This is a genomic window from Bradyrhizobium japonicum USDA 6 (assembly GCF_000284375.1).
GTDB classification, from domain to species: Bacteria; Pseudomonadota; Alphaproteobacteria; order Rhizobiales; family Xanthobacteraceae; genus Bradyrhizobium; species Bradyrhizobium japonicum.
Map to the genome: position 1 here is coordinate 4,447,852 of NC_017249.1, position 108,528 is coordinate 4,556,379.

114 protein-coding genes, 2 tRNA genes and 2 pseudogenes (1 of these 118 only partly in view) are annotated in these 108,528 nt (G+C 64.3%); 95 read left to right on the top strand and 23 right to left on the bottom strand.

The window, feature by feature from the left end:
* The 10 genes and pseudogenes from BJ6T_RS20915 to BJ6T_RS20955 all read left to right on the top strand — a co-directional run.
* Window positions 1-582 carry the 3' end of a vWA domain-containing protein gene (locus tag BJ6T_RS20915; RefSeq protein WP_240537986.1) on the top strand. Its footprint begins 945 nt before the window's first position, so 582 of the gene's 1,527 nt are visible here — the last part of the coding sequence; its start codon lies off the left edge, out of view; the stop codon is at window positions 580-582.
* Between the two features lie 315 nt (window positions 583-897).
* Window positions 898-1,002: pseudogene (locus tag BJ6T_RS49405) on the top strand (DUF2231 domain-containing protein); the annotation flags it as partial.
* Between the two features lie 15 nt (window positions 1,003-1,017).
* A pseudogene (locus BJ6T_RS20920) lies at window positions 1,018-1,374 on the top strand (PQQ-dependent sugar dehydrogenase); the annotation flags it as partial.
* Between the two features lie 10 nt (window positions 1,375-1,384).
* Complete coding sequence (locus tag BJ6T_RS20925) at window positions 1,385-1,588, top strand: hypothetical protein (protein WP_014494470.1); 204 nt, start codon at window positions 1,385-1,387, stop codon at window positions 1,586-1,588.
* Between the two features lie 361 nt (window positions 1,589-1,949).
* A complete protein-coding gene (locus tag BJ6T_RS20930; RefSeq protein ID WP_014494471.1) occupies window positions 1,950-3,347 on the top strand; it encodes an MFS transporter in 1,398 nt (465 codons plus the stop codon).
* 121 nt (window positions 3,348-3,468) lie between these two features.
* Window positions 3,469-4,296 (top strand): 3-oxoadipate:acetyl-CoA acetyltransferase, encoded by an 828-nt coding sequence (locus tag BJ6T_RS20935; RefSeq protein ID WP_014494472.1) that lies wholly within the window; start codon window positions 3,469-3,471, stop codon window positions 4,294-4,296.
* Between the two features lie 134 nt (window positions 4,297-4,430).
* Window positions 4,431-5,633, top strand: coding sequence for an MFS transporter (locus BJ6T_RS20940; RefSeq protein ID WP_014494473.1), 1,203 nt, complete (start codon window positions 4,431-4,433; stop codon window positions 5,631-5,633).
* A gap of 177 nt (window positions 5,634-5,810) precedes the next feature.
* A complete protein-coding gene (locus BJ6T_RS20945; protein WP_028169913.1) occupies window positions 5,811-7,040 on the top strand; it encodes a CaiB/BaiF CoA transferase family protein in 1,230 nt (409 codons plus the stop codon).
* 226 nt (window positions 7,041-7,266) lie between these two features.
* Window positions 7,267-7,482 (top strand): hypothetical protein, encoded by a 216-nt coding sequence (locus tag BJ6T_RS20950; RefSeq protein WP_014494475.1) that lies wholly within the window; start codon window positions 7,267-7,269, stop codon window positions 7,480-7,482.
* A 180-nt stretch (window positions 7,483-7,662) separates the two neighbouring features.
* Complete coding sequence (locus BJ6T_RS20955) at window positions 7,663-8,055, top strand: RidA family protein (RefSeq protein WP_014494476.1); 393 nt, start codon at window positions 7,663-7,665, stop codon at window positions 8,053-8,055.
* 4 nt (window positions 8,056-8,059) lie between these two features.
* On the opposite strand, the gene BJ6T_RS20960 is transcribed toward BJ6T_RS20955, so the two are convergent.
* Complete coding sequence (locus tag BJ6T_RS20960) at window positions 8,060-8,722, bottom strand: TetR/AcrR family transcriptional regulator (RefSeq protein ID WP_014494477.1); 663 nt, start codon at window positions 8,720-8,722, stop codon at window positions 8,060-8,062.
* A gap of 209 nt (window positions 8,723-8,931) precedes the next feature.
* Between BJ6T_RS20960 and BJ6T_RS20965 the strand changes: the two genes are divergently transcribed.
* Complete coding sequence (locus BJ6T_RS20965; protein WP_014494478.1) at window positions 8,932-10,167, top strand: acyl-CoA dehydrogenase family protein; 1,236 nt, start codon at window positions 8,932-8,934, stop codon at window positions 10,165-10,167.
* Window positions 10,168-10,315: 148 nt separating this feature from the next.
* Window positions 10,316-11,374 (top strand): phosphotransferase family protein, encoded by a 1,059-nt coding sequence (locus BJ6T_RS20970; protein ID WP_014494479.1) that lies wholly within the window; start codon window positions 10,316-10,318, stop codon window positions 11,372-11,374.
* A 506-nt stretch (window positions 11,375-11,880) separates the two neighbouring features.
* Here BJ6T_RS20970 and BJ6T_RS20975 read toward each other — a convergent pair.
* From BJ6T_RS20975 to BJ6T_RS20985, 3 genes are all read right to left on the bottom strand, one after another.
* Complete coding sequence (locus tag BJ6T_RS20975) at window positions 11,881-12,186, bottom strand: hypothetical protein (RefSeq protein ID WP_014494480.1); 306 nt, start codon at window positions 12,184-12,186, stop codon at window positions 11,881-11,883.
* A 315-nt stretch (window positions 12,187-12,501) separates the two neighbouring features.
* Window positions 12,502-13,689 (bottom strand): acetylornithine deacetylase, encoded by a 1,188-nt coding sequence (argE, locus tag BJ6T_RS20980; RefSeq protein ID WP_014494481.1) that lies wholly within the window; start codon window positions 13,687-13,689, stop codon window positions 12,502-12,504.
* 996 nt (window positions 13,690-14,685) lie between these two features.
* Entirely contained in the window at window positions 14,686-15,471 is a 786-nt protein-coding gene (locus BJ6T_RS20985) for an SDR family NAD(P)-dependent oxidoreductase (RefSeq protein WP_014494482.1), read from the bottom strand.
* Window positions 15,472-15,605: 134 nt separating this feature from the next.
* On the opposite strand from BJ6T_RS20985, the gene BJ6T_RS20990 reads away from it, so the two are divergent.
* Window positions 15,606-16,304: a histidine phosphatase family protein gene (locus tag BJ6T_RS20990; RefSeq protein ID WP_014494483.1), complete on the top strand. Its 699-nt coding sequence runs from the start codon at window positions 15,606-15,608 to the stop codon at window positions 16,302-16,304.
* Between the two features lie 84 nt (window positions 16,305-16,388).
* Window positions 16,389-17,156 carry an SDR family NAD(P)-dependent oxidoreductase gene (locus BJ6T_RS20995; RefSeq protein ID WP_014494484.1) on the top strand — a complete coding sequence of 256 codons (768 nt, stop codon included), beginning with the start codon at window positions 16,389-16,391 and terminating at the stop codon, window positions 17,154-17,156.
* A gap of 97 nt (window positions 17,157-17,253) precedes the next feature.
* Here BJ6T_RS20995 and BJ6T_RS21000 read toward each other — a convergent pair whose 3' ends face one another.
* The gene (locus tag BJ6T_RS21000) at window positions 17,254-18,477 is read right to left on the bottom strand and encodes a serine hydrolase domain-containing protein (RefSeq protein ID WP_014494485.1); all 1,224 of its coding nucleotides are present in this window, start codon (window positions 18,475-18,477) and stop codon (window positions 17,254-17,256) included.
* Window positions 18,478-18,629: 152 nt separating this feature from the next.
* Between BJ6T_RS21000 and BJ6T_RS21005 the strand changes: the two genes are divergently transcribed.
* From BJ6T_RS21005 to BJ6T_RS21060, 12 genes are all read left to right on the top strand, one after another.
* Window positions 18,630-18,705, top strand: a tRNA-Trp gene (locus tag BJ6T_RS21005).
* A gap of 345 nt (window positions 18,706-19,050) precedes the next feature.
* Entirely contained in the window at window positions 19,051-19,242 is a 192-nt protein-coding gene (gene secE / locus BJ6T_RS21010) for a preprotein translocase subunit SecE (RefSeq protein ID WP_007611620.1), read from the top strand.
* Window positions 19,242-19,802: a transcription termination/antitermination protein NusG gene (gene nusG, locus BJ6T_RS21015; RefSeq protein WP_014494486.1), complete on the top strand. Its 561-nt coding sequence runs from the start codon at window positions 19,242-19,244 to the stop codon at window positions 19,800-19,802. Before secE ends, nusG begins: the two co-directional genes overlap by 1 nt.
* A gap of 131 nt (window positions 19,803-19,933) precedes the next feature.
* The gene (gene rplK, locus BJ6T_RS21020) at window positions 19,934-20,362 is read left to right on the top strand and encodes a 50S ribosomal protein L11 (protein ID WP_006611824.1); all 429 of its coding nucleotides are present in this window, start codon (window positions 19,934-19,936) and stop codon (window positions 20,360-20,362) included.
* 6 nt (window positions 20,363-20,368) lie between these two features.
* Complete coding sequence (gene rplA / locus BJ6T_RS21025; protein ID WP_014494487.1) at window positions 20,369-21,061, top strand: 50S ribosomal protein L1; 693 nt, start codon at window positions 20,369-20,371, stop codon at window positions 21,059-21,061.
* 118 nt (window positions 21,062-21,179) lie between these two features.
* Window positions 21,180-22,133 (top strand): 2-hydroxyacid dehydrogenase, encoded by a 954-nt coding sequence (locus BJ6T_RS21030; RefSeq protein WP_014494488.1) that lies wholly within the window; start codon window positions 21,180-21,182, stop codon window positions 22,131-22,133.
* 584 nt (window positions 22,134-22,717) lie between these two features.
* Complete coding sequence (gene rplJ / locus BJ6T_RS21035; RefSeq protein WP_014494489.1) at window positions 22,718-23,236, top strand: 50S ribosomal protein L10; 519 nt, start codon at window positions 22,718-22,720, stop codon at window positions 23,234-23,236.
* Between the two features lie 54 nt (window positions 23,237-23,290).
* Entirely contained in the window at window positions 23,291-23,668 is a 378-nt protein-coding gene (gene rplL, locus BJ6T_RS21040) for a 50S ribosomal protein L7/L12 (RefSeq protein ID WP_008136432.1), read from the top strand.
* A gap of 482 nt (window positions 23,669-24,150) precedes the next feature.
* Window positions 24,151-28,269 carry a DNA-directed RNA polymerase subunit beta gene (rpoB, locus tag BJ6T_RS21045; protein ID WP_014494490.1) on the top strand — a complete coding sequence of 1,373 codons (4,119 nt, stop codon included), beginning with the start codon at window positions 24,151-24,153 and terminating at the stop codon, window positions 28,267-28,269.
* 129 nt (window positions 28,270-28,398) lie between these two features.
* The gene (rpoC, locus tag BJ6T_RS21050; protein ID WP_014494491.1) at window positions 28,399-32,595 is read left to right on the top strand and encodes a DNA-directed RNA polymerase subunit beta'; all 4,197 of its coding nucleotides are present in this window, start codon (window positions 28,399-28,401) and stop codon (window positions 32,593-32,595) included.
* A gap of 193 nt (window positions 32,596-32,788) precedes the next feature.
* Window positions 32,789-34,852, top strand: coding sequence for an FAD-dependent oxidoreductase (locus BJ6T_RS21055; protein WP_014494492.1), 2,064 nt, complete (start codon window positions 32,789-32,791; stop codon window positions 34,850-34,852).
* A gap of 132 nt (window positions 34,853-34,984) precedes the next feature.
* On the top strand, window positions 34,985-37,024 hold the full coding sequence (locus BJ6T_RS21060) for an ABC transporter ATP-binding protein (protein ID WP_014494493.1): 2,040 nt from the start codon (window positions 34,985-34,987) through the stop codon (window positions 37,022-37,024).
* Here the strand turns inward: BJ6T_RS21060 and BJ6T_RS21065 are convergent.
* Window positions 36,931-38,190: an FAD-dependent oxidoreductase gene (locus BJ6T_RS21065; protein WP_014494494.1), complete on the bottom strand. Its 1,260-nt coding sequence runs from the start codon at window positions 38,188-38,190 to the stop codon at window positions 36,931-36,933. The genes BJ6T_RS21060 and BJ6T_RS21065 overlap by 94 nt on opposite strands.
* A gap of 683 nt (window positions 38,191-38,873) precedes the next feature.
* Between BJ6T_RS21065 and rpsL the strand changes: the two genes are divergently transcribed.
* The 34 genes from rpsL to BJ6T_RS21235 all read left to right on the top strand — a co-directional run bounded on the left by rpsL (window position 38,874) and on the right by BJ6T_RS21235 (window position 60,414).
* A complete protein-coding gene (gene rpsL, locus BJ6T_RS21070) occupies window positions 38,874-39,245 on the top strand; it encodes a 30S ribosomal protein S12 (RefSeq protein WP_007603006.1) in 372 nt (123 codons plus the stop codon).
* A gap of 15 nt (window positions 39,246-39,260) precedes the next feature.
* Window positions 39,261-39,731, top strand: coding sequence for a 30S ribosomal protein S7 (gene rpsG / locus BJ6T_RS21075; RefSeq protein WP_027520967.1), 471 nt, complete (start codon window positions 39,261-39,263; stop codon window positions 39,729-39,731).
* A 33-nt stretch (window positions 39,732-39,764) separates the two neighbouring features.
* Window positions 39,765-41,837 carry an elongation factor G gene (gene fusA / locus BJ6T_RS21080; protein WP_014494496.1) on the top strand — a complete coding sequence of 691 codons (2,073 nt, stop codon included), beginning with the start codon at window positions 39,765-39,767 and terminating at the stop codon, window positions 41,835-41,837.
* A gap of 40 nt (window positions 41,838-41,877) precedes the next feature.
* Complete coding sequence (tuf, locus tag BJ6T_RS21085) at window positions 41,878-43,068, top strand: elongation factor Tu (protein ID WP_014494497.1); 1,191 nt, start codon at window positions 41,878-41,880, stop codon at window positions 43,066-43,068.
* 83 nt (window positions 43,069-43,151) lie between these two features.
* On the top strand, window positions 43,152-43,460 hold the full coding sequence (gene rpsJ, locus BJ6T_RS21090; protein WP_002712302.1) for a 30S ribosomal protein S10: 309 nt from the start codon (window positions 43,152-43,154) through the stop codon (window positions 43,458-43,460).
* Window positions 43,461-43,513: 53 nt separating this feature from the next.
* The gene (rplC, locus tag BJ6T_RS21095; RefSeq protein WP_014494498.1) at window positions 43,514-44,227 is read left to right on the top strand and encodes a 50S ribosomal protein L3; all 714 of its coding nucleotides are present in this window, start codon (window positions 43,514-43,516) and stop codon (window positions 44,225-44,227) included.
* Window position 44,228: 1 nt separating this feature from the next.
* Window positions 44,229-44,849 carry a 50S ribosomal protein L4 gene (gene rplD / locus BJ6T_RS21100; RefSeq protein WP_011088150.1) on the top strand — a complete coding sequence of 207 codons (621 nt, stop codon included), beginning with the start codon at window positions 44,229-44,231 and terminating at the stop codon, window positions 44,847-44,849.
* Window positions 44,846-45,148, top strand: a complete 303-nt coding sequence (locus BJ6T_RS21105) for a 50S ribosomal protein L23 (protein ID WP_008136362.1) — start codon at window positions 44,846-44,848, stop codon at window positions 45,146-45,148. The genes rplD and BJ6T_RS21105 overlap by 4 nt, the downstream gene beginning before the upstream one ends.
* Window positions 45,149-45,160: 12 nt before the next feature.
* Window positions 45,161-45,994: a 50S ribosomal protein L2 gene (gene rplB / locus BJ6T_RS21110; RefSeq protein ID WP_014494499.1), complete on the top strand. Its 834-nt coding sequence runs from the start codon at window positions 45,161-45,163 to the stop codon at window positions 45,992-45,994.
* A 12-nt stretch (window positions 45,995-46,006) separates the two neighbouring features.
* Window positions 46,007-46,285, top strand: a complete 279-nt coding sequence (gene rpsS / locus BJ6T_RS21115; protein ID WP_008136357.1) for a 30S ribosomal protein S19 — start codon at window positions 46,007-46,009, stop codon at window positions 46,283-46,285.
* A 10-nt stretch (window positions 46,286-46,295) separates the two neighbouring features.
* Complete coding sequence (gene rplV, locus BJ6T_RS21120) at window positions 46,296-46,682, top strand: 50S ribosomal protein L22 (protein WP_008136353.1); 387 nt, start codon at window positions 46,296-46,298, stop codon at window positions 46,680-46,682.
* Window positions 46,683-46,700: 18 nt separating this feature from the next.
* Window positions 46,701-47,426 (top strand): 30S ribosomal protein S3, encoded by a 726-nt coding sequence (gene rpsC / locus BJ6T_RS21125; protein WP_014494500.1) that lies wholly within the window; start codon window positions 46,701-46,703, stop codon window positions 47,424-47,426.
* 30 nt (window positions 47,427-47,456) lie between these two features.
* Window positions 47,457-47,870, top strand: coding sequence for a 50S ribosomal protein L16 (gene rplP / locus BJ6T_RS21130; RefSeq protein ID WP_008136349.1), 414 nt, complete (start codon window positions 47,457-47,459; stop codon window positions 47,868-47,870).
* 5 nt (window positions 47,871-47,875) lie between these two features.
* On the top strand, window positions 47,876-48,082 hold the full coding sequence (gene rpmC / locus BJ6T_RS21135) for a 50S ribosomal protein L29 (protein WP_011088144.1): 207 nt from the start codon (window positions 47,876-47,878) through the stop codon (window positions 48,080-48,082).
* A gap of 13 nt (window positions 48,083-48,095) precedes the next feature.
* A complete protein-coding gene (rpsQ, locus tag BJ6T_RS21140) occupies window positions 48,096-48,344 on the top strand; it encodes a 30S ribosomal protein S17 (RefSeq protein ID WP_007603028.1) in 249 nt (82 codons plus the stop codon).
* An 84-nt stretch (window positions 48,345-48,428) separates the two neighbouring features.
* A complete protein-coding gene (gene rplN, locus BJ6T_RS21145) occupies window positions 48,429-48,797 on the top strand; it encodes a 50S ribosomal protein L14 (RefSeq protein ID WP_007603030.1) in 369 nt (122 codons plus the stop codon).
* Complete coding sequence (gene rplX, locus BJ6T_RS21150) at window positions 48,797-49,111, top strand: 50S ribosomal protein L24 (RefSeq protein ID WP_014494502.1); 315 nt, start codon at window positions 48,797-48,799, stop codon at window positions 49,109-49,111. The genes rplN and rplX overlap by 1 nt, the downstream gene beginning before the upstream one ends.
* The gene (gene rplE / locus BJ6T_RS21155; protein WP_014494503.1) at window positions 49,104-49,661 is read left to right on the top strand and encodes a 50S ribosomal protein L5; all 558 of its coding nucleotides are present in this window, start codon (window positions 49,104-49,106) and stop codon (window positions 49,659-49,661) included. Before rplX ends, rplE begins: the two co-directional genes overlap by 8 nt.
* Window positions 49,662-49,707: 46 nt before the next feature.
* Window positions 49,708-50,013, top strand: a complete 306-nt coding sequence (gene rpsN, locus BJ6T_RS21160) for a 30S ribosomal protein S14 (protein ID WP_014494504.1) — start codon at window positions 49,708-49,710, stop codon at window positions 50,011-50,013.
* Window positions 50,014-50,027: 14 nt separating this feature from the next.
* The gene (rpsH, locus tag BJ6T_RS21165) at window positions 50,028-50,426 is read left to right on the top strand and encodes a 30S ribosomal protein S8 (RefSeq protein WP_014494505.1); all 399 of its coding nucleotides are present in this window, start codon (window positions 50,028-50,030) and stop codon (window positions 50,424-50,426) included.
* A 16-nt stretch (window positions 50,427-50,442) separates the two neighbouring features.
* Complete coding sequence (gene rplF / locus BJ6T_RS21170) at window positions 50,443-50,976, top strand: 50S ribosomal protein L6 (protein WP_014494506.1); 534 nt, start codon at window positions 50,443-50,445, stop codon at window positions 50,974-50,976.
* A gap of 11 nt (window positions 50,977-50,987) precedes the next feature.
* Window positions 50,988-51,350: a 50S ribosomal protein L18 gene (gene rplR / locus BJ6T_RS21175; RefSeq protein ID WP_007603036.1), complete on the top strand. Its 363-nt coding sequence runs from the start codon at window positions 50,988-50,990 to the stop codon at window positions 51,348-51,350.
* Window positions 51,351-51,397: 47 nt separating this feature from the next.
* Window positions 51,398-51,994 carry a 30S ribosomal protein S5 gene (gene rpsE, locus BJ6T_RS21180; protein WP_014494507.1) on the top strand — a complete coding sequence of 199 codons (597 nt, stop codon included), beginning with the start codon at window positions 51,398-51,400 and terminating at the stop codon, window positions 51,992-51,994.
* A 25-nt stretch (window positions 51,995-52,019) separates the two neighbouring features.
* Window positions 52,020-52,214: a 50S ribosomal protein L30 gene (gene rpmD, locus BJ6T_RS21185; RefSeq protein WP_011088137.1), complete on the top strand. Its 195-nt coding sequence runs from the start codon at window positions 52,020-52,022 to the stop codon at window positions 52,212-52,214.
* 75 nt (window positions 52,215-52,289) lie between these two features.
* On the top strand, window positions 52,290-52,775 hold the full coding sequence (gene rplO / locus BJ6T_RS21190) for a 50S ribosomal protein L15 (protein ID WP_014494508.1): 486 nt from the start codon (window positions 52,290-52,292) through the stop codon (window positions 52,773-52,775).
* A 148-nt stretch (window positions 52,776-52,923) separates the two neighbouring features.
* Window positions 52,924-54,255 carry a preprotein translocase subunit SecY gene (secY, locus tag BJ6T_RS21195; protein ID WP_014494509.1) on the top strand — a complete coding sequence of 444 codons (1,332 nt, stop codon included), beginning with the start codon at window positions 52,924-52,926 and terminating at the stop codon, window positions 54,253-54,255.
* 275 nt (window positions 54,256-54,530) lie between these two features.
* A complete protein-coding gene (locus BJ6T_RS21200) occupies window positions 54,531-55,400 on the top strand; it encodes an adenylate kinase (RefSeq protein ID WP_014494510.1) in 870 nt (289 codons plus the stop codon).
* A gap of 187 nt (window positions 55,401-55,587) precedes the next feature.
* Entirely contained in the window at window positions 55,588-55,956 is a 369-nt protein-coding gene (gene rpsM, locus BJ6T_RS21205) for a 30S ribosomal protein S13 (protein ID WP_014494511.1), read from the top strand.
* A 121-nt stretch (window positions 55,957-56,077) separates the two neighbouring features.
* Window positions 56,078-56,467 carry a 30S ribosomal protein S11 gene (gene rpsK / locus BJ6T_RS21210; RefSeq protein WP_007603045.1) on the top strand — a complete coding sequence of 130 codons (390 nt, stop codon included), beginning with the start codon at window positions 56,078-56,080 and terminating at the stop codon, window positions 56,465-56,467.
* 110 nt (window positions 56,468-56,577) lie between these two features.
* Complete coding sequence (locus tag BJ6T_RS21215) at window positions 56,578-57,609, top strand: DNA-directed RNA polymerase subunit alpha (RefSeq protein WP_014494512.1); 1,032 nt, start codon at window positions 56,578-56,580, stop codon at window positions 57,607-57,609.
* A 123-nt stretch (window positions 57,610-57,732) separates the two neighbouring features.
* Complete coding sequence (rplQ, locus tag BJ6T_RS21220; RefSeq protein ID WP_014494513.1) at window positions 57,733-58,149, top strand: 50S ribosomal protein L17; 417 nt, start codon at window positions 57,733-57,735, stop codon at window positions 58,147-58,149.
* A gap of 119 nt (window positions 58,150-58,268) precedes the next feature.
* Window positions 58,269-59,108 carry a c-type cytochrome gene (locus tag BJ6T_RS21225; protein ID WP_028169911.1) on the top strand — a complete coding sequence of 280 codons (840 nt, stop codon included), beginning with the start codon at window positions 58,269-58,271 and terminating at the stop codon, window positions 59,106-59,108.
* A gap of 210 nt (window positions 59,109-59,318) precedes the next feature.
* Window positions 59,319-60,107 (top strand): SDR family NAD(P)-dependent oxidoreductase, encoded by a 789-nt coding sequence (locus BJ6T_RS21230; protein ID WP_014494515.1) that lies wholly within the window; start codon window positions 59,319-59,321, stop codon window positions 60,105-60,107.
* A gap of 10 nt (window positions 60,108-60,117) precedes the next feature.
* Window positions 60,118-60,414 (top strand): DUF1330 domain-containing protein, encoded by a 297-nt coding sequence (locus tag BJ6T_RS21235; protein ID WP_014494516.1) that lies wholly within the window; start codon window positions 60,118-60,120, stop codon window positions 60,412-60,414.
* Window positions 60,415-60,518: 104 nt separating this feature from the next.
* Here BJ6T_RS21235 and BJ6T_RS21240 read toward each other — a convergent pair whose 3' ends face one another.
* Window positions 60,519-61,532, bottom strand: a complete 1,014-nt coding sequence (locus BJ6T_RS21240) for a zinc-binding alcohol dehydrogenase family protein (RefSeq protein ID WP_014494517.1) — start codon at window positions 61,530-61,532, stop codon at window positions 60,519-60,521.
* A gap of 133 nt (window positions 61,533-61,665) precedes the next feature.
* On the opposite strand from BJ6T_RS21240, the gene BJ6T_RS21245 reads away from it, so the two are divergent.
* Complete coding sequence (locus tag BJ6T_RS21245) at window positions 61,666-62,049, top strand: winged helix-turn-helix transcriptional regulator (protein ID WP_014494518.1); 384 nt, start codon at window positions 61,666-61,668, stop codon at window positions 62,047-62,049.
* 41 nt (window positions 62,050-62,090) lie between these two features.
* Here the strand turns inward: BJ6T_RS21245 and BJ6T_RS21250 are convergent, their stop codons facing one another.
* Complete coding sequence (locus BJ6T_RS21250) at window positions 62,091-63,722, bottom strand: OprO/OprP family phosphate-selective porin (RefSeq protein ID WP_014494519.1); 1,632 nt, start codon at window positions 63,720-63,722, stop codon at window positions 62,091-62,093.
* 314 nt (window positions 63,723-64,036) lie between these two features.
* On the opposite strand from BJ6T_RS21250, the gene BJ6T_RS21255 reads away from it, so the two are divergent.
* Genes BJ6T_RS21255 through BJ6T_RS21265 form a run of 3 tightly spaced genes read left to right on the top strand, consistent with a single transcriptional unit; the run spans window position 64,037 to window position 68,044 of the window.
* Window positions 64,037-65,443: a DegQ family serine endoprotease gene (locus tag BJ6T_RS21255; RefSeq protein ID WP_014494520.1), complete on the top strand. Its 1,407-nt coding sequence runs from the start codon at window positions 64,037-64,039 to the stop codon at window positions 65,441-65,443.
* Entirely contained in the window at window positions 65,440-66,777 is a 1,338-nt protein-coding gene (locus BJ6T_RS21260) for a replication-associated recombination protein A (RefSeq protein ID WP_014494521.1), read from the top strand. The genes BJ6T_RS21255 and BJ6T_RS21260 overlap by 4 nt, the downstream gene beginning before the upstream one ends.
* Before the next feature lie 52 nt (window positions 66,778-66,829).
* Window positions 66,830-68,044, top strand: a complete 1,215-nt coding sequence (locus tag BJ6T_RS21265) for an RluA family pseudouridine synthase (protein ID WP_014494522.1) — start codon at window positions 66,830-66,832, stop codon at window positions 68,042-68,044.
* Window positions 68,045-68,129: 85 nt separating this feature from the next.
* On the opposite strand, the gene BJ6T_RS21270 is transcribed toward BJ6T_RS21265, so the two are convergent.
* Entirely contained in the window at window positions 68,130-68,576 is a 447-nt protein-coding gene (locus tag BJ6T_RS21270; RefSeq protein WP_014494523.1) for a hypothetical protein, read from the bottom strand.
* Window positions 68,577-68,651: 75 nt separating this feature from the next.
* Between BJ6T_RS21270 and BJ6T_RS21275 the strand changes: the two genes are divergently transcribed.
* The 6 genes from BJ6T_RS21275 (at window position 68,652) to BJ6T_RS49695 (ending at window position 73,030) form a co-directional block, all read left to right on the top strand.
* Entirely contained in the window at window positions 68,652-69,446 is a 795-nt protein-coding gene (locus tag BJ6T_RS21275) for an ATP12 family chaperone protein (protein ID WP_014494524.1), read from the top strand.
* A 56-nt stretch (window positions 69,447-69,502) separates the two neighbouring features.
* Window positions 69,503-71,089: a flagellar hook-length control protein FliK gene (gene fliK, locus BJ6T_RS21280; protein ID WP_028169910.1), complete on the top strand. Its 1,587-nt coding sequence runs from the start codon at window positions 69,503-69,505 to the stop codon at window positions 71,087-71,089.
* A complete protein-coding gene (locus BJ6T_RS21285) occupies window positions 71,086-71,355 on the top strand; it encodes an EscU/YscU/HrcU family type III secretion system export apparatus switch protein (protein WP_014494527.1) in 270 nt (89 codons plus the stop codon). Before fliK ends, BJ6T_RS21285 begins: the two co-directional genes overlap by 4 nt.
* Window positions 71,356-71,451: 96 nt before the next feature.
* Window positions 71,452-72,309, top strand: coding sequence for a penicillin-binding transpeptidase domain-containing protein (locus BJ6T_RS21290; RefSeq protein WP_014494528.1), 858 nt, complete (start codon window positions 71,452-71,454; stop codon window positions 72,307-72,309).
* Between the two features lie 63 nt (window positions 72,310-72,372).
* A complete protein-coding gene (locus tag BJ6T_RS49690) occupies window positions 72,373-72,669 on the top strand; it encodes a hypothetical protein (RefSeq protein WP_014494529.1) in 297 nt (98 codons plus the stop codon).
* A gap of 40 nt (window positions 72,670-72,709) precedes the next feature.
* Window positions 72,710-73,030 (top strand): carboxymuconolactone decarboxylase family protein, encoded by a 321-nt coding sequence (locus BJ6T_RS49695; RefSeq protein ID WP_014494530.1) that lies wholly within the window; start codon window positions 72,710-72,712, stop codon window positions 73,028-73,030.
* A gap of 176 nt (window positions 73,031-73,206) precedes the next feature.
* Here the strand turns inward: BJ6T_RS49695 and BJ6T_RS21300 are convergent, their stop codons facing one another.
* The 3 genes from BJ6T_RS21300 to BJ6T_RS21310 all read right to left on the bottom strand — a co-directional run bounded on the left by BJ6T_RS21300 (window position 73,207) and on the right by BJ6T_RS21310 (window position 75,423).
* Window positions 73,207-74,211, bottom strand: coding sequence for a dienelactone hydrolase family protein (locus BJ6T_RS21300; protein WP_014494531.1), 1,005 nt, complete (start codon window positions 74,209-74,211; stop codon window positions 73,207-73,209).
* Between the two features lie 71 nt (window positions 74,212-74,282).
* The gene (locus BJ6T_RS21305; RefSeq protein ID WP_014494532.1) at window positions 74,283-74,876 is read right to left on the bottom strand and encodes a hypothetical protein; all 594 of its coding nucleotides are present in this window, start codon (window positions 74,874-74,876) and stop codon (window positions 74,283-74,285) included.
* Between the two features lie 142 nt (window positions 74,877-75,018).
* Window positions 75,019-75,423: a DUF4260 domain-containing protein gene (locus BJ6T_RS21310; protein ID WP_014494533.1), complete on the bottom strand. Its 405-nt coding sequence runs from the start codon at window positions 75,421-75,423 to the stop codon at window positions 75,019-75,021.
* Between the two features lie 149 nt (window positions 75,424-75,572).
* Here BJ6T_RS21310 and BJ6T_RS21315 point away from each other — a divergent pair, with 149 nt between their 5' ends.
* The 5 genes from BJ6T_RS21315 to BJ6T_RS21330 all read left to right on the top strand — a co-directional run bounded on the left by BJ6T_RS21315 (window position 75,573) and on the right by BJ6T_RS21330 (window position 79,271).
* Window positions 75,573-77,105 carry an acyl-CoA carboxylase subunit beta gene (locus BJ6T_RS21315; protein ID WP_014494534.1) on the top strand — a complete coding sequence of 511 codons (1,533 nt, stop codon included), beginning with the start codon at window positions 75,573-75,575 and terminating at the stop codon, window positions 77,103-77,105.
* Window positions 77,106-77,170: 65 nt separating this feature from the next.
* Window positions 77,171-77,518 (top strand): hypothetical protein, encoded by a 348-nt coding sequence (locus BJ6T_RS21320; RefSeq protein ID WP_028169908.1) that lies wholly within the window; start codon window positions 77,171-77,173, stop codon window positions 77,516-77,518.
* Window positions 77,519-77,684: 166 nt separating this feature from the next.
* Entirely contained in the window at window positions 77,685-78,170 is a 486-nt protein-coding gene (locus tag BJ6T_RS21325; RefSeq protein ID WP_014494536.1) for an adenosine-specific kinase, read from the top strand.
* A 90-nt stretch (window positions 78,171-78,260) separates the two neighbouring features.
* Complete coding sequence (locus BJ6T_RS47970) at window positions 78,261-78,437, top strand: hypothetical protein (RefSeq protein ID WP_014494537.1); 177 nt, start codon at window positions 78,261-78,263, stop codon at window positions 78,435-78,437.
* Window positions 78,438-78,542: 105 nt separating this feature from the next.
* Window positions 78,543-79,271, top strand: coding sequence for a protein-L-isoaspartate(D-aspartate) O-methyltransferase (locus BJ6T_RS21330; protein ID WP_014494538.1), 729 nt, complete (start codon window positions 78,543-78,545; stop codon window positions 79,269-79,271).
* 130 nt (window positions 79,272-79,401) lie between these two features.
* On the opposite strand, the gene BJ6T_RS21335 is transcribed toward BJ6T_RS21330, so the two are convergent.
* Together BJ6T_RS21335 and BJ6T_RS21340 are read right to left on the bottom strand one after the other, a co-directional pair.
* A complete protein-coding gene (locus BJ6T_RS21335; RefSeq protein ID WP_014494539.1) occupies window positions 79,402-80,058 on the bottom strand; it encodes a glutathione S-transferase family protein in 657 nt (218 codons plus the stop codon).
* Window positions 80,059-80,255: 197 nt separating this feature from the next.
* Window positions 80,256-82,214: an alpha/beta hydrolase domain-containing protein gene (locus BJ6T_RS21340; RefSeq protein ID WP_014494540.1), complete on the bottom strand. Its 1,959-nt coding sequence runs from the start codon at window positions 82,212-82,214 to the stop codon at window positions 80,256-80,258.
* A gap of 106 nt (window positions 82,215-82,320) precedes the next feature.
* On the opposite strand from BJ6T_RS21340, the gene BJ6T_RS21345 reads away from it, so the two are divergent.
* Window positions 82,321-82,650 carry a hypothetical protein gene (locus BJ6T_RS21345; RefSeq protein WP_014494541.1) on the top strand — a complete coding sequence of 110 codons (330 nt, stop codon included), beginning with the start codon at window positions 82,321-82,323 and terminating at the stop codon, window positions 82,648-82,650.
* A 121-nt stretch (window positions 82,651-82,771) separates the two neighbouring features.
* Window positions 82,772-83,053 (top strand): hypothetical protein, encoded by a 282-nt coding sequence (locus BJ6T_RS43775; protein ID WP_014494542.1) that lies wholly within the window; start codon window positions 82,772-82,774, stop codon window positions 83,051-83,053.
* 148 nt (window positions 83,054-83,201) lie between these two features.
* Here BJ6T_RS43775 and BJ6T_RS43780 read toward each other — a convergent pair whose 3' ends face one another.
* The 3 genes from BJ6T_RS43780 to BJ6T_RS21360 form a co-directional block, all read right to left on the bottom strand.
* Window positions 83,202-83,450: a GCG_CRPN prefix-to-repeats domain-containing protein gene (locus tag BJ6T_RS43780; protein WP_028154911.1), complete on the bottom strand. Its 249-nt coding sequence runs from the start codon at window positions 83,448-83,450 to the stop codon at window positions 83,202-83,204.
* 302 nt (window positions 83,451-83,752) lie between these two features.
* Window positions 83,753-84,763 (bottom strand): alpha/beta fold hydrolase, encoded by a 1,011-nt coding sequence (locus BJ6T_RS21355; protein WP_014494544.1) that lies wholly within the window; start codon window positions 84,761-84,763, stop codon window positions 83,753-83,755.
* Window positions 84,764-84,942: 179 nt separating this feature from the next.
* Entirely contained in the window at window positions 84,943-85,641 is a 699-nt protein-coding gene (locus BJ6T_RS21360; RefSeq protein WP_039227928.1) for a winged helix-turn-helix domain-containing protein, read from the bottom strand.
* Window positions 85,642-85,803: 162 nt separating this feature from the next.
* On the opposite strand from BJ6T_RS21360, the gene BJ6T_RS21365 reads away from it, so the two are divergent.
* The 3 genes from BJ6T_RS21365 to BJ6T_RS21375 all read left to right on the top strand — a co-directional run bounded on the left by BJ6T_RS21365 (window position 85,804) and on the right by BJ6T_RS21375 (window position 87,368).
* Entirely contained in the window at window positions 85,804-86,112 is a 309-nt protein-coding gene (locus tag BJ6T_RS21365; RefSeq protein ID WP_014494546.1) for an NIPSNAP family protein, read from the top strand.
* A 24-nt stretch (window positions 86,113-86,136) separates the two neighbouring features.
* Window positions 86,137-86,487: an antibiotic biosynthesis monooxygenase family protein gene (locus BJ6T_RS21370; protein ID WP_014494547.1), complete on the top strand. Its 351-nt coding sequence runs from the start codon at window positions 86,137-86,139 to the stop codon at window positions 86,485-86,487.
* 71 nt (window positions 86,488-86,558) lie between these two features.
* Window positions 86,559-87,368 carry an isocitrate lyase/PEP mutase family protein gene (locus BJ6T_RS21375; protein WP_014494548.1) on the top strand — a complete coding sequence of 270 codons (810 nt, stop codon included), beginning with the start codon at window positions 86,559-86,561 and terminating at the stop codon, window positions 87,366-87,368.
* Between the two features lie 162 nt (window positions 87,369-87,530).
* On the opposite strand, the gene BJ6T_RS21380 is transcribed toward BJ6T_RS21375, so the two are convergent.
* On the bottom strand, window positions 87,531-87,926 hold the full coding sequence (locus tag BJ6T_RS21380; RefSeq protein WP_014494549.1) for a hypothetical protein: 396 nt from the start codon (window positions 87,924-87,926) through the stop codon (window positions 87,531-87,533).
* Window positions 87,927-88,091: 165 nt separating this feature from the next.
* Between BJ6T_RS21380 and BJ6T_RS21385 the strand changes: the two genes are divergently transcribed.
* Window positions 88,092-88,736, top strand: coding sequence for a trimeric intracellular cation channel family protein (locus tag BJ6T_RS21385; protein ID WP_014494550.1), 645 nt, complete (start codon window positions 88,092-88,094; stop codon window positions 88,734-88,736).
* Between the two features lie 133 nt (window positions 88,737-88,869).
* On the opposite strand, the gene BJ6T_RS21390 is transcribed toward BJ6T_RS21385, so the two are convergent.
* Complete coding sequence (locus tag BJ6T_RS21390; protein ID WP_014494551.1) at window positions 88,870-90,075, bottom strand: c-type cytochrome; 1,206 nt, start codon at window positions 90,073-90,075, stop codon at window positions 88,870-88,872.
* A gap of 272 nt (window positions 90,076-90,347) precedes the next feature.
* On the opposite strand from BJ6T_RS21390, the gene BJ6T_RS21395 reads away from it, so the two are divergent.
* From BJ6T_RS21395 to BJ6T_RS21435, 10 genes are all read left to right on the top strand, one after another.
* Complete coding sequence (locus BJ6T_RS21395; RefSeq protein WP_014494552.1) at window positions 90,348-93,839, top strand: indolepyruvate ferredoxin oxidoreductase family protein; 3,492 nt, start codon at window positions 90,348-90,350, stop codon at window positions 93,837-93,839.
* 48 nt (window positions 93,840-93,887) lie between these two features.
* Window positions 93,888-94,235, top strand: a complete 348-nt coding sequence (locus BJ6T_RS45805) for a hypothetical protein (protein WP_014494553.1) — start codon at window positions 93,888-93,890, stop codon at window positions 94,233-94,235.
* A complete protein-coding gene (locus tag BJ6T_RS21400) occupies window positions 94,232-95,389 on the top strand; it encodes a thiolase family protein (RefSeq protein ID WP_014494554.1) in 1,158 nt (385 codons plus the stop codon). Before BJ6T_RS45805 ends, BJ6T_RS21400 begins: the two co-directional genes overlap by 4 nt.
* Window positions 95,389-95,778: a Zn-ribbon domain-containing OB-fold protein gene (locus BJ6T_RS21405; protein ID WP_014494555.1), complete on the top strand. Its 390-nt coding sequence runs from the start codon at window positions 95,389-95,391 to the stop codon at window positions 95,776-95,778. The genes BJ6T_RS21400 and BJ6T_RS21405 overlap by 1 nt, the downstream gene beginning before the upstream one ends.
* Window positions 95,779-96,026: 248 nt before the next feature.
* Window positions 96,027-96,887, top strand: coding sequence for a MaoC family dehydratase (locus BJ6T_RS21410; protein WP_014494556.1), 861 nt, complete (start codon window positions 96,027-96,029; stop codon window positions 96,885-96,887).
* 127 nt (window positions 96,888-97,014) lie between these two features.
* Window positions 97,015-97,893, top strand: coding sequence for an SDR family oxidoreductase (locus tag BJ6T_RS21415; protein WP_014494557.1), 879 nt, complete (start codon window positions 97,015-97,017; stop codon window positions 97,891-97,893).
* Between the two features lie 28 nt (window positions 97,894-97,921).
* Window positions 97,922-98,875, top strand: a complete 954-nt coding sequence (locus BJ6T_RS21420; protein WP_014494558.1) for a dihydrodipicolinate synthase family protein — start codon at window positions 97,922-97,924, stop codon at window positions 98,873-98,875.
* A gap of 4 nt (window positions 98,876-98,879) precedes the next feature.
* A complete protein-coding gene (locus tag BJ6T_RS21425) occupies window positions 98,880-99,695 on the top strand; it encodes an NUDIX hydrolase (protein WP_014494559.1) in 816 nt (271 codons plus the stop codon).
* An 80-nt stretch (window positions 99,696-99,775) separates the two neighbouring features.
* A complete protein-coding gene (locus BJ6T_RS21430) occupies window positions 99,776-100,690 on the top strand; it encodes a DMT family transporter (RefSeq protein ID WP_014494560.1) in 915 nt (304 codons plus the stop codon).
* A gap of 124 nt (window positions 100,691-100,814) precedes the next feature.
* On the top strand, window positions 100,815-103,502 hold the full coding sequence (locus tag BJ6T_RS21435; protein ID WP_014494561.1) for a PAS domain S-box protein: 2,688 nt from the start codon (window positions 100,815-100,817) through the stop codon (window positions 103,500-103,502).
* Between the two features lie 8 nt (window positions 103,503-103,510).
* On the opposite strand, the gene BJ6T_RS21440 is transcribed toward BJ6T_RS21435, so the two are convergent.
* Window positions 103,511-103,864: a GrlR family regulatory protein gene (locus tag BJ6T_RS21440; RefSeq protein WP_028169904.1), complete on the bottom strand. Its 354-nt coding sequence runs from the start codon at window positions 103,862-103,864 to the stop codon at window positions 103,511-103,513.
* A gap of 260 nt (window positions 103,865-104,124) precedes the next feature.
* On the opposite strand from BJ6T_RS21440, the gene BJ6T_RS21445 reads away from it, so the two are divergent.
* The gene (locus BJ6T_RS21445) at window positions 104,125-104,619 is read left to right on the top strand and encodes a hypothetical protein (protein ID WP_014494563.1); all 495 of its coding nucleotides are present in this window, start codon (window positions 104,125-104,127) and stop codon (window positions 104,617-104,619) included.
* Window positions 104,620-104,668: 49 nt separating this feature from the next.
* Here BJ6T_RS21445 and BJ6T_RS21450 read toward each other — a convergent pair whose 3' ends face one another.
* Window positions 104,669-105,055, bottom strand: a complete 387-nt coding sequence (locus tag BJ6T_RS21450) for a VOC family protein (RefSeq protein WP_028151149.1) — start codon at window positions 105,053-105,055, stop codon at window positions 104,669-104,671.
* Between the two features lie 181 nt (window positions 105,056-105,236).
* On the opposite strand from BJ6T_RS21450, the gene BJ6T_RS21455 reads away from it, so the two are divergent.
* From BJ6T_RS21455 to BJ6T_RS21465, 3 genes are all read left to right on the top strand, one after another.
* Complete coding sequence (locus BJ6T_RS21455; protein WP_039227933.1) at window positions 105,237-105,806, top strand: hypothetical protein; 570 nt, start codon at window positions 105,237-105,239, stop codon at window positions 105,804-105,806.
* Between the two features lie 161 nt (window positions 105,807-105,967).
* A complete protein-coding gene (locus BJ6T_RS21460) occupies window positions 105,968-106,456 on the top strand; it encodes a hypothetical protein (protein WP_014494566.1) in 489 nt (162 codons plus the stop codon).
* Between the two features lie 152 nt (window positions 106,457-106,608).
* Window positions 106,609-106,685: transfer RNA gene (locus tag BJ6T_RS21465), tRNA-Arg, on the top strand.
* Between the two features lie 50 nt (window positions 106,686-106,735).
* Here the strand turns inward: BJ6T_RS21465 and BJ6T_RS47335 are convergent.
* Together BJ6T_RS47335 and BJ6T_RS21470 are read right to left on the bottom strand one after the other, a co-directional pair.
* Window positions 106,736-106,888, bottom strand: coding sequence for a hypothetical protein (locus tag BJ6T_RS47335; protein WP_014494567.1), 153 nt, complete (start codon window positions 106,886-106,888; stop codon window positions 106,736-106,738).
* A gap of 188 nt (window positions 106,889-107,076) precedes the next feature.
* A complete protein-coding gene (locus tag BJ6T_RS21470) occupies window positions 107,077-108,042 on the bottom strand; it encodes an AraC family transcriptional regulator (RefSeq protein WP_014494568.1) in 966 nt (321 codons plus the stop codon).
* Window positions 108,043-108,528: the final 486 nt, after the last annotated feature.

A 108,528-nucleotide genomic window follows, 5' to 3' on the forward strand; every position in this document is an offset into this window, starting at 1 on the left:
AGTTCGACGCTGTTTCCGATCGGCAAGGATGTGAAGATCCAGGTCGAGTTCAATCCGGCAACCGTCGCCGAATATCGGCTCATCGGCTACGAGACGCGACTTCTCAATCGCGACGATTTCTCGAATGACAAGGTCGATGCCGGCGACGTCGGCTCGGGGCAAACCGTGACCGCGCTCTACGACATCGTGCCTGTCGGCGGGCCTCGCGTGGTCGACGATCTCAGATACGGTGCGCAAGCCCCGGCGAGCGACTCACCGGCGCCGGCCGAATATGCCTTCGTCAAGATCCGCTACAAGCTGCCGCGATCCGATCAAAGCGTGCTGGTCCGCACCCCCGTGGATCGCGCATCGGAACATGGCCGCTTCGAGGACGCGCCACTCGATGCCCGCTTTGCAACCAGTGTTGCCGCGTTCGGCGAGATTCTACGTGGCGGAAAGCACACTGGCCGGTTCGGCTATGACGACGTGCTGCGTATCGCCTCGGCCGCGCGCGGTGACGATCCTTACGGCTATCGCTCCGAGTTCCTCCAGTTGGTGCGTGCGGCCAAAACTGCGAGCGCAATGCAGCCGCTGCGACCGTGATCATTTTTCGAGTTTAAGCCAGCGCACCCATTCCGGCATCGACAGGAAGCGGAGGAAAAGTTGCCTCCGCTTCCTGCCGTCCCAACCCCGATGCGAAGCCATCAAGGCGGAAAATTCGTGCCGCCACTGGTTGGCCCAGACGCCACAAAAATAGAAGAGGACATGCATGGGGCTCGCACCCCCTCGAGTTGACGGGGGCTGGTGGGCCGCCTCGCCGGTGGCTGCGCAAGAGTAGGAACTTTCACTGCAAGCAAGAGTTGTCCGGTCGGACAGGGCGAAAGCCACACGAGGCCGACCGTGCAAGAAGATGTGCGCGTGCGCTCCACCGCGCAAATCGCGGGTCATCCGATTCATCCGATGCTGGTGCCGATACCGATCGCGTGCTTCATCCGGGCATTGCTGACCGACATTGCCTATGTCGTTAGCGCCGAGATGAAGGCCATCGTGCCGGACTACGCGCTGAGCTCGCATGTCGCGCCGCTCGGGATGGCTTTCAACACCAGCACGAATCTGCCGGCCGCTTACCGCGGCGGCGCCTTTGTCGGCGAGCACGGCAGCTGGAACCGGCAGGTGCTGAACGGCTACAAGGTCGTGCTCGTGCCGCTTGCGGACGGCAAGTCGAGTGGCCCGGCGCAAGACGTCGTCACCGGCTTCCTCAACAGTGACAATCAGGCGCGCGGCCGTCCCGTCGGCGTCGCCATCGACAAGGCCGGCGCACTTCTGGTCGCCGACGACAGCGGCAACACCGTGTGGCGGGTGACGGCAGCCCATCCGCAGGTTACGCAGCGATAGGAGTTGGACGATGGGCCTTGCTCAATACGCGATCGTGCCGGTGCAGGACGAGTGGGGCGTGCTGCATGATGGCGACGTCAAAAGCAGATACGCCACCAAGGAAGCCGCGTTCGAGTCGGCGGTCGCCGCGGCGTCCCTGGCGTTGCGCGAGGGACACGAGGTTCATGTGAGCGCGCCGGGTCGCGAGCCAGGAGAGACCGCGCTCGGAAGCTAACTTCGGCTGACTTCGTCACCTCAGCCGCCTGCACCCCGCGGGCGATCGACGACACACGCTATTTCGCGCGTACCTTCAATCCGCGTGATTGATTTCCCGTGACGGCATGTCGACCAGGTCCGCGCGCGTGACCACCGGGCGGAGGCGAGCGCCTCCGCGCGAAAATAACATCATGTTAGGTTTATCGCATAACTGGGTAATTGTGTTAGCCCGGCGAAAGCCTATTGTCGCAACCAATCGGATACCCATCGGCAGTGACAAGCGCTCGCGGAAGTCGGCAGAGCGCCCGGAGAAAGCTGCCCAATTTCCAGCGAAGCCCGACAACGGGACGTCAGCAAACCCAGTGGAGGAATTTTCTGCGATGACCACGACTCGCACGATCCGTCACATGAGTCAGTCCAGGAAGGCCGCTGCGAGCGGCTGGATCGGTTCGGCTCTCGAATACTATGACTTCTTCATCTACGCGACCGCCGCGTCGCTGATCTTCCCGCAAATCTTCTTCCCGTCGGAAAATCCCACCGTCGCCATCGTCGCATCGCTGGCGACCTATGGTGTGGGATATGTGGCCCGGCCGATCGGGGCCTTCGTTCTCGGACATTGGGGCGACACCCATGGCCGCAAGACCGTTCTCATCGTCTGCATGTTCCTGATGGGCATCTCGACGATGGCGGTGGGTATCCTGCCGACCTATCAGCAGGTCGGCATTCTGGCGCCGATCCTGCTCGTCATCCTACGCCTCGTGCAGGGATTTGCCGTCGCCGGTGAAATCTCCGGCGCGAGCTCGATGATCCTGGAGCATGCGCCGTTCGGCCGGCGCGGCTTCTATGCCAGTTTCGCCCTTCAGGGTGTGCAGGCCGGACAAATCCTCGCCGCAGCGGTCTTCCTGCCGCTGGCGGCCTATATGCCGACCGACGCATTCAACAGCTGGGGATGGCGGATTCCGTTCCTGCTCAGCTTCTTCGTCATCGTCGCAGGCTACATCATTCGTCGCGAAGTCGACGAGACCCCTGCGTTCGCCCGCGAGGGCGAACGGGGAGAAACGCCGCGGGCGCCCATCGTCCAGGCCATCAAGCTGAGCTGGCGCGACATGCTCAGGGTCATCTGCATGGCCCTGATGAACGTCATTCCGGTCGTTGCGACCATCTTCGGTGCGGCCTACGCGGTGCAGCCGGCCTATGGCATCGGTTTTGCCAAGGACATCTATCTGTGGATCCCGGTGCTCGGAAACATGCTGGCGGTGTTCGTCATTCCCTTCGTCGGCAATCTCTCCGACAAGGTCGGCCGCAGGCCTCCGATCATCGTGGGCGCGCTTCTCTCCGGCTTGCTCGCCTTCGGCTATCTCTATGCCATCAGCATCAGGAATGTGCCGCTCGCGATCCTGCTGTCGCTCCTGATGTGGGGTGTGGTCTACCAGGGCTATAACGCGATCTTCCCGAGCTTCTACCCGGAGCTGTTTCCGACCCGCACCCGGGTGTCGGCGATGGCGATCTCGCAGAACATCGGAACGACCATCACCGCGTTGCTTCCGGCCCTGTTTGCGGCCGTGGCGCCTCCCGGCTCGGACAATATCCCCTTGACGGTGGGGGCGATTGCCTTCGGTATCACTGTCATCGCGGCGCTGGCGGCCGTCACGGCCCGCGAGACCTATCGGGTCAGTATCGACGATCTCGGCAATCCGAAGGCCGTTCCGATGCCGCGGGCCGACTATGAGCGGCAGCGTGCGGAGGCGGCGAGCGGTGCGGCCGCAATTCCGACCTGAAGGGCACGCAAGGAGCCTGCCGCTGCGATCGATGATGTTTGCAGCGGCAGGGCTCGATGCGTTACGAGATTGCCGATTCGAATTTTTGGGCGCGCGAGCGCGATCATCATGAGGTCAAGGGATGAACCCCGTTGTTGTTGCTGTCGCCATCACCGGCTCCGTTCCGCGCAAGAAGGACAATCCCGCGGTGCCGATCCTGCCGTCCGAGCAGATCGAGTCGACGCAGAAGGCCTTCGAGGCCGGCGCCACGCTTGCCCATATCCATGTTCGCAACGATGACGAGACGCCGTCGTCCGACCCCGCGCGTTTCGCGCAGGTGCAGGAGGGGATCAAAAAGCATTGTCCTGGAATGATCGTTCAGTTCTCGACCGGCGGGCGTGGTCGCGATCCCTCGGCGCGGGGATCAGCGCTTTATCTGAAGCCGGACATGGCCTCGCTGTCGACAGGTTCGGTGAACTTTCCGACGATCGTCTATGAGAACGGCGCCGCCCTGGTCGAGACTCTCGCGACCGGCATGAAGACAAATGGCATCCGCCCGGAAATCGAGATCTTCGATCTGTCGCATCTGCACGGTGCGCGGCGTCTGATCGAGGCGAGGCTGATGGACTCGCGTCCGCACGTGCAATTCGTCATGGGCGTCAAGAACGCGATGCCGGCCGACGAGCATGTCCTCGACATCCTCCTGGGAGAGCTGAAGCGGCTGATCCCGAAAGCGACGTGGACGGCGGCCGGGATCGGACGCCATCAGGCCGAGGTCATGGGCTGGGCGCTTGCGCGCGGCGCCGACGCGGTGCGCACCGGGCTCGAGGACAATATCAGGATCGACAAGACCCGCCTGGCGGCCAGCAACGCCGAGCTCGTGACCATCGCCGGCGAGGCTGTCGCGCGCCACGGCCGGCGCGTCGCGACCGCGGCCGAGGCGCGATCCCTGCTCGGGCTCGCGGGGTAGGAGCTACTGCCTCCTGCTGACATGCTCCCGGCCGCCTTCTGCCATTCGGCGGCCGGCGTTCCGTTGCGCTGAGTCTCCGGGTAAGACAGATGTCACAGGCGTGATCGGCGCCTGCCGGGCAGGCGACGTTTGGAATGCGGTTCTTGAGATCTGACAGCAGGCTCATCGGGGTTCTGCTGGTGCTGGCAATCACCCAACTCATCGGGTGGGGCACGATCGGCCTTCCGGCCGTCATCGGCCGCGACCTTGCGGCCGATCTCGGCATGAGCCTGTCGGCGGTGTTCGCGGGCAGCTCGGTCCTTTACGTCACCATGGGGCTGTGCGCGCCCTGGCTCGCCAGGGCGTTTGCACGCCACGGTGCGCGCAAGGTGATGATGGTGGGCACGGTCGTGACCCTGCCGGGCTTCGTCGTCATGTCCTTTGCCCGCGAGCCGATGCTCTATTTCATCGGTTGGGTCATTCTCGGCATGGGCGGCAGCGCCACGCTCTCGACCGGCGCCTATATCATGCTCAACGAAGTGGCCGGGCGGGGCGCCAAGAATGCCATCGGCGGGCTCATGCTGGTGACGGGCCTCTCCAGCAGCATCTTCTGGCCGACCACGTCGTTCCTGAGCGGGCATTTCGGCTGGCGCGGGACCTGTCTCGTCTACGCGGCGATGATGCTCCTCATCAACCTTCCGCTCTACGCGTTCCTGGCTCCGCGCCGAAAAATTGCGACTGACGATGGCGGTGGCCCGATCAAGGCGGCGCCGCCTGCGATCCCGAGAAGCACCTTCGGTCTCGTCGTCTGCGTGATCACGATGAATGCCTTCGTCAATTTCGGCATCGGCGCCATCATGATCGAATTGCTGCGGGCGGAGGGGCTGGCGCCCGCGCAGGCACTCGCGTTCGGTTCGATGCTGGGCGTGATCCAGGTCAGTGCCCGTGGGCTGGATTTCCTCGGCGGCGGGCGATGGGACGGGATCACGACCGGGCTCGTCGCGGGCACGGCGTTGCCGGTGGCAATGCTGCTGCTGATGACGAGCGAGGGCGCGACCTGGGCGGTTGCGGTCTTCATCCTGCTCTATGGCGCCGGCAGCGGTGCGATGGCGGTGGCGCGCGCGACGATCCCGCTGGTGTTCTACGATCAGGCCGAGTTCGCCAAGGCGATGTCGATGATCGCGCTGCCGCTCAATCTGGCATCCGCGATCTCGCCGCCGCTCCTTGTCGGCCTGCTCACCCAATTCGGCAGCCGCGGTGCGCTCGGTCTCACCTTTGTCTTCTCCTGCGCCACAGTGCTGATCCTGGTCATGCTTGGCCGCCGGCGGCCGCAGGTGGCTGCGGCGGCCGCGACCTGAACCGTCGACGTAATATTCGCAGCGCGGAATACGCCGCCGCGGGCTGCCTCAGCTGCGGGGCGGGGGATGGCCGTATGCCCAGCGTGCAGTGCTCAGCGCCCGAAAATAGTGTATCCGCAGGAAGCGCAGGCCTGCTTCGAGCGCCGCGCCAAGATCCAGTTCCCGGAGGAAATCGACATGTCGGCTCTGCCGCTCTCAGGCATCAAGATCCTTGACCTCACCCGCGTGCTCGCCGGGCCTTTGTCAGCCCAGATGCTGGGCGATCTCGGCGCGGAGGTGATCAAGATCGAGCGGCCGGGCACCGGCGACGACGCGCGCGCCTTCGGCCCGCCTTATCTGACCGACCCCGAGGGCAAGGCCAACAACAACAACTCGTTCTACCTTTGCGCCAACCGCAACAAGAAGTCGGTCACGGTCAACATCGCCAAGCCGGAGGGGCAGGCGATCATCCGCGCGCTCGCCAAGGACGTCGACGTCTTCATGGAGAACTACAAGGTCGGCGACCTCAAGCGCTACGGCCTCGACTACGAGACGATCAAGGCGATCAACCCCGGCATCATCTATTGCTCGGTGACCGGCTTCGGTCAGACCGGCCCCTACGCCCCGCGCGCCGGCTATGACGCGATCCTGCAGGCGATGGGCGGCCTGATGAGCGTCACCGGCCATATCGACGGCGAGCCCGGCGAGGGACCGATGAAGGTCGGGCCGTCGATCGTCGACTACATGACCGGCATGAACACCTCGATCGGGATTCTTTCGGCGCTCTACCATCGCGACGCCAATGACGGGCAGGGACAGCACATCGACGTCTGCCTGTTCGACACCGTCATCGCATCGCTGTCGCATTGGCTGCAGATCTACCTCGTCAATGGCAAGATGCCGCCGCGCCGCGGCACCTGGGGCAATGGCGGCATGCCGGCCGGCGTGTTCCGCTGCACCGACGGCGAGCTGATGCTGGTGGTCGGCAATGACGGCCAGTTCCAGCGCACCTGCGCCGTGCTCGGCGAGCCCGAACTCGCCAACGACAAGCGCTTCGTCAAGAACAACGACCGCGTCGTGCACGGCAAGGAGATCATGGCGATCTTCGCCGGCCTGTTCCTGAAGAAGCCGGTGGCCTATTGGCTCGAAAAGCTGGAGGAGGCCGGCGTGCCGTCGGGGCCGATCAACAATTTCGAGCAGGTGTTTTCCGATCCGCACGTCCAGTCGCGCGGCATGCGGGTGAAGGTCGATCATCCGTTCGAGCCCGATCTGTCGCTGATCCGCAACGCGCTGACCCTCTCGGAGACCCCGATCAAGAATTACCGCGCCCCGCCGCTGCTCGGCGAGCACACCCAGGAGGTGCTCGGCGGCAAGCTTGGCTATGATGCCGGCAAGATCGAGCAGCTGAAGCAGCAGGGGATCATCTAGCTTCGCTTCCTGATCCTCCCAGGGGCGTGCCGGCGAAGATCAATCCGGAGCTGGTCGCGCATGAGGCAGGGATCCTGACGGGCCTGGGAATGACGGTTGCGCCATGCCCGGCCTTGCGCGAGGCTTGCGCGCAATCCCCAGACAAACCCGGTCCGTACTCGCACAGGCTTTCGCTTCGCGCGCGACTCTGATGCGATCCTCCCGACGCAAGTCCGGGAGGGAACGCATGTCCTACACGATCGGGTTTCAGGCCAAGGACCAGAAGGCAATTCTGGCGACCGAAGCAGCAACGGCCAATCAGGCTGTCGCCATCATCGCCGCGCTGCGGCAAAGCGCCGACGAGATAAAGTTCATCCGTTCGCCCCAGGAAGGCGAGATGGGCATCGAGATGCTGCTGCTGCTCGCCAAGGAAGAGGCCGAGGAGATGCCGCAGCGGGTGTAAAGCATGATCCGGAAAAGTGCCGCAGCGGTTTTCCGGGAAGACCATGCTCAAACAAAAAACCTAGAGCGCGATCTCATCGCGCTTTAGGCCCGCAACCACACTTCGAGCTTTAGCGAAGCATGCCGGCTGCAGAATAATGTAGCAAGGCGCCAGTCTCGCTTGAACCGAAGGTGGCCGCCGATGAAACGCGAAGCACTCCGCGTCGAACCGATTTCGACATTCCTCGATCGCTGGAAGGCGCCGACCTCGCCAGTGACGCGCGCCGGCAACATGATCTTCGTCGCCGGCCTGCCGCCATTCGACCCCGAGACGGGCGAGATCGCGGAAGTGCCGATCGAGCGCCAGAGCGAGCTCATCATGGAGCAGATGAAGCTCTGCCTTCAGACGGCCGGCGCGACGCTCGACAACGTCATGAAGTGCAGCGTCTACTGCACCTCGACAAAGCACTTCGCCGCCTTCAACGCGGTCTATGCGCGCTATTTCCCGATTGATCCGCCGGCGCGCATCTTCGTCTGCACGCCGGAATGGTTCGGCCCCTTCGACGTCGAGATCGACTGCATCGCGATGATGTGAGGCGCTAACGCGCAGCAATCCTTGACGGCATCTTGGCTTCGGCCTTTCCGGCCGTCAGCGCCATCGTCGCGACGCTGACGACGCGCGCGACGACGTCCTCGACGTCGTCGAGATCGCATTTGCCTTCCGACAGCTTCGTCAACCGCTCGCTCTCGCGGATGGTGTGGTGCGCCATGGCGAGCGCGAAGTTCAGGCCCCAATAGATATCGACGTCGCTGCGGTCGGGCAGGGACCGTCGCATGGCGCTTGCGAATTTCCGCAAATGGTCGATCTCGCGATTCTTGATGCGGCGGATCGGCGGCACGGATTCGATCGAGGCGCGGATCATGAAGCGCGCCGCGGTGGAGCGCTGGTTTTCCGGACCCAGGCAGCCGCGCAAGGTCGGGCCGACCAGCGCGCGCAAGATCACCTCGATCGGCGCGCGGCCACCGCCTTGCTCTTCCGCAGCCTTCAGTTCGCGCAGGCGTTCGCGGTTGGTGGCGATCGAACGCGAGACGAACAGCTCTGCGATCAATTCGTCCTTCGAGCCGAAATGATAGTTCACCGCAGCCAGATTGACGTTGGCCTCCGCGACGATGTCGCGCAGCGTCACGTCGCCAAAGCCGCGATCGGCATAGAGCCGTTCGGCGGCGGCGAGAATGGCAGACCTCGTATGATCGCTGGCCATGGATGCCCCTCAGGGAGGGAGTTGCAATTCAAACACTTGTATGAAACTATCGTTTGAAGGCCGGAGAAAGTCAATCCGCAATCGAGACTGGTTCGCAGCGCGCGAACCGGTTCCGAGGCGTCCGCGGGCATTCGTGCTTGCGGGCTGCGTGCGGCGGGAGGACAGTCCAGCGCAAAACAGCTTTGCAAAGAGAGACCGAGGAGCGTCCCATGGATTTCGATCTGTCCCCCAAGCAGAAGGAATGGCTCGACCGCGTGCAGTCGTTCATGACCAAGCACGTGCGTCCGGCGGTGCCGATTTATAATGAGCAGGATCACAGCGGCGAGCGCTGGAAGGTGATCCCGGTTCTGGAGGACCTCAAGAAGAAGGCGAAGGCCGAAGGTCTCTGGAACATGTTCATGCCGCCGAACGAGCATGAGGACGATGAATTCCGTGGCGCGGGATTGACCAATCTCGAATACGCGCTGCTGTCGGAGCAGATGGGTCACATCTCCTGGGCTTCGGAAGTGTTCAACTGTTCCGCGCCCGACACCGGCAATATGGAAGTGTTCATGCGCTACGGCTCCAAGGAGCAGAAGCGCAAATGGCTGCGTCCGCTGATGGACGGCGAGATCCGCTCGGCGTTCCTGATGACGGAACCGGCGGTCGCCTCGTCCGACGCCACCAACATCGAGACCCGCATCGAGAAGGACGGCGATCATTACGTCATCAACGGCCGCAAATGGTGGTCGTCCGGCGTGGGCGATCCCCGCTGCAAGATCGCGATCCTGATGGGCAAGACCGATTTCAAGGCGGCCAAGCACCAGCAGCAGTCGCAGATCCTGGTTCCGCTCGACACGCCCGGCATCAAGGTCGAGAAGATGCTGCCGGTGTTCGGCTTCGACGATGCGCCGCACGGCCACGCCCAGGTGCTGCTCGAGAACGTGCGCGTGCCCAAGGAGAACATCCTGCTCGGCGAAGGCCGCGGCTTCGAGATCGCGCAGGGCCGCCTCGGTCCCGGCCGCATCCACCACTGCATGCGCACCATCGGCAAGGCCGAGGAGGCGCTGGAGAAGATGGTGAAGCGCCTGATGTCGCGCACCGCCTTCGGCAAGAAGATCGTCGAGCACAGCGTGTGGGAGCAGCGCATTGGCGAGGCCCGCACCAACATCGAGATGACGCGTCTGCTCTGCCTCAAGGCCGCCGACATGATGGACAAGGTCGGCAACAAGACCGCGCAGGCCGAGATCGCCATGATCAAGGTCGCAGCCCCCAACATGGCGCTGAAGATCATCGACGAGGCGATCCAGGCGTTTGGCGGCGCGGGCGTTTCGGACGAGGCGGGGCTTGCCAAGGACTACGCCGGCATCCGCACGCTGCGGCTCGCCGACGGTCCGGACGAGGTGCACAATCGCGCCATTGCCAGGCTTGAAGTTCGGAAGTATGCCAACTCTCCCAGTCATTAAGAGGGAGGGCCGCGCGGCGCTCCCGATCTGAAGAAACGACAGGGCATGATCCGCATTCGGAATGACCGCTTGACGCAAGTGCGTCAGCGGTTACCGATTAGGATCATGCTCGACCTGAAATGGTCAGGACTGAAGAGGGAGCGTCACCGTGGCTGACGGCGTCAGGAAAGACGAAGAGTTCTCGGGCACCAAGCCGGTCGAGGAGCGTCATCGCTTCGACGAGATGCGGCTCGAGGCGTGGATGCGCGACAACGTCGAAGGCTATGAGGGCCCGCTGGTCGTGCTCCAGTTCAAGGGCGGCCAGTCCAATCCGACCTACCGGCTGAACACGCCGAACCGCTCCTACGTGATGCGCCGCAAGCCGTTCGGCAAATTGTTGCCGTCGGCGCATGCGGTCGATCGCGAATATCGCGTCATCGCAGCCCTTGGAAAGCAGGGCTTTCCGGTCGCGCGCGCCTACGCGCTGTGTCAGGACGACAGCATCATCGGCGCCGCCTTCTACATCATGTCGATGGAGGACGGCCGGGTGTTCTGGGATCCGACGCTGCCGAGCCAGACGCCGGAAGATCGCCGCAAGATCTTCACCAGCAAGATCGAGACGCTGGCGAGGCTCCACATGTTCGATCCCGTCGCGATCGGCCTCGGTGAGTTCGGCAAGCCCGGCAACTACTTTGCGCGGCAGATCGACCGCTGGACCAAGCAGTACCGGGCGTCCGAGACCCAGCACATTCCGGAGTTCGAGAAGGTCGCCGAATGGCTGCCCAAGACCGTGCCGGAGCAGGCGCGCGTCTCGATCGTCCACGGCGACTATCGCCTCGACAACATGATTTTCCACGCGACGGAACCGCGCGTGCAGGCCGTGCTCGATTGGGAGCTGTCGACGCTTGGCGATCCCATGGCTGACTTCACGTATCTCCTGATGCAGTGGATCATGCCGGGCCTGCAGGGCGCCGACCTCAAGGCGCTCAACATCCCGAGCGTGGACGAGGCCGCGCAGATCTATTGCAACGTCACCAAGATGACGGTGCCCGATCTCAACTGGTATTTTGCTTACAACCTGTTCCGCCTCGCCGGCATCACCCAGGGCATCGCCGGCCGCGTCCGCGACGGCACCGCCGCCAACGCCAAGGCGCTCGAATCCGCGAAGCGCACCGTGCCGCTGTCGAAGGCCTCATGGGAATACGCGCAGAAGGCGGGCGCGATTTAGGGATGACAAAGGCGCGGCCGATGGCCGCGCCTTTTGTTTGTTGCGACGCCGCTTCTACATGCTCAGTGTCATTGCCCGCGAAGGCGGGCAATCCAGTATTCCAGAGACGCTGGCGCTTGAACCGAGACGCCGCGGCGTACTGGATGCCCCGGTCAAGCCGGGGCATGACACCAGTGATGAGGCGAGCTCGTTCCATCGTCATTGCGAGCGAAGCGAAGCAATCCAGAATCTTTCCGCGGCAGCAGTCTGGATTGCTCCGTCGCAAGAGCTCCTCGCAATGACGAGGATGGAACTCGGAATCCTCGCTAGTCGTTCGAGCAAGGTCTGTAGCCCGGATGAGCGCAGTGATATCCGGGACAGCGGTCCCGCATTTCGCTTCGCTCATGCCGGCTACGACCTCCCGCGTCGCCGGCATCACGCAAGGCATCGCCGGCCGGATTCGCGATGGCACCGCTGCGAACGCCAAGGCTCTGACGTCGAGCGCCGCTCTGACGGTGATTGGCCTGCTACCAGGCGCGAATGCTGAACCTCGGTCCGTAGTAGTAGCCGCCGTATCCGCGATCGTAATAGCCGGGACCGGCGTAGTAGTTGTAGCCCCGGCCGGGGAAGTAGCTGGGGTCGTCAAAGTAGCGCAGGACATAGCGCGGTCCCCGGGTCCGCCAGCAGCGTCCATTATACTCGTTGCAGATCAGACCGACCTGGTCGACGTCGGAGACTTCGCCGGAGCCGATCGTCGTTGCCTTGAGCGGCGCGGCGGGAGCGGCAGACGCAAGCAGCGCGGCACCGAATGCGCCCAGTGCGATGGCCTTCATGGAGTTCTCCCTTCGGGTTAGGCGAGAGTCTGGAGCCTAGCAGAGGGGAGCCTTGCCTGTCGGGCAAATCACCTCCCGTAGGGCGGGCAAAGGCGCGCACTTCGCGCGCAGTGCCCACCGCTTCATGCCGTAGCCCGGGTGAGCGCAGCGATACCCGGGAGAAGCGTTCCCGCATGTCGCTTCGCTCATGCGGGCTACGCCGCTCTCGTAGGGTGGGCAAAAGCGCGAAGCGCTGTGCCCACCATCTCTCCGCTATGTTGATACCAATGGTGGGCACGCTTCGCTTTGCCCACCCTACGGCGGCGTCGCTTCCGGTTACCCCTTCACACAATGCACGATCAGCCTCTCCACAAACCCCGCGCATTTCTCCAGCTCCGCCATCTCCACGAATTCGTCCGGCGTATGCGCCTGCGCGATCGAGCCCGGTCCGATTACGACCGACGGGATATCGGCCATGCTGGCAAACAGGCTCGCCTCGGTGCCGAAGGCGACCTTGGCGTGGTCGTTGCGACCCGCAAGGCTCTTGGCGAGCGTAACGATCGCGGCATCGGCGTCGGTGTCGAGCGCGGGATAGTCGAGGATCTCCTCGAAATCGATGCCGCACTCCGGATGTTGCTTTTTCATCGCGGGCTCGAGCTCCGCCTTGGCCCAGGCGACGATCGCATCCGTCACCTCCCTCGACTCGGTGATGCCGATGCCGCGGCATTCGAAATCCACCGTGCAGGTGTCGGGCACGATGTTGAGCGCGGCGCCGCCATGCACGATACTGGTCAGCAGCGTCGAATGCGGAACGTCGTAGAGGCTTTCATTCGAGCGCGCGGTCGCAAGCTTCACGGCACGGCGGCGGATTTCGGTGATCAGCTCGGCCGCGTATTCGATCGCGTTGACGCCGTCGGGCGCGATCGAGGAGTGGCGGGCGAGACCACGAAATGTCGCGCGCACGCCGTGCTTGCCCTTGTGGCCGATGATGACCTTCATCTCGGTCGGCTCGCCGATGAAGGCGCCGAGCGGCCTGATCTTCCTCTTCGCGACCTCGCGCAACATCGGCCGCACGCCGACGCAGCCGATCTCCTCGTCATAGGAGATGGCGAGGTGAATCGGCGTCGTCAGCTTCGCCTCCAGCATCTCCGGCACTATGGCGAGGCACACCGCGACAAAACCCTTCATGTCGGTGGTGCCGCGGCCGTAGAGCTTGCCGTCGCGCTCGACCAGCTTGAACGGATCGTGGCTCCAGTCCTGGCCCGCGACCGGCACGACGTCTGTGTGTCCCGACAGCACGAGGCCTGGCCGGTCCTCTGGTCCGATCGTGACCCAGAGCGAGGCTTTCTGCCCGGTCTCGTCGACGATGCGCTCGCCCTTGACGCCGAGGAAGGCGAGATAGCTCTCGATATGGGCGATCAAGGGCAGATTGGTGCGGTCGCTGACGGTGTCGAAGCCGACGAGGTCGGCGAGGAGGTTGCGAATGCGGTCGGGTCGGGAACTCGGGAAGATCGGGTTGGGCATTGTCATTTCTTGTCGGAGGAAGGCGGAGGCCGAGGTGCTTGCACGAACCATACCAACGCAGCGGTGGGTCGGGCAAATCAACACAAGCCCTTGCGTCGCCCGTCGGGCAAAACACCCACGGGGCCGGTCAATCCACTCCCTCAAAAATATTCTACTTTACCGAAATTCGGAAACGGCGTATCTGTCACCGCAACCCGGCCCAAGGAAGAGGGGCGTATCGCGATCGTCACGAACGCGGGCCGGGCGGCGGTGGACGCGGGCCACATCGGTGCGAAGGTGATCGCAGGGCGGAGAGCCGTGAGCGAAGCACGTCGCACGCACGACCGGTGTGATTCACGTCCGGCCAAATCGTGTCGTCCTGGCGCCCGGGGTCTGTGCGCCAAGTCTTGCGGTGGTGCGTGTTGCCCAACCGGGCGCGCCCATCAGCCATCTGCAAGGCGACGGGGGCAATAGTGCATCGCTCCCCGGGGAGAGCACGACATAAGCCGTTCCAACCATCCGCGCAGGGAAGGCCGGGATGCTCCGGTTGCCCTGTTACCCGCTGTGCAGTGTAGCGCAGACTACTCATGGCATAGCGGACAATGGGAGCCAACCGGCTCCCGGTCTTCCCTGCGCCCTCTTTCATGAGGGGTGAGGCGATAGAGCAAGCTCGGGCGGAAGATGCCGCGAGGATGCGAAGGTGTGTCTGCGATTGAGATGCCAGTTAGAAGAGCGACCTGACGCTCCTTGCTCCGTCATTGCGAGCGCAGCGAAGCAATCCAGAGCTTTTCCGAGGAGGGATTCTGGATTGCTTCGCTGCGCTCGCAATGACGATGTTCATGCAGGTGCGAGCCACAAACTCACTCTCGTGCCCCGGACGCAGCGCAGCGTCTCTTCGACGGTGCGCTGCAGAGCCGGGGCCCATGTGGCAGCGAGTGCCGTGTCCTGCTGGCTTCCGGCTGTGCCCAACAACGCTAGGAGGCGTTGCAGCGCGTCCGGGACGCGAGAAAGCGCGTGCTAAACCGGCTTGCCCGTATACGGCATCGACGCCGTCAGGCCGCCGTCCACCGGGAACGCCTGACCATTCACATACGACGCTTCGTCGCTGGCCAGGAACAGCCCCATCGCCGCGAGCTCGTGCGGCTGGCCGGGGCGCTTGAGGGGGTTGAGCTGGCCGATCTTGTCTTGGGTGCCGCGCTCCTTGGCGCGGTCGAAGATCGGTTTGGTCATGCCGGTCTCGATCAGGCCCGGGCACACTGCGTTGATGCGTACGCCGGTGCCGGTGAGCGAATACGCCGTGGTCTGCACCAGGCTGATCACGCCGGCCTTGCTCGCCGCATAGGGATGTCCGCTGGCACCGGCCTTGAGGCCCGCGACGGACGCCGTGAGCACGATCGCGCCGGACTGCTGCTTCACCATGTGCGGCATCGCATGTTTCACCGCGAGGAACGGGCCGATCAGGTTGACGCGCAGCACCTCCTGCCACTGTTCCACGGTCTGCTCGCCGAGTGGCACGAGCCCGCCGGAGACACCGGCATTGGCCCAGATCACGTCGAGCCGGCCGTGCGTCTTCACCGCCTTGTCGATGACGCCCATGACATCCTTTTCGGAGCCCGCATCCGCGATCATCGCCTCCGCGACGCCGCCGGCCTTCTTCACCTCGTCGACGGTCTCCTTCACCGCCTCGGTGCGGTCGACCGCGATCAGCTTGGCGCCTTCCCTGGTGAAGAGGAGTGCGGCGGCGCGGCCTATGCCGCTGCCGGCGCCGGTGATGATGACGGATTTGCCTTGCAGGCGGCCCATGTGTTTCTCCCTTTTTGAACGCGCGCGGCGCTTGCCGCACGACGGAATTTCAAACAAGATTTCAAACGGTAAAGTGTCTTGAGACACGTTCACACCTGACGTACAGCGACATCAAACGGGATGGAAGAGTTTCGATGACAGGCGCAGACAAGCCCAATGTGGTCACGACGCGGTGGTGGTGGGTCCGTCATGCGCCGGTGCGCAATGACGGCGGCAACATCTACGGCCAGAGCGATCTCGCCTGCGACACCAGCGACACCTACGTCTTCAATGCTGTTGCCAAGGTGCTGCCACGCAAGGCGGTCTGGTATTCGAGCAATCTGATGCGTACCCACCAGACCGCGGAAGCGATCTGGGCGGCCGGTTACCCGAAGCCTGCGTCGATGAAATGGGAAGCGGATCTCGCCGAGCAGAATCTCGGCCGCTGGCAAGGCATGAACCGCGCCCAGTTCATCGCCAGCCGCCCCGTCGGCTCGAGCTGGTTCGCCGACGTCAACGAGCCCGCGCCCGGCGGCGAAAGCTTTATGGATCTCTATAACCGCACGCGCCGTACCGTTGAGCGGATCAACAACGAGGCGGCCGGGCAGGACGTGATCGCGGTCGCGCATGGCGGCACCATCAAGGCGGCGATCGGCCTCGCGCTCGACGGCCAGGTGGAGCGGGCGCTGTCGTTCGACATCGACAATGTGTCGATCACGCGGCTCGATTATTTCTCGAGCTCCGAGCGCTCGGTCTGGCGGCTGCCGATGGTGAACCAGCAGCCGTGGATCGCCGACGATGCGCATGCGGAGATGCATCAGCTGGCGGGGCCGGAAGTCAAGAAGCTCGCCTGACGCCCAAGCTACCTAAGTTATTGTCCGCGAGCGCGGACGCGGCGTAAGCTTCAAGCCAATCAAAACGCACTCTGGGAGAGAAACATGACCTTGTTCGACATGAAGGGGAAAGTCGCCGTCATCACGGGATCGACGCGCGGCATCGGGCTCGCGATCGCCGAGCGCATGGCCGAGCACGGCGCCAAGGTCGTGATCTCCTCGCGCAAGGCCGACGTCTGCGACCAGGTTGCGAAGGGCATCAACGACAAGTTCGGCAAGGGCACGGCGGTCGCGATCGCCGCCAACATCTCGTCGAAGGAAAATCTGCAAAATCTCATCGACGAGAGCAACCGCGCCTTCGGCAAGATCGACGTGCTGGTCTGCAACGCGGCGTCGAACCCGTATTACGGTCCGCTCGCGGGCATTTCCGACGATCAGTTCCGGAAGATCCTCGACAACAACATCGTCGCCAACAACTGGCTGATCTCGATGGTGGTGCCGCAGATGATCGAGCGCAAGGACGGCTCGATCATCATCGTCTCCTCGATCGGCGGATTAAAGGGCTCGACCATCCTCGGCGCCTACGCGATTTCCAAGGCCGCCGACATGCAGCTCGCGCGCAACCTCGCCTGCGAGTACGGCAAGCACAATATCCGCGTGAACTGCATCGCGCCCGGCCTGATCAAGACCGATTTTGCCAAGGCACTGTGGGACAATCCGGAGAATTTGAAGGCCTCGACCTCGCGTTCGCCGCTGCTGCGCATCGGCATCCCCGACGAGATCGCCGGCGCCGCCGTGTTCCTGGGATCGAAGGCCGGCGACTTCATGACCGGCCAGACCATGGTGATCGACGGCGGCGCGACGATTAGTTGACGCGGTAGAGCGTCATCCCGGGGCGCGCTTAGCGCGAACCCGGGATGACGAGATTCCGGATGCGGTCCTGCGGACCGCTCCGGAATGACCCTTCGGGTCAATCCACCGCTGCGTAAACCAGATCCCGCACCAGCGTTCGTGTAAAATCGCGCTGTCCCGGGCCCTGGCTCATGAACACCGTAAACAGATCCTCCTTCGGGTCGATCCAGAAGAACGTCCCCGCAATACCGCTCCAGAAATACTGGCCGACGCTGCCGGGGAACGGCGCGATGCCGGCCTCGCGGCGCACGGCGAAGCCGAGGCCGAAGCCGTGGCCCGGCGACAGCAGTGTGCCGTTGGTCACAACGTGCGGTCCGAGGTGATCGGATGCCATCAGCTCCAGCGTCTTGCGGCCGACGATCCTGTTGCCGTCGAGCGTGCCGCCGTTGCGCAGCATCAGCGCGAAGCGGGCGTAGTCCATCGTGGTCGAGACCAGGCCGCCGCCGCCGGACTCCATCACTGGCTGCTCGAGCATGTTGAACAGCGCGACCTTGTCGCCGGTCCAGGGATCGGCTTCGAACGGCTGAGCGAGCCGGCCGGCATTGGCTTCGCTGGTGGAGAAGGCGGTTTCAGTCATCTGCAACGGCGCGAGGATGCGCTCGGTGAGGAACGCGCCGAGCGACTTGCCGCTGATGACCTCGATGATGCGGCCGAGGATGTCGGTGGAGCGGCTGTAGTTGAACTCGTCGCCGGGATGGCAGACCAGCGGGAAGCTTGCCACCAGCGCGGCATGCTCGGCATTGGTGATCTTGCGGCTGCGGACGCGGGACTCCTGGTAGAGCTTGTGCACGGGGCCGTCGCCCTGGTGCTCATAAGTGAGACCAGAGGTGTGGCGGAGCAGGTCCTGCACCATCATCGGCCGCTTCGGCGGAACCAGTTCCAGCTTGCCGCCGCTGACCACGCCGACCTTCTGGTTGGCGAACTCCGGAATGAACTTGGCGACGGGGTCGGCGAGCAGGAGGTGGCCATCCTCGACTAGCGCCATGATGCCGACCGAGACGATCGGCTTGGTCATCGAGAATATCCGGAAGATCGAATCAAGCGCCATCGGCGCGGCCCCCATCGGGCTCTGCTTGCCGAGCGCCTCGAACCAGCCGACCTGGCCGCGCCGGGCCACCAGCACGGTCACCCCGGGGATGGTTCCCTTGTCGATCTCGCGCTTGAAGCCGTCCGACATCGCCTGGAGGCGAGGGCGCGACAGACCCAGCGTTTCCGGCCTGGCCTCGGGCAAAAGCGGGGTTTTCGGCGCGGTGGAGGCTTGGGCGGCGGCTGTGGCAGTCATGTTCACTCCCGGGGGCACATTACTATCGGGAATGAAGTCTGGCCCAAAAGGCGCGGCACAAACAAGCGAAGCCAGCGCGCTTCACCCTTGCAATCCAGCCGTCCCCTGTGCTTGAAAGCGCCCCTGATCCGCGTGGCGACGCGAGGGTCCGTAGGAGTGTAGCTCAATTGGTAGAGCACCGGTCTCCAAAACCGGGGGTCGCAGGTTCGAGCCCTGCCACTCCTGCCAGCTAATCCCACACGATCAGGATCGACAGGCAGGACAGCGGCGGGCCGACAAGCTCGGACCGTGGATCATGCGGACCGGGTAAGCCCTTGATCCGGATCGGGTCCGCTGGCCACGGCCGGGCGTGTCCCGGGCAGCCCACACCTTGACCTTTGGCCTCATCCGCAGTATCTACCCCGCACTCGCAGCCGGCCCGTTAAACGCGGATTTCCGGCGCGGCTTTGAAATCCCCGAACAATCGAGCCCGGTTTCCCGGCTCATCCTTCGAGACAGAGGGCTGGGCCAACGGCGGCTGTTCGGATCCCTGAAATTCATTCGCGTCTGTCGACGGACGTTGGACATCAAACGATGGCAGTCAGCCCGTTCAAGTTCTTGCAGGAAGTGCGCTCGGAGACCGCCAAGGTCACCTGGCCGACCCGTCGTGAGACCACGATCACCACCATCATGGTGTTCGTGATGGTCGCCGTGGCCTCGATCTTCTTCTTTGCCGCCGACCAGATCATCCGTTACCTCATCACCTTCCTTTTGGGCATTCACTGATGGCAACAGCAGCCGCTGCAACCCAATCGTCCGACAAGCGCTGGTACATCGTCCACGCCTACTCGAACTTCGAGAAGAAGGTCGCCGAATCGATCCGCGAGCAGGCCAAGCAGCGCGGGCTCGAGGAGCTGTTTGAGCTGGTGCTGGTTCCGACCGAGAAGGTCACGGAAGTGCGCCGCGGCCGCAAGATCGACGCCGAGCGCAAGTTCTTCCCGGGCTACGTGCTGGTGAAGATGAAGCTGACCGACGAGGCGTTTCATCTGATCAAGAACACCCCGAAGGTCACGGGCTTCCTCGGCGCCGAGAACAAGCCGATGCCGATCTCGGAAGCCGAGGCCATGCGCATCCTGCACCAGGTGCAGGAGGGCGTGGAACGGCCGAAGGCGTCGGTGTCGTTCGAAATCGGCGAGAACGTGCGCGTGGCCGATGGCCCGTTCGCCTCGTTCTCGGGTGTGGTCGAGGAAATCGACGAGGCGCGCTCGCGCGTGAAGGTCGCGGTGTCGATCTTCGGTCGCGCCACGCCGGTCGAGCTGGAATTCGGTCAGGTCGAGAAGGTCTGATCGATTGAGGCGTGAGGCTTCGGTCTCACGCTAGCAAGAGGCCGTGGGAGGGAGAGGGCGGTTGCCAGCCGCATCCGACCCAGACCACGAACCTGAAACCGCCGGCCTGGCCGGCACAACAGGAGTGATACATGGCAAAGAAAGTGACCGGATACCTGAAGCTTCAGGTCCCGGCCGGTGCGGCGAATCCTTCGCCCCCGATCGGTCCCGCGCTTGGTCAGCGCGGTCTCAACATCATGGAGTTCTGCAAGGCGTTCAACGCCCAGACCCAGAAGGAAGAGAAGAACACCCCGATTCCCGTCGTGATCACGATCTACGCTGATCGTTCGTTCACGTTCGAGATGAAGACGCCCCCGATGTCCTTCTTCCTCAAGCAGGCCGCCAAGATCCAGTCCGGCTCGAAGGCGCCGGGCCGCGACAAGGCCGGCAAGGTGACCAAGGCGCAGGTGCGCGAGATCGCCGAGAAGAAGATGAAGGATCTCAATTGCGATTCCATCGAGTCGGCCATGAAGATGGTCGAGGGCTCTGCCCGTTCGATGGGTCTGGAAGTGGCGGGGTAAGCGGTCATGGCAATCGGAAAGCGTTTGAACAAAGCCCGCGAAGGTGTTGACCGCGAAAAGCTTTACCCGCTCGCGGACGCCATCAAGATGGTCAAGGAACGCGCCAAGGCGAAGTTCGACGAGACCATCGAGGTCGCGATCAATCTCGGCGTCGATCCACGTCACGCCGACCAGATGGTCCGCGGCGTCGTGACCCTGCCGAACGGCACCGGCCGTACGCTCCGCGTCGGCGTGTTCGCCCGCGGCGCCAAGGCCGATGAGGCCAAGGCTGCGGGTGCCGACGTCGTCGGCGCCGAAGACCTGGTCGAGAAGGTGCAGAACGGTTCGATCGATTTCGACCGCTGCATCGCCACCCCCGACATGATGCCGCTGGTCGGCCGTCTCGGTAAGGTGCTCGGCCCGCGCGGCCTGATGCCGAACCCGAAGATCGGCACCGTGACCATGGACGTCACCGGTGCGGTGAAGGGTGCCAAGGGCGGCTCGGTCGAGTTCCGCGTCGAGAAGGCCGGCATCTTGCAGGCCGGCGTCGGCAAGGCCTCGTTCTCCGAGGAGAAGCTGGTCGAGAACATCAAGGCCCTGGCCGATGCTGTCTCGAAGGCGAAGCCGGCTGGCTCCAAGGGCACCTACATCCAGCGCGTTGCGGTGTCCTCGACGATGGGCCCCGGCGTGAAGGTCGAGCCGGGCACCATTCTCGGTTAAGGCTTGCCTCGGCCGAGGTTTGGAAATTGCATGAGGCGAGGGGCGGAATTGGGCAACCGATTCCGCCCCTCGTCGTTTGTGGCGTTCATCGGAAGCAAGAACCGGGAAACAAGAAAAAATGGCTGACAAGGTCCTGATCTACTCGCGCTTCCCGAAGACGATGATGGCGCGTTTCGCCGAGCGGTTCGAGCTGCTCGACACCGGCGGCAAGCCGGCGCGCGAGGTGTTTTCGGCCGATGAGCTCGTCGGCATCCGCGCGATGCTCACCGCCGGCGGCTCGCCGCTCGGGGCGGAGGCGATGGACCTGTTCCCAAAACTCGGCGCCATCGTCTGCTACGGCACCGGCTATGACGGCGTCGACCTGAAGGCTGCCGCCGCCCGCAACATCGCGGTCGGCCACAGCCCGGGCGCCAATGCGGCTTCGGTCGCCGACATCGCGATGACCCTGATGCTGGCGACAACGCGGCGGATCCTGGTCGCCGACCAATATGTCCGCAGCGGCGATTGGGCGGCGTCAAAGCAGTCGCCGATGATGCGGCCGCAGGCCGGCATGCCCGGCCGCCGTATCGGCGTCTACGGCATGGGCGAGATCGGCCGCAAGATCGCGGCCCGCTGCGCCGCCTTCGAGAGCGAGGTCGGCTATTTCAGCCGCAGCAAATACGATCTGCCCTATCAATATTTCCCGACGCTGGAGGCGCTGGCCGACTGGTGCAGCGTGCTGATGATCGCGGTCCGGGCAGGGGCCGAGACCCAGCACGTCGTCGACGCCGATATCCTCGGGCGACTCGGGGAGCACGGCTATGTCGTCAACATCTCCCGCGGCTCGGTGATCGACGAGAAGGCCCTGGTGGCGGCCCTGACCGACAGGACCATCGCCGGCGCCGGCCTCGACGTCTTCGAAAAGGAACCGCACGCCCCCGATGCGCTGACGGCGCTCCCCAATGTCGTGTTCGCCCCGCATATCGGCGGCCACACCCTCGAATCGCACGTCGCCATGCAGAACTGCGTGCTGGCGAACCTGACGGCGTTCTTCGCGGGCAAGCCGCTGCCACATGGGGTCAAATCGGCCTGAATCGGCCCTTGTCGGCCCGCCTCAAGCCCGGCCGGCAACGGATTGGAACTGGTGTGAATTTTGCTCTTGGCAAGCGGGCTCCGAGCGGTTAAAGAACCGCTTCCGGACGTGCCGGCCTCGGCTGGCGCGTTCGTGCACGCATTCCGAAAACCCGACAAGACAGGAGATCATTCCTTTTCAGGACGTCCGTGAGGATTTGCCCGAAAAGGAAGGAAAACCCGTCGGTTGGTGGGGTGCGGGCAGGGGTCGGGCGGTTCGCCGGCTGACCTTGTCCTGTCCAAGACTGCAGGCGCCCACGGGAAATTTCGATTTCTCAACGGCTTAATCGCATGGCCTGCATAGACGGGTGAAGACCGGATTTCACTTCGCGCCCAGCTTTAGCGGCTGGCTTGCGAAACGGGTCTGGTTCGGACCTCGACACGCCGTGGGCCTTAAGGGCTCCCGGAGGGCAGGCTTTAAATTGTCGTCTCGCCCGGCGCGTGTCCCAGGGGTTTTGGCCCCGAGGTTCAGGTTTTGGGTGGGACGATGGGTGCAACCCGGCGGTCCCTCTTCTCGCGATGACCGCCAACCGGAAAGAGCTTGCTGTGGAACGAGCGGCAAAAAAGGAAGCGGTCGAACAGCTCAATGGGGTCTTCAAGACCACGAGCGTCGCGGTCGTTGCTCAATATTCCGGCCTGACCGTTGCCCAGATGCAGAAGCTGCGTATGCAGATGAAGCAGGCTGGCGCCTCGGTGAAGGTCTCGAAGAACCGTCTCGCCAAAATTGCTCTTGAAGGCACTGACGTCGTTGCCATCGGTCCCATGCTGAAGGGACCGACCGTGATCGCCACTTCGAACGATCCGGTAGCGGCGCCGAAGGTCGCCATCGAATTCGCCAAGGCGAACGAAAAGTTCGTCATCATCGGCGGCTCGATGGGGAAGACCGTCCTGAATGTCGACGGCGTGAAGGCGCTTGCCTCGCTGCCGTCGCTTGATGAACTGCGCGGCAAGATCGTCGGCCTGCTTGTGGCCCCGGCGACCAAGCTCGCTCAGCTCGCCAATGCGCCCGCGGGCAAGCTCGCGCGCGTCATCCAGGCTCATGCCTCAAAGGGCGAAGCGGCCTGACGCCCTTCGCAAAACTCAAACCCGAACCAGACTTACACTCAAGGAAACTGAACAATGGCTGACTTGCAGAAGATCGTTGACGACCTCTCGAGCCTCACCGTGCTCGAAGCTGCCGAACTCGCGAAGCTCCTCGAAGAGAAGTGGGGCGTTTCGGCTGCCGCGGCTGTCGCCGTGGCTGGCCCGGCTGGTGGTGGCGCTGCCGCCGCTCCGGCGGAAGAGAAGACCGAGTTCACGGTCGTTCTCGCCTCCGCCGGCGATAAGAAGATCGAGGTCATCAAGGAAGTCCGCGCCATCACCGGCCTGGGCCTGAAGGAAGCAAAGGACCTCGTCGAGGGCGCGCCGAAGCCGGTCAAGGAAGGCGTGAACAAGGACGAAGCCGAGAAGATCAAGGTCCAGCTCGAGAAGGCTGGCGCGAAGGTCGAACTCAAGTAAGCAACGCTTACTGGCGCGAGATCCCGGGGCGAGCATCAGCGAGACCGGGGTCTCGGTCCATCCTCAAAGGGGTGGGCAATATGCAAAAGGCGTGCGACGGAACGTCCCGACGCAGGCCGAACACGAAAAAGTGTGGGGATTTGAGGGTTTACCCCTCGAATCTCCACTATTGTCGCCCCATATCGGTTCGACAGCACGAAAGCACGGTGGGCAGGGATGCCGGATTCCCTGTAAGCCGTTGGGAGAGCAGGCTATTTCGGGCTTTTGCAGTCCGTGAAGACGATCGTTGAGACGGGCGGGCGCGCACCAGCGCCCCGCGCGTCGTTTTGCGTTTTGAAGGTCTGAAGAACAGATTCAGGACATTCCCGCCTGAACTGAGTCTCCGGCCCCCAAAGCGGGTTCGAAAAATTCAACCCGGGGAGCGGCGGCAGCTGCGTTCCGGACGGCGCGCCCAGAGCGGGCGACGAAAATGAGAGGCCACGATGGCGCAGCAGACATTCACCGGTCGCAAACGCGTTCGCAAGTTCTTCGGACACATCAAGGAAGTTGCCGAGATGCCGAACCTCATCGAGGTTCAGAAGGCGTCCTATGACCAGTTCCTGATGGTCGACGAACCCGCGGGCGGGCGTCTCGACGAGGGCCTGCAGGCGGTGTTCCGCTCGGTGTTCCCGATCTCCGACTTCTCGGGCACCTCGATGCTGGAATTCGTCCGCTACGAATTCGAGCAGCCGAAATACGACGTCGACGAGTGCCGCCAGCGCGGCATGACCTTCGCGGCACCGCTCAAGGTGACGCTGCGCCTCATCGTGTTCGATATCGACGAGGAAACCGGCGCGAAGTCGGTGAAGGACATCAAGGAGCAGGACGTCTACATGGGCGACATCCCGCTCATGACGATGAACGGCACCTTCATCGTCAACGGCACCGAGCGCGTCATCGTCTCGCAGATGCACCGTTCGCCTGGCGTGTTCTTCGATCACGACAAGGGCAAGACCCATTCGTCGGGCAAGCTGCTGTTCGCCGCCCGCGTCATCCCGTATCGCGGCTCCTGGCTCGACATCGAGTTCGACGCCAAGGACATCGTCTATGCGCGTATCGACCGCCGCCGCAAGATTCCGGTAACGTCGCTGATGTTCGCGCTCGGCCTCGACGGCGAGGCGATCCTGTCCACGTTCTACAAGAAGATTCTCTACAAGCGGACCAAGGAAGGCTGGCGCGTTCCGTTCGACGCCAACCGTTTCCGCGGCTACTCGACCATCAACGACCTGATCGACGCCGACACCGGCAAGGTCGTGCTCGAGGCCGGCAAGAAGCTCACCGTGCGCGGTGCGCGTCAGATGCAGGAGAAGGGCCTGAAGGCGCTGCGGCTGTCCGATGAGGAACTCGTCGGCAACTATCTCGCCGAGGACCTCGTCAACCCGAAGACGGGCGAGATCCACGCGGAGGCCGGTGAAGAGATCACCGACAAGTCGATGAAGGCCCTCAACGAGCAGGGCTACAAGGAGCTGCCGCTGCTCGACATCGACCACGTCAATGTCGGCGCCTACATCCGCAACACGCTCTCGGCCGACAAGAACATGACGCGCGAGGACGCGCTGTTCGACATCTACCGCGTGATGCGTCCGGGCGAGCCGCCGACGCTGGATTCGGCGCAGGCGATGTTCCAGTCGCTGTTCTTCGACGCCGAGCGCTACGACCTGTCCGCGGTCGGCCGCGTCAAGATGAACATGCGCCTCGACCTCGATGCGCCCGACACCCAGCGTACGCTGCGCAAGGAAGACATCCTCTCCGTCATCAAGACGCTGGTGGATTTGCGCGACGGCAAGGGCGAGATCGACGACATCGACCATCTCGGCAACCGCCGTGTGCGCTCGGTCGGCGAGCTCATGGAGAACCAGTACCGCATCGGTCTGCTGCGCATGGAGCGCGCGATCAAGGAGCGCATGTCCTCGGTCGACATCGACACGGTCATGCCGCAGGACCTGATCAACGCGAAGCCGGCGGCTGCCGCCGTGCGCGAGTTCTTCGGCTCCTCGCAGCTCTCGCAGTTCATGGACCAGACCAACCCGCTGTCGGAGATCACCCACAAGCGCCGCCTCTCGGCGCTTGGACCGGGCGGTCTGACCCGCGAGCGCGCCGGCTTCGAGGTGCGCGACGTGCATCCGACGCATTACGGCCGTATCTGCCCGATCGAGACGCCGGAAGGTCCGAACATCGGCCTGATCAACTCGCTCGCGACCTTCGCGCGCGTGAACAAGTACGGCTTCGTCGAGACGCCGTACCGCAAGGTCAAGGACGGTCGCGTCACCGACGAGGTCGTGTACCTCTCGGCGATGGAAGAGGGCCGCTACACGGTCGCGCAGGCCAACGTGCCGCTCGACCCGAAGGGCCGCTTCACCGAAGATCTCGTGGTCTGCCGTCACGCCGGCGAAGTCTTGCCGGTGACGCCGGACAAGGTCGACTACATGGACGTGTCGCCGAAGCAGCTCGTTTCGGTCGCCGCGGCGCTGATTCCGTTCCTCGAGAACGACGACGCCAACCGCGCGCTGATGGGCTCGAACATGCAGCGCCAGGCCGTGCCGCTGGTTCGCGCCGAGGCGCCGTTCGTCGGCACCGGCATGGAAGGCGTGGTTGCGCGTGACTCGGGTGCCGCGATCGCGGCGCGCCGTTCGGGCGTGATCGACCAGATCGACGCGACCCGCGTCGTCATCCGCGCCACGGAAGATCTCGATCCGACCAAGTCGGGCGTCGATATCTACCGCCTGATGAAGTACCAGCGCTCCAACCAGTCGACCTGCATCAACCAGCGTCCGCTGGTGAAGGTCGGCGACATCGTCAAGAAGGGCGACATCATCGCCGACGGTCCGTCGACCGATCTCGGCGAGCTCGCGCTCGGCCGCAACGTGCTGGTCGCGTTCATGCCGTGGAACGGCTACAACTTCGAAGACTCGATCCTGCTCTCCGAGCGGATCGTGAAGGAAGACGTCTTCACCTCGATACACATCGAGGAGTTCGAGGTGATGGCCCGCGACACCAAGCTCGGCCCTGAGGAAATCACCCGCGACATTCCGAACGTCTCGGAAGAAGCGCTGAAGAACCTCGACGAAGCCGGTATCGTCTACATCGGCGCGGAAGTGCGCGCCGGCGACATCCTGGTCGGCAAGATCACGCCGAAGGGCGAAAGCCCGATGACGCCGGAAGAAAAGCTTCTGCGCGCCATCTTCGGCGAAAAGGCCTCCGACGTTCGCGACACCTCGCTGCGCGTTCCTCCGGGCGTGCAGGGCACGATCGTGGAAGTGCGCGTGTTCAACCGTCACGGCGTCGACAAGGACGAGCGTGCGCTGGCGATCGAGCGGGAAGAGATCGAGCGACTGGCCAAGGACCGCGACGACGAGCAGGCGATCCTGGACCGCAACGTCTACAACCGTCTTGCCGAGCTCCTCGAGGGACGGCAGGGCATTGCGGGCCCGAAGGGCTTCAAGAAGGACACCAAGATCACCCGTGCGGTGCTCGAGGAGTACCCGAAGTCGCAGTGGTGGCTGTTCGCTTCGCCGAACGACAAGCTGATGGCCGAGATCGAGGCCATGCGGAAGCAGTACGACGAGTCGAAGAAGGGGCTGGAACAGCGCTTCCTCGACAAGGTCGAGAAGCTTCAGCGCGGTGACGAATTGCCACCCGGCGTGATGAAGATGGTCAAGGTCTTCGTCGCGGTGAAGCGCAAGATTCAACCCGGCGACAAGATGGCCGGCCGTCACGGCAACAAGGGCGTGGTGTCGAAGATCGTGCCGATCGAGGACATGCCGTTCCTCGAAGACGGTACGCATGCCGACATCGTGCTCAATCCGCTCGGCGTGCCCTCGCGCATGAACGTCGGACAGATCCTCGAGACCCATCTCGGCTGGGCCTGCGCCGGCCTCGGCAAGCGTATCGGCCAGACGGTCGATGCCTACCTGTCGAAGCAGGACATCAAGCCGCTGAAGGAAACCTTGAAGAAGGTCTACGGCGAGGACGAGACGATCAAGACGCTCAACGACAACGAGTTGATCGAGCTCGGTCACAATCTGAGCCGCGGCGTGCCGATCGCGACGCCGGTGTTCGACGGCGCCAAGGAAGCCGACATCGAGGAGATGCTGAAGCTTGCCGGTCTCGACGCTTCGGGTCAGTCGACCGTCTATGACGGCCGTACCGGCGATGCCTTCGATCGCAAGGTGACGGTGGGCTACATCTACATGCTCAAGCTGCACCATCTCGTGGACGACAAGATCCACGCGCGTTCGATCGGTCCGTACTCGCTCGTCACCCAGCAGCCGCTGGGCGGCAAGGCGCAGTTCGGTGGCCAGCGCTTCGGCGAAATGGAGGTGTGGGCGCTCGAGGCTTACGGCGCGGCGTACACGCTCCAGGAGATGCTCACGGTGAAGTCGGACGACGTCGCCGGCCGTACCAAGGTGTACGAGGCCATCGTCCGCGGCGACGACACGTTCGAGGCCGGTATTCCGGAATCGTTCAACGTGCTGGTCAAGGAAATGCGCTCGCTCGGCCTCAACGTCGACCTGCACAACTCCAAGGTGGGACCGGCGCCGACGTCGGAAGCAGCCGAGTAATACGACCTTTCATGCCCGGCCTTCACGGCCGGGCATCGGCGCCCCTCCCGAGGCCTTGAGGGCAGGGCGCCCCGATTGAGTGATTTTCGAATTTGCGGCCGTAGGCGACCGGCCCGCGAGGAGAAGACGATGAACCAAGAAATTATGAATCTCTTCAACCCGACGACTCCGGCTCAGGTCTTCGACCAGATCCGGATTTCGATCGCGTCTCCTGAGAAGATTCTGTCCTGGTCCTACGGCGAGATCAAGAAGCCGGAGACCATCAACTACCGTACCTTCAAGCCCGAGCGCGACGGCCTGTTCTGCGCCCGCATCTTCGGGCCGATCAAGGATTACGAGTGCTTGTGCGGCAAGTACAAGCGCATGAAGTACAAGGGCATCATCTGCGAGAAGTGCTCGGTCGAGGTCACGCTGTCGCGCGTCCGGCGCGAGCGCATGGGCCATATCGAGCTCGCAGCCCCCGTCGCCCACATCTGGTTCCTGAAGTCGCTGCCCTCGCGCATCGGCCTTCTGCTGGACATGACGCTGAAGGATCTCGAGCGGATCCTCTACTTCGAATATTACGTCGTGCTCGAGCCGGGTCTCACCGCGCTGAAGGACCGTCAGCTGCTGTCGGAAGACGAGTATCTGAAGGCGCAGGACGAGTACGGCCAGGATTCCTTCACCGCCATGATTGGCGCGGAAGCGATCCGCGAGTTGCTCAAGGGCATGGACCTCGAGAAGCTCGAGGCCTCCTTGCGCATCGAGATGCAGGAGACCGACTCCGACATCAAGCACAAGAAGCTCGCCAAGCGCCTGAAGATCGTTGAAGCGTTCCGCCACTCCGGCAACAAGCCGGAATGGATGATCATGACGGTGGTTCCGGTGATCCCGCCGGACCTGCGTCCGCTGGTGCCGCTGGACGGCGGCCGCTTCGCGACCTCGGACCTTAACGACCTCTACCGTCGCGTCATCAACCGCAACAACCGCTTGAAGCGGCTGATGGAGCTGCGCGCGCCGGACATCATCATCCGCAACGAGAAGCGCATGCTTCAGGAAGCGGTCGATGCTCTGTTCGACAACGGCCGCCGCGGCCGCGTCATCACGGGTGCCAACAAGCGTCCGCTGAAGTCGCTCGCCGACATGCTCAAGGGCAAGCAGGGCCGCTTCCGTCAGAACCTGCTCGGCAAGCGCGTCGACTATTCGGGCCGTTCGGTGATCGTGGTTGGTCCCGAGCTGCGCCTGCATCAGTGCGGCCTGCCGAAGAAGATGGCGCTCGAGCTGTTCAAGCCGTTCATCTACTCGCGGCTTGATGCCAAGGGCCTGTCCACCACCGTGAAGCAGGCGAAGAAGCTGGTCGAGAAGGAGCGGCCCGAGGTCTGGGACATCCTGGACGAGGTCATCCGCGAGCATCCGGTGCTGCTCAACCGCGCACCGACGCTGCATCGTCTCGGCATTCAGGCGTTCGAGCCCGTGCTGATCGAGGGCAAGGCGATCCAGCTGCATCCGCTGGTCTGCGCCGCGTTCAACGCCGACTTCGACGGCGATCAGATGGCCGTGCACGTTCCGCTGTCGCTCGAAGCGCAGCTGGAAGCGCGCGTCCTGATGATGTCGACCAACAACATCCTGCATCCGGCGAACGGCCAGCCGATCATCGTGCCGTCGCAGGACATCGTGCTCGGTCTCTACTACGTCTCGATCATGCGCGAAGGTCTGCCCGGCGAGGGCAAGATCTTCGGCGACATGGCCGAGCTCGAGCACGCGCTGCACGCGAAGGTCATCCACCTCCACACCAAGATCAAGTATCGGTGGCAGGGCATGGACGAGACCGGCAAGGTCTCGACGCGCTGGATCGAGACCACCGCGGGTCGCGTCATGCTCGGCAATCTGCTGCCGAAGAACCCGCGGATTTCGTACGAGATCATCAACAAGCTGATGACCAAGCGCGAAATCTCGGGCGTGATCGACCAGGTCTACCGTCACTGCGGCCAGAAGGAGACTGTGATCTTCTGCGACCGCATCATGGCGCTCGGCTTCTACAACGCGTTCAAGGCCGGCATCTCGTTCGGCAAGGACGACATGGTCGTGCCGAACTCCAAGTGGAAGATCGTCGACACCACCCGTACGCTGGCGAAGGATTTCGAGCAGCAGTACAACGACGGTCTGATCACCCACGGCGAGAAGTACAACAAGGTCGTCGACGCCTGGTCGAAGGCCACGGAAGAAATCGCCAAGGCGATGATGAAGGAGATCTCCTCGACCAAGAAGACGGCGAGCGGGGCGGATGCCGACATCAACTCGATCTACATGATGGCTCACTCCGGTGCCCGCGGTTCGCCGGCCCAGATGCGCCAGCTCGCCGGCATGCGCGGCCTGATGGCCAAGCCGTCGGGTGAGATCATCGAGACGCCGATCATCTCGAACTTCAAGGAAGGCCTCTCGGTGCTCGAGTACTTCAACTCGACCCACGGCGCCCGTAAGGGTCTCGCGGACACCGCGTTGAAAACCGCGAACTCGGGCTACCTGACCCGTCGTCTCGTCGACGTGGCGCAGGACTGCATCATCACGCAGAACGACTGCGGCACCAAGCTCGGCATCAAGATGCGCGCCATCGTCGATGCCGGCACCGTGGTTGCCTCGCTCGGCTCGCGCATCCTTGGCCGCACGGCCTGCGAAGACGTGCGTGACAGCTCGGGCAAGGTGATCATCAAGCGCGGTACGCTGATGGAAGAGAGCCATCTGGACGCCATCCACCAGGGTGGTGTGCAGGAGGTGAAGATCCGCTCGGCCCTGACCTGCGAGCTCGTCAACGGCATCTGCGGCATGTGCTACGGCCGCGATCTCGCCCGCGGCACGCCGGTCAACCACGGTGAAGCCGTCGGCGTCATCGCGGCGCAGTCGATCGGCGAGCCCGGCACCCAGCTGACCATGCGCACCTTCCACATCGGTGGTGCGGCGCAGCTCAACGAGCAGTCGTTCGTCGAATCCAACTTCGACGGCAAGATCGTGATCCGGAACAAGGCCATCGCCCGCAACAGCGAAGGTCACCTGGTCGCGATGGTCCGCAACATGGTGGTGGCGATCGTCGATGCCGACGGCACCGAGCGTGCGACGCACCGTATCCAGTACGGCTCGCGCCTGCACGTCGACGAGGGCGACACCGTCAAGCGCGGCCAGCGCATCGTCGAGTGGGATCCTTACACCCGTCCGCTGCTCACCGAAGTCGAAGGTACCATCGGCTTCGAGGATCTGGTCGAGGGGCAGTCGATCTCGGAAACGCTCGACGAGGCCACCGGTATCGCCAAGCGCGTGGTCATCGACTGGCGCTCGACCCGCGGCGGCGCGGACCTGCGTCCGGCCATCGTGGTCAAGGGCAAGGACGGCAAGGTGCTCAAGCTCGCCCGTGGCGGCGATGCCCGCTACATGCTGTCGGTCGACGCCATTCTCTCGGTCGACGTCGGAGCGAAGGTCAATCCGGGCGACATTCTCGCCCGTGTCTCGACCGAAAGCGCCAAGACGCGTGACATCACCGGCGGTCTGCCGCGGGTGGCGGAACTGTTCGAGGCACGGCGTCCGAAGGATGCGGCGATCATCGCCGAAATCGCGGGCACCATCCGGTTCGGGCGCGACTACAAGAACAAGCGTCGCATCTCGATCGAGCCGATGGACAAGACCGACGAGGCACGCGAGTACCTGATCCCGAAGGGCAAGCACATCCACCTTCAGGACGGCGACGTCGTCGAAAAGGGCGACTTCATCGTGGAAGGCAACCCGGCGCCGCACGACATCCTGGCGGTCAAGGGCATCGAGGAGCTCGCGGCCTATCTGGTCAACGAGATCCAGGAGGTCTACCGGCTCCAGGGCGTGCTCATCAACGACAAGCACATCGAGGTGATTGTCCGTCAGATGCTCCAGAAGGTGGAAGTCACCGACCAGGGCGACACGGACATGATCTCCGGCGAGCAGGTCGACAAGATCGAGTTCGACGCGCTCAACGAGAAGGCGAAGGAAGAGGGCAAGAAGGTCGCTACGGGAACGCCGGTTCTGCTCGGCATCACCAAGGCGAGCCTTCAGACCCGCTCCTTCTTCTCGGCGGCCTCGTTCCAGGAGACCACCCGCGTCCTCACGGAAGCGGCGGTCAACGGCAAGGTCGATCCGCTCGAAGGCCTCAAGGAGAACGTCATCGTCGGCCGGCTGATCCCGGCGGGCACCGGCGCCTCCATGGCCAAGATCCGCGAAGTCGCGATGAAGCGCGACAAGCTGATCCTGGACGAGCGCGAGAAGCAGGCGGCCGTCGTGTCGCCCGCGCCGGAAGCGGAGCTTCCTGCGCTGCCTCCTGCGGAATAACCTTCATCCGTAGGAATACCGAGGACAATGAAAAGGCCGGCGCAAGCCGGCCTTTTTGCTGCTTTGTTTGCCTGTTGCGGTGCAGGATCAACCTTTGTTCATCTTTCCTTCAGGCGCAAAAGCGCTTCTGCTAAGGGAACTTAGACCGGTGGTCCCGTGACGGGGGCAGGGCCGGAGACCACGGGAACTCGATATGCTTGATCTCGCAATCGTAGGCGGCGGCCCCGGCGGGCTGATGAGCGCCTGGTACTTGAAGCGTAAGCTCGGCGACCTCTGCCGCATCACCATCTACGAGGCCTCCGACCGGCTCGGCGGCAAGATCGTCACGCGCAAATTCGATTCCGCGCCGGCGATGTACGAGGCCGGCGTTGCCGAGATCTACGACTACTCGATGACGGGTCCCGATCCGCTGCGCGAGCTGATCCAGCATTTCGGACTTCAGACCATTCCGATGGATGCCGAGCAGGTGCAGTTCGGCGGCGAGCTCCTCAACGACGTCGCAGGCATGCGCCGCAAATACGGCGCCAAGACTGCGGCGGCGATCGAGGCGTTCCGCACGCGCTGCGCCGAGGCGATGTCGCCGATCGAATATTACGAGGGCGTCGGCGCGCACGACAACGAGAATCCCTGGGCCTACAAGACCGCCGAGCAGGTGCTCGACGAGGAGGTCGAGGACGAAACCGCAAAGCGTTTCTTCAAGGTGATGGCGCGCTCCGACATCGCGACCGAAAGCCACAACACCAACGGGCTCAACGCGCTCAAGAACTACCTGATGGACGTCGACGGCTATATCGGCCTCTATTCCATCCAGAACGGCAACGAGCAGTTGATCGAGTGCCTGCAGTCGGAGGTCAACGCCGACATCCAGCTCAATCACCGCGTGCTCACCGTCGGCAAGGCGCCGGCCGGCCGCTACCAGCTCAAGATGATGAACGGCAAGGGGCCGGAGACGCGCGATTTCGACCTCGTGCTGGTCTGCCTGCCGCATTCGTGGCTCGCGACCATGGGCTGGGAAGGCGAGCAGCTCCGCAAGTCGATGGTCAAGCACGTCTCGTATTTCGATCGCCCCGCGCATTATCTGCGCGTCTCGATCCTGTTCGACACGCCGTTCTGGGGCGAGAAGATTTCCGGCGCCTGGTTCATGTCGGAAGCCTTTGGCGGCTGCTGCGTCTACAACGAGGGCGCGCGCCATGACGTCGGCAAGCACGGCGTGCTGAACTGGCTGATTCCCGGCTCCGACGCGCTGGCCTTCGCCAATCTGTCGGATCAGGAGCTGATCGACGCCGCACTGAAATCGCTGCCCGCCTCGCTCGGCGATGCGCGTTCGCATTTCGTGGAAGGCAAGATCCACCGCTGGCTGTCGTCGGTGAACGCCATCCCCGGCGGTCTGCCCGTGCGCGATGTCATGACCAATCACCGGCCGGAGCCGAAGGAGCATCCCGGCATCGTGGTGGTCGGCGATTATCTGTTCGACTCCACGCTGAACGGTCTGCTCGACTCCTCGGACGCGGCGACCGACATCATCCTGACCGAGATGATGCGCCTGCGCCGCGAGCGCGCACAGGAGGAGGGCGAGCCGGTCCCGGACAAGATCGACCGCGACTATTTCGAGAATTATCGCGGCCTTGGTCCCTATAGCGACGCCTGGCGCCACTTCACCGATCCCGATTATCTGGCCAAGCTGATCGGCATCGTCTGGGGCAAGGCCAAGGGCGCCAAGCTGCTGGTCGCGGGCTCGGCCAGCGGCGAATTGGTCGGCGCGCTGCGCGATCGCGGCATCGATGCCTTCGGCATCGAGAACAACCGCGCCATCCACGCGAGGACGCCGAAGGCGCTGAAGAAGTACAACAAGCTCGGCTCGATCACCGACATGCCATTCAAGGACGGCGCCTTCGACTTCGTGTTCGAGACCAGCCTCTGCCATGTTTCCCCGAAGCAGGTGGTCCGTGCGATCCGCGAGCTGAACCGCGTGGTCAAGACCGGCCTCGTGTTCGGCTCGATCACCTCGGACATGGCTTCGGTGGTGATCGACCGCTACGACCTGCTGCGCGGCGTCAAGAAGCTCGGCACCTGGTGGGAATGGTCCGAGCTGTTCTTCGGCAACGGCTTCGACCTGTCGATGCACCGCAAGGACTGCACCGATGCGCTCTGGGAGGCGACGCTTGCCGCGAACAAGGGCCCGGGCCAGTGGTACGCCGACGCCGACAGCCTGCGTTATTCCTTCTTCGACAAGGTCGAGGATGAGGACGACGACTAGAGACGGGATCGGACCGGCCTAGCCAATTGCTTTGCCGAATTCGTCATGATCGCATAGAATCGGTGCGATAGCGGTTGCCGCTATTTCCTGCTTTCTCCGCGGTCATGCCGGCCGTCAGCATCGGTTGGTTTCATGGCGTCCAAGCCCCTCCCGCCCGACAAACAGAAACTCGCCACGGAAGAGGCGGTCGAGCTCGACGACAAGCTTGTCCCCGTCAAGCCGGACCTCGAAGACGACGAGGACGACGAAGACGAGGAGGATGACGAGCTGGAGCTCGACGACGACGATGAGGACGAGGAGCTCGTCGTCTTTACCGCGCGCGAGGCCGCAGGCGCGCTCGCGACCATCCTGGGTTTCGTCAAGCCGTTCCTGTCCAACTACAAGCGGATGCTGTCATTCGTGGCGTTCGGCGTCTGCGTCGAGACGCTGTTCAACGTCATCATGCCGCTCAGCCTGAAGTACCTGATCGACGACGCGCTCGGCGAGGAGGATTTTCAGGCGCTCTACAAGATCCTCGGCGTGCTCGCGGTCGCCGGCATCTTCACCTCGGTCGTGGCGGTCTGGTACGAGCGCTGGGACGCCAGGCTGGCTGCCTGCATCATCTCCGACGTTCGCAAGCGCCTGTTCGAGCATGTCCAGGACCTGCCGGCGGCCTATTTCGGCCGCACCAAGCGCGGCGAGATCCTGTCGCGCTTTTCCGTCGACCTTTCGGCCTTCGAGGGCTCGGTCAAGACCTTCGCCAACAGTGCGGCGCTGCCGTTCCTGGAATTGATCGCCGGCATCATCCTGATGGTGTTCCTGAACTGGCAGCTCGCCGCGGTCGCGCTGCTGGTGTTCCCGATCACGCTGATCGGGCCGCGCATCCTCACCCCGAAGGCGGTGCAGGCCAATTACGAGCAGAAGCAGAACGAGAGCGCGCTGCTCGGCATGGTGCAGGAGAACGTTGCCGCGCAGGCCGTGATCAAGGCGTTCAGCCTGCAGCGCAAGATGTTCGGCTTCTTCACCTTCCGCAACGACGAGACCCGCCGCAAGATCGCTTCGGCTGCGTTCCTGTCGACCATGGTGGAGCGGACGGTCACCATTTCGGTGCTGCTGCTGCACCTCGTCGTGCTCGCGATCGGCGCGTATCTGGCGACCAAGGGCCAGATCACCATCGGCACCTTCGTCACCTTCGAGAGCGCGTTCTGGGAGGTCTCCTACAACATCGCCCACGTGATGCACTTCATCCCGGTGTCGATCTCCTCGGCCGCCGCGATCCGCCACATGCAGGAGCTGCTGGACGAGCCGACACGCGGCGCCGATCGTCCCGGCGCGCCCGACCTGCCGCGCATCACCAACGACATCACCTTCGACCACGTGACGTTCCAGTACGAAGGCAGTCAGACGCCGGTACTGGACAATCTCAGCCTCAAGCTCAACGCCGGCAAGCGCATCGCCATCGTCGGCCCCTCGGGCTCGGGCAAGAGCACGCTGCTCAATTTGATCCTGCGGCTCTACGTGCCCAACGAGGGGCGCGTCGCCATCGACGGCGTCGACGTCCGCAGGGTGACGCTGGATTCGCTGCGCCGGAGCATGGCGGTGGTGTTCCAGGAGAACATGCTGTTCAACATGTCGATTCGCGAGAACATCCGGCTCGGCAAGGAGGGCGCGACCGACGAGGAGGTGGAGGACGCCGCCAAGAAGGCCGAGATCCACCGCTATATCATGAGCCTGCCGCAGCGCTACGACACGCCGGTCGGCGAGCGCGGCGATACGCTGTCGGGCGGCCAGCGCCAGCGCATCGCGATCGCGCGCGCGGTCATCCGTAACCCTTCCGTGCTGCTGCTGGACGAAGCCACCTCGGCGCTCGACCAGACCACCGAGGCCGCGATCAACCGTACGCTGCTGAAGGTCGCGAAGGGGCGCACCATGATCTGGTCGACCCATCGCCTGACCTCCGTGGTCGAGATGGACGAGATCATCGTGATCTCTGGGGGCAGGGCGATCGAGCGCGGCTCGCATGCCGACCTGCTCGCCAGGAACGGCACCTATCGCAAGCTGTGGAACGACCAGATCCACCAGCCGCATGGCGCCGTGGCTCAGGCCGATGACGACAGCGACGATGACGACGAGGATGAAGACGACCTCGACGAGGATGATGAGGACGAGGACGACGACGACGAGGAGGCGTGACCGAGGAAGTTCGGCTCCAGATGAATTGCTCCGCCGAGCGGCCGCACCAAGCCTTGAACTGACCAAGCGATGAAGCGCGCCCAGCGCAGCGCGGTCCAGTAGGGACTCGTCGCGGTCGAGACTGAGCGGAACTCGAACGCCTTCGCCGCCGACCATTGGTCGCAGGCCCGCTTGACCGGATCGGAGTAGAAGGTGGCGATCTTGTCCGCATCCATCCCGTCGGAGGCGAGCCAATCCGGGATATGGACGTTGCAGAGCCGCTCAACGTCGGTGAAGACCTTGTCGCAGCCGGTGCCGGCGGCGGGGCACGAGGTCGAGAACGCATCGCCCACCAGCACGAGGCCGGGCTGGCCGCTTGCGTCGTTCACATAAAGGTCGACCGGACGGATCTTGATCTCGCCGGCGATGTCGAAGGCGCCGGTGATGCGCTTGAGCCGGGGCAGGGCGGCGTCCAGCGTCTCGGCTGGCGCGCGGCGCAGCTCGCGCAGCCAAGGGTCGTCGAAGCCGCGATAGACGAACAGATTGGCGCGCATCCGCGGACCGGTCGGAAACAGCGTGATGTAGGGGATTCGGTCGCTCGGCCGTTCCGAGAAATAGGTCAGCGCCGGGAAGTCGAACGAATTCCGCCCCGCCGGCACCACGTCGAATCCGACCGAGATCGAATGGCAGGCGCTGATGACTTTTCGCGCGATGCCGAGCTGGTGGCGCAGGCCGACGTTCAGGCCGTTGGCGAGCACGACGAGTCGGGCCGAGATCGTCTCCTCATTGGAGAGCGTGATCTTTTGGCGCTCCGGGCTCGTCGAGAGCGAGACCGCCTTGGCGCAGATGCGCTCGACGCCGGCAGGAATCTCGTCGCGGACCGCGTTGACGAGCGAATCGTAAAGGATGTTGAATTGCCGACTCGGCGCCTTGTCGAGCAAACGGCCGAAGCGGGCGATCCAGTTTTCGCCGGCAAAGGTTGCGCGGCGCAGCACTGATTCTCCGATTCCGGTCTTCAGGAATCGCTCGAGCTGGACGTGACCACTGAGTTTTTCGACTCGAAAGTCCGCCGGATAGCTCTCATGCGGGTCGATCAATACCGTCGAAATGCCGGCGCGGCCGAGCATTGCGGCGGCGGTCGAACCGGACAATCCCCCGCCGATAATGGCAATGTCGGTGTACCGCATGGTGCAAATCTCTGCCGCAGGCGGCAGATTGACGCATCAACAGGAAAAAAAGCCTTAGCAAGGGTTATAAAAGTACATTTTGCCCGGATATAAATTGTCTCTGGGCTGGTGGAACAGACGTCCGGTCCCCATATCCGACAGGCGTGGTGAGTGCGGGCAAACAGCGATTTCGTCAGGTGGCAGAAGCGTTTTCTGACTGTCGTTTCACCTTGACTTGGCCGACTCTCACTTATAGAAAGCGCCTCACTTAACGACAGGCGGTGAGCATCGCCAGCGTCGGAACGGGCCACCCGTTGATCCGCAAGGATTAGATCTCCAGGGATCGCTAAGACGGGCACCAACCTCGACGAATGCCGCTCAAACGCTGTCGATCATAGCTAGGCAATGCCAGTGCGATTTTAGGTCTCTTGAGCTCGTTCTCTTGAGACCGAATTCGGATGCATGACCTCGGTGCGCGGGCCGCAGCTTTATGCTGATTGGCCTGAAACTGCGGTCCTCTGTGGCGTCGTAACGCTTTCCGCTCGGTGATGGAGCGGTTGGCGCAATTTCGCTTTGTGCGGATTATTCCGTGCGAGGCGACCTCGTCGGGTGGGTGGCCCGAAAAGAATTGCGGTTCCGGCAACGGGCCGCGCCAAGACAGCGGGCCCGGAAGGGGCCGCGGCAGAACAAAGGGTAAGGCCAGGATGCCGACGATCAACCAGCTGATCGCTCAACCGCGTGAAGTGCAGAAGTCGCGCAAGAAGGTGCCGGCGCTGCAGCAGTCGCCGCAGAAGCGTGGTGTTTGCACCCGCGTCTACACCACGACCCCGAAGAAGCCGAACTCGGCGCTTCGTAAGGTCGCCAAGGTGCGCCTGACGAACGGCTTCGAGGTGATCGGCTACATCCCCGGCGAAGGTCATAACCTCCAGGAGCACTCGGTGGTCATGATCCGCGGCGGCCGCGTCAAGGACTTGCCCGGCGTGCGCTACCACATCCTCCGCGGCGTTCTGGATACCCAGGGCGTCAAGAACCGTAAGCAGCGTCGTTCGAAGTACGGCGCCAAGCGTCCGAAGTAAGCGGGAACCAGCTCAATGTCTCGTCGCCACTCAGCGGAAAAGCGCGAAGTTCTCCCGGATCCGAAGTTCGGGAACATCATCGTCACGAAGTTCATGAACTCGGTGATGTACGCCGGCAAGAAGTCGGTCGCCGAAGGCATCGTCTACGGTGCGTTTGGCATCATCGAAACCAAGACCAAGCAGAACCCGCTCGGCGTGTTCGAGCAGGCGCTCGAGAACGTCATGCCGACGATCGAGGTTCGCTCCCGCCGCGTCGGCGGCGCGACCTACCAGGTTCCGGTCGAAGTTCGCTCCACCCGCCGGCAGGCGCTGGGCATCCGCTGGCTGATCTCGGCCGCGCGCGAGCGCAACGAGAAGACGATGACCGAGCGGCTCTCGGCCGAGCTCCTGGACGCATCGAACAACCGCGGGAACGCCGTCAAGAAGCGTGAAGACGTGCACCGGATGGCGGAAGCCAACCGCGCCTTCTCGCACTATCGCTGGTAACGGCGAAACAAACGGACTCGCAAGGAACAGCCCATGCCCCGCCAACATGCCATCGAGGACTACCGTAACTTCGGTATCATGGCGCATATCGACGCCGGCAAGACGACGACGACCGAGCGCATCCTCTATTACACCGGCAAGAGCCACAAGATCGGCGAAGTGCACGAAGGTGCCGCGACGATGGACTGGATGGAGCAGGAGCAGGAGCGTGGCATCACGATCACCTCGGCTGCGACCACTGCGTTCTGGGCCGGTAAGCGCCTGAACATCATCGACACCCCCGGCCACGTCGACTTCACCATCGAAGTCGAGCGTTCGCTGCGCGTGCTCGACGGCGCCGTCTGCGTTCTCGACTCGAACCAGGGCGTCGAGCCCCAGACCGAGACCGTCTGGCGCCAGGGCGACAAGTACAAGGTTCCGCGCATCGTCTTCGCCAACAAGATGGACAAGACCGGCGCCGACTTCTTCAAGTGTCTGTCCGACATCGTCGACCGCCTCGGCGCCAAGCCGATCGCGATCCAGCTTCCGATCGGTGCCGAGAACAACTTCAAGGGGCTCGTCGACCTCGTGAAGATGAAAGGCATCGTCTGGAACGATGAATCGCTCGGTGCGAAGTTCGACTATGTCGACATCCCGGAAGATCTCGTCGAGCAGGCCAAGGAATACCGCGAGAAGATGGTGGAAGCCGCCGTCGAGCTCGACGATGACGCATTGGCCGCCTTCCTCGACGGCAACGAGCCGGACGAAGCGACGCTGAAGCGGCTGATCCGCAAGGCGGTGCTGACCGGTGCGTTCTATCCCGTGCTGTGCGGCTCGGCCTTCAAGAACAAGGGCGTGCAGCCGCTGCTCGATGCCGTCGTCGACTATCTGCCGTCGCCGATCGACGTGCCCGCGATCAAGGGCACTGACGACCACGGCAACGAGGTCGTGCGCAAGGCCGACGACAAGGAGCCGCTCGCGCTGCTCGCGTTCAAGATCATGGACGACCCGTTCGTCGGCACCATCACCTTCTGCCGCATCTACTCGGGCATCCTGCAGAGCGGCACCGGCGTCGTGAACTCGACGCGCGAGAAGAAGGAGCGCATCGGGCGCATGCTGCTGATGCATGCGAACAACCGCGAGGACATCAAGGAAGCCTATGCCGGCGACATCGTCGCGCTGGCCGGCCTGAAGGAAGCGCGCACCGGTGACACGCTGTGCGATCCCGACAAGCAGGTGATCCTGGAGAAGATGGAATTCCCCGAGCCGGTCATCGAGATCGCGATCGAGCCGAAGTCCAAGGCCGACCAGGAAAAGCTGGGCGTGGCGCTGGCGAAGCTCGCCGCGGAGGATCCGTCCTTCCGCGTGTCGACCGACCAGGAGTCCGGCCAGACCATCCTCAAGGGCATGGGCGAACTCCATCTCGACATCAAGGTCGACATCCTCAAGCGTACCTACAAGGTCGACGCCAACATCGGCGCGCCGCAGGTTGCGTTCCGGGAGCGCGTCACCAAGAAGGCCGAGGTCAAGTACACCCACAAGAAGCAGACCGGCGGTACCGGTCAGTTCGCGGAAGTGTCGATCGTGGTCGAGCCGAACGAACCCGGCAAGGGCTACGAGTTCGAGTCCAAGATCGTCGGCGGTGCGGTTCCGAAGGAATACATCCCCGGCGTCGAAAAGGGCCTCAACAGCGTGATGAGCTCTGGTGTCGTCGCGGGCTTCCCCGTGGTCGACGTCAAGGTTCAGCTCGTCGACGGCAAGTACCACGACGTCGACTCGTCGGCGCTCGCCTTCGAAATCGCATCGCGTGCGGCATTCCGCGAAGCGCTGCAGAAGGGCAAGTCCGTCCTGCTCGAACCGATCATGAAGGTCGAAGTGGTGACCCCGGAAGACTACACCGGCTCGGTCATCGGCGACCTGAATTCCCGGCGCGGTCAGATCCAGGGCCAGGACATGCGCGGCAACGCCAACGTCATCAACGCGATGGTGCCGCTCATGAACATGTTCGGGTACGTGAACAACCTGCGCTCGATGAGCCAGGGTCGCGCGACCTTCACCATGCAGTTCGACCACTACGCAGAAGCGCCGGCCAACGTGTCGGCAGAAGTCCAGAAGAAGTTTGCCTGATTGTCGTCGGTCCAGAGCTGACGATTGAACGGAGAGTCAAATGGCCAAAGCAAAGTTTGAACGTAACAAGCCGCACTGCAACATCGGCACCATCGGTCACGTCGACCATGGCAAGACGTCGCTGACGGCGGCGATCACCAAGATCCTCGCCGAGACCGGCGGTGCGACGTTCACCGCGTACGACCAGATCGACAAGGCGCCGGAAGAGAAGGCGCGCGGCATCACCATCTCGACCGCGCACGTCGAGTATGAGACGCAGAACCGCCACTACGCCCACGTCGACTGCCCCGGCCACGCCGACTACGTGAAGAACATGATCACCGGCGCCGCCCAGATGGACGGTGCGATCCTGGTCGTGTCGGCCGCTGACGGCCCGATGCCGCAGACCCGCGAGCACATCCTGCTCGCCCGCCAGGTCGGCGTGCCCGCGCTCGTCGTGTTCCTCAACAAGTGCGACATGGTCGACGATCCGGAGCTCCTCGAGCTCGTCGAGCTCGAAGTCCGCGAGCTGCTCTCGAAGTACGACTTCCCGGGCGACAAGATCCCGATCATCAAGGGTTCGGCGCTCGCCGCTCTCGAAGATTCCGACAAGAAGCTCGGCCACGAGGCCATCCTCGAGCTGATGAAGAACGTCGACTCGTACATCCCGCAGCCGGAGCGTCCGGTCGACCAGCCCTTCCTGATGCCGGTTGAAGACGTGTTCTCGATCTCGGGCCGCGGCACCGTCGTGACCGGCCGTGTCGAGCGCGGCATCGTCAAGGTCGGCGAGGAAATCGAGATCGTCGGTCTGCGCGCCACGCAGAAGACCACGGTCACGGGCGTCGAAATGTTCCGCAAGCTGCTCGATCAGGGCCAGGCCGGCGACAACATCGGCGCGCTGCTCCGCGGCACCAAGCGCGAGGACGTCGAGCGTGGCCAGGTGCTGTGCAAGCCGGGTTCGGTCAAGCCGCACACCAAGTTCAAGGCTGAGGCCTACATCCTCACCAAGGAAGAGGGCGGCCGCCACACCCCGTTCTTCACCAACTACCGTCCGCAGTTCTACTTCCGCACCACCGACGTGACCGGTGTCGTGCATCTGCCGGAAGGCACCGAGATGGTGATGCCGGGCGACAACATCGCGATGGAAGTGCACCTGATCGTGCCGATCGCGATGGAAGAGAAGCTCCGCTTCGCGATCCGCGAAGGCGGCCGCACCGTCGGCGCCGGCGTCGTCGCCTCGATCATCGAGTAACAAGCGAATAGGGAATGGTGAGTGGCGAATAGGGAATTCTATTCGCTACTCGCTACTCGCCACTCACTAGAGAAAGCACGGCAATGAACGGCCAAAACATTCGTATCCGTCTCAAGGCGTTCGACCATCGTATCCTCGATACGTCGACCCGCGAGATCGTGAACACGGCGAAGCGCACCGGTGCGCAGGTCCGCGGACCCATCCCGCTGCCCACCCGCATCGAGAAGTTCACCGTCAACCGTTCGCCGCACGTCGACAAGAAGAGCCGCGAGCAGTTCGAGATGCGTACCCACAAGCGCCTGCTCGATATCGTCGATCCGACCCCGCAGACCGTCGATGCTTTGATGAAGCTCGACCTGGCCGCCGGTGTCGACGTCGAGATCAAGCTCTAAGATTTTTGGATCACGTTCGCGACTAGCGGACAGAAAGAACAGGAAGCACGCCGATGCGCTCCGGAGTGATCGCACAAAAGGTCGGGATGACGCGGGTCTTTACAGAGGCCGGCGAACATATCCCCGTGACCGTGCTGAAGCTCGGCAATTGCCAGGTCGTAGGCCACCGCACTGAAGAGAAGAACGGTTATGTCGCGCTCCAGCTTGGTTCTGGCAGCCGCAAGACCGTGTACATGCCCAAGGCTGAGCGCGGCCAGTTCGCGGTCGCCAAGGTCGAGCCGAAGCGGCAGGTCGAGGAGTTCCGCGTCTCTGCGGATGCCATGATCCCCGTTGGCGCCGAGATCCTCGCCGACCACTTCGTCGTCGGCCAGTTCGTCGACGTCACCGGCACCTCGGTCGGTAAGGGTTTCGCCGGCGGCATGAAGCGCTGGAACTTCGGCGGTCTGCGCGCCACGCACGGTGTGTCGATCTCGCACCGCTCGATCGGTTCGACCGGCGGCCGTCAGGACCCCGGCAAGACCTGGAAGAACAAGAAGATGCCCGGCCATATGGGTGTCGACCGCATCACCACGCTCAACCTTCGAGTCGTTCAGCTCGATGTCGAGCGCGGCCTGATCCTCGTCGAAGGCGCCGTTCCCGGCTCCAAGGGCGGCTGGATCCGTGTGCGCGACGCTGTCAAGAAGCCGCTGCCGAAGGAAGCTCCGAAGCCCGGCAAGTTCAAGGTTGCTGGCGAAGCGGACGCCGCTCCGGCTGCGCAGGAGGCGTGAGATGGAATTGAAGGTCACGACCCTCGAAGGTAAGGAAGCCGGCTCGGTCCAGCTTTCCGACGCCATTTTCGGCCTCGAGCCGCGCCAGGACATCATTGCGCGTTGCGTGCAGTGGCAGCTCAACAAGCGTCAGGCCGGCACTCACAAGGCCAAGGGCCGCGCCGAGATCTGGCGCACCGGCAAGAAGATGTACAAGCAGAAGGGCACCGGCGGTGCTCGTCACGGCTCGGCCCGCGTGCCGCAGTTCCGCGGCGGTGGCCGTGCCTTCGGTCCGGTGGTGCGTTCGCACGCCACCGACCTGCCGAAGAAGGTCCGCGCGCTTGCCCTCAAGCACGCGCTGTCGGCGAAGGCCAAGGACGGCGATCTGCTGGTGATCGACAAGGCCGCGCTGGAAGCCGCGAAGACCAAGGCGCTGCTCGGCCACTTCTCGGGCCTCGGCTTGACCAACGCGCTGATCATCGACGGCGCCGAGCTCAACAACGGCTTTGCCGCTGCGGCCCGCAACATCCCGAACATGGACGTGCTGCCGATCCAGGGCATCAACGTCTATGACATCCTGCGCCGTCAGAAGCTCGTTCTGACCAAGGCCGCCATCGATGCGCTGGAGGCGCGCTTCAAATGACGAAGAACATCGAGCCTCGCCACTACGACGTGATCTTGTCGCCGGTCGTGACCGAAAAGGCGACGATCGCCTCGGAGCACAACAAGGTCCTGTTCAAGGTGGCCGCGAAGGCGACCAAGCCGCAGATCAAGGAAGCGATCGAGAAGCTGTTCGACGTCAAGGTCAAGAGCGTCAACACGCTGGTCCGCAAGGGCAAGACCAAGGTCTTCCGCGGCAATCTCGGCTCGCAGTCGAACAGCAAGCGCGCGATCGTGACCCTCGAAGAGGGCCACCGGATCGACGTGACCACCGGTCTGTAAGGTCGTACGACGATGGCACTGAAAAAATTCAATCCCACGACGCCGGGCCAGCGCCAGCTGGTGATGGTCGATCGTTCGGCCCTCTACAAGGGCAAGCCGGTCAAGGCGCTCACCGAAGGCAAGCACTCCTCGGGCGGTCGCAACAACACCGGTCGCATCACCGTGCGCTTCCGCGGCGGCGGTCACAAGCAGACGCTGCGCATCGTCGACTTCAAGCGCGACAAGGTCGATGCGCCCGCGACGGTCGAGCGGCTGGAATACGATCCGAACCGCACCGCGTTCATCGCGCTGGTCAAGTACGAAGACGGTACCCAGGCCTATATCCTGGCGCCGCAGCGCCTTGCCGTCGGTGATTCCGTCGTTGCCGGCAACTATGTCGACGTGAAGCCGGGCAACGTCATGCCGCTCGGCAACATGCCGGTCGGCACGATCATCCACAACATCGAGGTCAAGATCGGGAAGGGCGGCCAGCTCGCTCGTTCCGCCGGCACCTACGCCCAGCTCGTCGGCCGCGACCACGACTACGTGATCATCCGCCTGAACTCGGGTGAGCAGCGCCTGGTGCACGGTCGTTGCCGCGGCACGATCGGCGCGGTGTCGAACCCGGATCACATGAACACCTCGATCGGCAAGGCCGGCCGTAGCCGTTGGCTGGGCCGCAAGCCGCATAACCGCGGTGTTTCGATGAACCCGATCGACCATCCGCACGGCGGTGGTGAAGGTCGTACCTCGGGCGGTCGCCACCCGGTCACCCCGTGGGGCAAGCCGACCAAGGGCAAGAAGACCCGCAGCAACAAGTCGACCAACAAATTCATTCTCCTAAGCCGCCACAAGCGGAAGAAGTAAGGAACGCCGGACATGGTTCGTTCAGTCTGGAAAGGCCCGTTCGTCGAGGGTTCTCTGCTCAAGAAGGCAGATGCGGCCCGCGCGTCTGGCCGTCACGACGTCATCAAGATCTGGAGCCGCCGCTCGACGATCCTGCCGCAGTTCGTCGGCCTGACCTTCGGCGTCTACAACGGTCAGAAGCACGTACCGGTTGCCGTCAACGAGGAAATGGTTGGTCACAAGTTCGGCGAGTTCTCGCCGACCCGGACCTTCCATGGCCACTCCGGCGACAAGAAAGCCAAGAAGGCTTGAGGATTAAACGATGAGCAAACCTAAGCGCGAACGGAGCCTCGCCGAGAATGAGGCCAAGGCGGTCGCCCGGATGCTGCGGGTGAGCCCGCAGAAGCTCAACCTGGTCGCCCAGCTCATTCGCGGCCGGAAGGCAGCTGCTGCGCTCGCCGATCTGCAGTTCTCGCGCAAGCGGATCGCCGTTGACGTGAAGAAGTGCCTGGAATCGGCTATCGCCAATGCCGAGAACAATCACGACCTCGACGTCGACGATCTCGTCGTGGCGCAGGCCTTCGTCGGCAACGGCCTCGTGATGAAGCGCTTTGCCGCCCGCGGCCGTGGCCGTTCGGGTCGCGTCTACAAACCATTTTCGCAGCTGACGATCATCGTTCGTCAGGTCGAAGCCGAAGCAGCGGCCTAAGGGACGCAGGAGCACACGATGGGTCAAAAGATCAATCCGATCGGTCTGCGTCTCGGCATCAACCGGACCTGGGATTCCCGCTGGTTCGCCGGCAAGCAGGAATACGGCAAGCTGTTGCACGAGGACGTCAAGATCCGCGAGATCCTGCACAAGGAGCTCAAGCAGGCGGCCGTCGCCCGCATCGTGATCGAGCGTCCGCACAAGAAGTGCCGCGTCACCATCCACTCGGCTCGTCCGGGCGTGGTGATCGGCAAGAAGGGCGCCGACATCGACAAGCTTCGCAAGAAGGTCGCGGACATCACCTCGTCCGACGTCGTCATCAACATCGTCGAGATCCGCAAGCCGGAGCTCGATGCGACGCTGGTGGCCGAGTCGATCGCGCAGCAGCTCGAGCGCCGCGTGGCGTTCCGTCGTGCCATGAAGCGCGCCGTGCAGTCGGCGATGCGTCTCGGCGCGGAAGGCATCCGCATCAACTGCTCGGGTCGTCTGGGCGGCGCGGAAATCGCGCGCATGGAGTGGTATCGCGAAGGTCGCGTGCCGCTGCACACGCTGCGCGCCGACATCGACTACGGCGTTGCGACCGCGTTCACGACCTTCGGCACCTGCGGTGTCAAGGTCTGGATCTTCAAGGGCGAGATCCTCGAGCACGATCCGATGGCCCAGGACAAGAGAATGGCCGAAGGCGAGACGGGTGGTAGCGGTGATCGTGGTGGCCGTCAGCGCCGCGATACGGCTGCAGCCTGAGCCAGCACAGGAATTTGAGGGCTTAAAGCCATGATGCAACCTAAGAAAACGAAGTTCCGGAAGGCGCACAAGGGCCGCATCCACGGCGTTGCGTCTTCGGGCGCGACGTTGGCCTTCGGCCAGTTCGGCCTGAAGGCGACCGAGCCTGAGCGCGTCACCGCGCGCCAGATCGAAGCAGCTCGCCGCGCGCTGACCCGCCACATGAAGCGTGCCGGCCGCGTCTGGATCCGCGTGTTCCCCGACGTTCCGGTGTCGAAGAAGCCGGCCGAAGTCCGCATGGGCTCCGGCAAGGGTTCGCCGGAATTGTGGGTCGCGCGCGTCAAGCCGGGCCGGGTGCTGTTCGAGATCGACGGCGTCAACACCCAGACGGCGCGTGAGGCGCTGACCCTGGCGGCCGCCAAGCTGCCGATCAAGACGCGCTTCGTCGAGCGCATTGCGGAGTAATGGCCATGGCACAGATGAAGATCGAAGACATCCGCGCGATGAGCCCCGACCAGCAGGATGATGCCATCCTGAACCTGAAGAAGGAGCGCTTCAACCTGCGCTTCCAGCGCGCCACCGGGCAGCTCGAGAACACCTCGCGCCTGCGCGAGGCTCGCCGTGACATCGCCCGGATCAAGACCGTCGCCGCGCAGACGCGCGCGAAGAAGAAGTAAGAGGCTTACGAAGATGCCGAAACGTACTTTGCAGGGCGTGGTCGTCAGCGACAAGCAAGCCAAGACCATCGTGGTGCGGGTCGACCGCCGCTTCACGCACCCGATCTACAAGAAGACGATCCGCCGTTCGAAGAACTATCACGCGCACGACGAGAGCAACGAGTTCAAGCCGGGCGACATGGTGTGGATCGAGGAATCGAAGCCGATTTCGAAGTTGAAGCGCTGGGTCGTGATCCGGGGCGAACACAAGAAAAGCGCCTGATCTGTTGGCTTTAGCCGACCGACTTCAGGGAAATGTTGAGCGCCGGCTGGGCTGGCGCAAAGAGAAAGAGGACGAGGTGCATCAATGATTCAGATGCAGACCAACCTCGACGTGGCCGACAATTCTGGCGCACGCCGTGTCATGTGTATCAAGGTGCTCGGGGGCTCCAAGCGCCGCTACGCCACGATCGGCGACATCATCGTCGTCTCGATCAAGGAAGCGATTCCGCGTGGCAAGGTGAAGAAGGGCGACGTGATGAAGGCCGTCGTGGTGCGCGTCCGCAAGGACATTCGCCGCGCCGACGGTTCGGTCATCCGCTTCGACCGCAACGCCGCCGTCCTGATCAACAATCAGTCCGAGCCGGTCGGCACCCGTATCTTCGGGCCCGTGCCGCGCGAGCTGCGCGCCAAGAACCACATGAAGATCATCTCGCTCGCGCCGGAGGTGCTGTGATGGCTGCGAAGATCCGCAAGGGCGACAAGGTCGTCGTGCTGACCGGTCGCGACAAGGGCCGCACCGGCGAAGTGTTCGAAGTGCGTCCCGCCGCGGGCACGGCGCTCGTGCGCGGCATCAACATGGTCAAGCGTCACCAGAAGCAGACGCAGGCCCAGGAGGGCGGCATCATCTCGAAGGAGTCGCCGATCCAACTGTCCAACATCGCGTATGTCGGCAAGGACGGAAAGCCGACCCGCGTCGGATTCAAGATTCTGGCGGACGGCAAGAAGGTCCGCATCGCCAAGAGCTCGGGAGCTGAGATCGATGGCTGAGGCCGCTTACACGCCGCGCCTGCGCGCGGAATACGACGCGAAGATCCGCACGGCGATGACCGAGAAATTCGGTTATGAGAACGTGATGCAGGTTCCGCGCCTGGACAAGGTCGTGCTGAACATGGGCGTTGGCGATTCCGTCAACGACCGCAAGAAGGCCGAGACCGCCGCTGCCGAGCTGACCCAGATCGCCGGCCAGAAGGCGATCGTGACCTATTCGCGTATCGCGATCGCGACCTTCAAGCTGCGTGAAAACCAGCCGATCGGCTGCAAGGTCACGCTGCGCAAGGCCCACATGTACGAGTTCATCGACCGCCTGGTGAACGTGGCGCTGCCCCGCGTCCGCGACTTCCGCGGCCTGAACCCGAAGAGCTTTGACGGCCGCGGCAACTACTCGCTCGGCATCAAGGAGCACATCATTTTCCCCGAGATCGACTTCGACAAGGTCACGGAAGCCCGCGGTATGGACATCACCGTCTGCACCACGGCCAAGACCGACGAAGAGGCGAGGGCCTTGTTGACCGCTTTCAATTTCCCGTTCCGGCAGTGAGACGCTGACCTAAAGCCTCTCAAACGCGGATACCCAGGAGCCAAGCATGGCAAAGAAGAGTTCAGTTGAGAAGAACAACCGGCGCAAGCGGATGGTGAAGAACGCCGCCCCGAAGCGCGAGCGGTTGAAGGCGATCATCGCCGACAAGACGCTGCCGATGGAGGAGCGGTTCGCCGCGACCCTGAAGCTTGCGGAAATGCCGCGCAATTCGTCGGCGACCCGCGTCCGTCTGCGTTGCGAGCTGTCGGGCCGCCCGCGCTCGAACTACCGCAAGAACAAGCTGTCCCGTATCGCGCTGCGCGACCTTGGCTCCAAGGGCATGGTCCCGGGCCTCGTGAAGTCCAGCTGGTAAGGAGGGTCGTTTAGATGTCTACGCACGATCCAATCAGCGATCTGATCACCCGCATCCGCAACGCGCAGATGCGCTCCAAGAGCAAGGTGTCCACGCCTGGTTCGAAGATGCGCGAGAACGTGCTGGAGGTCCTCAAGTCCGAGGGCTACATCCGCGGCTACGCCACGCTCGAGCACTCCTCGGGCCGCAGCGAGATCGAGATCGAGCTGAAGTATTTCGACGGCGAACCCGTCATCCGCGAGATCGAACGAGTCTCCAAGCCCGGGCGCCGCGTTTACGCCTCGGTGAAGAACCTGCCGCGGGTCAACAACGGGCTCGGCATTTCGGTGTTGTCGACGCCGAAGGGGATCATGGCCGACCACAGCGCGCGCGATGCGAATGTGGGCGGTGAAGTCCTCTTCACGGTGTTCTGAGAAGGATTTTTGATCCATGTCACGTGTTGGCAAAAAGCCTGTGGCGGTTCCGTCGGGTGTTACCGCGACCGTCGATGGGCAGACCGTCAAGATGAAGGGGCCGAAGGGCCAGCTTCAGTTCGTCGTCCATGACGACGTCGAGGTGAAGCTCGAGAGCGGCCAGATCAAGGTCAAGCCGCGGCTCGAGACCAACCGCGCGCGGGCCCTGTATGGTACCGCTCGCGCCCAGGTCGCGAATCTGGTCGAAGGCGTCACCAAGGGCTTCGAGAAGAAGCTCGAAATCACCGGCGTCGGTTACCGCGCCGCGATGCAGGGCAAGAACCTGCAGCTCGCGCTCGGCTACAGCCACGACGTGGTCTACGCGATCCCGGAAGGGATCACGATCACCGTGCCGAAGCCGACCGAGATCACGGTGACCGGCAGCGACATCCAGCGTGTCGGCCAGGTCGCCGCCGAGATTCGCTCCTATCGTCCGCCGGAGCCCTACAAGGGCAAGGGCGTGAAGTATGTTGGCGAATTCATCTTCCGCAAGGAAGGCAAGAAGAAGTAACGGAGCCGGTCATGTCGAAAGCCAAGGTTACGAATGCCCGGCGCAAGCGGAGTGTGCGGCTGAAGCTGCGCCGCTCCGGTGGTGGCCGTCCGCGCCTGTCGGTGTTCCGCTCGTCCAAGCACATCTACGCCCAGGTCATCGACGACCTGAAGGGCGAGACGCTGGCCTCTGCTTCGTCGCTCGAGAAGTCGATGCGCGACGGCGGCAAGACCGGCGCCGACATCGATGCGGCGAAGGCGGTCGGCAAGCTGCTGGCCGAGCGCGCCGCCGAGAAGGGCGTCAAGGAAGTCGTGTTCGATCGCGGCAGCTATCTCTATCACGGGCGCGTCAAGGCTCTTGCCGATGCGGCGCGTGAGAGCGGGCTGAGCTTCTAACGGAATTTGAGGATTGAGGCGTAAGCCTCTGAAGGATTGGAAAAACCATGGCAGCTGAACGCGAACAACGTGGTGGACGCGATCAACGCGGCGGCGGACGTGAACGCAGGGAGCGCGAGGAGCGCGACAGCGAGTTCGTCGACAAGCTCGTCCACATCAATCGCGTGGCCAAGGTCGTCAAGGGCGGCAAGCGCTTCGGTTTCGCAGCGCTCGTCGTGATCGGCGACCAGAAGGGCCGCGCCGGCTTCGGTCACGGCAAGGCGCGCGAAGTGCCCGAGGCGATCCGCAAGGCAACCGAGTCCGCCAAGCGCAACCTGACCCGCGTCTCGCTGCGCGAGGGCCGCACGCTTCATCACGACATCGCCGGCCGTCACGGCGCGGGCCGTGTCTACCTGCGTGCAGCCCCGGCCGGTACCGGCATCATCGCCGGCGGTCCGATGCGCGCCGTGTTCGAGACGCTCGGCGTCCAGGACGTGGTCGCGAAGTCGATCGGCTCGTCGAACCCCTACAACATGGTTCGCGCAACCTTCGACGCGCTGAAGCATCAGGATTCGCCGCGTTCGGTCGCAGCCCGCCGCAATATCAAGGTGTCCACCCTCCAGTCCCGCCGTATCGGCGGTGATGCCGAGGCGGCTGCCGACTAACGGAAGCTTTTCGGAGTAGACTCCCATGGCCAAGGCCGCAAAGACGATCAAGCTCGAGCAGACCGGCAGCGCGATCCGCCGCCATCACTCGCAGCGTTCGACGCTGATCGGGCTCAAGCTCAACAAGATCGGCCGCACCAGCGAACTGCCGGACACCCCGGCGGTTCGTGGCATGATCGAGAAGGTTCACCATCTCGTTCGCATCGTCGACGAGAAGTAAGCAAGGGCGCAGGATCCCGAACAACGGGCACCCGTTTTCGGTGAAGATCATGCGCAAGAAACAAGGAGCAGGGCGATGAAGCTCAGCGATATCGCCGACAACGCCGGCTCGCGCAAGAAGCGTATGCGCGTCGGCCGTGGCATTGGTTCGGGCAAGGGCAAGCAGTCCGGCCGCGGCGGCAAGGGCCAGACCGCGCGTTCGGGCGTGCGCATCAAGGGTTTCGAAGGCGGCCAGATGCCGATGCATCGCCGTCTGCCGAAGCGCGGCTTCAACAACATCTTCCGCGTCGAGTTCGCCGAGATCAATCTCGACCGGCTCCAGGAAGCGGTCGATGCCAAGAAGATCGACGCTGGCAGCGTCGTGAACGTCGAGGCCCTGGTGAAGGGCGGCGTGCTGCGCCGCGCCAAGGCCGGCGTGCGGCTGCTCGGCCGCGGCGAGCTCAAGTCCAAGCTCAACATCGAAGTGCACGGTGCCACGAAGACCGCGATCGCCGCGGTCGAGAAGGCCGGCGGCTCGGTGAAGATCCTCGCCCCTGCCAAGGAAGAAGGCGAGGCGGCGTAACAACTGCGTCATTGGCCCGCGGCTCGCGGGCCTTTACGCGTGTGGGACGTGGACTTATCGAAGCCGAGCCCCAGATAATGTCCGGCGTCCGCTAGAGTAGCCCGGCCGCGGGCATGACGGCGCAACAGGCGGCGGGAGAAAGTCCAAGATGGCCTCTGCAGCGGAACAACTGGCAGCCAATCTCAATTTCGGTGCGTTTGCCAAGGCTGACGAACTGAAGAAGCGCATCTGGTTCACCCTGGGTGCGCTGCTCGTTTATCGGCTCGGGACCTATATCCCGCTGCCCGGCATTGATCCCAATATCTGGGAACAGGTGTTCCGCTCCCAGGCGGGCGGCATCCTCGGTATGTTCAACATGTTCGCCGGCGGCGGTATCCACCGCATGGCGATCTTCGCGCTGAACATCATGCCGTATATCTCGGCCTCGATCATCATCCAGCTCCTCACCACCGTCTCGCCGCAGCTCGAGGCGCTGAAGAAGGAAGGTGAGTCCGGCCGCAAGCTGCTGAACCAGTACACCCGCTATCTCACGGTGATCCTGGCGGCGTTCCAGTCCTACGGCATCGCGGTGGGCCTCGAAGGCGCCGGCAACGTCGTCAGCGACCCCGGCATGTTCTTCCGCCTGTCCACGGCGATCACGCTGACCGGCGGCACCATGTTCCTGATGTGGTTGGGTGAGCAGATCACCTCGCGCGGCATCGGCAACGGCATCTCGCTGATCATTCTCGCCGGCATCGTCGCCGAGCTGCCCGCGGCGCTCGCCAACATGCTCGAGCTCGGCCGCCAGGGCGCCATGTCGACCGGCCTGATCCTGGTCGTCATCATCATGGCGGTCGCCGTGATCGCCTTCATCGTGTTCATGGAGCGCGCCCAGCGCCGGCTGCTGATCCAGTATCCGAAGCGCCAGGTCGGCAACAAGATGTTCGAGGGCCAGTCCTCGCATCTGCCGCTCAAGCTCAACACCTCGGGCGTGATCCCGCCGATCTTCGCGTCCTCGCTGCTGCTGCTGCCGACCACGGTTGCCAACTTCAACGCCGGCAGCGGGCCGGAATGGTTCCAGTGGATCACGACCCAGCTCGGCCACGGCCGTCCGCTGTTCCTGATCTTGTATCTCGCGCTGATCGTGTTCTTCGCGTTCTTCTACACCGCGATCGTGTTCAACCCGACCGAGACCGCGGACAACCTGAAGAAGCATGGCGGCTTCATTCCGGGCATCCGTCCGGGCGAGCGCACCGCGGAATATATCGACTACGTTCTGTCGCGCATCACCGTGCTCGGCGCGATTTATCTGGCGATCGTCTGCTTGATCCCGGAAATCCTGATCTCCTACGCCTCGGTGCCGTTCTACTTCGGCGGCACCTCGCTGCTGATCGTCGTCAGCGTCACCATGGACACGGTGGCGCAGGTGCAGGGCTATCTGCTGGCGCATCAGTATGAGGGCTTGATCCGGAAGTCGAAGCTGCGCGGCCGCCGCCGCTAGACGCGGGGCTCTCTCAAGGCGGCGCGACAGCGCCGCCGATTCGCCGCGCGAGCAACGCGCGGCGCCCGCCGAGGCGACCAGTCGGCCATTCCAAGACATCGGCAGAGCTGCTCTCCCTGCGACGCAATCACTGATTTCAAAGGCCTTCTTGGCGTCTTGGCATTTGCTCCCCTATGATATGGGTAGCGGTGCGACGCCGATTATGATTTGCACTGTCATTGGACTTCAAACACGGGTGCGCGACGTATCGCTCACCAATCCGGGGGCGTACGCCGATGAGAATTATACTTCTGGGACCGCCGGGGTCGGGCAAGGGGACCCAGGCGCAACTGCTGGTGCAGCGCTATGGCATCGTCCAGCTCTCGACCGGCGAGATGCTGCGCGCAGCCGTTGCGGCAGGAACGCCGGTCGGGCTGAAGGCCAAGGAGATCATGGCCAGCGGCGGCCTCGTGCCCGACGAGATCGTGGTGGGGATCATCTCCGACCGCATCGACCAGCCGGACGCCAAGAACGGCTTCATCCTCGACGGCTTCCCGCGCACCGTGCCGCAGGCCGAGGCGCTGGATGATCTGCTCAAGCACAAGCATCTCAAGCTCGATGCCGTGGTCGAGCTCCGCGTCAACGAGAGCGCACTGCTGAGCCGCGTCGAGACCCGCGTCGCGCAGATGCGGGAGCGCGGGGAGGAGGTCCGTGTCGACGACACCCCGGAGGTCCTGACCAAGCGACTCGCCAGCTACCGGAGCCAGACGGAACCGCTGATTCACTACTATTCCGAGCGGCGGAAGCTCTCGACCATCGACGGCATGATGGCGATCGACGAGGTCACCCGCGCCATTCATCGCCAGCTCCTGGCGCTCGGGGCGGTCGAGCCCAAGTCGCATGGCAAGGCCCATGCGCGCAGCGCGGCCAAGTCGGCGCCCGCCAAGAAAGGTGCCAAGAAGGCCAAGGTAGCCAAAAAGCCGGCGAAAACGGCCAAAAAGGCGGCCAAATCCGCTAAAAAGGCCGCCAAGAAGGCCGCAAAGGACGCCAAGAAGGCTGCCAAGAAAACGGTCAAAAAGGCAGCCAAAACGACCGCCAAGAAGGCTGTCAAAAAAGGTGCCAAAAAGGCCGCAAAAAAGGTCACGAAAAAGCGAGCTAAGCGCTAGCAGCGGTTGACGAAAGCCCCCTGAATCCCCTAATAAGCCCCGCATCCAAGTCGGATAGTTTCAAACGATGCCGGGCCCCAGGAAGACCAGGGGTGGGCGTCGTGTTCGCGTTTGTGAACACCTGCCCGAGAAAACAAGCACTTAAAGACCGATTCCTGACGAGGGATCGGCAACAGGAGAGAAGGCCGTGGCCCGTATTGCCGGCGTGAACATTCCGACCAACAAGCGCGTGCTGATCGCGCTCCAGTACATCCATGGCATCGGCCAGAAGATCGCTGGTGAGATCCTGGAGAAGGTGAAGATCCCCGAGGATCGTCGCGTCAACCAGCTCAGCGATGCCGAAGTGCTCCAGATCCGCGAAGTGATCGACCGCGACTATCTCGTCGAGGGCGACCTGCGTCGTGAGGTCGGCATCAACATCAAGCGTCTGATGGACCTCGGCTGCTATCGCGGCCTGCGTCATCGTCGCGGCCTGCCGGTGCGCGGTCAGCGTACCCACACCAATGCGCGTACGCGCAAGGGTCCGGCCAAGGCCATCGCCGGCAAGAAGAAGTAAGTTTTCGAATCCAATCGCGGCGTGTGGCGAAAGGGGAGACCCGTTCGCCACACGCCTTTCGTTCCACAGGTGTAGCCGCTGGCATTACGGCGGCGTTTGAGATCTTCAGGAAAGGTACTCTATGGGCAAGGAAGCCACCCGCGTTCGTCGTCGTGAGCGCAAGAACATCGCCTCCGGCGTCGCGCACGTGAACTCGTCGTTCAACAACACGACCATCACCATCACCGACGCGCAGGGCAACACGATTGCCTGGTCCTCCGCCGGTACGATGGGCTTCAAGGGTTCGCGCAAGTCGACCCCGTACGCCGCGCAGGTTGCCGCCGAGGACGTGTCGAAGAAGGCGCAGGAGCACGGCATGCGCACGCTGGAAGTTGAAGTCGCCGGTCCGGGTTCGGGCCGCGAGTCGGCACTCCGTGCGCTCCAGGCCGCGGGCTTCACCGTCACCTCGATCCGCGACGTGACCACGATTCCGCACAACGGTTGCCGTCCCCGCAAGCGTCGGCGCGTTTGAGACCAAGTCGCGGGCGCATCGGCGCCCGCGATGACTTTTTGCAAAGCCGCGGGAATGATCGCGGCCTTTCTCCAACGCCAGTGTCTGCAACAGCAGTTTGACTGGCCTGTATGGGTGAAACAGTGACGATCCAGAAAAATTGGCAAGAACTGATTCGACCGAACAAGCTCCAGGTCACGCCCGGTAGCGATTCGAACCGTTTCGCGACCATCGTCGCCGAGCCGCTCGAGCGCGGCTTCGGCCAGACGCTCGGCAACGCGCTGCGCCGCATCCTGCTCTCCTCGCTCCAGGGCGCGGCGGTGCAGTCGGTGCACATCGACGGCGTGCTGCACGAGTTCTCCTCGATCGCGGGCGTCCGTGAGGACGTCACCGACATCGTGCTCAACATCAAGGACATCTCGATCAAGATGCAGGGCGAAGGCCCCAAGCGCATGGTCGTGAAGAAGCAGGGCCCGGGCGTCGTCACCGCCGGCGACATCCAGACCGTGGGCGACGTCGTCGTGCTCAACCCCGAGCTCCAGATCTGCACGCTCGACGAGGGCGCCGAGATCCGCATGGAGTTCACGGTCGCCACCGGCAAGGGCTACGTGCCTGCCGAGCGCAACCGTCCCGAGGACGCGCCGATCGGCCTGATCCCGGTCGACAGCCTGTACTCGCCGGTCCGCAAGGTCTCCTACAAGGTCGAGAACACCCGCGAGGGCCAGATCCTCGACTACGACAAGCTGACCATGACGATCGAGACCAACGGCGCGATCTCGCCGGATGACTCCGTGGCTTACGCCGCGCGCATCCTGCAGGATCAGCTTAACGTGTTCGTCAACTTCGAAGAGCCGCGCAAGGAAGTCGCCCAGGAGATCATCCCGGACCTCGCCTTCAACCCGGCCTTCCTCAAGAAGGTGGACGAGCTCGAGCTGTCGGTGCGTTCGGCCAACTGCTTGAAGAACGACAACATCGTCTACATCGGCGATCTCGTGCAGAAGAGCGAAGCGGAAATGCTCCGCACCCCGAACTTCGGCCGCAAGTCGCTGAACGAGATCAAGGAAGTGCTGGCTCAGATGGGGCTGCATCTCGGCATGGAAGTGCCGGGCTGGCCGCCGGAGAACATCGACGAGCTCGCCAAGCGCTTCGAGGATCACTACTGATCCGACTTCATCGTCGTGGCCGGAGATATCCGGCCGCGATTTTTAATGGGCGAACGCAGGCAGCCCACCTGAGCAACATGTCCGACGAACCGTCGCGGCAGTTTCAAACTAAGGAATAGTTACATGCGTCACGGCAAGGTTCATCGGAAGCTCAACCGCACGGCCGAGCATCGCCGCGCGATGTTCGCCAATATGTGCGCCGCGCTGATCAAGCACGAGCAGATCGTCACCACGCTGCCCAAGGCCAAGGAGCTCCGTCCGATCGTCGAGAAGCTCGTCACTCTCGGCAAGAAGGGCGGCCTGTCCATGCGTCGCCAGGCCATCTCCGAGATGCGCGACAAGGACCAGGTCAAGAAGCTGTTCGACGTGCTGGCACCCCGCTACAAGGACCGCCAGGGCGGCTACACCCGCATCATCAAGGCCGGCTTCCGCTACGGCGACAACGCCGCGATGGCCGTGATCGAGTTCGTCGATCGCGACGTCGATGCCAAGGGCCAGGACTCCGGTCCGGTGCAGGAGAAGGAAGCCGAGGCGGCGTAAGCCGGCCGGTACCTCAGTTTTCAGAAAGCGGCGCCCTTGGGCGCCGCTTTTTTGTATGGCGCGGCGATATCTCATGCCGCGCATCGTCTGGTGAACGCGATTCCGGCCGGGGGCTGTCGATGAGGATTGTGTTTGGGATCGCGCTGGCGCTGTTGATGTCGCCGGCCTCTGGCGAGACGCTGGTCGAACGCGGCGCTTATCTCGTCAGCAGCGTGATGGTCTGCCACAACTGCCACACGCCGCGCGGGCCGCAGGGCCTCGATCTCTCGCGCGCGCTTTCGGGCGGCAACCAGGTTTTCGATGAGCCTGCCTTCAAGGTCACCGGCTCCAACATCACGCCGGACAAGGACACCGGCATCGGCAACTGGAGCGATGCCGAGCTGAAGCGGTTTCTGGTCAGCGGTGACAGGCCGAACGGGACCAAGGTCGCGCCGATCATGCCGACCGCGTTCTACACGGTGCTCACGGCCCGGGATCTCGATGCGCTTACCGCCTACCTGCGCTCGGTACCCGCATTGCGCCACGAAACGCCGGCGCCGGAATACAGGATCGCGCTGAAGCCGGAAACGCCGACCTATTCCGGCAAGCGGGCGACCGAGGATGAGCTCTCGGACAAGCTCGCGCGCGGCCGCTATCTCCTGACCATCGCCCATTGCCTGGAATGCCACACGCCGGAGGGCCCGTCCGCCGTGCATGATTTCGCCGGTGCCAGCGGCAAGGGTGGCCGGACATTCAAGGGACCGTGGGGCGAATCCATCTCCCCCAATATCACCGCGGATCCCGCGGCCGGCCTGGGCGGCTGGAGCGACGACGAAATCAAACGTGCGATTGCGCAAGGCATCGCGCGCGACGGCCACAAGCTCAAGCCGCCGATGGCCTATGCTGCGTACGCCAGCATGACGGCCCAGGATCTCGATGCCATCGTCTCGTTTCTCAGGACGCTACCGCCGCGGCAATAGTGCCGCAGGGTGGGCAAGGGTGCGCTCTCCGCGCGCCGTGCCCGCCATTTCGCTTTCGACTCGTGTCGAAAAGGTGGGCACGCTTCCGGCTTCGCCCTTCGAGCTACGGCGGACAAGTCGCTTTGCCCCACCCTACGATTTCGCAGTTGTGGCGATTGAAGCGGCGTGCGCTGCACACGATATCCGCTTCAGCAACAATGGAGATGCTTCATGAAGATCGACCTTTCCGGAAAGACCGCCCTCGTGACCGGCTCCACCGCCGGCATCGGCCACGCCATCGCAAAAGGTCTCGCTGCGTCCGGCGCGAGCGTGATCATCAACGGTCGCGGCCAGGACAAGGTCGATACCGCCGTGCGCAAGCTGGAAGGGGCGGGCGTTAAGGTCCGCGGCATCGCCGCCGACGTCTCGACCGCAGCGGGCTGCAAGGCGCTCGTCTCGGCGCTGCCGGAGGTCGACATCCTCATCAACAACGCCGGCATCTTCGAGCCGAAAGACTTCTTCGAGATCCCTGACGAGGACTGGGGCCGCTTCTTCGAGGTCAATGTGATGAGCGGCGTACGGCTGTCGCGCGCCTATATGAAGGGCATGCTCAAGCGCAACTGGGGCCGCATCGTCTTCATCTCATCGGAGTCCGGACTCAACATTCCCGTCGAGATGATCCATTACGGCATGAGCAAGACGGCCCAGCTCTCGGTCGCCCGCGGCCTCGCGCAGCTCACCCGCGGCACCGGCGTCACCGTCAATTCCGTGCTGCCGGGTCCGACCATGTCGGAGGGCGTCGAGACCTTCGTGAAGGATCTCGCCAAGCAGAATGGGCAGTCGGTCGATGAGGCCGCCGCCAATTTCGTCAAGCAGCACCGTCCGAGCTCACTGATCCAGCGCTTCGCCAGCGTCGACGAGATCGCCAACATGGTGGTCTATGTCGCGTCCAAGGAAGCGTCCGCGACCAACGGTGCGGCGCTGCGCGCGGAAGGCGGTATCGTCAATACGATCGCCTGAGACTGCGCACGTGCCGGCCTATGTGATCTCCGAGGTCGAGGCGCGCGATCAAGCGGCGATGGAGGCCTATCGCTCGCTCGCCGCGCAGACTATCGCGCAATACGGCGACCGCTACCTCGTGCGCGGCGGTGCTGCCGAGGTGGTGGAGGGCGGCCCGCCGGCGAAGACCATCATCATCGTGGAGTTTCCCACGATGGCCCGCGCGCGCGAATGGTACGCGTCGGCGGAATATGCCGAGGCGTTGAAGCTGCGACAGACGGCGCTGGAGCGGCGGTTGATGTTCGTGGACGGCGTGCCGGAAACGTAGGGTGGGCAAAGCGACAGCGTGCCCACCACTTTGATTGCGTATGTCGAGAAGATGGTGGGCACGGCGCACGTGCGCCGTTGCCCACCTTACGAAGCCGTAAATACCTACCAGCCCTCCAGCACGATCTTGCCGCGCGACTTGCCGCTCTCGAGCAGCGCATGCGCGCGCTTGAGGTTGGCCGCGTTGATCGTGCCAAAGGTCTGGTCGAGCGTGGTGCGCAGCACGCCCTTGTCGATGAGGTCGGAGACGTCGTTGAGCAGATGATGCTGCGCGATCATGTCGGGCGTCTGGAAAGACGAGCGCGTGAACATCGATTCCCAGTGTACCGAGATCGCCTTGCCCTTGAAGGTGCTCATGGCGAACTCCGGGGGATCGTCGATCAGGCCGAACCGACCCTGCGGCGCCATGAACTCGGCGATCGCCTTGTAGTGCTGGTCGGTGAAGGTAAGGCTGGCCACCAGCGCAACCGGCGGCAGCTTCAGCTTCTCGATCTGCTCCTTCATCGGCCTGCCGTGGTCGATCACTGCATGCGCGCCAAGATCGAGGCACCATTTTTGCGACTCCGGCCGCGTCGCCGTCGCAAGCACCGTCAATCCGGTGAGGCGGCGCGCAAGCTGGATCAGGATCGAGCCGACACCGCCGGCGCCGCCCGTGATCAGCAGCGTGCGCGGGTCGACGCTCTTGCCGGGCACCGCGCCGAGCCGGTCGAACAGCAGTTCCCAGGCGGTGATGGAGGTGAGGGGAAGGGCTGCGGCCTGCGCGAACGACAGGCTCTTCGGCTTGTTGCCGACGATGCGCTCGTCGACCAGGTGAAATTCGGAATTGGTGCCCTGGCGCAGGATCGAGCCGGCGTAAAACACCTCGTCGCCCGCCTTGAACAACGTGACGTCCGGACCCACGGCATCGACGACGCCGGCCGCATCATAGCCCAGGATCTTCGTCTCACCCTCGGGCGGGGCGGCACGCTTGCGTACCTTGTAATCGACCGGGTTGGCCGAGATGGCCTTCACGGCGACGCGGATATCGCGCCCCTTGGGCTCGGGCTTTGCGGTCTCGAAATCGATCAGCGCGTCCTGATCCTCGATCGGAAGCGACTTTTTGTAGCCGACGGCCTTCATGGCTTGTCTCCATCAAATGGCGCGTAGCTTGTGATGTGCGCCTGGCCTGCTAACTGTCCCGCTAGCCCCGGTTTGGCAAGTACTGTAAATTCGGGGATATAGTCCCTGTTTGGATACTATTGGGAAAACACGCATGAAGCGGCGAGATTTTACCCGGCGTCCCGGCTGCTCGGTCGAGGCGACGCTGGACCTGATCGACGGCAAGTGGAAGGGCGTGATCCTCTACCACCTCCAGGACGGCACCCAACGCTTCGGGGAACTGCGCCGCCGGATGCCCGGCATCACCCAGCGCATGCTGACAAAGCAGCTTCGCGCGCTGGAGGAGGACAAGCTCGTCATCCGCAAGGTCTATGCCGAGGTGCCGCCGCGCGTGGAGTATTGCCTCTCCGAACTCGGCGAGAGCCTGCGGCCGGTGATCGACATCCTGAAGGCCTGGGGCGAGAGCCATCAGCAACGGCTGTCCTGCGCGCCGCTGCCCGAGGCGGAGCCGGTCAAGAAGCCGAAGCGCGCAGCGTAAGTCTCCGGGAGCGGAAGGTGCCGCTCCCGGAAGAGATTGCGTCAGAACGCGAACTGCGTGCGCATCGCGATCGCATCGAACTTCGAGCCGACATCGGCGGTCGAGATCGGCGAAGCCTGTTTCGATACCGTGCCATGCAGGTAGTCCAGCATGAAGCGGACGTTGCCGTTGACGTACCAGTTGAGCGCGAGCGTGTAGACGGTCTGACGTCCGCCGGCGATGCCAGCGGCGGTCGCGAGCTGATTGTTCAGATCCATGGTGGAGTAGCGGCCGGCAATCTCCCAGGCACCCCAGCCGCCGCCATCGAGCGAGAACGGATTGTTCGGCTTGACGCCGCCATAGGCGGCATTCGACGGATTGTACTTGCGTGATTCACCGGTCAAAACATAGGCCGCTTCCGCGTAGCCGCCCTGGAATTTCAGGCTTGGCGCACCGATCAGCGGCACGCTGGTATTCGCGTTGCGATCGATGTTGAACCAGTAGTATTCGCCCTGGAGATACAACGATCCGTAGGTCGCTGCGGCTTCCACACCGTAAACCTGGGCGCCCGCGACATTGGCAATCGCACCGGTCGAGATCAGCGTCGTGGGATCGATGCGCAGCTCGGGACGATCGCTGAGCGTGAGCGTTTGCGTGTTCGCGATCAGATTGCGCGGCGGCTGGATCAGCCATTCCGCGTCGGCGCCGAGATGCACCGAATAGCCATTACCGCTGACCGCCTGGCCCGCCACGCGGGCGATCGCGCCGTATTGCTCGCTGGTCCCGGGAGGTGAAACGCTCGAGGCCGAGTGAATGGCGCCCGTGGTGGGGCCAGTCACGTAAGCGCCGGCCCAGAACACGTCATTGTACCAGCGTGCGCCGATGGCAGAACGGAAGTCGCCAGCGGCGATGTTCTGCGCGATCAAACCGACTGAGGCGCGCTCCATGAAGGGAATGTCGTTGGAGCTCATGGATTCGTCCAGGGTCCAGGCAAGGTCCATGACGCCGGCTTCGATCGACAGCTTGCCGCCGAACGGCTTCAGCCCTGTATAGCTCACCCAAGCGTTCTCGATGCCGGATGTGCCACCGCCGGGCAGGAAGCCGACAGGGGTAGCGCCAGCGGCGCCCGTGCCGCCAAATCCGTCCGACGAGCCGCCGAAATCATAGATCAGCGCGAAATTCCAGTCTTCGAGGAATTTGCCGACGACACCGATGCGCGCGCGGCGGATGTTCTCGCCGCTGTCGAGCTTCTGCGGCACGGTCGCCGCCGTGTTGGGACGATAGTTGTAGCCGCCGACGTCCCAGTGCACGCGGCTGGTGATGGCGACGCAGTTCGCCCCGTCAGCGGTGCAGATGGTCGGCCGGTTGTTCGGCATGGTCACGACAGCACCGGAGACGGGTACTGGTCCCTTGAGCGGGATCGCGGCGTTGGCGTTGGCGACGACGGCCTTCGCCTCCGAGCGCGCTTCGGCCTTCGCTTCGGCCTTGGCTTCAGCTTTTGTCTTCGCCGTCGCCGCCGTGTTGGCGGCGGTCTGACTCTGGAGCTTGTCGAGCTTCTGCTCGAGCATCTTCAACTGCTGCTTCAGGAGCGCGATCTCCTGGTCGCTGCTGCTTGCCGTTTGGGCCTGGGCTTGCGAGGCCGCCAGCACGCCGGCGAGACCAATCGCCGTGGCTGCTATTCTTGTCCTACTCACATCATGACTCCATCGTTTGACGAACTTCCCCAAGTCGTAACGGGAGAGCCTAGGTATGAACGATGACTGCCCCGCGACGCTGCGCCCGGTTGCGCGGTTCCCACTGATGCCAATTCGCTGCAACCGAATCCGCTCGGCACTACAATGCTGGATGACACGCATCATGCCAATCCACCGCCCAGGTAAATTGTCATTTCGCAGGCAGGACTTGCAGGCGGGACACACCGGAAAGGGGGGCTGAATAATGCCGCCTGGCGCCCTTCTATTGGCGGGCGAACGCGCCTATATTCCGGCGTCTTTTCCGAGAGGTAGGAATGTTTCGATCGACCCGGACTGCCGTGCTCACGGCATTGTGCATAGCGTTTTCAGCCCACTTCAATCCGGCCGCCGCGCAGGACCGTCGTGTCCCGTCCTCGCCCGCCGAGCTGCGGCTGTCCTATGCGCCGATCGTGCAGCGGGTGCAGCCGGCCGTCGTCAACGTCTACGCCGCCAAGGTGGTGCAGAACCGCAATCCGCTGCTGGACGACCCGATCTTCCGCCGCTTCTTCGGCGTGCCGGGCCAGCAGCCCGAGCAGATGCAGCGCTCGCTCGGCTCCGGTGTCATCGTCGATGCCTCCGGCCTCGTCGTCACCAATGTCCACGTCATCGAGGGTGCGGACCAGGTGAAAGTATCGCTGTCGGACAAGCGGGAATTCGAGGCCGAGATCCTGCTGAAGGATCCGCGCACCGATCTCGCCGTGCTGCGCCTGAAGGACACCAAGGAGAAGTTTCCGACCCTGGACTTCACCAATTCCGACGAACTGCTGGTTGGCGACGTCGTGCTCGCGATCGGCAATCCCTTCGGCGTCGGCCAGACCGTGACCCACGGCATCATCTCGGCGCTCGCGCGCACCCAGGTCGGCATCACCGACTACCAGTTCTTCATCCAGACCGATGCGGCCATCAATCCCGGCAATTCCGGCGGCGCGCTGGTCGACATGAGCGGAAAGCTCGCCGGCATCAATACCGCGATCTATTCGCGCTCCGGCGGCTCGCAAGGCATCGGCTTTGCGATTCCCGCCAACATGGTGCGCGTCGTCGTCGCCTCCGCCAAGAGCGGCGGCAAGGCGGTGAAGCGGCCGTGGCTCGGGGCAAAATTGCAGGCGGTGACGCCCGAGATCGCGGAGAGCCTCGGCCTGCGTTCGCCGACCGGCGCGCTGGTCGCAAGCGTGGTCTCGACCGGCCCCGCGGCCAAGGCCGGCCTGAAATCCTCCGATCTCATCACCGGGATCGACGGCCAGGCCGTCGATGATCCCAACGCCTTCGACTACCGTTTCGCCACGCGTCCGCTCGGCGGCACCGCGCAGATCGACGTGCAGCGCGGCGGCAAGCCGCTCAAGGTCACGATCGCGCTCGAGACCGCCCCTGACTCCGGCCGCAACGAGCTCGTCGTCACGGCGCGTTCGCCGTTCCAGGGTGCGAAGGTCTCGACCATCACGCCGGCAGTTGCCGACGAGCTGCATCTGGACGCCGACACCGAAGGCGTCGTGATCACCGATCTCGGCGGCGACAGCGCGGCTGCGAATGTCGGCTTCCAGAAGGGCGACATCATCCTCGCCGTCAACAACCAGAAGATCGGCAAGACCACCGACCTCGAAAAGGCGGCGGGCGAGCGGCCGCGGATCTGGCGCATCACGCTGGTCCGTGGCGGCCAGCAGATCAGCGTCACGCTGGGCGGATGAGCCCGAAGCGCCCACAGGAGACCCCAACTCTCTTTGCCGCGGCGGGGCTCGATCACGAGGCACCGCATCCGCTGCCGGACCGGCTGCGCCCGCGCGCGCTGTCGGAGGTCGTCGGCCAGGACCATATCCTCGGTCCCGACGGTGCGCTGACGCGCATGCTGGAGACGCGCACGCTCGGCTCGCTGGTGTTCTGGGGCCCGCCCGGCACCGGCAAGACCACGGTGGCGCGGCTGCTGGCGGATGCGACCGATCTGCATTTCGAGCAGATCTCCGCGGTGTTCTCCGGCGTCGCCGATCTGAAGAAGGCGTTTGACGCCGCGCGCGCCCGCCGCGAGATGGGCAAGGGCACGCTGCTGTTCGTCGACGAGGTGCATCGCTTCAATCGCGCCCAGCAGGATTCGTTTCTGCCGGTGATGGAGGACGGCACCGTCGTGATGGTCGGCGCGACCACCGAAAACCCGTCCTTCGAGCTCAACGCGGCGTTGCTCTCTCGTGCGCGCGTGCTGGTGTTTCGCTCGCTCGATGCCGCCGCGATCGAAAAACTGTTCGCGCATGCCGAGGAGGTCGAGGGCCGCAAGCTGCCGCTCGATGACGAGGCACGCGCCGTGCTGGTGCGCATGGCCGACGGCGACGGCCGGGCATCGCTGACGCTTGTCGAAGAGGTCTGGCGTTCGGCGCGGGCGGACGAGATTTTCAACGCGGCGCAGTTGCAGGAGATCCTGCAGCGCCGCGCGCCGATCTACGACAAGTCGGCCGACGGTCACTACAACCTGATCTCGGCGCTGCATAAATCGGTGCGGGGCTCCGATCCTGATGCCGCGCTGTATTACCTCGCGCGCATGCTCGATGCCGGCGAGGACCCGCTGTTCCTGGCCCGCCGCGTCGTACGCATGGCGGTCGAGGACATCGGCCTTGCCGATCCGCAGGCGCTGGTCATCGCCAATGCCGCCAAGGACGCCTTCGATTTCCTCGGCCATCCCGAAGGCGAGCTCGCGATCGCGCAGGCCGTGGTCTATCTCGCCACCGCGCCGAAATCGAACGCGGTCTACACCGCCTTCGGCACGGCGATGCAGGTCGCCAAGCAGGCCGGCTCGCTGCTGCCGCCAAAGCACATCCTGAATTCCCCGACCAAGCTGATGAAGTCGGAGGGCTACGGTGCGGCCTACGAATACGACCACGATGCCCCCGACGCCTTCTCCGGCCAGGACTACTTTCCGGAAGCCCTGGGCCGCCAGACTTTCTACGACCCGCCCGAGCGCGGTTTTGAGCGCGAGATCCGCAAGCGGTTGGATTACTGGGCCAAGCTGCGGAAGGAGCGGGGTGGCTCGCGCTAGAAACGGCCATTTCGCCGTGACGGGAGCCGGCTTTTAGGGTACGCAGGCAACCATGAGCCGCCGCATCAAGAGAATGAACCCAAAGCCCCGCTCGCGTGACGAGCGCGACGATTCGCGTCCGTTCAAGGCGCGTACTGCGAAGAAGACGGGACCACGGCTCGGTGGCAAGCCGGGTGCGAAGCCGCCGCGCTTCGCGGGCGAGCGCGCCGAGCGGCGGCCGCCCAAGGCTGCGCCCGAAGCGTCGGCGCCGGCGAAGCCCGTCGAGGCGCTGCTGCCGACCAAGGTGCAGACCGTCAAGGTAACGGCTGACGAGAACAACATGCGCGTCGATCGCTTTCTCGAAGCGCGCTTTCCCGGCCTGTCGTTCTCCCACATCCAGCGCGTCGTCCGTAAAGGCGAGCTGCGCGTCGACGGCAAGCGTGTCGACAGCAAGGATCGGCTGGAGGAGGGCCAGAGCGTCCGCATTCCGCCGTTGAAGCTCGACACGCCGAAGGCCGCCGGTGAGCTGTCGGAAGGCGCCCAAAAGACGCTTGCCGCGCTGAAGGAGATGACGATCTACGAGGACGACGACGTCCTCGTCCTGAACAAGCCGGCCGGCCTCGCCGTGCAGGGTGGCTCGGGCATGACGCGGCACATCGATCAGATGCTGGAGGTGATGCGCGATTCCAGGGGCCAGAAGCCGCGCCTCGTGCACCGCATCGACCGGGAGACCTCTGGCTGCCTGCTGATCGCCAAGACGCGATTTGCCGCCTCGCATCTGACCGGCGCCTTCCGCTCGCGGTCCGCGCGAAAGACATATTGGGCGCTGGTGCCGGGTCTGCCGAAGCCGAAGCAGGGCCGCATCTCGACCTTCCTCGCGAAGGAAGAGAGCGAGGACGACACCATCATGCGCATCGCCCAGCATGGCGACGAAGGTGCCAGCCACGCGGTGACGTACTATGCGGTGGTCGAGACCGCCGGCAACAAGTTGACCTGGGTGTCGCTCAAGCCCGTGACCGGCCGCACCCACCAGCTGCGCGCCCATATGGAGCATATCGGCCACCCCATCGTCGGCGATGCCAAATATTTCAACATCGAGAACTGGCAGCTGCCGGGCGGCCTGCAAAACCGGCTGCATCTGCTCGCGCGCCGCATCGTCATTCCGCATCCGCGCGGCGGCGTGATCGACGCCACCGCGCCATTGCCGCCGCACATGCAGCAGTCGTGGAATCTGCTGGGGCTCGATGCGAGCCGGTTTGATCCGATCGAGAACGCGCCGGAAGAGTAGGGGCGGCCGCACGGGCGAGTAAGCGGCGCGGCTAGCAACAATCAAAGCCGTCATGCCCCGCTTTCGCGGGGCATGACAGCGGTGTTCACTTCCGAAACTGCTCCAGAAACATCCGCAGACTGTCATGCGGGCTCTCGACATCCGTGATCAGCCATCCCTCGGGTCCGTTGACCAGGACGAAGTTCAGCGTGACCTTCCGCCCGCGATTGTCGAAATTCGCCGCGACATAGGTCTTGTCGTATTGCCTGCGAACGACCGTGATCGCGACCGGGCCGAGCTTCCAGTTCGGGCTCTGCACCAGGAAGTCGTAGGGCTCGACCCTCGGCGCGCTCCAGGCCTTGCGCAGGCTGGGGTCGAAGAATTGCCGGGCGGCGGCGGCATCGCGCGGCAGGCCTTTTGACAGTTCCGGCGCGCCATCGCCGTAATGCGCGTAGACATTGCGGACCAGCGATTCCGGGGTGCGGAAACCGGCGTCCGCCGCGGCCAGCCAGAGCCCGGCGAGAAGGGTCCCAATGCCCGCAAGTTCCCTCATGCCTTGCCGCTCGCTTTATCAGCCGCCGGTCTTGGCTTACAAGCCTAGCATTCAGAGACCGAAGGCCGAAACGAGATGCGCGAATTGTTCGATGAGGTTGCGGGGCGGTCCCCGCTCGATCCGCAGGAGGCGGTGAGGCAGGCCGCGCGTCCGCCGCAGCGCAAGCGCTTCTACAAGGAGGCGGGCGTGGCCGAGGCCGAGGGCGGCTTCGCCATCACGCTGGATGGCAGGCCGATCCGGACGCCATCGGCCCGCCAGGTGGTGATCCCGTCGCGCGTGCTGGCCGATGCGGTGGCCGCGGAATGGGCGGCCCAGGGCGAGACGATCGATCCCGTGACCATGCCGCTGACTCGGATCGCCAACAGCGTCGTCGAGGGGGTCATCGATCGCGTCGAGCTCGTAGCCGACGACCTTGCAAGATACTTCGAGACCGACCTGCTGTTCTATCGCGCCGGCCACCCCGAAGGGCTGGTCGCCCGCGAGGCCACGCATTGGGACCCCGTGCTGTTCTGGGCCGCGGAGGCGCTGGGCGCGCATTTCATCCTGTCCGAGGGCATCATGCATGTGAAGCAGCCGGACGAGGCCGTTCAGGCCGCCCGCGCGGCTCTGCCCGGGGATGCCTGGTCGATCGCGGCGCTCCACGTGGTCACGACCCTGACCGGTTCGGCGCTGCTGGCGTTGGCGCTCGCCCATGGTGTGCGCGATGCCGGCCAGGTCTGGGCCGCCGCCCATGTCGACGAGGACTGGAACGCCGAGAAATGGGGCGTGGACGAGGAGGCGGCTGCCCGCCGCGCCGCCCGCCTGAAGGATTTTCAGGCCGCCGTGGCGGTTCTGGCGGCCGTGAAGCCGCAGGCGGCCGAAGGTCCTTAACGAGAGGTTTACGAGGGCGGCCTTAGGGTGGGACCAGCGTTCCCTGGGCCCCTGAAATGCCAACGCCGATAAGCTCGATCGTTCCGGTCAGTGCCGCCAGCCCCGTGGCCGATGCGGCGACGCCCGTGCTCCAGGCCGGCAGCGTCGTGGATGCGAGGGTCGTCAGCGTGATGGCCGACAATCTGGTGCGGATCGCAATCGCCAATCTGTCGATGGACGTGATGTCCGAGGTGTCGCTGACACCGGGGCAAAATCTCCAGCTCGCAGTGTCGCAGAACGACGGCACCACCAGGCTCGCCATCATGAACGGGGCAGGCGAGGCGGCGGCTGACCAGATCACGCTGACGCCGCGGGCGGCTTCGCTCGTGGACGGCCCGCCGCTTGCGCCATCTGCCACCACCGCACGCAACACGCTGACGCCGTTGGAGCAGGTCGCCGTCACCGTGGCTTCGGCCGAGGCGGTCACAAAACAGGGCAGCCAGGCGCCGCTGTTCGCCAATCTCGCCTCCGTCGTCACCGGCAGCGATCTGCCGGTGGGACTGAAGCAGGCGGTGCTGGACGTGCTGGCGCAGCAGACGCCGCTCAACACCGCCCTCGATGGCGGCGATATCGAATCCGCCTTCCAGAAGTCCGGCCTGTTTCTCGAGGCCTCGCTCGCTGCAGGTACAACGCCGTCCTCCGGCGCGATGCCGGACCTGAAGGCCGCGCTGCTGGTGCTGCGCCAGACATTGGCCACGCTTGAGACCGCCGCGCCACAGGCGCAAGGAGCCGCGCTCGCTACGGCGGGGACATCGCAGACCACCGCCGTGCCAGCTCAGGCAGCATCGCCGTCGACCGATCTCGATATGGCCCAACAGCCGCAGATGCCGCGCAGCGCCAATCTCGCAGCCGCTGTGCTCGCCGACATCGCCGGCGGCGCTCCGCAGGCTGCGATGCCGCGAACCATGTCCGCCGGCCTTGCCGCGGCCCTTCTTCAAGAGGTCACGCAAAACCTGCCGCGCCTGACCGGCAATGTGCCCGGCTCGAACAAGGCCGTGCCGGATGGTCACCTCTTCGAGGCCGCGGCGCGCGCGACACCGCCGCCGTTCCGCGGCGCGCTGCCGGCGCCGCAGGCGATCGCCTCGCCATCGCTCGCGCCGGATACGCCGCTCTCCGCAACGGTGCATCGCCTGCTCGACGACACCGATGCCGCGATCGCGCGTCAAACGCTGCTCCAGGTCGCCTCGCTGCCCGATCGCACCGACGCCTCCGGCCATCGCATCGACCCGACCGTGCCGCAATGGAATTTCGAGATTCCCTTTGCGACCCCGCAGGGCACCGCGATGGCGCAGTTCGAGATCTCGCGCGATGGCGGCAACGAATCCGCCGATCCCGCCAAGCGCGCTTGGCGCGCGCGCTTCACGCTCAATGTCGAGCCGGCCGGCCCGGTGCGCGCGCTGATCACGCTCAACGGCGACAAGACTTTTGTGCGGATGTGGGCGGAGCGGCCGGCGACCGCGCAGCAGCTCCGCGCCGGCATCGGTGAGCTCAATCAGGCCCTGACGCGGGCGGAGCTCAAGCCCGGCGACATCCTGGTGCGCGACGGCACGCCGCCGCAGCCGGCGCCGGCCCGCGCCGGCCACTTCCTGGACCGCGCAACATGAGCGATCCATCCAAGCTCGCCATTGCGCTGCATTACGAGAAGGGCGGCAACGCGCCCGTCGTCGTCGCCAAGGGCAAGGGCACGATCGGCGAAAAGATCGTCGAGATCGCCAAGGCCAACGACATCCCGATCGAAGAGAACGAGATCCTGGCCGGCGCGCTCTCCAAGGTCGAGCTCGGCGAGGAGATCCCGCCGGATCTCTACAAGGCCGTCGCCGAAGTGCTGGTGTTCGTGCTGCGGCTGTCGGGGCGGGGCGGTAGAGCCTGATCCGGACCCGAAGGGCCGCGTTAGCGCAAAGTGTGCAGCGGTTTTCCGACAAGCTCAGGAAATAACCTGTCATCGTTTCACCACGATAGCGGCTGCATGGTCGCGGCCATCTTCATTGCTCAACGGATACCGCTCTTGCTGACCCGCCGTTCCACCCTCGGCCTTCTCGCCGCAGCCGCCACCGTGCCGCAGCGCGCGTTCGCCCACGTCGCGCCGCCGCGCAACGAGATCCGCGACAGCCTGGCAAAGCGGTTCACCGATCTCGGCACATCGGGGACCTTCGTCGGCTACAAGGTCGAGGACTATCTGATCGTCGCCAGCGACAAGGAGCGTTCCGGCGAAGCGAAGCTGCCGGCCTCGACGTTCAAGATCCCGAACTCGCTGATTGCGCTGGAGACCGGCGTCGTCGCCGACCCCGACAAGGACGTATTCCCCTGGGACGGCGTGAAGCGGCCGATCGAGGCCTGGAACAAGGACCACACGATGCGCAGCGCCATCGCGGTCAGCGCCGTGCCGGTCTATCAGGAGATCGCGCGCCGGATCGGGCAAGAGCGGATGCAAAAATATGTCGACATGTTCGACTACGGCAATCGCGATATCGGCGGCGGCATCGACCAGTTCTGGCTCACCGGCAATTTGCGCATCGATCCGGTTGAGCAGGTCGATTTCGTTGACCGGCTGCGCCGCCGCGCGCTGCCGATCGGCAAGCGCAGCCAGGACCTCGTCGCCGACATCCTGCCGGTGACCAAGGTCGGCGACAGCGTCATCCGCGCCAAATCCGGCTTGCTCGGCGCCGAGCGCGGCGAGCCGTCGCTCGGCTGGATGGTCGGCTGGGCCGAGAAGGGCGAGGCGCACACCGTGTTCGCGCTCAACATGGACTGCAAGGAGCCGCGTCTCGTCGGCGAGCGCATGCCGTTGACGCAAGCCTGCCTTGCCGAGATCGGCGCGATCTAGCTGGCGCGCACGAACCTGCTAGCATCCTTCCGACCAAACAAAAGAAAACGTCGGGAGGACAAAATGAATTCAACGCCACTCTGGCTGTCGTCGCTCACGTTGGCCGCCGCCGGCGGCTGGCTCGCAGCCACGATGTTTGCCGCACCCGCCACCAGCAAGGAGCCGCGCTTTCCGCAGCTCACCATCGACCAGCTCGACGCCAAGCAGAAGCCGCTAGGCGAGCAGATCATGAAGGTGTCGAGCGTCGGCATCGGCGGGCCCTACAATCCGATGATCCGCAGCCCCGTGCTCGGCCAGCGCCTGTTCGACCCTGTTCTACTATCTGCGCTGGGAAACCTCGGTCCCGACCAAGCTGACTGAGTTCGCGATCCTGATCATCGGGCGGCAGTGGCGCTCGCAGGTGGAATGGTTCGCGCACGCGCCGCTGGCGGCCAAGGCGGCCCTGTCGCCTGATATCATCGCGGAGTTGAAGGCCAACAAGCGCCCGTCGAAGATGGCCGAGGACGAGGCGGTGGTCTACGATTTCGTCACCGAGCTCACCACGACAAAGAAGGTCAGCGACGAGACCTATGCGCGCGCCAAGAAAACTTTCAATGATCAGCAGATCGTCGATCTCACCGCGCTCGCCGGCAATTACGTGATGGTCGCAATGCTGCTGGCGATGGCGGAGGAGACGGTGCCACCGGACAAGCAGGAGCCGTTCAAGCCGGGTGAGCCGTAAGGCTCGTCCTCGTTGTCGGGAGCGCAACTCTCGCCAACGTCATTGCGAGGAGCCCGCGACAAAATTGCGAAGCAATTTTGCGCTGGTGCGACGAAGCAATCCAGACTGCCGCTGCGGAAAGATTCTGGATTGCTTCGCTGCGCTCGCAATGACAGAGAATGTGGCGGTGACGTCGCCTATCCCAGCTTGAACAGCGCTTGCAAGAACTCCACCACCGCCTTGCGCGACTCCGCGGCCGTCGCGGGATTGCCGCCGACATGCGGGTTGAGCTCGACGCATGCATCCTTGTAGGTGAAGGGCGCGTTGGTGTCGCCGTTCATCAGCACGCCGCCGTCGCCCTCCTTGATATGGCAGTTGCGCACGGTCTGCGCGTTGGCCGACACCGCAACGGTGCTGACGCCGAGCAGGCCGCTGTCGAAGCCGTGGGCGCTGTCGGGGTATTCGGTCAGCACCACATCACGCCCGGCCGTCTTGAGCCGTCCGACGAACGCCTTGCAGCTCGTCACGGGATTGTAGTCGTCGGGCGTGCCGTGGAAGATCCGGATCGGGCGTGCGGCGACCTCGCTGTCGCTTTGATACGTCGTCGAGCAATCCGGATAGAACGGGATGTAAGCCGCGAACTGCACGCCGGACTTGTTCCAGAGCTTGTTGAAGCGATCGAGGCTCGCATAGAGCGTCGCCTGTCCGCCGCGCGAGAAGCCCATCAGCACGATACGATCAGGATCGACGCGGGGATGCTTCGCAAGAATCTCCAGCGAGCGGTAGATGTCGACGATCAGGTTGAGGCGGCCGAGCAGGGCCTGGTTCGGCCCCACCACCGTCAGCCCGCGGCCGGTGAAACCGTCGATCACGAAGGTCGAGATGCCCATGGCGTTGAAAGCGTGGACCCAGGCCTCGGTGGTGGCGCCGACGCCGCTCGAGCCGTGCATCAGCACCACGACGGGAAGTTTGCCGGTGCCCTGGGCGACGCGGAATTCGCCGGCGACGGTCACCGGCTTGCCGGCCGCCGCATCGCCGCTGAGGAATTGCTGGTCGGAAAGGGTGAGCGAGGGGATCGGGTAGATCTCGGCGCGGGTGGCGACTTCCTTGGGAAGCGCCTGCGCGACGGCAGCGCCGCAGGCGAACGGGCTCGACACGCACAGTGCGATAAGCGCCGCAACGGTGCGCCAATTGGTGACCATCGTGATCCCCCCTATGATTTTCATGAAGTAGAACAACGGACCTGCGCGCTGTCAAATTGATGCGCGACTGCTCAGGCCTTGTCGGCCGTCTTCTTCATCAGCGCCTCGTCGATCGCAAAGCCGCCGATCGCGCTCATCGCCTGCGAGATCACGTCACCCCTGCGGGCAAAGCCGGCGGAGAGGACATCGAACTGCGTGCGTGCCAGACGCAGCACCTCGAGCGGCACCGAGACCACGGTGTCGTTGAAGCTGTCGACGGAGGCGCGCAAGCCGTCGAGCTCGGCGGTGAGCTTGCCGATATGGCTTTCCGCATCCTGCATCAGGCCGAGCAGCTTGCCGCGCTCGGCGTCGAACGCCGCGCGCTCGGCCGCCGCGGCCGCGGTCACCTCGGCAAGCTGGGTCCCCAGCGCCGCGATCTGGTTGAACATGGCGCTTGAGGCGAGCGCGGTCGTCTCGCGCAGCTCCACAAGGCGCTTGTTCTCTTCCTGTTGCTCGTGAAACAGCCGTTCGGCGGACATCGCCCGTTGCTTGAGCGATTCGATCAGCGCGGCCGCGCGCAGCAGCGTCTCGCCGTTGCGCCCCGAGACCATGCTGGCCATCCGCCGCAGGAAGTCGGTGGTTTCGGACGGGCTGTTCGGCGGCAGAGGGACGACCGTGGCGGACATGGGTGATGCTTGCAGCCAGACGTGGTGACCGCCGCCGTACCGACTGAGCTCACGCAACATTCGGCGCCTGATCGTGGAGGGAGCAAGCCTGAATCGGCCGGCCCGGTCAACCGGCGGGGCCGACAAAAAGGCGGCAATCCCCTCAGGCGTCTTTCTGGCGGCCGATCCGCCCGAGATGGGTGAAGCCGAACCCGGCCGAATATTTCAGGCCATAGCCGAGCGCCCGGTCGATGCCGATATGGGCGAGCCAGATCAAGGCGATGGACAGCGTGAGCGGCGAGGCGAAGCCGAAGCCCAGCGTCAGCAGCGTCACCGGCGCCATGTAGCTGTGGGCGGCATTGTAGACCAGCGCCCCGAATCTGGCGTCGGCCAGGTACGCCAGGAAGCTCAGATCGGGGACAAAGAAGAGCAGGGCGAACACCAGCCACGAGCCGTCCCAGGAGGCGTAGAGCATCACCATCCCCGTGAACAGGGTCAGGCCTTCCAGCCGCAGCAGGATCTTGACGCCGCCGGTCGCCGCGCCCGTCTCGGCCGTTATCTCATCCATCGTCGTCTCCCAGGCAAAACTTTGTAATTCCTTGCGCTTTCCCGCTGCGGCAAGGCAGCCCTGCGGCGCCGAAAGCGGCTTCCCGGCCCGCAAAATGCCGTGTTAGAACCCCCGGCAATCGCATTTAGGCTAAGAACTGGCGGGAGCAAATGAAGAATATCCTGGACGCCCTTGAAGATCGTCGCGCCGGCGCAAAGCTCGGCGGCGGGGAGAAGCGCATCGAAGCGCAGCACGCCCGCGGCAAGCTGACCGCGCGCGAGCGCATCGAGCTCCTGCTCGACAAGGGATCGTTCGAGGAGTTCGACATGTTCGTCGAGCACCGCTCCACCGAGTTCGGCATGGAGAAGACCAGGGTGCCCGGCGACGGCGTCGTCACCGGCTGGGGCACTGTCAACGGCCGCAAGACCTTTGTCTTCGCGAAAGACTTCACGGTGTTCGGCGGCTCGCTCTCCGAAACACATGCGCTGAAGATCACAAAACTCCAGGACATGGCGATGAAGGCGCGGGCGCCCATCATCGGCCTCTATGACGCGGGCGGCGCCCGCATCCAGGAGGGCGTTGCCGCGCTCGCCGGCTATTCCTATGTGTTCCGCCGCAACGTGCTCGCCTCGGGCGTGATCCCGCAGATCTCCGTCATCATGGGTCCCTGCGCCGGCGGCGACGTCTATTCGCCTGCCATGACCGACTTCATCTTCATGGTGAAAAACACCAGCTACATGTTCGTCACCGGCCCCGACGTGGTGAAGACCGTCACCAACGAGGTCGTCACGGCGGAAGAGCTCGGCGGCGCCTCGGTGCACGCCACGCGCTCCTCGATCGCGGACGGCGCCTTCGAGAACGACGTCGAGACGCTCTTGCAGATGCGGCGCCTGATCGACTTCCTGCCGTCCAACAACACCGACGGCGTGCCGGAATGGCCGAGCTTCGACGACATCGGCCGCGTCGACATGTCCCTGGACACGCTCATCCCCGACAATCCGAACAAGCCCTACGACATGAAGGAATTGATCCTGAAGGTCGTGGACGAGGGCGATTTCTTCGAGATCGCGGATGCCTTCGCAAAGAACATCGTCACGGGCTTCGGCCGCATCGCCGGCCGCACCGTCGGCTTCGTCGCCAACCAGCCGATGGTGCTGGCCGGCGTGCTCGACTCCGACGCCTCGCGCAAGGCCGCGCGCTTCGTCCGCTTCTGCGACGCCTTCAACATCCCGATCGTCACCTTCGTCGACGTGCCGGGCTTCCTGCCGGGCACCGCGCAGGAATATGGCGGCCTGATCAAGCACGGCGCGAAGCTGCTGTTCGCCTACTCGCAGTGCACCGTGCCGCTGGTCACCATCATCACCCGCAAGGCCTATGGCGGCGCCTTCGACGTCATGGCCTCCAAGGAGATCGGCGCCGACATGAACTACGCCTGGCCGACCGCCCAGATCGCGGTGATGGGCGCCAAGGGCGCGGTCGAGATCATCTTCCGCGCAGACATCGGCGACCCCGACAAGATCGCCGCGCGCACCAAGGAATACGAAGACCGCTTCCTGTCGCCGTTCATCGCAGCCGAGCGCGGCTACATCGACGACGTCATCATGCCCCACTCGACCCGCAAGCGGATCGCCCGGGCGCTGGCGATGCTGAAGGACAAGAAGGTGGAAACGCCGGCGAAGAAGCACGACAATTTGCCGTTGTGAAGACAAGTAGCCCGGATGGAGCGTAGCGAAATCCGGGTTCTTAACCCAAGTGCCGCATGTCGCTGATGTCCGAAGACGATCCGGCCGACGAGATTTCCGACATCGAGGATCGGATCGAGGCGCTAGCCGAGGTCGCGGAGCGGTGCCGGAAATACATTCTGGCATCCAAGGTCGCGATTGGTAGCGGTGCAGCGTTGCTGCTGATCACGATCCTCGGCCTGCTAGGGACGGGGCAGACCGCTGCCCTTGGATCGATTGCCCTGGTGCTGGGCGGGATCGTGTCACTCGGCTCGAACGTCAGCACGTTGCGGCAGACGGATGACTCCATCCGCGCTGCGGAGGCACTTCGCGCGCAGCTGATCGGTAGGATCGACCTTCGGATGGTCAGCGATGCGCCTATGAAACTGATGTGACGGCGGCGTACGCATAAGGACGAGCGCGCAGCGTGGGACTTGGCCGCCGTAGCTTGACGGGCGAAGGTTGAGCACCGCGGCGCGATATCAGCCGGCCGCTAGCCGCTTGCAATCGCCTCCCGGTGGCCTACCATGCGTTGCGTGCCTACCTTGAAGGAGCGCAGCCATGGAACTCACCGTGGTGCCCATCGTCAAGCCGGACGCCGCCAACTTCATCTTCGGCCAGTCGCATTTCATCAAGACCGTGGAGGACCTCCACGAGGCGCTGGTGGGGGCTGTCCCCGGCATCCGCTTCGGGCTGGCCTTCTGCGAGGCCTCCGGCAAGCGGCTGGTGCGCTGGTCGGGGAATGACGAAGCCGCCATCGCGCTTGCACGCGACAACGCAATGGCCATCGGCGCCGGCCACACCTTCCTGATCTTCCTGGGCGAAGGATTCTTTCCGGTCAACGTGCTGGCCCAGGTGCGCGGGGTTCCGGAGGTCTGCCGCATCTACTGCGCGACGGCCAACCCGACTGAGGTGATCGTCGCACAAACAGAGCAGGGGCGTGGCGTGCTCGGCGTGGTGGACGGCGCCTCGCCCTTGGGCATCGAAGCCGACGCCGACATTGCGTGGCGGAAGGATCTGCTGCGAAAGATCGGCTACAAGTTGTAGCAGCCGGATGACGTCGGAAGCGAGCGGCCTGCATCGACAATGCCGTCGAACCGCCGGCGCTCTCAAGCTCCATACCCGAGGAGCAATGATATGACGCAGCACACCCCCGCGGAATTTTCCACCTTTGTGGTCATGGGCAGCATGAAGCCGCCCCGAGATCCTGATGACGACGAAGACGACGAAGAAGATGAGGATGAGGAGGACGAAGACGAAGACGAAGATGAAAGCGACGCACCGCCGGCCGTACGCGAGCCGGACGAAGACTAGACCAGCCTCGAGCCGGCAATCGGCCTTGTTGCGGAGCACGTAGCGCCGGCAGAGAGGTATCCGCACTCGGCCGCGGCGCTCCTTTCAGGGCTCGAGAGCGCGATCATGAAGGCCTTGCTGCTCGTGATTGCCATGATTGTCCTCGCGCGGGACGCGAGCGCGCAGGACGCGCAATGCGTCCGCGAACGCGCCGCCATGGTTGAAACCATCCGGACCTACGCCCGGTCCGCCGCCGGTGTTCTCGGACGGCAAGGCCTGTCGGAGAGGGTCCTTGAGGCCATGGCGCAAACGTTGCGCCATCTGTTCATCCCCGAGCGATCATGCTCTGTCGCGTACGCGGATCAACCGATACCGATTGGCCTCGGCCAGACCATATCGCAGCCCTATGTCGTCGCCTTGATGACCCAGCTGGCCGAGGTCGCGCCCGATCATGTTGTGCTCGAAGTCGGTACGGGTTCGGGCTACCAGGCAGCCATTCTTGCGCGTCTGGCGCAAAAGGTCTGTACCATCGAGATTATCCCGCAACTGGCCGAGACCGCCGCGAAGACACTACGAGACCTCGCATATGACAACGCGAGTGTCAGGCTCGGCGACGGCTACAATGGCTGGCCCGAATGCGGTCCTTTTGACGCCATCGTCGTGACTGCGGCGCTCGGGGAACCACCGCCACCGCTGATCGAGCAGCTGAAGGTGGGAGGCCGGCTCGTCATGCCAGTAGGACCGGCTTACACGACTCAGCAGCTCACGGTCGTCGAGAAAATTGCCCCCGGCAAGACGACGACTCGCGCGGTTGCCCTCGTGCGCTTTGTCCCGTTTACGCGCTCGCAAAACTAGAAGCCAGGCGCGGAATTGGTTGAGCGCGTAGGGCGGATTGGCGGCTTGTCCGCCGAAGCTCGAAGAGCGAAGGCGGAAGCGTAATCCGCCATCTGTCCGCGGCGCCGAAGGTGGTGCATTACGGTTTTGCCTAATCCGCCCTACGAAGTTGGTCCGCCGCAGCGAAATGCGCCATCTGGTCGGCGTGGGCCTTGGCGAACGTCGGGCGAGCGGTGGCGCGCGCGACGTAGTTGCGGCAGGCCGGGTGTTCCGACAGGCCGTCGAACTTATCGACGACGCGCAGCACGTCCGACATCAGGATGTCGGCGACGGAAAAGGAGCCTGCCAGCCATTCGCGGCCGGCCAGCACCGTCTCCATGTGCTTGAGGCGGAGTTTTAGGAAGTCGTCGACGAACTTCACGGCAGGTGAGCCATCGTCGCTGCCGGTGAACTTGAACATCGTCCAGGGCAGCGCCGGCATCTCCACCGAATTGAGCGCCGCGAACACCCACTCCTTTGCCTCGCTGCGACCGCGCGGATCGGTGGGCATCAGCCTGGCGCTGAGCTCACCCAGATGCAGCAGGATCGCGCCGCTCTCGAAGATCGAGAGGTCACCGTCGGTCAGCCACGGCACCTGGCCGAAGGGCTGGTGTGCGAAATGCGCGGCGTCCCGCGGGCCGAACGGCACGCTCGCGACGCGGTAGGGCAACGCCGCTTCCTCCAGCGCCCAGCGCACGCGAAGATCGCGCACAAAGCCGCGCGGCATCTCGGGAACCCAGTCGAAGGTGGTGAGGGTGAGATTCGTCATACGGTGTTCTCCGTGCTGTCTGGTCATAGGACGGATGAAGGACGGGCGTTCCGACAGGCGAGGACGTTTTTTCTCTGCAGGCAGCGACCGTAGGGTGGGCAAAGGCGCACTTGCGCCATGCCCACCATCTTTGGGCCGACGACAGAAGTGGTGGGCACGCTCCGCTTTGCCCACCCTACGGGAGCACTGGGCTTCGCTCACTGCCCAAGCTTCGCCAGCTTGCCTTGCTTTGCAGCTTCGACCACACGCTCCGCATCCTCCGGCAACAGAATCCGCTCCGCCACCTGCCGTGCCGCCTCGCGCCGCACCGCCGCCACATACGCCCCATCATCCGCATATCGCTCCGCGATCGACAGCCTGGGATCATGCACTTCCTTCCGAGCAGCCTCCGTCGGCGCGAACGGCACGACTGCGCCTTGCAGCGGATAGAGCGCCGTCGGGCCAAATCCCTGCGCGCGCGGATTCCATGCGGTGTAGGTCGCGCGCGGCACGGCGAGCGCGAGCTGGCGGATACCTGCAATGGCGATGCCGTCATTGTCCGCCTTCGGCACGAACACGGGATAGCGGCCGATCTCCTTGGGCGGCAGCACGCTCTGGTCGGAGAAGGCGGCCAGCGTATGGATTCCGGCATAGGGCAGGCCGGGGATATCCATCGGCACCGCGCCTTGCGCCGGCACCAGCGTGCCGTGGGCGCGCATGGGGACGCGGCTCGCGGGCGGCTTGGTGCCGTCGCTGATCCAGGCGTTGAGGTCGGTGAGCAGCGCGCGCATAGGCCCGCCCGCATGCATCGGGTTCTGCGGCAGCGACATCGCCGGCACGCCCTTGCGCATCACGTCGGCGGCTTCGGCGAAATGCGGCGTGCCTGCGATCATGTAGGCGCGGACGTTGTCGGGCAGATCAAGGTGGTTGCCGGCGAGGTCGGTGACGAGCAGCGAGGCGTGCGAGGCCCACCATTCGTGCTCGCTGTCGGTCTGCATCACCTTCGGGCACGTCGCCGAGAGCGTGCAACGGCGAAGCAGGCCGTCGGTCTTGCCGGAATAGGGATCGCTGAGGCTCGCATAGGTGAACGGGAACAGATCGGCCTGCCACGCCGGATCCTGCGGATGGCGCGGGTTGCGGCCGGGCTGGCCGAAGCGGACGTTTGTCGCCATGCGCCGCGTGCCCGCGACATGCGGCATCAATCCGTCGAACACGGTGCGGCCCAGGAGATCCTCGTTGAAGCCGAGATAGAGGAAGTCGCGCAGGAAGCGGCCGGATTGCGACACGCCGAAGCCGATGGCGCGGCTGACGGAGGGATGCAGGCCGTTCAGCAGCGGGTTCGCCTGGGTCTCGTCGTGGCGGAGGAAGCTGACGACGTCGCGCACGGCGGCATAGCCCATGCCGAGCGGCACAGGATCGCGCGCGGTGTAGGTGATCTCGTAGAGCGCGCCGGCATCAAAACCGTCGGGCCGGGTGATCTCCACCGTCAGGGGATCGACGAGCTTTGCGAGGAGGCCGGAAGGCGCCTGCCGCGCATCCGCCCAGGCGGCGCGCACGGAGACCTTGAGGTCGGCGGCGTCAGTCGCCGGCCAGGTCAGCGTCGCGCGCGCGGGACTGGTCGTGTTGTCGAAGACCACCTCTTCGCGCGCGGGTCCGGTGATGCTCTTGAGCACCGGCGCAGTCATCGCGAGTTGTCCGGGCTTGGAGGGGATGTCGCCTTGCCAGCCGACCCAGACCATCGTAAAGCCCTGGCGATGCAGGAAGCCGATGCCGGCATCCTCGGCCTTGTCGGCGTTGTTGGCGCCGGGCTGGGCGGCATCGTCGAACAATTGCGGCGCCAGCTTGCGGCCGCGATTGGGCACCTCGAGCAGCAGCGTGCCGTTGCCGTGGGTGGGATCGGAGGGACGCAGGATCACGACGTCGGCGGTGGCTGCCACCTTGCCGTCGGAGCTACGCGGCGCGAGCGCAAGGTCGGTGATAACGGCGTTGCGATCGTCGGACGGGTTGAGCGCAAAGGTCGCACGCGCGGTGATGCGCTCATAGGTGCCGACATCGCCAAAGCTGCGCCCGGCAAAGGCGGGCTCGCGCGCGAGGATGTCGAAGCGGACGATTTCGGCGAGCGAGGCCGTGGGCCACAGGCAGGTGATCGCAACGAGGCCCGTGATGATCCTGCGCATGGCCGTTCCTTCCCCCATCGGCGCGATCCGAATGTTCCGTCGCGCGGGCTTTTTGTTGCCGCCACTATAACCGTCTATGCTGCGGCCAAACAACGGGAGGAAACACATGCCTGCTGCCTACTTCGTCGTTCGCGCCACCGTCACCGACGCCAGCAAGCGCGCCGCTTTCGACACATGGTACGAGACGGAACATGTGCCTGATGCGGTGAAGGCGTTCGGCGTAGCTAAGGCCTGGCGGTTCTGGAGCCTGGACGATCCATCGCTGCATCAGGCGATGTATCAGTTCGATGACGAGGCCAAGCTGGCTGCGATGCTGAAGGGCGACGCGTTGAAGCAGCTCGTCGCCGATTTCAACCGCGACTGGCCCGACGTGAAGCGCACGCGCGAGACGCTGGTGCTCGCGCAGGAGTTTGCGAAGCAGGGCGCCGGAGCGTAGCCGTAGCTCGCTAGTCCCTGACACCCATGTCATGAAGCTGAAGATGCGATTCAGCTTTCGTTCATGTCGTGACCGCGACACTCCCTCTGCATCACTTGCTCGATAGCCTAGAGGACATGTCATGGAGCGTCGGAACTTTTTGAAACTTGCATTCGGCGTCGCGGCTGGAGCCGCGACGTTGAGCGCGACCGCACAAGCTGCGCCGTTGGCGCCGCAGCCGCTCGGTGATCCCGCGCGCGCGCCGCAAGGCAATCCCGACGCTCGTCCCGCCGTCACCACCAGTGAGGAGACCGCGCAGCTCAAGCCCGAGCAGGTGCATTGGCATGGCCACCACCGCCATTGGGGCTGGCGCCGCCGCCACTGGGGTTGGCATCGCCGGCGCTGGCACCGCCACCACTGGTAAGCTCGGCACAAGCCAGGCCTTGAACGGGGATCGCGCTCGCGGTCCCCGTTTTGATTCGGAGCTGGCGGATGCGACGTCAGGCGTTCAAAACGAAAATGGCCGCGCAGGCTTTCGCCGCGCGGCCATCTCGCAATACGAAAAGGTCAGATCAGATCGGGCGGCAGCGGCCACCCCACCAACGGAAGCCGTACGGGCAGACGCGGGCGCGGGGCACGACGACGACCGGCGGGGCAACCACCACGGGGGCGGGTCGCACAACGACCGCACCGCGCATCGGACGGCAGCCGCCATAGGGGCCACGGTACCAGCCGGGGCCGCAGCCACCAGCGGCGCTGGCCGCCTCGCTGAAACCGACGACCGCGCTGGCGAGCATGACGGCGGCAAACAGGTATTTCATATGATCTTCCTTCTTGTCCTTGGGCAGGTTTTTAGGGCAGATTCTTAGGGGATTGGCGCTTGCGGCGCACAATGAATCAAAAGACACGATTCGACACGTTAAAATTTGGAGACGTGCCGGCACGTCGCGATCCAAACCTGCCAATCATGACCTGAATGCGGCATGAACATTCTTCGCATGCGGCTTCCGGCGACAGCAATGGCGCTGGAGCGCCGTCCTGATGGAATCGGAACGGGGCTCCAGGTTCTTTGTTCTGATGCGTTTCCTTGACGCGAACTGAATTCGCTTCGCTCGAAAACGCCCTAGCGGCCGAGAAAGCCCAGCAACAAATCCTTGTACTTCTCCGGCGCCTCCAGGAAGACGAGGTGGCCGGTGTCCGGGATCACCTCGGCCCGCGCATTCGGCATCTTGGCCGCAAGCGCTTTCGCCAGCTCCGCGTTCTGTCCCATTTTCGCGCGCAATGCCTCCGGCGCGTTCGGACGGCCCGGCGCGTTGTGATCGTCGGCGCCCATGATGAACAGCGTCGGCTCGGTGATCAACGCGACCTCGTGCGCGACCGGTTCGCGATAGATCATCTGGCCGGAGCTGACGTAGGCGCGCAGCCAGCGCGGATAATCGGGGCTGCCCTTGATGTTGAAGCGGGCGTCGACGAACGGGGTGATCGCGTCCGGCGGCAGCTTGATCGCATAGTTGGTCTGGAGCTGCTTGCGGTAGCCGTCGGGTGTGAGCTTGTCCTCGTTCTCGATGATCTTCTCGGTCGGCGTCGGCGGCACATAGAGACGGTAGTCTTCCAGCCCGATCGGCGCGGTCAGCACGAGATGGGCGACGCGATCCGGATAGGCGCGGGCGATGCGCACGCCAAGCATGCCGCCGAGCGAATGCGCGACGACCTCGGCCTTGTCGATCTTGAGATGATCGAGCAGCGCAATGGTGTTGCGCGCCAGCGTGTCGAAGTGCAGCTCGCCTTGCGGCTTGGAGGATTTGCCGAAGCCGATCTGGTCCGGCACCACGACGCGGAAGCCTGCCTCGCTCAGCATCTTGATGACGGGCGCCCAGTAGCTCGACGGAAAATTGCGCCCGTGCAACAGCACGACGGTGCGGCCGTTCGGCCGCTCGGGCGCGACGTCCATGTAGGCCATGCTGAGCTGCTCGCCGTCATTGATGACAGGCAGCAGATGCACGGGATACGGATAGGCAAAGCCTTCGAGCGCGATGCCATAGGGCTCGCGCGGGGCGGTGTCGGCAGCGAGGGCGGACGGGAACGGGGAAGCGAGGAGGGCGGCGGCGAGAGCCGCGCGAAGGATATAGCTCATGGAGGGCTCAGAGTAATGGTTGAAGCTGGGAGACACGACCTCGTCATGCCCGGGCCTGTCCCGGGCATCCACGTGGTTCGTCGAGAACTGCACTAAAGGCGTGGATGGCCGGGTCAAGCCCGGCCATGACGATGGTGCTCGTTCACACGCAAACGTGCGATCTCACGCACCTGGCGTGATCAATCCTTCCCGGTCCCGAACAGCGTCGCAAACTGCTTCTCGCCGGTGCGTGTGAAATTCACCACGCGGCTGCCGGGTGTGGCGTCGCGCGCAGCCCATTTCAGCTCGGCGAAACGCTGCATCATGGCGGCGCCCAGCGTGCCGGCGAGATGATGGCGCCGCTCGCTCCAGTCCAGGCACGCCTTGCACACCGGACGGCGCGGATGGGTGAGCATGTCGGGCGAGATCTGCAAATGCCTTGCGAGAAAGCGCTCGCCCTCGGCCGTCAGCTCGATGTCCTGCTTCTTCTGCCTGACCAGGTTTCGCGTGCGCAGGCTGTCGAGCATCTGCACGCCGAGATCGCCGGCGAGGTGGTCGTAGCAGATCCGCGCGCGCCGCAGTGCCGGATCCTTCGGCCCGGTGCGCACACGCATGTGGCCGGTGCGCGCGGCAAGGCCCGCAAGGCCTTCGAGCACGCCGGCGACGTCATCGTCGGTGAGGCGGTAGTAGCGGTGGCGGCCCTGCTTCTCCGGCTCGATCAGCCCGCCGGCCTCGAGCTTGGCCAGATGCGAGCTCGCGGTCTGCGGCGTGATGCCGGCCTCCTGCGCGAGCTCGCTCGCGGTCAGCGCGCGGCCGTTCATCAGCGCGGTGAGCATGTTGGCGCGGGCGGGGTCGCCGACCAGCGAGGCAATCATGGCGATGTCAGGACCTGATTTCATGCTTCGATGGTAGCCGAAGCATTGCGGTGGAGCAAGAGCCTAGTCTGCCAGCCAGGTCGTCATTGCGAGCGAAGCGAAGCAATCCAGAAGTGTTTCCGCGGAGGGATTCCTGGATTGCTTCGCTGCGCTCGCAATGACGATGTGGAAACACAGGAGCCAACTATGTCCGTCACCGTCTTCATCCGCTACCAGCTCGATCCCTTCAAGCGCGCGCAGTTCGAGGAGTATTCGAAGCGCTGGCTCTCCATCATCCCGAAATGCGGCGGCGACCTGATCGGCTATTTCATGCCGCATGAGGGCACCAACAACATCGCGTTTGCGCTGATCACCTTCGAGAGCCTGGCCGCCTATGAGGCCTATCGCGCCCGGCTGCGGCAGGACGCAGACGGCATGGCCAACTTCCATTTCGCCGAGGAGAACAAATTCATCCTCGCGGAAGAGCGCACCTTCCTGCGCAAGGTGGTATTGTAGACCGCCAACGCAAAGGAGACGCCCATGATTGCCGTGATTTTCGAAGTCTGGCCCAAGCCGGAACATCGCCAGGACTACTTCGACCTCGCGGCCGACCTGAAGCCGATCCTGCAAACCATCGATGGCTTCATCTCGGTTGAGCGCTTTGAAAGCCTGACCGAGAAGGGCAAGATCCTGTCGGTGTCGTTCTGGCGGGACGAGGCAGCAGTCCAGGCCTGGCGCAACACGATGGAACACCGGCGCACACAGGCGAAGGGCAGGGCGAAGATCTTTGCCGATTCTCATCTGCGCATCGCCAGCGTCATCCGCGACTACGGCATGGATGATCGCGAGCAGGCGCCGAAGGACAGTCGCGCCGTGCACGACGCGCACTAGCTTTTGCGGGCGCGCACTGGCGCAGCCCAATGCGCGCGCTTATGTCTGCGCGGCCAACAAGGGAGAGAAACATGCATGTGACAACCGCTGACAAGCGCGCGACGTTCAAGACGATGCACGAGGGCGGCTGCTTCATCCTGCCCAATCCGGTCGACGTCGGCAGCGCCAAGGCGTTGCAGCATCTCGGTTTCAAGGCACTGGCCTCATCGAGCGCGGGCTTTGCCTGGACCATCGGCAAGGCCGACAACCACGTCACGGTCGATGACGTCTGTCAGCATCTGGCAGCATTGTGCTCGGCCGTCGACATCCCCGTGAATGCCGATTTCGAGGGTGGCTTTGCCGTCGAGCCGGACAAGGTCGCGGACAATGTCGAGCGCGGTGTGCGCACCGGCGTCGCCGGCCTCTCGATCGAGGATTCCACCGGCGACAAGGACAAGCCGCTCTACGAGCGCGCGCTGGCGGTCGAGCGCATCAAGGCCTCGCGCAAGGCGATCGGCGACAGCGGCACGCTGCTGGTCGGCCGCTGCGAGGCGTATCTGTGGGGCGTGACCGACCTCAAGCTCGTCATCGACCGGCTCACGGCCTATGCGGACGCAGGCGCCGATTGCCTCTACGCGCCGGGCCTGAAGACGCGCGAGGACATCGCCGCCGTGGTGAAGGCTGTCGCACCAAAGCCGTTCAACCTGTTGATCGGCGCGTCCGGCCTGTCCTTGCAGGAGGCCGCCGACCTCGGCGTGCGCCGCATTAGCGTCGGCGGCTCGCTCGCCCGCGCCGCCTGGGGCGGCTTCATGCGCGCCGCGAAGGAGATGGCGGAGAAGGGGACCTTTACCGAGCTCGGCACCGGCTATTCCGGCGGCGAACTCAATAAGATGTTCAGCTAAGCGAAAAGCGGCGGGATGTGAGGTCCCGCCGCTCTCTCATCTTCTCGCTGTCATGCCCCGCGCAAGCGGGGCATCCAGTGCGCCGCGGCCTCTCGATTCAATCGCTGCCGCTGGTGGAATACTGGGTCGCCCGGTCAAGCCGGGCGACGACAGCTGTTGTCGTTACTTCGCGCCCTCGGACGGGGCGGCCGGATCTGGCGCCGCCGGCTTGCTCGGGGCAGCACCCGTGGTCACGCCGGGTCCGGTGTTGTTTCGCGGCGTCACGTCACGCATGCCGGGAGGCGCGGCGGGATTCGCAGGCGGAGCCTGCTGGGCGGTCTGCGTTGCCGGCGTGTTGCTGGCCTGGTTGCCGGTGCTCGTGTTGTTCAGTCCGTAGAACACGGCACCCAGTACCAAGGCGATCGCCACTGCGAACAAGGCTACCTTGCCGCTGGAGGCGGGGCCTTCGCCAAGCTCGGGATCGGCCTGAAGCTCGGCATCCCGTCGCGCCGCACGGACATACTCATCATCGGCGAGATTCGGGCGGTACGGATCGTTGGGAAAACGCTCGTCAGCCATCGATTTTGTCTCCTCGATTATTGCGGCTGGACAACCGCTAGATGCGAGATTCTGTTCCGCCCTCCTTGGTGCTTTCGTCGCATGTTGCCCTTGCGCGAGGAATCGGGAACCTGTTCATTTTGGAACCGTGCGCGTCGGTTCCATCGATGGGAAGGGAACAAGGCGATGTGGAGCTTGCCGCCGAGCGATAGCGTGCTGCATCTGTTGTCGCTGGTCGCGGTCGCAGCGCAAGGCATGACCGCCGCGCTCGCGGCCGGCCGCCGAAGCATGGACTGGCTCGGCGTCTGCTTCCTTGGCTGTATCACCGCGCTCGGCGGCGGCACCTTGCGCGATCTCTTTCTCGGGCACTATCCGCTGGCCTGGGTCGCTCATCCCATCTATCTCGCGCTGGCCGGCGGCGCGGCCTTCCTCACCATCCTGATCGCGCAACTCGTGCACCGGCTGAAGGTGGCCTTCATCGTGCTCGATGCCATCGGTCTCGTCGTCTTCACCATGGCAGGCTGCGACATCGCCTGGCAGACGAATGCCGCGCTGCCGATCGTCATCGTCTCCGGCATGGTGACCGGCTGCGCGGGCGGGGTGCTGCGCGACGTGCTCTGCAACGACGTGCCGCTGCTGTTCCGCTCCGAGCTCTACGCGACCGTTTCGGTGGCGACCGGCCTGTTCTACGCCACCGCGTTCGGCTTGAAACTCAACGCGGAGCTCTGGACGATCTTGACGTTTGTCCTCGGCGTCAGCTTCCGCCTGCTCGCGGTGCGCTACAAATGGGAGATGCCGAAATTCGTGTTCACGGAAGGCGAGGAGCGGTAGGGCTCTTTCAGTCACTGTTCCATCTACGTCGTCATTGCGAGCGCAGCGGAGCAATCCAGCATCTTTCCGCGGAGGGACTCTCGATTGCTTCGCTGCGCTCGCAATGACGGAGAGGAGGCAGCAAGAACTACGGCTATTCCTTCCGCGCCTTCGCCACCTGCGCCGCGGTCACCAGCGGCGCGGCGTTGCCCCAGGAATTGCGGATGTAGTTCGTCACCGCGGCGATCTCTTCGTCGGACAATTGCTTGGCATAGCCCGGCATCTCGCCGGTGTTGGGCGCGCGTGGCGTTGTCACGGTGTGGGCGCCGTCGAGGATGATGCGCAAGCTGGAGGACGGGTTGACCGACTGCAGAAGCGCGTTGCCGGGCAGCGGCGGATAGATGCGCGGCGCGCCGGAGCCGTCGGCTTCATGGCAGGCGATGCAGAGCTTTGCGTAGACGGCCTGGCCGGCCTTCATCTCGGCATCGTCGGGCGGCGTCACGATCGTCTCGCGCCGCGACGCCGGCAGGCTCTTCAAGTAAACCGCGATTGCGCGCACATCGGCATCGCTCATCTTCGCGGTCGAGTTGACGACCACCTCGGCCATCAGCCCGCCGGCATGGCTTTTGGCGTTGCGGCCGCTCTGGAGATATTCCGTGATGTCCTCGGCGCTCCACGACTTCAGCCCGGTGCGCGCGGCGCCATCGAGCCTTGGTGCGTACCAGCCGCCGACCTCGTTGCCCGACAGCGCCTGCGCAGTTTTGTCCGCGCCGAAATAGTTCTTCGGTGTGTGGCAGGAGCCGCAATGGCCGAGCCCGGTGACGAGATAGCCGCCCCTGTTCCACGCCGCGCTCTGGCTCTGGTCCGGCTCGAACAGGGCGGGCTTGAAATACATCGCGTTCCAGAGCCGCATCAGGCCGCGATAGCCGAACGGCCAGCGCAGCTCCGGCGACTTGTTGCGGCTCGCCACGGGCGCCAGCGTTCCGAGATAGGCCCGGATCGCCAGCGTGTCGTCCTTCGTCACCTTCGTGAAATAGGGATAGGGGAAGGCCGGGTAATAGTTCGAGCCGTCGGGCGCGACGCCGGTGCGCACCGCCCGGGTGAAATCGGCGTCGGTCCAGGCGCCGATCCCGGTGTCGCGGTCCGGCGTCAGGTTCGGCGCGTAGATCGCGCCGAAGGGCGTATCGATGCGCTTTCCGCCCGCGAATGGCTTTGCCGGATCGGCGGTGTGGCAGCTCGCGCAGTCGCCGGCCTCGACCAGCGCCTTGCCATAGGCGATCAGCTCCGGCGATGGCTCGGCGGCGCGGGCCACGCTCGCAATTGCACTGCACAATGCGACAACGGCCAGAATCATTCGCATCGAAAGCCTCCCCTGCGACCAATCGCCCGGACAGGAGCCTCACGTCGTTTCGCGATGGCGGGGGTATGGTGACACAAATTGAAAATGCTTGATGCCTTTGCAGCCACGAAATTGCGATTTTTACCCGGCGCTTCCTTTGGTCCAGATTTGTGATGCGGAGCGTTAAATATCCGACATAGAGTGGCAGAGGTGGTCGGCGCGCCCTAGCTAAAAACAACGGGCAGGCAACGGCTTAAGTGGCCAAACGCCCAAAAGGGCGGAAGAGGACAAGAATGGGTATCAACCAGGGTCCGATCAGTCTCGACCAGAAATACACCCAGGAAACCGGACACGTCTTCACCACGGGCATCCAGGCCCTGGTCCGGTTGCCGATGGCCCAGATCCGGCGCGACCGCGCCAACGGCCTCAACACCGCGGGCTTCATCTCCGGCTACCGCGGCTCGCCGCTCGGCGGCTATGACCAGCAGCTCTTCGCGGCGCGAAAGCATCTCGAGCAGTACAACATCAAGTTCCAGCCCGGCGTGAACGAGGATCTGGCGGCGACGGCGGTGTGGGGCTCGCAGCAGCTCAACCTCTCGCCCGGCGCCAAATATGATGGCGTCGTCGGCATCTGGTACGGCAAGGGCCCCGGCGTCGATCGCTGCGGCGACGTGTTCCGTCACGGCAATGCCGCCGGCTCGGCCAAGAACGGCGGCGTGCTGTGTCTGGCCGGCGACGACCACGGTGCAAAATCCTCCACCGTTCCGCATCAGTCCGACCATGCCTTCATGTCGGCTTTGATGCCGTATCTCTATCCCTCAAGCATTCACGAGATGATCGAGATGGGCCTGCTCGGCATCGCGATGTCGCGCTACTCGGGCTGCTGGGTCGGGATGAAGGTGATCACGGAGACGGTGGAGACCACCGCCGAGATCGACCTCACCGACGAGATGAAGCCGTTCATCATCCCGCCCGATTTCGAGCTGCCGCCCGGTGGCCTCAATCTGCGTTGGCCCGACGACCGCTTCGAGCAGGACCGCCGCCTCCAGGACTACAAGGGCTTTGCCGCGATCGCCTTTGCGCGCGCCAACAAGGTCAACCGCGTCACCATGGATTCCCCGAACGCCCGCTTCGGCATCATGGCGTCGGGCAAGAGCTATGAGGACGTCCGCCAGGCGCTCCGCGAGCTCGGGATCACCGAGGAGGTCGCCGCCAAGATCGGGCTTCGCCTCTACAAGATCGGCATGCCCTGGCCGCTGGAGCCGGAAGGCGTACGCCAGTTCGCGGTCGGCCTCGAAGAGATCTTCATCATCGAGGAACGGCGCGAGATCGTCGAGAACCAGGTCAAGCAGGAGCTGTTCAACTGGCGCGACGACGTCCGCCCGCGCATCGTCGGCAAGATGGACGAGCACGACAAGCGCTTCCTGACCTTCGCCGCCGAGCTCAGCGTTGCCTCGCTTGCGACTTCGATCACCGAGCGGCTGCTTCGACTTAATCTCAACCCCGAGATTGCGGAGATGCTCCGCGTCAAGGCCGACTGGTTCAACGGCCGCCAGGCCACCCAAATGCAGGCAGTCGCGCCTGTCTCCCGCACCCCCTATTTCTGCTCCGGCTGCCCCCACAACACCTCGACCAAGGTCCCCGAAGGCAGCCGTGCCATGGCCGGCATCGGCTGCCACTTCATGGCGCTCTGGATGGACCGCTCGACCGAGACGTTCACGCATATGGGCGGCGAGGGCGTGCCGTGGGTCGGCATCGCGCCCTTCACCAACGAGAACCACATTTTCGCCAATCTCGGCGACGGCACCTACTTCCACTCGGGTCTTCTCGCCATCCGGCAGGCGGTCGCCTCCAAGACCAACATCACCTACAAGATCCTCTACAACGACGCCGTCGCCATGACCGGCGGCCAGCGCCATGACGGCGATCTCTCGCCGCAGCAGATCACGTTCCAGCTCCACGCCGAAGGTATCCGCGAGATCTACCTGGTCTCGGAGGCGCCCGATGCCTATCCCGCCGACACCATCGCGCCCGGCGTGAAGAAGTATCATCGCGACGAACTCGACAACGTCATGAAGATGTGCCGCGAGTACAAGGGCACCTCGGCGATCGTCTTCGTGCAGACCTGCGCCGCCGAAAAGCGCCGCCGCCGCAAGCGCGGCCTGATGGAGGATCCCGCACGCCGCGTCATGATCAACCCGGCGGTGTGCGAGGGCTGCGGCGACTGCTCGGTGCAGTCGAACTGCATCTCGGTCGAGCCATTGGAGACCGAGTTCGGCCGCAAGCGCGCCATCAACCAGTCGTCCTGCAACAAGGACTATTCCTGCGTGAAGGGCTTCTGCCCGTCCTTCGTCACCGTGGACGGCGGAAAGCCGCGCCATCGTGCACCGGCCGATCTCGGTGAGATCGGCGAGCTGCCGGAGCCAGCGTCTCGGCCGATGCTGGACAAGCCCTACAACATCGCGGTCGGCGGCGTCGGCGGCACCGGCGTGCTCACCATCGGCGCGCTGCTCGGCATGGCCGCGCACATCGAGGGCAAGGCCTCGATGATCCTCGACATGTCGGGCCTGGCGCAAAAGGGCGGTGCAGTGCTCAGCCACGTCCGCCTGTCCGATCATCCGGCCGAGGTGACCTGCTCGCGCATCGTCACCGGCACCGCCGACGTGGTGCTTGCCGCCGACGAGGTGGTCGCGGTCGCCAAGGATACGATCTCGCTCTGTGACACCAGCCGCACCCGCGGGATCATCAATAGCCACGTCATTCCCACCGCCGACTTCGTCCTCAACCGCGACTTCAACTTCCAGACCCGCAAGCTGAACGGCTTGCTGGAGACGGCGCTGCACAAGGACTCGGTGTTCTTCGATTTCACCAAGCCGGCTGAGCAGCTCCTCGGCGACTCGATCGCCACCAACATGATGATGATGGGCTACGCCTATCAGAAGGGGCTGTTCCCGCTATCGGCTGAAGCGATCGAGCAGGCCATCGAGGTCAACGGCGTCTCGATCAAGATGAACAAGGAAGCCTTCCGCCTCGGCCGCCTCGCGGTCGTCGATCCCCAGCGCCTCGCCGAGATGCTGAAGGGAACGGACGAGGTGGTTGCGCCGAAGACGCTCGACGCAATGACGCTGGATGAGGTCGTCGCGCATCGCGCCAAGCACCTGACCGCCTACCAGAGCGGCCGCCTCGCAAAACGCTATCGCAAGCTGGTCGACCAGGTTCGCGATGCCGCCAAGCAGGGCGGTTATGACGATGCGCTGCCGCGCGCGGTCGCGGTGAACTACGCCAAGCTGCTGGCGTACAAGGACGAATACGAGGTTGCGCGCCTCTACTCCGACGGTGCTTTCGAGCAGCAGCTCCGCGACCAGTTCGAGGGCGACTTCAAGTTCAACTTCAATCTGGCCCCGCCGATCCTCAGCAGTGGTGTCGACGCGCTCGGCCGCCCGAAGAAGCGCGCCTTCGGCCCGTGGATGCTGAAGGTCTTCCGCGTGCTGGCGAAATTCAAGTTCCTGCGCGGCACGCCGCTCGACATCTTCGGCCGCAGCGCCGACCGCAAGCTCGAGCGCGATTTGATCGTGGGCTACGAGAAGGATGTCGCCACCGTGCTCGGCCTGTTGTCGCCGATCACGGTCGACACGGCAGTCGAATTGCTTTCGCTGCCCGACCGCATCCGCGGCTACGGCCCGGTGAAGGAGAAGGCGGTCGTGGACGCCAAGGCCCGCTATGCCCAGCTCGCCGCCGACCTCGCGAGCCCACCGCCGGCGCCAAGGCAGATCGCAGCGGAGTAAGGGCGGTCTCGACGCGGACGCAATGCGCAGGGCGGGTTAGCCCTGCAGATGCGCGAAGCGCATCTGCTCGGCGTAACCCACCACTTCTCCGTCCACGTGGAAAGCAAAGAGGTGGTTACGCCTTCGGCTAGCCCACCCTACGATTTCCTGTTTGAAATCAACCAGCGTCCTACTGTGCATGGGGTTGTTTTCGTAAAAAAGAAAAGCGCTTGTGCCTTCGGGCAAAACACCTTTAGGATTTTGGTCGTCGCGTTCATTGTGAGCGCAGCTAAGCAATCCACTTGCGCCGACGCGCTGCCCTCTCGCCCGACGGAATATTTCCGCGCTTGCCAAGCTGGGCTCCGCGGTTCAGAAAAACGGAGCAAGAAGAAACGCGAGCGGAGACCTCTGTTTTGACCATCAAGGGCAAGGCCTACATTGCCGGGATCTACGAACACCCGACCCGGCATGCGCCGGACAAATCCACCGCCCAGCTCCACGCCGAGGTCGCGAAGGGCGCGATCGAGGATGCCGGGATCAGCAAGGACGATGTCGACGGCTATTTCTGCGCCGGCGATGCACCGGGCGGCGCCTGGCCGATGGTCGATTATCTCGGCCTCAATACCAAAATACTCCGCCACGTCGATTCCACCGAGACCGGCGGCTGTTCCTACATCATCCATCTCGGCCACGCTGCTGAAGCCATCGCGGCGGGCAAGTGCTCGATCGCGCTGATCACCCTCGCCGGCAAGCCGCGCACCGGCGTGATGCCGCCGCGTGCAGCCGGCGCGGAAGCCGATTTCGAATCCGCTTACGGCGCGACCACGCACAATGCCTATGGCATGTGTGCCATGCGCCATATGCACGACTATGGCACCACGAGCGAGCAACTCGCCTGGATCAAGGTCGCGGCGTCGCATCACGCGCAATACAATCCGCATGCGATGCTCAAGGACGTCGTCACCGTCGAGGACGTGCTGAACTCGCCGATGATCTCCGATCCCCTGCATCGCATGGATTGCTGCGTCGTCTCCGACGGTGGCGGCGCGCTGATCGTGACGACGCCGGAGATCGCCAGGAGCCTGAAGAAGCCGCTGGTCAAGCTGATCGGCCATGGCGAGGCGATGAAGGGCCCGCGCGGCGGCAAGGATCTCGATCTCACTTACTCCGCCGGCATCTGGTCCGGCCCGCGCGCGTTCGAGGAAGCTGGCATCACGCCGAAGGACATCAAATACGCCTCGATCTATGACAGCTTCACCATCACGGTGCTGATGCAGCTCGAGGACCTCGGCTTCTGCAAGAAGGGTGAGGGTGGCAAGTTCGTCGCCGACGGCAACCTGATCTCGGGCGTCGGCAAGCTGCCCTTCAACACCGATGGCGGCGGCCTGTGCAGCAACCATCCCGTCAATCGCGGCGGCATGACCAAGATCATCGAGGCCGTCAGGCAGCTGCGCGGCGAGGCGCATCCGAAGGTGCAGGTCAAGAATTGCGATCTCGCCATCGCCCACGGCACCGGCGGCCTTTTGGGCGTTCGCCACGCCGCCTCGACGGCAATTCTGGAGCGCGTGTGATGGTAGATGCAAAAAAATACCCGGCCCCGGTGACCAATCCGGAGACTGCCGCGTTCTGGGACGCAGCCAAGCAGGGCAAGTTCATGATCAAGCGCTGCACCGCGTGCGGCGAAGCGCATTACTTTCCGCGCTCGATCTGCCCGTTCTGCTACTCCGACAAGACGGTGTGGGAGGAGGCGTCGGGCGAGGGCACGATCTACACCTGGAGCCTGATGCGGAAATCGCCGACCGGCCCTTACGCCATCGGCTACGTCACGCTGAAGGAGGGGCCGTCGGTGCAGACCAATTTCGTCGACTGCGATCTCGAGAAGCTGAAGATCGGCCAGAAGGTGAAGGTGGTGTTCAAGCCGACCGACGGCGCGCCATTGCCGTTCTTCACGCCGGCCTGATTTCTTCCTTCCCCTCTTGTGGGGGAAGGTGGCATAGGCCGCCTCCGGCGGCCGTTCTAAAAATCGACGCCGAAGCGAAGCTTCGGCTACGGCGCCGGATGAGGGGTTCTTTCCACGAACAGAGTCTTTGTGCGGAAGCGACCCCTCACCCAATTGAGCTTGCCGCACGGCTCTCGCAGCCTTCCCACAAGGGGAGAGGGCACTTCGACTGGCAGCGGCGCATAGGAATCCGGGGAGGAAACAACAAAATGTCCGCCAGATACGAAGAACTCAAAGGCCTCAAAAACATCGGCCAGAAATACGCCTATGGCGATCGCGAGGTCATGCTCTACGCCTACGGCATTGGTCTCGGCGCCGATCCGATGGACGAGAACGAGCTCGCCTTCGTCAATGAAGGCACGTTCACGCCGCGGCCGCTCAAGGTGGTGCCGACGTTTGCGTCCGTCGCAGCCTGGGGCTCGGGGCCCGGCGAAATGAACCTCAACCGCGTCATGGTGGTGGACGGCGAGCGTGACATCACCTTCCATCAGCCGCTGCCGGTGGCTGCAAACATCACGGCCGACTCCTCCGTTGTCGAGGTCTACGACAAGGGCAAGGACAAGGGCGTCGTCATCAGCCACCAGACCGTGCTCAAGAACGAGAAGGGCGAGAAGCTGGCAACGCTCGTCGCCTCGCGCTTCGCCCGTGGCGACGGCGGCTTTGGCGGGCCGAACCTGACCCAGCCCGATCCGCACAAGATTCCATCGCGCAGCCCCGACAGGACCATCGATATCGTCACGCGCCCCGACCAGGCGTTGGTCTATCGCCTCTGCGGCGACCGTAACCCGCTGCACAGCGACCCCGAGTTCGCCAAGAAGGCCGGCTTCCCGCGTCCGATCCTGCACGGCATGTGCACCTACGGCATCACCTGCCGCGGCGTGCTCCAGACCTATGCCGACTACGACGCCTCTGCTTTCCGCCAGCACGTCGCGCGGTTCTCATCGCCGGTCTATCCCGGCGAGACCGTGACCATGGACCTCTGGAAGGACGGCAACACGATCTCGTTCGAAGCCAAGGTGAAGTCGCGCGGCGTCACCGTGATCAAGAACGGCAAGACGGTGCTGGGTTAGCTTCCTTCGTCATTCCGGGGCAGCCCGAGAGGGCTGAACCCGGAATCCAGAGGTTGAGGCGCGAGATTCCGGGTTCGCGCTTCGCGCGCCCCGGAATGACAACAAACAAAAACAGGGAGAAGCCACCATGGGACTACTCGACGGCAAGGTTGCGCTGATCACCGGCGCGGGCGGAGGGCTCGGTGAGGCCTACGCAAAACTGTTCGCGCGGGAAGGGGCGTCCGTCGTCGTCAACGATCTCGGCGGGCCCCGTGACGGCTCCGGGGCCGACAAGTCGATGGCGCAGCTCGTGGTCGACGCGATCAAGGCCGAAGGCGGCAAGGCGGTCGCCAACGGCGCCGACATCTCCACCATGGAAGGCGGCCAATCGGTGTTCGACGACGCCATCAAGCATTTCGGCCGCGCCGACATCCTCGTCAACAATGCCGGCATCTTGCGCGATCAGACCTTCGCCAAGGCGTCCGAATCCGACTGGGACAAGGTGATCAAGGTGCACCTGAAGGGCACCTTTTGTTGCACCATGCCGGTGTTTCGCTGGATGCGGGAAAACGGCGGCGGCGTCATCGTCAACACCTCCTCGACATCAGGCCTGATCGGCAATTTCGGCCAGACCAATTACGGCGCGGCCAAGGGCGGCATCTGGGGCCTGTCCAACGTGCTGGCGATCGAGGGCCGGAGGTACAACATTCGGATCTGGACGCTGGCCCCGGGCGCCCTGACCCGCATGACCGCAGACCTGCCCCGCTATAAGGAGAACCCCGGCGCGGCGCTGGGGCCGGACGGCATCGCGCCGGCCGTGCTATACATGGTCAGCGATTTGTCGGGCGACCAGACCGGCAAGGTGCTGGGTGTGTCCGGACCCCGCGGCGTGCGCGAAATGCGGATGATGGAAATGGAAGGCTGGAAACCGCCGCACTCGGGCTGGAACGCCCAGGACGTCGTCGATCATGCCAAGGAGATCTTCTTCTCCGAAGAGCAGATCAAGATGGGGGCGAGGCGGTTCTAGCCATCGACAGAGAGAAACAAGGACAACGATGAAACTCACCGCCGACGCCAAGGGCACCTTCGCAATCGCGCCGACGCCGTTCCACGATGACGGCCGGATCGACGAGCGCTCGATCGACCGCCTGACCGACTTCTACGAGGAGGTCGGCTGCGACGGCGTCACGGTGCTGGGTATCCTCGGTGAGGCCCCCAAGCTCGACGCCGCCGAGGCCGAGCAGGTGGCGGTGCGCTACGTCAAGCGTGCCAAGAAGATGCAGGTGATCGTCGGCGTCTCCGCGCCGGGCTTTGCCACCATGCGTTCGCTGGCCAGGGCCTCGATGGACGCAGGCGCGGCCGGCGTCATGATCGCGCCGCCGCCCTCGCTCCGGACCGACGACCAGATCGTCGGCTATTTCAAGCAGGCGGCCGAGGCGATCGGGCCCGACGTGCCCTGGGTGCTCCAGGACTATCCGTTGACGCTCACGGTGGTGTTCACCCCCGCCGTGATCCGCAAGATCGTCATGGACAATCCGAATTGCGTGATGCTCAAGCACGAGGACTGGCCGGGCCTGGAGAAGATCTCCACTTTGCGCGGCTTCCAGAAGGACGGCTCGCTGCGTCCGCTCTCGATCCTCTGCGGCAACGGCGGCACGTTCCTCGATTTCGAGATGGAGCGCGGCGCCGACGGCGCCATGACCGGCTATGCTTTCCCGGAGCTTCTGATCGACGTCGTGAACCTCTCCAAGGCCGGCAAGCGTGATGCTGCGCATGATCTGTTCGACGCGCATCTGCCGCTGATCCGCTACGAGCAGCAGCCCGGCGTCGGCCTGACCGTGCGCAAATACGTGCTGCAGAAGCGCGGCATCATCGCTTCCAGCGCGCAGCGCAAGCCGGGCGCGACCATGACGGCGACGGCGAAGGCCGAGGTCGACTACCTGCTGTCGCGCGTTGCCCGTTTCGACAAGCGCGCCAATCTCGGCCCGCAATCCAGCGCCGCAGGTTAGTTGAATGGCAGAGACATCCGCATCACGCCCGGCTTCGACCATCCTTCTGCTCCGCGACGGTGCAAAGGTCGACGGCAAGAGCCGCGACGGAATCGAAGTCTTCATGATGGTCCGCCATCATCAGATCGAGTTCAACTCGGGCGCGCTGGTGTTTCCCGGCGGCAGCGTCGATGCCGGCGACAACGAGATCGTCGCCCGTGCTGACCTCTATTCGGGCGGCGAAGCCTTAAGTGAATCGGATCGCGGTTTTCGGATCGCCGCGATCCGCGAGACCTTTGAGGAAAGCGGCATCCTGCTGGCGCGGGCGAAGGGCGCGGGTACGACGATCGATGCCAGGCGCGCCGGCGAGATCGCCGACAAGCATCGCGTCGCCCTCAACGAGCACAAGATCAGCTTCCTGAGTATCCTTGCCGACAACGGCCTCCAGCTCGCGCTCGACACGCTCGTGCCCTACGCGCACTGGATCACGCCGGAGGGCATGCCGAAGCGGTTCGACACCTGGTTCTTCCTCGCGGCCGCACCGCCCGATCAGCTCGGCGCCCATGACGGCCGGGAGTCCACCGACTCGATCTGGGTGTCGCCGCGAGAGGCGGTGGAGGGCGGCGAGAGCGGCCGCTTCAAGCTGCCGTTCCCGACCACGCGCAACCTGATCCGCCTCGCCAAGCAGGGTAGCGTGGGCGCCGCGCTGGAGCACGCCCGCGGCATGTCGATTGTCACGGTGATGCCGGTCATGACCAAGACCGAAGGCGGCCGCCAGCTCCGCATTCCCCGCGAAGCCGGCTATGACGGAGAGGTGTTCGAGGTCGGGGCGGTCGGCTAGGATACTTCGACACCAAACGAAGTATTGGCGGCCACGGACGCGCTAGGTTCCGTCCATCGCGAATGGACGGGACGTGACAAATGGATAAGGGACGGGATCCCAACATCGCCGTCGAGCTGGCGCTGCTGGTCGCGCTCGCAACGCTCTGGGGCGGCTCCTACACCTTCATCAAGCTCGGCGTCGCCACCATTCCGCCGATCACGCTGATCGCGGCGCGCACCACGATCGCCGGTCTGCTGCTGCTCGTCGTCATGTGGGCACGCGGCATCGGGATGCCCACGGATGCCGCGACCTGGCAGCGCTTCGCGTTCCAGGCCGTGCTCAACAGCGTCATCCCCTGGACGCTGATCGCCTGGGGCGAGCGCCACGTCGATGCCGCGCTCGCCACCATCCTCAACTCGGCCGGACCGATCTTCACCTTCCTGCTCACGGCCGTCGTCACGCGCCATGAGGTGACGACGCCGCGAAAACTGTTCGGCGTGGTCGCCGGCATGGCGGGCATCCTGCTGATCGTCGGCGTCGACGCTTTCCACGACATCGGCAGTGGCCTCGTGGCGGAGGCCGCCATCGTCGCCGCCACCATCTGCTACGCCTGCGCCGCGATCTTCGGCCGCAGCTTTAAAGGTCTCGATCCGATGGCACCGGCCGCCGGCTCGCTACTGGCGGGCGCGGCGGCGCTGATCCCGGCCTCGCTGATCGTCGAACAGCCCTGGACGCTGTCCCCCTCGCTGAGTTCCGTGCTGGCGCTGCTCGCGCTGGCGACCTTCTCGACGGCGGCGGCGTTCGCGATCTACTTCCGCCTGATCCAGACGCTGGGCTCGGTCGGCACCACCGCGCAGGCCTATCTGCGCGTGCCGATCGGGGTCGCCATCAGCGTCGCCTTCCTCGGCGAAACCCTGAGCCGGACCGCCTGGATCGGGCTTGCCTGCGTCGTCCTCGGTGTCGCCGCCATGACGATCCCGGCCCGGCGGCCGGCCAGCGTCAAAACGTCATAATCGGGAGGGGAGACGGGCGCCGGGCTCGCGATATTAAGGATATTCGGCAGCGCGAGGCATGTTCCCCCGGGGCCGCAAACCATCGTATATTGGGCCTCCAATAGCCCGGTCCTCAAAAGCCCCAATGTCCGCCGAATTGACGCCGACCCCTGAGAAAAAGCGAACATTCTCGCTCTCCATCGGCCAGCTCACCTTCGGCAGCTTCCTCCTGGTGCTGGCGGTGATCATCGTCACCTCGACCGCGAGCGTGATCGCGATCCGGCACATCGATACGACCTTCGCCGAGTTGCAGCGGCTCCAGAGCGTCGGCGACCTCGCCGAGGACATCGACCGCCGCATGAACGAGCTGCGGCTCGCCGCGCGCGATTTCGTCACTGATCCCGGCGCCGGGATCCAGTTCAAGCAGGTCGGCGAGGCGGCCGCGACGCTCAGCGACATCCTGAAGAAGACCCGCATCGAGCTCGCTCCCGAGCAGCAGGACATGATCGACGGGGTCACCGAGCGGCTGGCGACCTATCGCAATGGCCTCGAGCGGATCTCGACCCTGATCGACCGCCGCGCCCAGCTGCTCGCCGGCCTGCCGCCGCTGCGCGACCAGTTTGATGCCGCTGTTGCCGGCACCGCGGACCGCGAGCTCGCTTCCCGCCTGTCCGAGGCGCAGAGCCGGATCGCGCTCGGATTGCTGGCCCGCAACCCGTCTGCGGCCGAGCAGGCCGCACAGAACATGCGGGCGATGGATATCACGGATGCCAAGCTCCGCGCGGCCGTGAACGACTATGCCGAGGCCATCATCGCGGTGGCGGTCCGGGAGCGGCAGATCGCCGATATCGACCGCGAGGTGCTGGGCACCGAGGGCCGCCTGATCGGCCGCGTGACGGAACTGCTGCGCGAGGTCAGCGCGAGGCGCGGCCACGTGCTGTCGCGCGATTTCGCCCGCACGCTGACAGAGGCGCGGTGGCAGAGCATCGTGTTCGGCACCATCGGCGTCTTGATCGGCATTCTCGCGGCCGGCTTCGTGGTGCGGCGGACCGTCCGGCCGCTTGCGAAGATCGCGAGATCCATCCGCGCGCTCGCAGCGGGCGAGAAGGACACCTCGATCCCGTCGGCCGACCTCGACAACGAGATCGGCGACATCGCGCGCGCGGCCGAAGTGTTCCGCCGCGCGCTGGAGGAGGCCGACACGGCGCGCGAGGCGGCGGTGCGGGCGCTCACCGAGCAGCGCCTCGCCGAAGAGAGCTACCGCAAGCTGTTCGAAGGCTCGGTCGACGGCATCTATGTCACGACGCCGGCCGGCGATCTGCTCAACGCCAATCCGGCGCTGGCGCGGATGATGGGCTACGACAGTCCGCAGCAGCTCATCGACAGCATCAACGACATCGCCCACACCATCTACGTCCACCCCGAGGCGCGTGCCGAATATCAGCGGCTGATGGCGCGCGACGGCATCGTGCGCGAATTCGAGTACCAGGTGCGCCAGCGCAGCGGCAACATCCTGTGGCTTTCCGACAGCGCCACGGGCGTGCGGGACGAGGCGGGCAACATCGTCCGCTACGAGGGCACGCTGCGCGACATTACCGACCAGAAGCGGGCGGAAGACGCCATCGCCGAAGGCAGGCGCCTGCTCCAGCAGGTCATCGACACCGTGCCCGCGGTCATCAACGTCAAGGACCGCGAGCTGCGCTACGTGTTGATGAACCGCTACATGGCCGGCATCTTCGGCATCGAGCCCGGCGATGCGCTCGGCCGCACCACCGCGGATCTGATGTCGCGCTACGGCGCGGCCAAGTCCGACGAGAGCGACAAGAGGGTGCTCAAGCTTCGAAGGGGCCTCGGCTTCTACGAGGAGGAGTACAAAGATTCCTCCGGCAACATGCGGCAATGGCTGGTTAACAAGTTGCCACTGCTCGATGCCGACGGCGAGATCGAGCGGATCGTCACCGTGGCGCTCGACATCGGCGAGCGCAAGCGCGGCGAGCAGGAGATGCGCAAAGCCAAGGAATCCGCCGAGACCGCGCTCCGGAATCTGCGCGAGACCCAGGCCTCGCTGATCGAGGCGGAGAAGCTCGCCGCGCTCGGACGGCTCGTCGCCGGCGTCGCCCACGAGGTCAACAATCCCGTCGGTATCAGCCTCACGGTCGCATCCGCGCTGGAGCGCAAGACCGCGATGTTCACCTCCGAAGTCGAGCGCGGCGAGCTCCGTCGCTCCACGCTCAACGACTTCCTCAACACCAGCCGCGATGCGTCCTCGCAGCTCGTCTCCAACCTGAACCGCGCGGCCGAGCTGATCCAGTCGTTCAAGCAGGTCGCGGCGGACCGCAACTACTCCGACCAGCGCAGCTTCGATCTCGGCGACCTCACCGAGCAGGTGGTGATGAGCCTGCGGCCGGGCCTGCGCAAACACAATCTGACGCTCAACGTCGAGTGCCAGCCGAGCCTGACCATGAACAGCTATCCCGGCCCGTATGGCCAGGTGCTGACCAATCTGTTTCTCAATTCGGTGGCGCACGCCTTTCCGGACGGCCGGCCAGGGATCATCGACATCCAGGTGCGCGAGTCCGGCAAGGACAATGTCGAGATCATCTTCTCGGACAATGGCTGCGGCATGTCGCTCGACGTCCGCCGCCGTGCCTTCGATCCGTTCTTCACGACGCGGCGCGACCAGGGCGGCACCGGCCTCGGACTGCACATCGTCTACAGCATCGTCACCAATCGCCTCGGCGGGCGGCTCGATCTCGATTCCGAGCCGGGCGAGGGGACGCGCATCCAGATCATCCTGCCGCGCACCGCGCCGCTCGAGCAGGCCGCGGAGTAGTCCCGCGCCTAGTCAGCTTCCGCGAGCTTGTGCAGGGTGGCGCCGAAAATCAAGCTGGCCTTGCCGACGAGCGCTGTGCCCGTCATCTCCGCGCGGGTGTCCGAGTAAGTCCCGCTGACGCCGATGCCGACGGGGGCAGGGCCGCCGAACAGCGGATTGTCGTCGCCCCGCGGCGAGGTGTGCCGTTGCACCAGCACCTCGCCTTTGAAGGTGTGGTCGTCCTTCACGATATAGCTGCCGGTGTAATACAGGTACGCATCGCCGCCAAGGATCTTGCCGTCGCGAAAAACAATCACGCCGCTGCCCTTGCCGACTCGACCATCGAGCAGGTTCACGTGAATCGAATAGAGGCCGTTCTTCATCACGTCCCACGGGCCGGCCGCCATCGCCCAACGGCGTAACCGGTAGAGCTTTTATGCCAAAGCGCGTTCCCGCGCGCAACGCGGCAGTTTGCCGGGCGGCGGTGCGATCTTGCCGCCGCCAGCCGTAGTTGTCCCGGCTTGTCTATGACACCACCATGACGGTCTGATCATGACGCGTGGCCAGTGGTTGCGAATCAAGTTGGCCCGCGAAATGCATAACCATTGTTGCACTGGCCGCGGGGTGCTGGAGCAAGACAAACGTGAGCAACTGGATCGATTCCGGCGGCGATGAGCCGCGTCTGTACAGTGTGCGTCCCACGATTTGCGAAACACAACGGCCGCCTAGCGGTGCGCCACGCTGGCGAAGCGTGGCCAGTCTCGCTTGCGCCTTGGCCCTGATCGCGCTCGCAGCCCCTTCGGGGCATGCGCGCGACCGCGGCCAGTTCGTGAACACCAATGCCGAATTGAAGGCATGGTTCGACGGCCTGCGCAGCGGCAAGGGGCCTTGCTGTTCGGATGCCGACGGCTCGGCGCTCTCGGACACTGACTGGGAGAGCAAGGACGGACATTATCGTGTCCGCATCCCGCGCCTGGGTCATGTGCTCGACGGCCAGCAGCAGGAACTCGTCTGGGTTGACGTGCCCGAGGAGGCCGTCATCTCGGAGCCGAACCGGGTCGGGCGCACCATGGTGTGGCCGATCTACGGCTACATGGGCGTCACCATCCGCTGCTTTATGCCCGGCAGCATGACCTAGCCGGGCGACAGGTACGCCCGACTTCGTCGACATCAGATGCGGCGCCGCGTCAGGTGTATTTCTTGTCGCGCTCGAGCAGCTCGATGGAGATGCCTTCCGGACCGCGGATGAAGCAGATGCGCACGCCGGGCCGGATCGTGGTCGGCTCGCGCGTGAACGTGACGCCCTTGGCCTTGATCTCGGCGGCGACGGCGTCGATGTCCTTCACGGTGAGACCGAAATGGTCGAGGCCCTGATGCGGGTGCGGCGGCGGCGGGTTGACGGCGTTGTCGCCCTCGAGCGATGCGATGAAGATTTTTGCGCCGCCGAGATTCACGTCGATCCGTCCCGGTGCGCGCACGATCTCGCCGCCGAGAATGTCCCGGAGCCAGGCCGCTGTGGCCTCCGGATCGGGACTGCGCAGATGGACGTGATCCCAAGTGACGACGACTGGCATTTCATGTTCTCCCAACGGGGTCTTCGATGTTGCAGCGCATGTTAGCGGCCCCGGCTGGTGATCGCCACCGTCCTTGCCGACTCGGCACGAGCGCGGGAACCTTAGTTCGTCTCCCGGATTAAGGTAAACAGTGGCCGAGTCCGTCATCGAACGAGCTCCGGCCGCGGTCGGTGATACAGCCATGAACGTCAGGTTTGACCGGATCGGGTGGGGACGTTTCGCCGGGAGCGGTGAGCGCCTGGCGCGAGCCGTGACGATAGCGAGCGTCTCGTTCGGGCGAAGTCTGCTCTGGCTACTGGCGGCGATCATCGTCGGCTGCGGGGTGTGGATGCTGCTGCCGCTCTCCAGGGGCAACAGCACCGAGCCGGTGAAGCCTGACGTGGCAACGGTCGAACCGGCACCTCCGGGCAGTACGGCGGCGGTCTCGCCGATTGTCGAAGCTCAGGCGCCAGCTGCGGCAGAACTCGATCGCCTCAAAATCTCGTCGCAGACCTGGCGCCGTGGCGGGCTCGGCTCGAAGGCGCTGGTGACGTTTACGCTGCGAAACGACAATGACTATGCCGTTAAGGATCTGGAGATCGTCTGCGCGTTCACGCGGCGCGATGGCAGTCATCTCACCGACCGCAGCCGCGTGCTCGCCGACACGGTAACGATGAAGAGCCGCAAGACCTTTGCGCGTATCCCTGTCGGCTTCATCAACGTTAACGCCGATCAGGCAAAGTGTTCGCTGGTCGCAGCACGGCGCGCGTAACGTCCGCCAGTTTCCGATAGCGGAAAAGTTACTGTCCGCAGCCCTTGGCCGAAAAACTTGGCGTTGCCATTTGAACCAAGGGCCGGGTGCAGGAACCAATTAGAGTATCGCCAGTTTAAGGCGAAGAGCCCACGCGGGGATGCGGGGGCGGAGCGTGGCCAATGCCCATTTTCAGGTACTTCGTTTTCGTCGGTGGAGCTTTGCTCGCACTGTTGTTCGTGGCGGATTACGTTCTGCCATCGCAACCGGTCGCACAGGCCATCGTCAGTGCAAGCAACGATCAGCCGCTGATCCGGATCCGGTCGGATCGCCATTTGCCTGAGCGTGTCGTGCTCGACACCAGCCAGCCGACGCTTGCCGCACCCGCAGTGAAGACCGCCGCGGTCGTTGCGCCTCAGGTGCAGGAGGCTGCTCCGCCGGAGCTGGCCGAGATGTCGGCCAAGGCCCGGGTGCGCGAGACCTTTGCCCAGTTTACGCCGGCCCCGAAGGATGCCGCCAGGAAGGCCGACGCCAAGCCGCAAGCCCAGGCCCAGCCCTCGCAGGCTACGGGCCAGCCCAAGCGCAAGGTCGCCAGGTCGCATCCGGCGCCGCAGCAGGGCCGGCCGATGATGATGGTGGCGCAGCGGCCGCAGTTCGGCTTCTTCTGGTAGGAACGCCTCTGACCCGTCTCGAAACGAGACGGGAAGGGCTTTTTATTGGTCAATCTCTCTGCTAATTCGAACCGATCCGAACGCCGTCCGGCGCGCTGGCTTGCCAGCAGCGGTCAGGCGGGTTTCGGTTGCGGCCGCATACCCGGGCCGGGGCGCTCGTAGCTCAGCTGGATAGAGCATCGGATTTCGATTCCGAGGGTCGGAGGTTCGAATCCTTCCGAGCGCGCCAATCGCCAGGCCGGAGCCTCGAGGCCCGGCCGGCCCAATTCGCGGGTCCCCTTACTTGCCCTGGATCTTCAGCCCGTTGGGGCCGACATTGATCTGCAGGCCGTCGGGCTGCTTTTTCGCCTGGTAGAGATTGTAGCCGAGCACGGCTGCCGTGACGACCAGAGCGCCGATGATCAGAAACAGGACGTTACGGTTGATGGACATTCTCTTCCCTGAACCACTTGATTGACGCCGAGAAAAACCCCGCGCGTAGGGCGCGCGGGGTTTCTCAGCGCGCCCCCGGGGCTGGCTGGCGGCGCACTGCTCGGACCTGACAACGTCGTTCGGGGGAACCTGTTCCATGGCCGCCCGACGCGTGGTCAAGGCAAGCCATCGGCGTCGCGCCTGTGATGTCAGCTTGCGGAACGGCAGGTGTGCCGGGCCCGTGCCAGCGTGTCGGATGGCGCCTCGTGGAAGGTCGCGCGGTAGGCCGCGGCAAACTCGCCGAGGTGATGAAATCCCTGGGCGCGTGCGCATGTGGCGACCGTGGCACCGCCGCCCTTCAGGAGCCGCGAGCGTGTGGCCCACAGCCGCTTCAGGCGGATGTATTGATGCAGGCTCATGCCGCGCACCTTGCTCACCGCGCCGCCGAGCGTTCGGACCGAAACGCCCAACTCACCGGCGAGATTGGCCGTATAGATCGGAGCGGTCGGATAGGCCGCGACGTAATCGTCGATCTGCTGCACGAGCCGGGCCGATCGCGCGCCTGCATTCGGGGCGGTGCGATCAGACGACGGGTCGATTTGAAACAGGTCGTCGAGGGCGAGCAGCAGACCCTCCTGGAGATGCGCGGCGACTTCTGTGGTTTCGAACATGTGCGGCTCTACGGACGCGGTCCGCAGGATGTCGAGAACAAGCTGACGCGCGTAGAGATGCGCCACGGGGTCCGCGATGCGAACCCACAATGCATCGGCGCGATCGAACCAGCCGCGATCCCTGAGCGCGGGGGAGAACATGATCAGCGCGTGGTAATTGGTCTGATGCTCGACGAAATGACAATGATGATTGCCGCGCAAGGCAATGAAAACGCGCGAGTCGAGTTCGATCCCGCTCGAGCTCGCCCGCAGATCGTCGGTCATCGGCAGGATCACCATGCCGCCCGGTGCGCGATAGGCGGTATCGAGAATCCGCGCAAACGACCTCGCCACGATGATCCGGCATCCCGGCAGGTTCACGATCGCGCGCGCCGCAGCGAAGTTGGCGACATCGAGCGGAATGCTGCGGGCGTCTTCCATCGACTCGGCTGGCCGAAACGCGTCGACATCGGAAAACCGGATCAGCTGGAGGGCGGAGGAGGGGGCGAGGGCGTCGAAGAACATGCTTCTGGCCGAATGCTGAAATGTGACAATCAAATGAAAATCGATATATCGCAATCAATGGCGAAACAGGATGATTCAGTAAACCGGATTCCGGGCCGTAGTATTGCGGACATCATGCCACGTAGCAGGTCGATGTCACCGTCAACGGTCCCGGTTCATCGGTTGGCCTGAGACGAGGTCGATGAAATGAAGACGCGTGCAGGCGGGGCAGGCGAAGGACTTGAAGCTCCGCCCCTCGAGCCGCCGCCCCTCAAGCCTCCGATCGTCAGGCCTTGGCTGCCTCTCGAGATGCGTCTGCACATTCATGCCCGTCTGGGGGCATCGGAAAACAATGAAATCCGCCATCGACGTAGAATGACGGCACAACGGATTTCATCTTTGATCTAGATCAGTTTTGGAATCGCTCCACGCAGGCCGCGAGCACGCGAATGGACGCAACGCGCGATCTCGCAAAAGCGAAGGGGCCCGAGAGGGCCCCTTCAGAAA

What these genes read in the sequence shown, in the direction of transcription:
- BJ6T_RS20925 (WP_014494470.1), top strand. Translation starts at nt 1,385, where the DNA reads ATGGGCCTTGCTCAATACGCGATCGTGCCGGTGCAGGACGAGTGGGGC.
- BJ6T_RS20930 (WP_014494471.1), top strand. Translation starts at nt 1,950, where the DNA reads ATGACCACGACTCGCACGATCCGTCACATGAGTCAGTCCAGGAAGGCC.
- BJ6T_RS20935 (WP_014494472.1), top strand. Translation starts at nt 3,469, where the DNA reads ATGAACCCCGTTGTTGTTGCTGTCGCCATCACCGGCTCCGTTCCGCGC.
- BJ6T_RS20940 (WP_014494473.1), top strand. Translation starts at nt 4,431, where the DNA reads ATGCGGTTCTTGAGATCTGACAGCAGGCTCATCGGGGTTCTGCTGGTG.
- BJ6T_RS20945 (WP_028169913.1), top strand. Translation starts at nt 5,811, where the DNA reads ATGTCGGCTCTGCCGCTCTCAGGCATCAAGATCCTTGACCTCACCCGC.
- BJ6T_RS20950 (WP_014494475.1), top strand. Translation starts at nt 7,267, where the DNA reads ATGTCCTACACGATCGGGTTTCAGGCCAAGGACCAGAAGGCAATTCTG.
- BJ6T_RS20955 (WP_014494476.1), top strand. Translation starts at nt 7,663, where the DNA reads ATGAAACGCGAAGCACTCCGCGTCGAACCGATTTCGACATTCCTCGAT.
- BJ6T_RS20960 (WP_014494477.1), bottom strand. Translation starts at nt 8,722, where the DNA reads ATGGCCAGCGATCATACGAGGTCTGCCATTCTCGCCGCCGCCGAACGG.
- BJ6T_RS20965 (WP_014494478.1), top strand. Translation starts at nt 8,932, where the DNA reads ATGGATTTCGATCTGTCCCCCAAGCAGAAGGAATGGCTCGACCGCGTG.
- BJ6T_RS20975 (WP_014494480.1), bottom strand. Translation starts at nt 12,186, where the DNA reads ATGAAGGCCATCGCACTGGGCGCATTCGGTGCCGCGCTGCTTGCGTCT.
- argE (WP_014494481.1), bottom strand. Translation starts at nt 13,689, where the DNA reads ATGCCCAACCCGATCTTCCCGAGTTCCCGACCCGACCGCATTCGCAAC.
- BJ6T_RS20985 (WP_014494482.1), bottom strand. Translation starts at nt 15,471, where the DNA reads ATGGGCCGCCTGCAAGGCAAATCCGTCATCATCACCGGCGCCGGCAGC.
- BJ6T_RS20990 (WP_014494483.1), top strand. Translation starts at nt 15,606, where the DNA reads ATGACAGGCGCAGACAAGCCCAATGTGGTCACGACGCGGTGGTGGTGG.
- BJ6T_RS20995 (WP_014494484.1), top strand. Translation starts at nt 16,389, where the DNA reads ATGACCTTGTTCGACATGAAGGGGAAAGTCGCCGTCATCACGGGATCG.
- BJ6T_RS21000 (WP_014494485.1), bottom strand. Translation starts at nt 18,477, where the DNA reads ATGACTGCCACAGCCGCCGCCCAAGCCTCCACCGCGCCGAAAACCCCG.
- secE (WP_007611620.1), top strand. Translation starts at nt 19,051, where the DNA reads ATGGCAGTCAGCCCGTTCAAGTTCTTGCAGGAAGTGCGCTCGGAGACC.
- nusG (WP_014494486.1), top strand. Translation starts at nt 19,242, where the DNA reads ATGGCAACAGCAGCCGCTGCAACCCAATCGTCCGACAAGCGCTGGTAC.
- rplK (WP_006611824.1), top strand. Translation starts at nt 19,934, where the DNA reads ATGGCAAAGAAAGTGACCGGATACCTGAAGCTTCAGGTCCCGGCCGGT.
- rplA (WP_014494487.1), top strand. Translation starts at nt 20,369, where the DNA reads ATGGCAATCGGAAAGCGTTTGAACAAAGCCCGCGAAGGTGTTGACCGC.
- BJ6T_RS21030 (WP_014494488.1), top strand. Translation starts at nt 21,180, where the DNA reads ATGGCTGACAAGGTCCTGATCTACTCGCGCTTCCCGAAGACGATGATG.
- rplL (WP_008136432.1), top strand. Translation starts at nt 23,291, where the DNA reads ATGGCTGACTTGCAGAAGATCGTTGACGACCTCTCGAGCCTCACCGTG.
- rpoB (WP_014494490.1), top strand. Translation starts at nt 24,151, where the DNA reads ATGGCGCAGCAGACATTCACCGGTCGCAAACGCGTTCGCAAGTTCTTC.
- rpoC (WP_014494491.1), top strand. Translation starts at nt 28,399, where the DNA reads ATGAACCAAGAAATTATGAATCTCTTCAACCCGACGACTCCGGCTCAG.
- BJ6T_RS21055 (WP_014494492.1), top strand. Translation starts at nt 32,789, where the DNA reads ATGCTTGATCTCGCAATCGTAGGCGGCGGCCCCGGCGGGCTGATGAGC.
- BJ6T_RS21060 (WP_014494493.1), top strand. Translation starts at nt 34,985, where the DNA reads ATGGCGTCCAAGCCCCTCCCGCCCGACAAACAGAAACTCGCCACGGAA.
- BJ6T_RS21065 (WP_014494494.1), bottom strand. Translation starts at nt 38,190, where the DNA reads ATGCGGTACACCGACATTGCCATTATCGGCGGGGGATTGTCCGGTTCG.
- rpsL (WP_007603006.1), top strand. Translation starts at nt 38,874, where the DNA reads ATGCCGACGATCAACCAGCTGATCGCTCAACCGCGTGAAGTGCAGAAG.
- rpsG (WP_027520967.1), top strand. Translation starts at nt 39,261, where the DNA reads ATGTCTCGTCGCCACTCAGCGGAAAAGCGCGAAGTTCTCCCGGATCCG.
- fusA (WP_014494496.1), top strand. Translation starts at nt 39,765, where the DNA reads ATGCCCCGCCAACATGCCATCGAGGACTACCGTAACTTCGGTATCATG.
- tuf (WP_014494497.1), top strand. Translation starts at nt 41,878, where the DNA reads ATGGCCAAAGCAAAGTTTGAACGTAACAAGCCGCACTGCAACATCGGC.
- rpsJ (WP_002712302.1), top strand. Translation starts at nt 43,152, where the DNA reads ATGAACGGCCAAAACATTCGTATCCGTCTCAAGGCGTTCGACCATCGT.
- rplC (WP_014494498.1), top strand. Translation starts at nt 43,514, where the DNA reads ATGCGCTCCGGAGTGATCGCACAAAAGGTCGGGATGACGCGGGTCTTT.
- rplD (WP_011088150.1), top strand. Translation starts at nt 44,229, where the DNA reads ATGGAATTGAAGGTCACGACCCTCGAAGGTAAGGAAGCCGGCTCGGTC.
- BJ6T_RS21105 (WP_008136362.1), top strand. Translation starts at nt 44,846, where the DNA reads ATGACGAAGAACATCGAGCCTCGCCACTACGACGTGATCTTGTCGCCG.
- rplB (WP_014494499.1), top strand. Translation starts at nt 45,161, where the DNA reads ATGGCACTGAAAAAATTCAATCCCACGACGCCGGGCCAGCGCCAGCTG.
- rpsS (WP_008136357.1), top strand. Translation starts at nt 46,007, where the DNA reads ATGGTTCGTTCAGTCTGGAAAGGCCCGTTCGTCGAGGGTTCTCTGCTC.
- rplV (WP_008136353.1), top strand. Translation starts at nt 46,296, where the DNA reads ATGAGCAAACCTAAGCGCGAACGGAGCCTCGCCGAGAATGAGGCCAAG.
- rpsC (WP_014494500.1), top strand. Translation starts at nt 46,701, where the DNA reads ATGGGTCAAAAGATCAATCCGATCGGTCTGCGTCTCGGCATCAACCGG.
- rplP (WP_008136349.1), top strand. Translation starts at nt 47,457, where the DNA reads ATGATGCAACCTAAGAAAACGAAGTTCCGGAAGGCGCACAAGGGCCGC.
- rpmC (WP_011088144.1), top strand. Translation starts at nt 47,876, where the DNA reads ATGGCACAGATGAAGATCGAAGACATCCGCGCGATGAGCCCCGACCAG.
- rpsQ (WP_007603028.1), top strand. Translation starts at nt 48,096, where the DNA reads ATGCCGAAACGTACTTTGCAGGGCGTGGTCGTCAGCGACAAGCAAGCC.
- rplN (WP_007603030.1), top strand. Translation starts at nt 48,429, where the DNA reads ATGATTCAGATGCAGACCAACCTCGACGTGGCCGACAATTCTGGCGCA.
- rplX (WP_014494502.1), top strand. Translation starts at nt 48,797, where the DNA reads ATGGCTGCGAAGATCCGCAAGGGCGACAAGGTCGTCGTGCTGACCGGT.
- rplE (WP_014494503.1), top strand. Translation starts at nt 49,104, where the DNA reads ATGGCTGAGGCCGCTTACACGCCGCGCCTGCGCGCGGAATACGACGCG.
- rpsN (WP_014494504.1), top strand. Translation starts at nt 49,708, where the DNA reads ATGGCAAAGAAGAGTTCAGTTGAGAAGAACAACCGGCGCAAGCGGATG.
- rpsH (WP_014494505.1), top strand. Translation starts at nt 50,028, where the DNA reads ATGTCTACGCACGATCCAATCAGCGATCTGATCACCCGCATCCGCAAC.
- rplF (WP_014494506.1), top strand. Translation starts at nt 50,443, where the DNA reads ATGTCACGTGTTGGCAAAAAGCCTGTGGCGGTTCCGTCGGGTGTTACC.
- rplR (WP_007603036.1), top strand. Translation starts at nt 50,988, where the DNA reads ATGTCGAAAGCCAAGGTTACGAATGCCCGGCGCAAGCGGAGTGTGCGG.
- rpsE (WP_014494507.1), top strand. Translation starts at nt 51,398, where the DNA reads ATGGCAGCTGAACGCGAACAACGTGGTGGACGCGATCAACGCGGCGGC.
- rpmD (WP_011088137.1), top strand. Translation starts at nt 52,020, where the DNA reads ATGGCCAAGGCCGCAAAGACGATCAAGCTCGAGCAGACCGGCAGCGCG.
- rplO (WP_014494508.1), top strand. Translation starts at nt 52,290, where the DNA reads ATGAAGCTCAGCGATATCGCCGACAACGCCGGCTCGCGCAAGAAGCGT.
- secY (WP_014494509.1), top strand. Translation starts at nt 52,924, where the DNA reads ATGGCCTCTGCAGCGGAACAACTGGCAGCCAATCTCAATTTCGGTGCG.
- BJ6T_RS21200 (WP_014494510.1), top strand. Translation starts at nt 54,531, where the DNA reads ATGAGAATTATACTTCTGGGACCGCCGGGGTCGGGCAAGGGGACCCAG.
- rpsK (WP_007603045.1), top strand. Translation starts at nt 56,078, where the DNA reads ATGGGCAAGGAAGCCACCCGCGTTCGTCGTCGTGAGCGCAAGAACATC.
- BJ6T_RS21215 (WP_014494512.1), top strand. Translation starts at nt 56,578, where the DNA reads ATGGGTGAAACAGTGACGATCCAGAAAAATTGGCAAGAACTGATTCGA.
- rplQ (WP_014494513.1), top strand. Translation starts at nt 57,733, where the DNA reads ATGCGTCACGGCAAGGTTCATCGGAAGCTCAACCGCACGGCCGAGCAT.
- BJ6T_RS21225 (WP_028169911.1), top strand. Translation starts at nt 58,269, where the DNA reads ATGAGGATTGTGTTTGGGATCGCGCTGGCGCTGTTGATGTCGCCGGCC.
- BJ6T_RS21230 (WP_014494515.1), top strand. Translation starts at nt 59,319, where the DNA reads ATGAAGATCGACCTTTCCGGAAAGACCGCCCTCGTGACCGGCTCCACC.
- BJ6T_RS21240 (WP_014494517.1), bottom strand. Translation starts at nt 61,532, where the DNA reads ATGAAGGCCGTCGGCTACAAAAAGTCGCTTCCGATCGAGGATCAGGAC.
- BJ6T_RS21245 (WP_014494518.1), top strand. Translation starts at nt 61,666, where the DNA reads ATGAAGCGGCGAGATTTTACCCGGCGTCCCGGCTGCTCGGTCGAGGCG.
- BJ6T_RS21255 (WP_014494520.1), top strand. Translation starts at nt 64,037, where the DNA reads ATGTTTCGATCGACCCGGACTGCCGTGCTCACGGCATTGTGCATAGCG.
- BJ6T_RS21260 (WP_014494521.1), top strand. Translation starts at nt 65,440, where the DNA reads ATGAGCCCGAAGCGCCCACAGGAGACCCCAACTCTCTTTGCCGCGGCG.
- BJ6T_RS21265 (WP_014494522.1), top strand. Translation starts at nt 66,830, where the DNA reads ATGAGCCGCCGCATCAAGAGAATGAACCCAAAGCCCCGCTCGCGTGAC.
- BJ6T_RS21270 (WP_014494523.1), bottom strand. Translation starts at nt 68,576, where the DNA reads ATGAGGGAACTTGCGGGCATTGGGACCCTTCTCGCCGGGCTCTGGCTG.
- BJ6T_RS21275 (WP_014494524.1), top strand. Translation starts at nt 68,652, where the DNA reads ATGCGCGAATTGTTCGATGAGGTTGCGGGGCGGTCCCCGCTCGATCCG.
- fliK (WP_028169910.1), top strand. Translation starts at nt 69,503, where the DNA reads ATGCCAACGCCGATAAGCTCGATCGTTCCGGTCAGTGCCGCCAGCCCC.
- BJ6T_RS21285 (WP_014494527.1), top strand. Translation starts at nt 71,086, where the DNA reads ATGAGCGATCCATCCAAGCTCGCCATTGCGCTGCATTACGAGAAGGGC.
- BJ6T_RS21290 (WP_014494528.1), top strand. Translation starts at nt 71,452, where the DNA reads ATGGTCGCGGCCATCTTCATTGCTCAACGGATACCGCTCTTGCTGACC.
- BJ6T_RS49690 (WP_014494529.1), top strand. Translation starts at nt 72,373, where the DNA reads ATGAATTCAACGCCACTCTGGCTGTCGTCGCTCACGTTGGCCGCCGCC.
- BJ6T_RS21300 (WP_014494531.1), bottom strand. Translation starts at nt 74,211, where the DNA reads ATGGTCACCAATTGGCGCACCGTTGCGGCGCTTATCGCACTGTGCGTG.
- BJ6T_RS21305 (WP_014494532.1), bottom strand. Translation starts at nt 74,876, where the DNA reads ATGTCCGCCACGGTCGTCCCTCTGCCGCCGAACAGCCCGTCCGAAACC.
- BJ6T_RS21310 (WP_014494533.1), bottom strand. Translation starts at nt 75,423, where the DNA reads ATGGATGAGATAACGGCCGAGACGGGCGCGGCGACCGGCGGCGTCAAG.
- BJ6T_RS21315 (WP_014494534.1), top strand. Translation starts at nt 75,573, where the DNA reads ATGAAGAATATCCTGGACGCCCTTGAAGATCGTCGCGCCGGCGCAAAG.
- BJ6T_RS21320 (WP_028169908.1), top strand. Translation starts at nt 77,171, where the DNA reads ATGTCCGAAGACGATCCGGCCGACGAGATTTCCGACATCGAGGATCGG.
- BJ6T_RS21325 (WP_014494536.1), top strand. Translation starts at nt 77,685, where the DNA reads ATGGAACTCACCGTGGTGCCCATCGTCAAGCCGGACGCCGCCAACTTC.
- BJ6T_RS47970 (WP_014494537.1), top strand. Translation starts at nt 78,261, where the DNA reads ATGACGCAGCACACCCCCGCGGAATTTTCCACCTTTGTGGTCATGGGC.
- BJ6T_RS21330 (WP_014494538.1), top strand. Translation starts at nt 78,543, where the DNA reads ATGAAGGCCTTGCTGCTCGTGATTGCCATGATTGTCCTCGCGCGGGAC.
- BJ6T_RS21335 (WP_014494539.1), bottom strand. Translation starts at nt 80,058, where the DNA reads ATGACGAATCTCACCCTCACCACCTTCGACTGGGTTCCCGAGATGCCG.
- BJ6T_RS21340 (WP_014494540.1), bottom strand. Translation starts at nt 82,214, where the DNA reads ATGCGCAGGATCATCACGGGCCTCGTTGCGATCACCTGCCTGTGGCCC.
- BJ6T_RS21345 (WP_014494541.1), top strand. Translation starts at nt 82,321, where the DNA reads ATGCCTGCTGCCTACTTCGTCGTTCGCGCCACCGTCACCGACGCCAGC.
- BJ6T_RS43775 (WP_014494542.1), top strand. Translation starts at nt 82,772, where the DNA reads ATGGAGCGTCGGAACTTTTTGAAACTTGCATTCGGCGTCGCGGCTGGA.
- BJ6T_RS43780 (WP_028154911.1), bottom strand. Translation starts at nt 83,450, where the DNA reads ATGAAATACCTGTTTGCCGCCGTCATGCTCGCCAGCGCGGTCGTCGGT.
- BJ6T_RS21355 (WP_014494544.1), bottom strand. Translation starts at nt 84,763, where the DNA reads ATGAGCTATATCCTTCGCGCGGCTCTCGCCGCCGCCCTCCTCGCTTCC.
- BJ6T_RS21360 (WP_039227928.1), bottom strand. Translation starts at nt 85,641, where the DNA reads ATGAAATCAGGTCCTGACATCGCCATGATTGCCTCGCTGGTCGGCGAC.
- BJ6T_RS21365 (WP_014494546.1), top strand. Translation starts at nt 85,804, where the DNA reads ATGTCCGTCACCGTCTTCATCCGCTACCAGCTCGATCCCTTCAAGCGC.
- BJ6T_RS21370 (WP_014494547.1), top strand. Translation starts at nt 86,137, where the DNA reads ATGATTGCCGTGATTTTCGAAGTCTGGCCCAAGCCGGAACATCGCCAG.
- BJ6T_RS21375 (WP_014494548.1), top strand. Translation starts at nt 86,559, where the DNA reads ATGCATGTGACAACCGCTGACAAGCGCGCGACGTTCAAGACGATGCAC.
- BJ6T_RS21380 (WP_014494549.1), bottom strand. Translation starts at nt 87,926, where the DNA reads ATGGCTGACGAGCGTTTTCCCAACGATCCGTACCGCCCGAATCTCGCC.
- BJ6T_RS21385 (WP_014494550.1), top strand. Translation starts at nt 88,092, where the DNA reads ATGTGGAGCTTGCCGCCGAGCGATAGCGTGCTGCATCTGTTGTCGCTG.
- BJ6T_RS21390 (WP_014494551.1), bottom strand. Translation starts at nt 90,075, where the DNA reads ATGCGAATGATTCTGGCCGTTGTCGCATTGTGCAGTGCAATTGCGAGC.
- BJ6T_RS21395 (WP_014494552.1), top strand. Translation starts at nt 90,348, where the DNA reads ATGGGTATCAACCAGGGTCCGATCAGTCTCGACCAGAAATACACCCAG.
- BJ6T_RS45805 (WP_014494553.1), top strand. Translation starts at nt 93,888, where the DNA reads ATGCGCGAAGCGCATCTGCTCGGCGTAACCCACCACTTCTCCGTCCAC.
- BJ6T_RS21405 (WP_014494555.1), top strand. Translation starts at nt 95,389, where the DNA reads ATGGTAGATGCAAAAAAATACCCGGCCCCGGTGACCAATCCGGAGACT.
- BJ6T_RS21410 (WP_014494556.1), top strand. Translation starts at nt 96,027, where the DNA reads ATGTCCGCCAGATACGAAGAACTCAAAGGCCTCAAAAACATCGGCCAG.
- BJ6T_RS21415 (WP_014494557.1), top strand. Translation starts at nt 97,015, where the DNA reads ATGGGACTACTCGACGGCAAGGTTGCGCTGATCACCGGCGCGGGCGGA.
- BJ6T_RS21420 (WP_014494558.1), top strand. Translation starts at nt 97,922, where the DNA reads ATGAAACTCACCGCCGACGCCAAGGGCACCTTCGCAATCGCGCCGACG.
- BJ6T_RS21425 (WP_014494559.1), top strand. Translation starts at nt 98,880, where the DNA reads ATGGCAGAGACATCCGCATCACGCCCGGCTTCGACCATCCTTCTGCTC.
- BJ6T_RS21430 (WP_014494560.1), top strand. Translation starts at nt 99,776, where the DNA reads ATGGATAAGGGACGGGATCCCAACATCGCCGTCGAGCTGGCGCTGCTG.
- BJ6T_RS21435 (WP_014494561.1), top strand. Translation starts at nt 100,815, where the DNA reads ATGTCCGCCGAATTGACGCCGACCCCTGAGAAAAAGCGAACATTCTCG.
- BJ6T_RS21440 (WP_028169904.1), bottom strand. Translation starts at nt 103,864, where the DNA reads ATGAAGAACGGCCTCTATTCGATTCACGTGAACCTGCTCGATGGTCGA.
- BJ6T_RS21450 (WP_028151149.1), bottom strand. Translation starts at nt 105,055, where the DNA reads ATGCCAGTCGTCGTCACTTGGGATCACGTCCATCTGCGCAGTCCCGAT.
- BJ6T_RS21455 (WP_039227933.1), top strand. Translation starts at nt 105,237, where the DNA reads ATGAACGTCAGGTTTGACCGGATCGGGTGGGGACGTTTCGCCGGGAGC.
- BJ6T_RS21460 (WP_014494566.1), top strand. Translation starts at nt 105,968, where the DNA reads ATGCCCATTTTCAGGTACTTCGTTTTCGTCGGTGGAGCTTTGCTCGCA.
- BJ6T_RS47335 (WP_014494567.1), bottom strand. Translation starts at nt 106,888, where the DNA reads ATGTCCATCAACCGTAACGTCCTGTTTCTGATCATCGGCGCTCTGGTC.
- BJ6T_RS21470 (WP_014494568.1), bottom strand. Translation starts at nt 108,042, where the DNA reads ATGTTCTTCGACGCCCTCGCCCCCTCCTCCGCCCTCCAGCTGATCCGG.